97 protein-coding genes and 1 CRISPR repeat array (2 of these 98 cut by a window edge) are annotated in these 115,343 nt (G+C 48.7%); of the genes, 65 read left to right on the forward strand and 32 right to left on the reverse strand.

Going from position 1 to position 115,343, the window contains the following annotated elements; all coding sequences use genetic code 11:
• The 5 genes from V5J77_RS05455 to V5J77_RS05475 form a co-directional block, all read left to right on the forward strand.
• Positions 1 to 167: the end of a GTP-binding protein gene (locus V5J77_RS05455; RefSeq protein WP_338554776.1), read on the forward strand. 1,051 nt of this gene lie to the left of the window's left edge; only the last 167 of its 1,218 coding nucleotides appear in the window; the start codon falls outside the window, past its left edge; its stop codon occupies positions 165 to 167.
• A 65-nt stretch (positions 168 to 232) separates the two neighbouring features.
• Positions 233 to 382 carry a 50S ribosomal protein L33 gene (gene rpmG, locus V5J77_RS05460; protein ID WP_338554777.1) on the forward strand — a complete coding sequence of 50 codons (150 nt, stop codon included), beginning with the start codon at positions 233 to 235 and terminating at the stop codon, positions 380 to 382.
• 19 nt (positions 383 to 401) lie between these two features.
• Positions 402 to 791 carry a (2Fe-2S) ferredoxin domain-containing protein gene (locus V5J77_RS05465; protein ID WP_338554778.1) on the forward strand — a complete coding sequence of 130 codons (390 nt, stop codon included), beginning with the start codon at positions 402 to 404 and terminating at the stop codon, positions 789 to 791.
• Positions 792 to 1,334: 543 nt separating this feature from the next.
• The gene (locus tag V5J77_RS05470) at positions 1,335 to 3,566 is read left to right on the forward strand and encodes a hypothetical protein (protein ID WP_338554779.1); all 2,232 of its coding nucleotides are present in this window, start codon (positions 1,335 to 1,337) and stop codon (positions 3,564 to 3,566) included.
• 53 nt (positions 3,567 to 3,619) lie between these two features.
• The gene (locus tag V5J77_RS05475; protein ID WP_338554780.1) at positions 3,620 to 4,126 is read left to right on the forward strand and encodes a hypothetical protein; all 507 of its coding nucleotides are present in this window, start codon (positions 3,620 to 3,622) and stop codon (positions 4,124 to 4,126) included.
• Positions 4,127 to 4,204: 78 nt separating this feature from the next.
• Here V5J77_RS05475 and V5J77_RS05480 read toward each other — a convergent pair whose 3' ends face one another.
• Positions 4,205 to 4,954 carry an IS3 family transposase gene (locus V5J77_RS05480; protein ID WP_338554781.1) on the reverse strand — a complete coding sequence of 250 codons (750 nt, stop codon included), beginning with the start codon at positions 4,952 to 4,954 and terminating at the stop codon, positions 4,205 to 4,207.
• Positions 4,955 to 5,105: 151 nt separating this feature from the next.
• Complete coding sequence (locus V5J77_RS05485) at positions 5,106 to 5,396, reverse strand: transposase (RefSeq protein WP_338554782.1); 291 nt, start codon at positions 5,394 to 5,396, stop codon at positions 5,106 to 5,108.
• Between the two features lie 96 nt (positions 5,397 to 5,492).
• On the opposite strand from V5J77_RS05485, the gene V5J77_RS05490 reads away from it, so the two are divergent.
• The 6 genes from V5J77_RS05490 (at position 5,493) to V5J77_RS05515 (ending at position 17,286) form a co-directional block, all read left to right on the forward strand.
• Entirely contained in the window at positions 5,493 to 5,627 is a 135-nt protein-coding gene (locus V5J77_RS05490) for a hypothetical protein (protein WP_338554783.1), read from the forward strand.
• Between the two features lie 1,462 nt (positions 5,628 to 7,089).
• Entirely contained in the window at positions 7,090 to 8,376 is a 1,287-nt protein-coding gene (locus V5J77_RS05495; protein ID WP_338554784.1) for an S-layer homology domain-containing protein, read from the forward strand.
• Positions 8,377 to 8,393: 17 nt separating this feature from the next.
• Positions 8,394 to 11,789: a DUF5704 domain-containing protein gene (locus tag V5J77_RS05500; protein WP_338554785.1), complete on the forward strand. Its 3,396-nt coding sequence runs from the start codon at positions 8,394 to 8,396 to the stop codon at positions 11,787 to 11,789.
• 24 nt (positions 11,790 to 11,813) lie between these two features.
• Complete coding sequence (locus tag V5J77_RS05505; RefSeq protein WP_338554786.1) at positions 11,814 to 13,940, forward strand: hypothetical protein; 2,127 nt, start codon at positions 11,814 to 11,816, stop codon at positions 13,938 to 13,940.
• A complete protein-coding gene (locus V5J77_RS05510; RefSeq protein WP_338554787.1) occupies positions 13,927 to 14,430 on the forward strand; it encodes a hypothetical protein in 504 nt (167 codons plus the stop codon). Before V5J77_RS05505 ends, V5J77_RS05510 begins: the two co-directional genes overlap by 14 nt.
• 1,014 nt (positions 14,431 to 15,444) lie before the next feature.
• A complete protein-coding gene (locus V5J77_RS05515) occupies positions 15,445 to 17,286 on the forward strand; it encodes a methyl-accepting chemotaxis protein (protein ID WP_338554788.1) in 1,842 nt (613 codons plus the stop codon).
• Between the two features lie 143 nt (positions 17,287 to 17,429).
• On the opposite strand, the gene V5J77_RS05520 is transcribed toward V5J77_RS05515, so the two are convergent.
• Positions 17,430 to 17,834, reverse strand: a complete 405-nt coding sequence (locus tag V5J77_RS05520) for an IDEAL domain-containing protein (protein ID WP_338554789.1) — start codon at positions 17,832 to 17,834, stop codon at positions 17,430 to 17,432.
• Positions 17,835 to 17,944: 110 nt separating this feature from the next.
• Positions 17,945 to 18,322 (reverse strand): helix-turn-helix transcriptional regulator, encoded by a 378-nt coding sequence (locus tag V5J77_RS05525; RefSeq protein ID WP_338554790.1) that lies wholly within the window; start codon positions 18,320 to 18,322, stop codon positions 17,945 to 17,947.
• Positions 18,323 to 18,983: 661 nt separating this feature from the next.
• On the opposite strand from V5J77_RS05525, the gene V5J77_RS05530 reads away from it, so the two are divergent.
• Entirely contained in the window at positions 18,984 to 19,499 is a 516-nt protein-coding gene (locus V5J77_RS05530) for an SRPBCC domain-containing protein (protein WP_338554791.1), read from the forward strand.
• 159 nt (positions 19,500 to 19,658) lie between these two features.
• On the opposite strand, the gene serS is transcribed toward V5J77_RS05530, so the two are convergent.
• Positions 19,659 to 21,071, reverse strand: coding sequence for a serine--tRNA ligase (gene serS / locus V5J77_RS05535; protein ID WP_338554792.1), 1,413 nt, complete (start codon positions 21,069 to 21,071; stop codon positions 19,659 to 19,661).
• 367 nt (positions 21,072 to 21,438) lie between these two features.
• Here serS and V5J77_RS05540 point away from each other — a divergent pair, with 367 nt between their 5' ends.
• Positions 21,439 to 22,758, forward strand: coding sequence for an ISNCY family transposase (locus V5J77_RS05540; RefSeq protein ID WP_338554793.1), 1,320 nt, complete (start codon positions 21,439 to 21,441; stop codon positions 22,756 to 22,758).
• Between the two features lie 93 nt (positions 22,759 to 22,851).
• On the opposite strand, the gene V5J77_RS05545 is transcribed toward V5J77_RS05540, so the two are convergent.
• The 3 genes from V5J77_RS05545 to V5J77_RS05555 form a co-directional block, all read right to left on the reverse strand.
• Complete coding sequence (locus tag V5J77_RS05545; RefSeq protein ID WP_338556571.1) at positions 22,852 to 23,697, reverse strand: glycine betaine ABC transporter substrate-binding protein; 846 nt, start codon at positions 23,695 to 23,697, stop codon at positions 22,852 to 22,854.
• A gap of 87 nt (positions 23,698 to 23,784) precedes the next feature.
• Positions 23,785 to 24,621, reverse strand: a complete 837-nt coding sequence (locus tag V5J77_RS05550; protein ID WP_338554794.1) for a proline/glycine betaine ABC transporter permease — start codon at positions 24,619 to 24,621, stop codon at positions 23,785 to 23,787.
• Entirely contained in the window at positions 24,618 to 25,817 is a 1,200-nt protein-coding gene (locus tag V5J77_RS05555; RefSeq protein ID WP_338554795.1) for a glycine betaine/L-proline ABC transporter ATP-binding protein, read from the reverse strand. The genes V5J77_RS05550 and V5J77_RS05555 overlap by 4 nt, the downstream gene beginning before the upstream one ends.
• 297 nt (positions 25,818 to 26,114) lie before the next feature.
• Here V5J77_RS05555 and V5J77_RS05560 point away from each other — a divergent pair, with 297 nt between their 5' ends.
• The 7 genes from V5J77_RS05560 (at position 26,115) to V5J77_RS05590 (ending at position 34,510) form a co-directional block, all read left to right on the forward strand.
• On the forward strand, positions 26,115 to 26,672 hold the full coding sequence (locus V5J77_RS05560) for a GbsR/MarR family transcriptional regulator (RefSeq protein ID WP_338554796.1): 558 nt from the start codon (positions 26,115 to 26,117) through the stop codon (positions 26,670 to 26,672).
• 177 nt (positions 26,673 to 26,849) lie between these two features.
• Complete coding sequence (locus V5J77_RS05565; RefSeq protein ID WP_338554797.1) at positions 26,850 to 27,878, forward strand: histidine kinase; 1,029 nt, start codon at positions 26,850 to 26,852, stop codon at positions 27,876 to 27,878.
• Between the two features lies 1 nt (position 27,879).
• A complete protein-coding gene (locus V5J77_RS05570) occupies positions 27,880 to 29,004 on the forward strand; it encodes a response regulator (protein WP_338554798.1) in 1,125 nt (374 codons plus the stop codon).
• Positions 29,005 to 29,216: 212 nt separating this feature from the next.
• Positions 29,217 to 30,287 carry a chemotaxis response regulator protein-glutamate methylesterase gene (locus V5J77_RS05575; protein WP_338554799.1) on the forward strand — a complete coding sequence of 357 codons (1,071 nt, stop codon included), beginning with the start codon at positions 29,217 to 29,219 and terminating at the stop codon, positions 30,285 to 30,287.
• 14 nt (positions 30,288 to 30,301) lie between these two features.
• Positions 30,302 to 30,730: a chemotaxis protein CheW gene (locus tag V5J77_RS05580; protein ID WP_338554800.1), complete on the forward strand. Its 429-nt coding sequence runs from the start codon at positions 30,302 to 30,304 to the stop codon at positions 30,728 to 30,730.
• A 72-nt stretch (positions 30,731 to 30,802) separates the two neighbouring features.
• Complete coding sequence (locus V5J77_RS05585) at positions 30,803 to 32,845, forward strand: chemotaxis protein CheA (RefSeq protein ID WP_338554801.1); 2,043 nt, start codon at positions 30,803 to 30,805, stop codon at positions 32,843 to 32,845.
• 75 nt (positions 32,846 to 32,920) lie between these two features.
• On the forward strand, positions 32,921 to 34,510 hold the full coding sequence (locus V5J77_RS05590; protein WP_338554802.1) for a methyl-accepting chemotaxis protein: 1,590 nt from the start codon (positions 32,921 to 32,923) through the stop codon (positions 34,508 to 34,510).
• A 197-nt stretch (positions 34,511 to 34,707) separates the two neighbouring features.
• A CRISPR array of direct repeats spans positions 34,708 to 35,208; the repeat unit is 33 nt; unit sequence GTCGCACTCCGTATGGAGTGCGTGGATTGAAAC.
• A 193-nt stretch (positions 35,209 to 35,401) separates the two neighbouring features.
• Here V5J77_RS05590 and V5J77_RS05595 read toward each other — a convergent pair.
• On the reverse strand, positions 35,402 to 36,091 hold the full coding sequence (locus tag V5J77_RS05595; protein ID WP_338554803.1) for an AIM24 family protein: 690 nt from the start codon (positions 36,089 to 36,091) through the stop codon (positions 35,402 to 35,404).
• A gap of 3 nt (positions 36,092 to 36,094) precedes the next feature.
• The gene (locus V5J77_RS05600; RefSeq protein WP_338554804.1) at positions 36,095 to 36,568 is read right to left on the reverse strand and encodes a hypothetical protein; all 474 of its coding nucleotides are present in this window, start codon (positions 36,566 to 36,568) and stop codon (positions 36,095 to 36,097) included.
• A gap of 333 nt (positions 36,569 to 36,901) precedes the next feature.
• Here V5J77_RS05600 and V5J77_RS05605 point away from each other — a divergent pair, with 333 nt between their 5' ends.
• Complete coding sequence (locus V5J77_RS05605) at positions 36,902 to 37,594, forward strand: FCD domain-containing protein (protein WP_338554805.1); 693 nt, start codon at positions 36,902 to 36,904, stop codon at positions 37,592 to 37,594.
• The gene (locus tag V5J77_RS05610) at positions 37,591 to 38,799 is read left to right on the forward strand and encodes an MFS transporter (RefSeq protein ID WP_338554806.1); all 1,209 of its coding nucleotides are present in this window, start codon (positions 37,591 to 37,593) and stop codon (positions 38,797 to 38,799) included. The genes V5J77_RS05605 and V5J77_RS05610 overlap by 4 nt, the downstream gene beginning before the upstream one ends.
• Positions 38,800 to 38,833: 34 nt before the next feature.
• Here the strand turns inward: V5J77_RS05610 and V5J77_RS05615 are convergent, their stop codons facing one another.
• Positions 38,834 to 40,225 carry a HAMP domain-containing sensor histidine kinase gene (locus tag V5J77_RS05615; protein WP_338554807.1) on the reverse strand — a complete coding sequence of 464 codons (1,392 nt, stop codon included), beginning with the start codon at positions 40,223 to 40,225 and terminating at the stop codon, positions 38,834 to 38,836.
• Positions 40,225 to 40,938 carry a response regulator transcription factor gene (locus tag V5J77_RS05620; protein WP_338554808.1) on the reverse strand — a complete coding sequence of 238 codons (714 nt, stop codon included), beginning with the start codon at positions 40,936 to 40,938 and terminating at the stop codon, positions 40,225 to 40,227. Before V5J77_RS05620 ends, V5J77_RS05615 begins: the two co-directional genes overlap by 1 nt.
• 155 nt (positions 40,939 to 41,093) lie before the next feature.
• On the opposite strand from V5J77_RS05620, the gene V5J77_RS05625 reads away from it, so the two are divergent.
• From V5J77_RS05625 to V5J77_RS05645, 5 genes are all read left to right on the forward strand, one after another.
• Entirely contained in the window at positions 41,094 to 42,011 is a 918-nt protein-coding gene (locus V5J77_RS05625) for an ABC transporter ATP-binding protein (RefSeq protein ID WP_338554809.1), read from the forward strand.
• The gene (locus V5J77_RS05630) at positions 42,008 to 42,766 is read left to right on the forward strand and encodes an ABC transporter permease (RefSeq protein ID WP_338554810.1); all 759 of its coding nucleotides are present in this window, start codon (positions 42,008 to 42,010) and stop codon (positions 42,764 to 42,766) included. Before V5J77_RS05625 ends, V5J77_RS05630 begins: the two co-directional genes overlap by 4 nt.
• Positions 42,767 to 42,775: 9 nt before the next feature.
• Positions 42,776 to 43,510 carry an ABC transporter permease gene (locus tag V5J77_RS05635; protein WP_338556573.1) on the forward strand — a complete coding sequence of 245 codons (735 nt, stop codon included), beginning with the start codon at positions 42,776 to 42,778 and terminating at the stop codon, positions 43,508 to 43,510.
• A 168-nt stretch (positions 43,511 to 43,678) separates the two neighbouring features.
• Entirely contained in the window at positions 43,679 to 44,440 is a 762-nt protein-coding gene (locus V5J77_RS05640) for an SDR family oxidoreductase (protein WP_338556575.1), read from the forward strand.
• Positions 44,441 to 44,472: 32 nt separating this feature from the next.
• Entirely contained in the window at positions 44,473 to 44,931 is a 459-nt protein-coding gene (locus V5J77_RS05645) for a RidA family protein (RefSeq protein WP_338554811.1), read from the forward strand.
• 110 nt (positions 44,932 to 45,041) lie between these two features.
• On the opposite strand, the gene V5J77_RS05650 is transcribed toward V5J77_RS05645, so the two are convergent.
• Together V5J77_RS05650 and V5J77_RS05655 are read right to left on the reverse strand one after the other, a co-directional pair.
• A complete protein-coding gene (locus V5J77_RS05650) occupies positions 45,042 to 46,049 on the reverse strand; it encodes an aldose 1-epimerase (protein WP_338554812.1) in 1,008 nt (335 codons plus the stop codon).
• A gap of 187 nt (positions 46,050 to 46,236) precedes the next feature.
• On the reverse strand, positions 46,237 to 46,575 hold the full coding sequence (locus tag V5J77_RS05655) for a LytTR family transcriptional regulator DNA-binding domain-containing protein (protein ID WP_338554813.1): 339 nt from the start codon (positions 46,573 to 46,575) through the stop codon (positions 46,237 to 46,239).
• A 187-nt stretch (positions 46,576 to 46,762) separates the two neighbouring features.
• On the opposite strand from V5J77_RS05655, the gene V5J77_RS05660 reads away from it, so the two are divergent.
• The 4 genes from V5J77_RS05660 to V5J77_RS05675 all read left to right on the forward strand — a co-directional run bounded on the left by V5J77_RS05660 (position 46,763) and on the right by V5J77_RS05675 (position 50,524).
• Positions 46,763 to 47,845 (forward strand): lactonase family protein, encoded by a 1,083-nt coding sequence (locus V5J77_RS05660; RefSeq protein ID WP_338554814.1) that lies wholly within the window; start codon positions 46,763 to 46,765, stop codon positions 47,843 to 47,845.
• Positions 47,846 to 47,878: 33 nt separating this feature from the next.
• On the forward strand, positions 47,879 to 49,114 hold the full coding sequence (locus V5J77_RS05665; protein ID WP_338554815.1) for an MFS transporter: 1,236 nt from the start codon (positions 47,879 to 47,881) through the stop codon (positions 49,112 to 49,114).
• A gap of 152 nt (positions 49,115 to 49,266) precedes the next feature.
• Complete coding sequence (locus tag V5J77_RS05670; protein WP_338554816.1) at positions 49,267 to 50,049, forward strand: DUF2087 domain-containing protein; 783 nt, start codon at positions 49,267 to 49,269, stop codon at positions 50,047 to 50,049.
• 58 nt (positions 50,050 to 50,107) lie between these two features.
• Positions 50,108 to 50,524: a GIY-YIG nuclease family protein gene (locus V5J77_RS05675; RefSeq protein ID WP_338554817.1), complete on the forward strand. Its 417-nt coding sequence runs from the start codon at positions 50,108 to 50,110 to the stop codon at positions 50,522 to 50,524.
• Positions 50,525 to 50,590: 66 nt separating this feature from the next.
• On the opposite strand, the gene V5J77_RS05680 is transcribed toward V5J77_RS05675, so the two are convergent.
• The 3 genes from V5J77_RS05680 to V5J77_RS05690 form a co-directional block, all read right to left on the reverse strand.
• The gene (locus V5J77_RS05680) at positions 50,591 to 51,226 is read right to left on the reverse strand and encodes an FMN-dependent NADH-azoreductase (protein WP_338556577.1); all 636 of its coding nucleotides are present in this window, start codon (positions 51,224 to 51,226) and stop codon (positions 50,591 to 50,593) included.
• A 621-nt stretch (positions 51,227 to 51,847) separates the two neighbouring features.
• The gene (locus V5J77_RS05685; RefSeq protein WP_338554818.1) at positions 51,848 to 52,342 is read right to left on the reverse strand and encodes a hypothetical protein; all 495 of its coding nucleotides are present in this window, start codon (positions 52,340 to 52,342) and stop codon (positions 51,848 to 51,850) included.
• Between the two features lie 422 nt (positions 52,343 to 52,764).
• The gene (locus V5J77_RS05690; RefSeq protein ID WP_338554819.1) at positions 52,765 to 53,937 is read right to left on the reverse strand and encodes an ROK family transcriptional regulator; all 1,173 of its coding nucleotides are present in this window, start codon (positions 53,935 to 53,937) and stop codon (positions 52,765 to 52,767) included.
• A 196-nt stretch (positions 53,938 to 54,133) separates the two neighbouring features.
• Between V5J77_RS05690 and xylA the strand changes: the two genes are divergently transcribed.
• From xylA to V5J77_RS05705, 3 genes are all read left to right on the forward strand, one after another.
• On the forward strand, positions 54,134 to 55,447 hold the full coding sequence (gene xylA / locus V5J77_RS05695; protein ID WP_338554820.1) for a xylose isomerase: 1,314 nt from the start codon (positions 54,134 to 54,136) through the stop codon (positions 55,445 to 55,447).
• An 18-nt stretch (positions 55,448 to 55,465) separates the two neighbouring features.
• Entirely contained in the window at positions 55,466 to 56,965 is a 1,500-nt protein-coding gene (gene xylB, locus V5J77_RS05700) for a xylulokinase (RefSeq protein WP_338554821.1), read from the forward strand.
• 397 nt (positions 56,966 to 57,362) lie between these two features.
• Positions 57,363 to 57,788 carry a GNAT family N-acetyltransferase gene (locus V5J77_RS05705; protein WP_338554822.1) on the forward strand — a complete coding sequence of 142 codons (426 nt, stop codon included), beginning with the start codon at positions 57,363 to 57,365 and terminating at the stop codon, positions 57,786 to 57,788.
• 231 nt (positions 57,789 to 58,019) lie between these two features.
• Here V5J77_RS05705 and V5J77_RS05710 read toward each other — a convergent pair whose 3' ends face one another.
• Positions 58,020 to 58,910 (reverse strand): helix-turn-helix domain-containing protein, encoded by an 891-nt coding sequence (locus V5J77_RS05710; RefSeq protein WP_338554823.1) that lies wholly within the window; start codon positions 58,908 to 58,910, stop codon positions 58,020 to 58,022.
• A 194-nt stretch (positions 58,911 to 59,104) separates the two neighbouring features.
• Between V5J77_RS05710 and V5J77_RS05715 the strand changes: the two genes are divergently transcribed.
• Positions 59,105 to 59,395 carry a hypothetical protein gene (locus tag V5J77_RS05715; RefSeq protein WP_338554824.1) on the forward strand — a complete coding sequence of 97 codons (291 nt, stop codon included), beginning with the start codon at positions 59,105 to 59,107 and terminating at the stop codon, positions 59,393 to 59,395.
• A 31-nt stretch (positions 59,396 to 59,426) separates the two neighbouring features.
• Here the strand turns inward: V5J77_RS05715 and V5J77_RS05720 are convergent, their stop codons facing one another.
• Positions 59,427 to 60,809: an NAD(P)/FAD-dependent oxidoreductase gene (locus tag V5J77_RS05720; RefSeq protein WP_338556579.1), complete on the reverse strand. Its 1,383-nt coding sequence runs from the start codon at positions 60,807 to 60,809 to the stop codon at positions 59,427 to 59,429.
• Positions 60,810 to 60,909: 100 nt separating this feature from the next.
• Here V5J77_RS05720 and V5J77_RS05725 point away from each other — a divergent pair, with 100 nt between their 5' ends.
• The 6 genes from V5J77_RS05725 (at position 60,910) to acpS (ending at position 65,754) form a co-directional block, all read left to right on the forward strand.
• The gene (locus V5J77_RS05725; RefSeq protein ID WP_338554825.1) at positions 60,910 to 61,770 is read left to right on the forward strand and encodes a lysophospholipase; all 861 of its coding nucleotides are present in this window, start codon (positions 60,910 to 60,912) and stop codon (positions 61,768 to 61,770) included.
• A 35-nt stretch (positions 61,771 to 61,805) separates the two neighbouring features.
• On the forward strand, positions 61,806 to 63,485 hold the full coding sequence (locus tag V5J77_RS05730) for an ATP-binding protein (protein WP_338554826.1): 1,680 nt from the start codon (positions 61,806 to 61,808) through the stop codon (positions 63,483 to 63,485).
• 96 nt (positions 63,486 to 63,581) lie between these two features.
• A complete protein-coding gene (locus V5J77_RS05735; RefSeq protein WP_338554827.1) occupies positions 63,582 to 63,725 on the forward strand; it encodes a hypothetical protein in 144 nt (47 codons plus the stop codon).
• A 252-nt stretch (positions 63,726 to 63,977) separates the two neighbouring features.
• Entirely contained in the window at positions 63,978 to 64,412 is a 435-nt protein-coding gene (locus V5J77_RS05740; RefSeq protein ID WP_046228930.1) for a BrxA/BrxB family bacilliredoxin, read from the forward strand.
• Positions 64,413 to 64,425: 13 nt separating this feature from the next.
• Complete coding sequence (gene nadE / locus V5J77_RS05745) at positions 64,426 to 65,235, forward strand: ammonia-dependent NAD(+) synthetase (protein WP_338554828.1); 810 nt, start codon at positions 64,426 to 64,428, stop codon at positions 65,233 to 65,235.
• A 123-nt stretch (positions 65,236 to 65,358) separates the two neighbouring features.
• Positions 65,359 to 65,754, forward strand: coding sequence for a holo-ACP synthase (gene acpS, locus V5J77_RS05750; RefSeq protein WP_338554829.1), 396 nt, complete (start codon positions 65,359 to 65,361; stop codon positions 65,752 to 65,754).
• A 226-nt stretch (positions 65,755 to 65,980) separates the two neighbouring features.
• On the opposite strand, the gene V5J77_RS05755 is transcribed toward acpS, so the two are convergent.
• Complete coding sequence (locus V5J77_RS05755; RefSeq protein ID WP_338554830.1) at positions 65,981 to 66,337, reverse strand: cytochrome c; 357 nt, start codon at positions 66,335 to 66,337, stop codon at positions 65,981 to 65,983.
• Between the two features lie 153 nt (positions 66,338 to 66,490).
• Between V5J77_RS05755 and V5J77_RS05760 the strand changes: the two genes are divergently transcribed.
• From V5J77_RS05760 to V5J77_RS05775, 4 genes are all read left to right on the forward strand, one after another.
• Positions 66,491 to 67,390: an AraC family transcriptional regulator gene (locus V5J77_RS05760; protein WP_338554831.1), complete on the forward strand. Its 900-nt coding sequence runs from the start codon at positions 66,491 to 66,493 to the stop codon at positions 67,388 to 67,390.
• Positions 67,387 to 68,676, forward strand: a complete 1,290-nt coding sequence (mutY, locus tag V5J77_RS05765) for an A/G-specific adenine glycosylase (RefSeq protein WP_338554832.1) — start codon at positions 67,387 to 67,389, stop codon at positions 68,674 to 68,676. The genes V5J77_RS05760 and mutY overlap by 4 nt, the downstream gene beginning before the upstream one ends.
• Before the next feature lie 21 nt (positions 68,677 to 68,697).
• On the forward strand, positions 68,698 to 69,330 hold the full coding sequence (locus V5J77_RS05770) for a bifunctional 4-hydroxy-2-oxoglutarate aldolase/2-dehydro-3-deoxy-phosphogluconate aldolase (protein WP_338554833.1): 633 nt from the start codon (positions 68,698 to 68,700) through the stop codon (positions 69,328 to 69,330).
• A gap of 235 nt (positions 69,331 to 69,565) precedes the next feature.
• Entirely contained in the window at positions 69,566 to 70,708 is a 1,143-nt protein-coding gene (locus V5J77_RS05775) for a transglutaminase domain-containing protein (RefSeq protein WP_338554834.1), read from the forward strand.
• Positions 70,709 to 71,002: 294 nt separating this feature from the next.
• Here the strand turns inward: V5J77_RS05775 and V5J77_RS05780 are convergent, their stop codons facing one another.
• Positions 71,003 to 72,145, reverse strand: a complete 1,143-nt coding sequence (locus V5J77_RS05780; protein ID WP_338554835.1) for a virulence factor — start codon at positions 72,143 to 72,145, stop codon at positions 71,003 to 71,005.
• A 172-nt stretch (positions 72,146 to 72,317) separates the two neighbouring features.
• Between V5J77_RS05780 and V5J77_RS05785 the strand changes: the two genes are divergently transcribed.
• From V5J77_RS05785 to V5J77_RS05795, 3 genes are all read left to right on the forward strand, one after another.
• Positions 72,318 to 73,454 (forward strand): MBL fold metallo-hydrolase, encoded by a 1,137-nt coding sequence (locus V5J77_RS05785; RefSeq protein WP_338554836.1) that lies wholly within the window; start codon positions 72,318 to 72,320, stop codon positions 73,452 to 73,454.
• Positions 73,455 to 73,592: 138 nt separating this feature from the next.
• Positions 73,593 to 74,663 carry a Gfo/Idh/MocA family oxidoreductase gene (locus V5J77_RS05790; RefSeq protein WP_338554837.1) on the forward strand — a complete coding sequence of 357 codons (1,071 nt, stop codon included), beginning with the start codon at positions 73,593 to 73,595 and terminating at the stop codon, positions 74,661 to 74,663.
• A gap of 225 nt (positions 74,664 to 74,888) precedes the next feature.
• Complete coding sequence (locus tag V5J77_RS05795) at positions 74,889 to 76,508, forward strand: ATP-binding cassette domain-containing protein (RefSeq protein WP_338554838.1); 1,620 nt, start codon at positions 74,889 to 74,891, stop codon at positions 76,506 to 76,508.
• A 158-nt stretch (positions 76,509 to 76,666) separates the two neighbouring features.
• Here V5J77_RS05795 and V5J77_RS05800 read toward each other — a convergent pair whose 3' ends face one another.
• Together V5J77_RS05800 and V5J77_RS05805 are read right to left on the reverse strand one after the other, a co-directional pair.
• Positions 76,667 to 77,866, reverse strand: coding sequence for a ParB/RepB/Spo0J family partition protein (locus V5J77_RS05800; protein WP_338554839.1), 1,200 nt, complete (start codon positions 77,864 to 77,866; stop codon positions 76,667 to 76,669).
• A 187-nt stretch (positions 77,867 to 78,053) separates the two neighbouring features.
• Positions 78,054 to 79,781: a methyl-accepting chemotaxis protein gene (locus V5J77_RS05805; protein ID WP_338556581.1), complete on the reverse strand. Its 1,728-nt coding sequence runs from the start codon at positions 79,779 to 79,781 to the stop codon at positions 78,054 to 78,056.
• Between the two features lie 176 nt (positions 79,782 to 79,957).
• Here V5J77_RS05805 and V5J77_RS05810 point away from each other — a divergent pair, with 176 nt between their 5' ends.
• From V5J77_RS05810 to V5J77_RS05820, 3 genes are read left to right on the forward strand one after another with little or no spacing between them, the layout of a single operon-like run.
• On the forward strand, positions 79,958 to 80,728 hold the full coding sequence (locus tag V5J77_RS05810) for a DeoR/GlpR family DNA-binding transcription regulator (protein WP_338554840.1): 771 nt from the start codon (positions 79,958 to 79,960) through the stop codon (positions 80,726 to 80,728).
• Between the two features lie 22 nt (positions 80,729 to 80,750).
• Positions 80,751 to 82,271 carry a sugar ABC transporter ATP-binding protein gene (locus V5J77_RS05815; RefSeq protein ID WP_338554841.1) on the forward strand — a complete coding sequence of 507 codons (1,521 nt, stop codon included), beginning with the start codon at positions 80,751 to 80,753 and terminating at the stop codon, positions 82,269 to 82,271.
• A gap of 17 nt (positions 82,272 to 82,288) precedes the next feature.
• Positions 82,289 to 82,738, forward strand: a complete 450-nt coding sequence (locus tag V5J77_RS05820) for a GNAT family N-acetyltransferase (protein WP_338554842.1) — start codon at positions 82,289 to 82,291, stop codon at positions 82,736 to 82,738.
• Positions 82,739 to 82,857: 119 nt separating this feature from the next.
• Here V5J77_RS05820 and V5J77_RS05825 read toward each other — a convergent pair whose 3' ends face one another.
• Complete coding sequence (locus V5J77_RS05825; protein WP_338554843.1) at positions 82,858 to 84,063, reverse strand: DUF6688 family protein; 1,206 nt, start codon at positions 84,061 to 84,063, stop codon at positions 82,858 to 82,860.
• A 211-nt stretch (positions 84,064 to 84,274) separates the two neighbouring features.
• Here V5J77_RS05825 and V5J77_RS05830 point away from each other — a divergent pair, with 211 nt between their 5' ends.
• The 6 genes from V5J77_RS05830 to V5J77_RS05855 all read left to right on the forward strand — a co-directional run bounded on the left by V5J77_RS05830 (position 84,275) and on the right by V5J77_RS05855 (position 91,726).
• On the forward strand, positions 84,275 to 85,789 hold the full coding sequence (locus V5J77_RS05830; protein ID WP_338554844.1) for a sugar ABC transporter ATP-binding protein: 1,515 nt from the start codon (positions 84,275 to 84,277) through the stop codon (positions 85,787 to 85,789).
• Positions 85,790 to 85,902: 113 nt separating this feature from the next.
• The gene (locus V5J77_RS05835; RefSeq protein WP_338554845.1) at positions 85,903 to 86,940 is read left to right on the forward strand and encodes an ABC transporter permease; all 1,038 of its coding nucleotides are present in this window, start codon (positions 85,903 to 85,905) and stop codon (positions 86,938 to 86,940) included.
• A gap of 2 nt (positions 86,941 to 86,942) precedes the next feature.
• Positions 86,943 to 87,935 carry an ABC transporter permease gene (locus V5J77_RS05840; protein WP_338554846.1) on the forward strand — a complete coding sequence of 331 codons (993 nt, stop codon included), beginning with the start codon at positions 86,943 to 86,945 and terminating at the stop codon, positions 87,933 to 87,935.
• Positions 87,936 to 88,128: 193 nt separating this feature from the next.
• Entirely contained in the window at positions 88,129 to 89,178 is a 1,050-nt protein-coding gene (rhaS, locus tag V5J77_RS05845) for a rhamnose ABC transporter substrate-binding protein (RefSeq protein WP_338554847.1), read from the forward strand.
• Between the two features lie 332 nt (positions 89,179 to 89,510).
• The gene (locus V5J77_RS05850; protein ID WP_338554848.1) at positions 89,511 to 90,398 is read left to right on the forward strand and encodes a cation diffusion facilitator family transporter; all 888 of its coding nucleotides are present in this window, start codon (positions 89,511 to 89,513) and stop codon (positions 90,396 to 90,398) included.
• Between the two features lie 350 nt (positions 90,399 to 90,748).
• Complete coding sequence (locus V5J77_RS05855; protein WP_338554849.1) at positions 90,749 to 91,726, forward strand: SH3 domain-containing protein; 978 nt, start codon at positions 90,749 to 90,751, stop codon at positions 91,724 to 91,726.
• Between the two features lie 126 nt (positions 91,727 to 91,852).
• Here the strand turns inward: V5J77_RS05855 and V5J77_RS05860 are convergent, their stop codons facing one another.
• The 3 genes from V5J77_RS05860 to V5J77_RS05870 are packed head-to-tail and all read right to left on the reverse strand — an operon-like array spanning position 91,853 to position 95,646.
• A complete protein-coding gene (locus tag V5J77_RS05860; RefSeq protein WP_338554850.1) occupies positions 91,853 to 93,040 on the reverse strand; it encodes an acyltransferase in 1,188 nt (395 codons plus the stop codon).
• 25 nt (positions 93,041 to 93,065) lie between these two features.
• The gene (locus V5J77_RS05865; protein ID WP_338554851.1) at positions 93,066 to 94,481 is read right to left on the reverse strand and encodes an NAD-dependent malic enzyme; all 1,416 of its coding nucleotides are present in this window, start codon (positions 94,479 to 94,481) and stop codon (positions 93,066 to 93,068) included.
• Positions 94,482 to 94,530: 49 nt separating this feature from the next.
• A complete protein-coding gene (locus V5J77_RS05870) occupies positions 94,531 to 95,646 on the reverse strand; it encodes a glycosyltransferase (RefSeq protein ID WP_338554852.1) in 1,116 nt (371 codons plus the stop codon).
• Positions 95,647 to 95,955: 309 nt separating this feature from the next.
• Here V5J77_RS05870 and kapB point away from each other — a divergent pair, with 309 nt between their 5' ends.
• Positions 95,956 to 96,342 (forward strand): sporulation phosphorelay system protein KapB, encoded by a 387-nt coding sequence (gene kapB / locus V5J77_RS05875; RefSeq protein ID WP_338554853.1) that lies wholly within the window; start codon positions 95,956 to 95,958, stop codon positions 96,340 to 96,342.
• A gap of 142 nt (positions 96,343 to 96,484) precedes the next feature.
• Here the strand turns inward: kapB and V5J77_RS05880 are convergent, their stop codons facing one another.
• Positions 96,485 to 97,705 (reverse strand): stalk domain-containing protein, encoded by a 1,221-nt coding sequence (locus V5J77_RS05880; protein WP_338554854.1) that lies wholly within the window; start codon positions 97,703 to 97,705, stop codon positions 96,485 to 96,487.
• A gap of 545 nt (positions 97,706 to 98,250) precedes the next feature.
• On the opposite strand from V5J77_RS05880, the gene gltB reads away from it, so the two are divergent.
• The gene (gene gltB, locus V5J77_RS05885) at positions 98,251 to 102,852 is read left to right on the forward strand and encodes a glutamate synthase large subunit (RefSeq protein WP_338554855.1); all 4,602 of its coding nucleotides are present in this window, start codon (positions 98,251 to 98,253) and stop codon (positions 102,850 to 102,852) included.
• Positions 102,853 to 103,294: 442 nt separating this feature from the next.
• Here gltB and V5J77_RS05890 read toward each other — a convergent pair whose 3' ends face one another.
• Positions 103,295 to 103,663 (reverse strand): helix-turn-helix transcriptional regulator, encoded by a 369-nt coding sequence (locus tag V5J77_RS05890; protein ID WP_338554856.1) that lies wholly within the window; start codon positions 103,661 to 103,663, stop codon positions 103,295 to 103,297.
• 655 nt (positions 103,664 to 104,318) lie between these two features.
• Here V5J77_RS05890 and V5J77_RS05895 point away from each other — a divergent pair.
• The 4 genes from V5J77_RS05895 (at position 104,319) to V5J77_RS05910 (ending at position 108,083) form a co-directional block, all read left to right on the forward strand.
• Positions 104,319 to 104,750: a PilZ domain-containing protein gene (locus V5J77_RS05895; RefSeq protein ID WP_338554857.1), complete on the forward strand. Its 432-nt coding sequence runs from the start codon at positions 104,319 to 104,321 to the stop codon at positions 104,748 to 104,750.
• Between the two features lie 13 nt (positions 104,751 to 104,763).
• Positions 104,764 to 105,699, forward strand: a complete 936-nt coding sequence (locus V5J77_RS05900) for an LCP family protein (protein WP_338554858.1) — start codon at positions 104,764 to 104,766, stop codon at positions 105,697 to 105,699.
• 685 nt (positions 105,700 to 106,384) lie between these two features.
• Positions 106,385 to 107,287: an ABC transporter ATP-binding protein gene (locus tag V5J77_RS05905; protein ID WP_338556584.1), complete on the forward strand. Its 903-nt coding sequence runs from the start codon at positions 106,385 to 106,387 to the stop codon at positions 107,285 to 107,287.
• The gene (locus V5J77_RS05910; RefSeq protein ID WP_338554859.1) at positions 107,280 to 108,083 is read left to right on the forward strand and encodes an ABC transporter permease subunit; all 804 of its coding nucleotides are present in this window, start codon (positions 107,280 to 107,282) and stop codon (positions 108,081 to 108,083) included. The genes V5J77_RS05905 and V5J77_RS05910 overlap by 8 nt, the downstream gene beginning before the upstream one ends.
• Before the next feature lie 274 nt (positions 108,084 to 108,357).
• On the opposite strand, the gene V5J77_RS05915 is transcribed toward V5J77_RS05910, so the two are convergent.
• From V5J77_RS05915 to V5J77_RS05925, 3 genes are all read right to left on the reverse strand, one after another.
• The gene (locus V5J77_RS05915; protein WP_338554860.1) at positions 108,358 to 108,807 is read right to left on the reverse strand and encodes a polymer-forming cytoskeletal protein; all 450 of its coding nucleotides are present in this window, start codon (positions 108,805 to 108,807) and stop codon (positions 108,358 to 108,360) included.
• A gap of 24 nt (positions 108,808 to 108,831) precedes the next feature.
• Entirely contained in the window at positions 108,832 to 109,872 is a 1,041-nt protein-coding gene (locus V5J77_RS05920) for a M23 family metallopeptidase (RefSeq protein ID WP_338554861.1), read from the reverse strand.
• 194 nt (positions 109,873 to 110,066) lie between these two features.
• Positions 110,067 to 112,307, reverse strand: a complete 2,241-nt coding sequence (locus tag V5J77_RS05925) for an O-antigen ligase family protein (protein ID WP_338554862.1) — start codon at positions 112,305 to 112,307, stop codon at positions 110,067 to 110,069.
• A 261-nt stretch (positions 112,308 to 112,568) separates the two neighbouring features.
• Between V5J77_RS05925 and V5J77_RS05930 the strand changes: the two genes are divergently transcribed.
• Both V5J77_RS05930 and V5J77_RS05935 read left to right on the forward strand, forming a co-directional pair.
• On the forward strand, positions 112,569 to 113,933 hold the full coding sequence (locus tag V5J77_RS05930; RefSeq protein WP_338554863.1) for an ABC transporter ATP-binding protein: 1,365 nt from the start codon (positions 112,569 to 112,571) through the stop codon (positions 113,931 to 113,933).
• A gap of 17 nt (positions 113,934 to 113,950) precedes the next feature.
• On the forward strand, positions 113,951 to 115,343 hold the 5' portion of the coding sequence (locus V5J77_RS05935) for a hypothetical protein (RefSeq protein ID WP_338554864.1). 254 nt of this gene lie beyond the right edge of the window; 1,393 of the gene's 1,647 nt are visible here — the first part of the coding sequence; it begins with the start codon at positions 113,951 to 113,953; its stop codon lies off the right edge, out of view.

The raw sequence follows: 115,343 nt of genomic DNA on the forward strand, positions 1-115,343 counted from the left end.
GCGACCGAATCAATAAAGTGGTGTTCATTGGTATTGATCTGCAACGGGCCGAGATTGAAGCTTCGCTTGACCAGTGCTTGCTGACGAAGGAAGAGATGAAGCAGGATTGGAACAGCTTGTTTGATCCGTTTCCGCAATCGCAGCAGGAGGCTTGCGCTATAAATTAAGAAGACAGGTCATTTATAAGGAAGACAGGTCGTTTAAAAGTATGTTATAAAAGGAGGTGAGCCTAATGAGAGTTACTGTAACGCTGGCATGCACGGAGACGGGTGACCGCAACTACACGACCTCCAAAAATAAACGTACGACCCCGGAGCGGCTGGAGCTGCGCAAATACAGCCCTCGTCTTAAGCGGGTGACGCTGCATCGGGAAACGAGGTAGGAAAGGAGGCTTCCAGAGGATGGCAACTTGGAACCTGACGCAAACGCGCCATCATCTGCTTCTATGCAACGGGGGCAGCTGCAAGCGCAGCGGCGCGGAAGAGGTAACGCTCGCCATCCGTGAGGAGCTTGCAAGGCTCGAAGCGGATTCCTTCGTCCATACGACGAAGACGATGTGCAACGGCAGATGTGAGGATGCATGCAATGTGGTCGTCTATCCCGACGGCAACTGGTATAACGGTATGACGCCAGAGCTTGGTCGCAAGCTCGTTCGCGGACTGCTCGGCGGCAATCTCATGCCGCTGCCAGAGCGAATCTCGTATAACTACGAAGCCGATAGCTTCGCAGCAACAGGCAGTGCGGCGGAAGGCATTAGCAAGCCGGTTGTGAAGAAAGTGGAGAGAGCTTAGCAGGTGGAGAAGCATAGGCAAGTGCAGAGGGCATAACGCTGAATTGCAGCGTTATGCTTTTTTTGTATATTGTAGTAAATTGATCCTGCTGGATTTTTTGCATATCCCTATCCGATTTCTCTAAAATAACATTCTCTGTACATATTCGATTGTTTATTTGCATTATTATCCCTCGGAAGGATTTATAGATTTTAAATCTAGCCATGCATTAATTCGAAATTTTATATTATATACAAAAAAACAGGTGGAAAATTAGGTATTTTGATGTAATAATGGGTAAGGTAAATAATTGAAAATGAAGTTCTATATTTCATATATCTTTTATAAACAAGGAAAAATGAGAAATGAGATTGGTTACGAAACCTTGCTAAGACAGTATGGAGCTTCGTTAAAGTACAAGGATTTTTCTGACTTTTTACAAGTAGGAAAACCGAGAAGGGTATGGACTGCTATTGGCTTAACGAAATGTTTGCATCGAGCTTCTCGGTGGGCATTGACTTCCAAGGCATGTGGAGATAGAACGGGTAAGCGAGGAGGCGTACAATGGCTGGAAAGCAGGTTGTATTTAAACCGGATGAAGTGAGGCGCCTGCAGCAGCAGATGGTGCGAATCGGAGCGGACACGGATGAGCTGCGACGGCGGGTGAGCGGAAAGATCGCGAGCTGGGATCGCTCTTTGCCGATGCTGAGCAGCCTGGAGCAGATTCAGAGGCAGCTGACGGGCTTGACGCAGGAAGCGGAGCAGATGACGGAGGTAATCAGCAAAGCGCTGAAGGGCATCGAGCGTGTGCAGGCGGAAGCAGCGCAGGAAGCGAAGCAGCTGGCGAAGGGGCTGAGCGGGCTGGAGCGTTTTGACCTGTTGAAGCAGGTAGGGACGACAGGCGGCGGCAGCTACACACCTGTGCCCGTCACCTTCCGTCCGATGGTTACGAATTTGATCGACCGGATCTTGCCGCAGGCCAGCCGAGACCGCTGGTCAAGCGATCCGTTGGTGAAGGAGCTGCGGCGGATCGCAGGTCTCCAAGGTGCGACAGCAGCAGAAAAGCTGGATGCGGAAATGAAGCTGGAGGCGATCTTCGCGGAGCGTGATCTGATCGCGAAGGCGCAAACGGCGTATGCGGTGTACAAGCAGTTCGGCAATCATCTGCTTATGGCGGAGATGCACAAGCAGGCGGAGATTAGCCGGGAGAAGCTCAAGGAACTTGGCGTAGCAGAGAGCTATTTTGCCCCAAATGTGAATATGACGAGCTATTTCAAGCAGGTGCCGCTGCTGGCGTGTGACTATGATCCATCGTTCGCGCTGGAAGGGGACCTGACGACGCGGGTGCCGCTGCCGGACAATGCACGTTATTTGTTTATGGTGATGATGGCGCAAACGCCGGGTCCGACGGGCGAACTGGCGAGGGTGCAGCTCAAGGAAATTCATGCGTTGCAGCAAACGATTCGAACCGCAGCGGGTGGATTAGTCACGGATGTCCAGCAGGGGCAAGTAAAAAGCGGACTGCTGAACGTGCTGACGATTTTGCAGAGCATGCAGGCATTAAGTAAGTACGATCCCCCACCAAAGGAAGTTATCGTCGAGCAAAAGCCGGGCATGCTGGAGAAGTTTGGGCAGGATGCGATGCAAAGCCTTGAGATCTACGGGAGCGTGATAAAAAACCAAGCTGCAGTGGAATGGGCTGCGATTAAGCAAACCGGAAATAGCATAGCTGAAGTGGGAACGGATATATACAATGCTTACGTTGATCGAGCGAACAAGAGGAACGACTCGGTCTATGATTTTTTTAACTACGCAACGATGGGCTTGATTAGTGTGCCCGAAGCGCTATGGGAGGAGCACGTTGAACGAACGGCGAATCGAAATGAGTCGGTGTCTGCGTATTTGGATTATGTGAGCATGGGTCTAACGGGGATGGTGCAGGGAGCGTTTGCCCCTGAACATCCGAATTCTAAGGAGCATGTGCAGGATGTCCTAGGTGTCCTCGGTATATTGTTCTCGGTTAAAGTGAAGGTTCCAGAAGGAATAGAACCGACAGTTCCGAAAAGTCCAGCGGTCAAACCGGAGGGTGCAGGAAATGGCCGTGGATTAGGCTTTGGCAATCAGCTTGTAACTCCTGATGGGTTCCAATTCATGGACTCTATTCCTAACAACAAGTCGATAATTGAAGTCCCGAAAACAGACGTGCAGAAGCGGTATTTGGAAGAGATGGAGCGGCTGAAGCGAGAGGCTGAGGGGATGGGGAAACCAATAACTGTGATCCCCATTGAACCAAGAGGGAAGCAAGTTCAATTCGAACCTTTTATTAAGCAAGAGTTAATTGCACAACAGACATATGATCGGTTAAGGGCAACAGGCTTAGATATGAAAGAGATCGAAGTTTTTGCGAAAAACACCGGTCTTAGTTTAGAAGAGGCAGTTGGTCTAAAAAAACATCTTATTTTAACAGAACATGTTAATTTACCTGATTCTAATAATGGGAAATATTATTATAAAGGCTACTTCCACCCAGATTATCATATAGCTTATGGATGGGAAAAAGCTCTTCAGGCTGAATTATCACCTGTAGAAAAAGCATGGTTTAGACAACTAGCAGATCATGAATTAGCAGAAAGTAAGATGATGGAAGAAGGGATTCCATATCGTAAAATTGAATCTTGGGATCATAAGCAAGGGTTGACTGGGAAGCCGCCTTATGAGGGAGCGCATGACTTGGCACCTCCTCCACCAAAAGACTATCCAGACCCAAATTTTAAACCAGATGAAAGTCTTTTATAACCCTAGACTATACTATATAGTTGAATAGTGAAAATAAGAGGGGAGATATTTATTTGAATACGATATTTGAACAAGCTAGATCTGTAATAAAAAATATTGATTGGAAATATGAGGAAGTGAATAAGGCGTCGCATGCTGTTTTATTATACGAGTTCCTAAGAAGAGGATCTCTATTTTACGATTATATAAACAGAGATCCTAATAGAAGGCCAGCAGTTTTTAGTGCTTCGGATATGTGTGGCATAAAGGTGCCTATTGATATATATGAATATTGTGATGAATTAAACCAAATTCAAGATGAATGGCTTGTTAAATCAACGTGTAAAAATTATTTGGAATGGGCTTATTTAGCTAGTAAGAGTGAGTCTGTTGCACTGGAATTTCAAGAATTATACGTTCCAATAATCAAGCTGTTTAGTAGAGGAGGAAGGATACGATACCATAATGGAGAATTAACTTGTGGCAGTAGTGGGCGCTCTCGAATTGTCTCTACGAGCATGAGCACAATTGAACCAGAGGATATAAGTGATAGGACTTTGGATGAGCTTGATCTTATATAAGATAAATAAGTGTGAATTAGTAGTCGTATGAATAAATAAGTTTGGAGTTGTCAAGAAAAGTGCAGTCTGAAAACACACTCATGAAGAAATCCTGTTGCTAAGCTGCGTATGACAGCATTCTTTCACGGTAAATCGTTGGGGGCCAGCCCCTGGGTTCGTAGTGTAGATGCGCCGTCTATTGTAGTAGGTCATAATATATCTAAAGATGATCGATTTGATCTGCGCCATCGGGTAGTGTTCGGTTTTAATTTCATACAGCTTTTCTTTCTTTAACGTAGCAAAGAAGCTTTCCATTCTTGCGTTGTCATAGCAGCGCCCTGTGCCGCTCATACTCTGAATGGCACCGCGTTTAGCCAGACACGCTCGGAATGCCTGACTTGTGAATTGGCTGCCGCGATCGCTGTGATAAATCATGCCGCGTGCGTTTCTTGCCTTGCACGCGTTCTCAAATGCTTGGATGCAGAGTTCCTTGCGCATGTTGTCGTCCATGGCAAGGCCGACGATCTCTCCGTTGTAACAATCCAGCACCGCGGACAGATAGAGTTTGCCATCTGAGAAAGGAACTTCGGTGATATCCGATAGCCACTTTTGGTTCGGTGACGAGGCGCTGAAATCTCTTTGGATCAGATTCTCGCTCTTTTGAGCTGCGGCATCCTCACGTGTAATACCGTTCGGGTGACGCTTCGCTTTCTGCAGCAGCCCGTGCTTCTTCATGAGGCGATAGACGGTGCTGTAGCTGGTGTGGATGTCTATTTGCGACAGCGCCAGCAGCATGCGCCGGGCACCGTAATTTCGATTGTCTTCATGTTCACTGATGATGGCTTTCATGTTGACCAGAAGCCGTTACTGTCTCTCCTGCATGGGTGCAGGCTTTAGGCTACGATAATAGCCCGATTCGCTGACAGCAAGCGCTTCGCACATCTCCTTGACGGTCCATCGATCCCGTCGTTCACGGATTAAGCATAGAGCTTGCATGCTTTTACCGCTTCCGGTCTTTTGCGAAAAAACCAAGTGCGTCCTTGAGGATTTCATTCGCGCGTCGCAACTCGCCTATTTCTCTTTCTAATTCGATTTCACGCGCCGTCTTATCGGCAGATGCATAAGCGCGTCCGCTCCCAATATGCGCTCCGTCGCCGTGCAAGATTCTTTGCTTTCTCCATCCCTGCAAGGTGTGGTAGGCTACACCCAATTGCTCAGCGGCTTTCTTTGGTCCAATTTCATCACTTAATCTTACCGCTTCTTCTTTGAATGCTTTGTCGTACCGATTCATTGCTTCTCATCCCCTCGTCAACTTTCATTTTATTTCATACGAGGGTGTTTATCGACTGCATTTTTATCGTAGCGCTCCAAACTGGCAGAAAGTAAAATGATGCAAGAAGGATTACCGTATCGTGATAAGAACTATTTCAAAGATGGTACAATGAACGAAAGCACAAAAGGTGCTCATGAGTTAGCACCACCACAGCCTGGAGGCTTTCCTGGATTTAAACCTAAAATATGAGGTGGAGAATTTGGATAGTAATTTTGAACAAGCCAAAAAAAGAGTGAAAAACATTAAATGGGAAAAAGTAGGGGGGGGATAAACCTTCTTATACTGTTTTAGTAACAGAGTTTATTAGAAGAGGGAATATTTTTTTAGACTTTAATTCCAAGGATGATAATAGACGTGCTGTATTTAATGCAGCTGAAATTGTCCAGTTTGATATACCTAGTTATATAAAAGAAGATTGTGTTAAGTTAGTTAACTCAAACATTGATTGGGTTACAGAATATCTTTGTGAATTTTATCTTGAATGGGCATACGTAGTTGACAATCAATTACCAATTGCCTTGAAGTTTAATGATTTATATGATCCCATTATTAAGCTGTTTGAGAGAGGTGGGAGAATCAGTTATCACCATAATGAGTTAGTATGTGGAAAATATGCATGGCCGCGCAATTCAGGGGCTTTATCTAGAGGACTTCCTCCACAAGATATTAAGGATGAAGTTCTGGATGCACTTGATACAGAAAATAAAGATATATAAAAAATATTGAAACTGGTCTTGCTCCTTTTTAGGCAATTGTCTAAGAAAAGGTCAGGATTCTTCTTATGATGGGGCTAGCCAATGCCGAATGAATCCATCATTCAACCTATAACACAATTACCCCATGTAATACCCGTATAAAGATTTCGTCATTTTCTTTGTACGCACTACAATGCTTTAATTTTATAACCTAAATAACTCTATTCCGTTACAATGAACAGGTTGATTATGGTCAGATCTGACCATAATCAACCTGTTTTTTATTATGTTCGCTTCACCGTTACAGAGATGGAATTGATTGTTAAAATAGGAGATATTCGTCAATTCTCTAACGCTGACAAGCTAGCCTGTTTTGCCAGAATCACCCGTGTCCATTTTAGTTTAGGCGGACCAAGCCAGTGGTCAAGGAAATCCTGTACTGAGTGCATGACGAAGAACAAGACAGAGTATAGGGTGGCAACTCTAACAGAGCGACAAGTAAATTAATATAATGGTAGTAATTGAAAACCTTCAACATTAGGAAAATCGCTTCTCCATTCTCGTTTCCCTCGCTGTTGTCTTCCTTAGTCAGTTCACGTTTTAAGTGATACTTAAGTCATTACGACTTTTTTCATATCCCTATCCGATTTTCCTGAAATAACATTCTCTGTGCATACTAGATCGTTTATTTGGATTATTATCCCTTGAAAGGATATATAGATTTTAAATCTAGCCATGCATGAAAGCTAAGTGAATTTTGCATGAATAATAGTAAGTAATTGTTGATAATCCTTTCTTTTAAGCTAGGATATTGAGACTTGAAATTCAAAATCTCATATTATATACAAAAAAACAGGTGGAAAATTAGGTATTTTGATGTAATAATGGGTAAGGTAAATAATTGAAAATGAAGTTCTATATTTCATATATCTTTTATAAACAAGGAGAAATGAGAAATGAAAAGACAGGCAAAAAATATAATAGCTGGGGTCGTTTCTATCAGTATATTGCTGCAAGGCGGTATGGCTGCGGCGAAAGAAGCAACTATGCCAAACCAAGAAGCATTGAAAAATCGGCAGGTGTATGCGAGCGCAAGTGCTGCAAGCTTTAAGGATATAAAGGGACACTGGGCAGAAGCGACGATCAAGCAGGCAATAGCGGATGGATATCTTAAGGGATACTCGGATGGAACGTTTAAGCCCAATGGCCTCATTACACGTGCTGAACTTGCGAGTGTGCTTGTACGAATAACGAAAAATAAAAAGGATGGAAGCAAGCTGAGCTTTACCGATGTACCGAGCAGCTATTGGGCAGCAAGTGCTATTGAAGGCGCAGTAGGAGCTGGTTTTATTAAGGCAGGCGATGCGCCAGGAGGCAAGTTTAAACCCAATGAAGCGATGACTCGATATGATATGGCGAAGTGGTTTTCACAGGGTCTGGTGCGCAGTGAAGCTAGTTTTGAAACGGCATTGAAAGAGGTAGAAGGTACGTTATTGCCATTTACCGAGACGTATAAGACAGGTATTAGCAAAACCCAAACGCCATACATCGCGCTTGCACGTGGAACAGGATTGATGAAAGGAAATCCAGATGACAGCTTTGGACTGGAAAATACAACGACGCGAGCAGAGGTTGCGGTCATGCTTTATCGCTATTTAAGAATTGAGGGAAGCAAGGCGGAAAGCTATAGAGGATTAAATGAATTGAGAGAAGTTGGACTGTATAGTACGAATGCGGTTAGCCTTGGCAATGCGACATGGTCCAAAGATAGTAAGGATGTTGTGGCACCTGTTTATAACATCATGGGGAAAAAATTTATTATGAAGGGGAAACGGGGCAGCTTTATTTTGCATAAAATGATAGTAGTAGATATTTCGAAACCGTTGGGAACGGAGGAGAGAGGTATCTATGGAAGTATGTTTGATACAAGAATGGGCGCATCTTTTCTCATTTATACGGAGACAACTGTTACGGCTGAAAAGAAGATGAAATACCCCGATGAATATCAAGATAGTTATGATTTTTTAGGGGGATCAGTTATTTTTGGTGATTCACCTGAGCGGTTTGGATATGAAACGGTGCCAAGAAATTATGGTCCTTATACAAAATACAACGACTTTTCAGACTTTTTACAAGTGGGAAAACCGAGAACGATCTGGACCACTATTGGTTCTACATATGGTATGCAATGGATTACTTCATCTGATGGCACTGTAGGCACAATTATGCTGAACAGAAAATAAGCGGGGAAGATGCAAAGGTGAGAAATTTTTTTGTGGTAATGGGTGTTTTACTGATTCTAGTTGCTACAGGGTCAGTAAATTTTGTTGCCGCAGCTGTAGAGGATGAAACGATTCAAGCTGACGAAATTGAACTTCCTCCAGCTGGCGATATTACATTTGAGCCTCTGTCTGCTGGGTATACAGGCTCCAAACAGCATAAGCATTATAAAGTAGTAGCGGGAGACATCGTCAAGCCCAAAATCATTTGGACGCAATTGGATGATGGCAGCTTTAGGGCGGAATCTTCTGAGTCAGAGGCTGAAGGTTATCCAAGATTAGCTAATGCGGCTAATATGAATACGGGTGCAGATCGAAATACGAATCCATATCCAGTCCCAACTTCATTCGTTGGTGTAACGGATATGTCACTGTATGCACCACGAAGCTTTGTAGATGTAAATAACGAGGCACATGCTATGCAGGCGGGGGAGTATTCCCTCTCTAGTAATTCGAGTGAACATAGATTTGTGAATATGGAACGATATCCAGGTTCATTTGGAGATTGGCTGAATGCTGGTAGAACGAATAAAAACTATTTGGTCTATAAAGTAACCACAGGTGGTCCAAATCATCAGATTAGCAATCCATTAGGGATTTTTAGACCAGGAGGCGTGTGGCAGAAATATGGGGTTCATTATATTTTTGAAACATTATTAATTTGGCGTGGGGTCGATAAGCAAACGAAAGAAATACGAATTATTGGAGAGTCGCCTGCCTCCATTGGAGCGACAAGTCAGATGAAGGCTGAAATAAAGACGGATGGCTTTAAGCCTTTAGGCTGGCAGAACATGACGAATAGGGTGACGTGGAAAAGTGATCGCTCGGCCGTCATTTCCGTCGATGAACAGACTGGTTTAGCAACGGCACATAGCCGAGGCTCGGCTGTTATTACAGCGAATTGGAAAGACGATGGGGCAAATGGGTATAACATCACGGCGAGAATTACGCTGACGGTGGGAGCTACCGCGTGTACAGGAGCAAGCTGCGAACCTTCGGACATGTGCGTTCCAACGCCGGGTCTAAGTAGAAGTCAAACCTCGATAACGCCGGATGCCCGAGGCGAGATTCGGGCAGATGCGCGAAGAGCAGAGCAGTTCGATGTGAGCAAGGGGATTCCGAGCAGTGACGCGCTATATGCGAATGTATTCGGCAAAGCCTATCTCTTTGACTATACATTTGATCAAGAAATAGGTACCTGTACGTTTAAAATTCCGGTGTCGAAAACGTATACGTTAAAGTGGGAGACCGAGGAATCGGATGGGACCGATTCGGATGGCAACCCGAGAACCCGAACGGTTCGCCATCAGGAAACCGAAACAGTGACGAATATATATGACGTGGAACGACCGTTTGCCTACTGGGAAATCACGACGTTCGATGCGTGGGGACTGAAGCAAGCAACGCTGAATCAATATGCACTGCCCTATGGAGCGATTACGCTGCTGCCAAACGGCTATACCGCGCCTGATGTGCAAGGGGGCGTGACGGCTGAGCATATGGAGAAGCCGCCATATCGTGCGAAAGTACTGGCGGGCGAAACGCTTGATGGCGGCAGCGAGCGTCCGAGCGTGCCGTCGGAGGACTGGACCGAAGAAGCGGAAGGACAGGTTGGGCGCATCAAGGTATGGAATGACCGTCTGGATTTCGACGGCTCCGTCATTATGGATGACGTGCAGCAGGACGATGAAACGCCAGAGCCGATTGATATCGTAGAAGCCGAGGAGATCGGGGAGGATGTGCTCTACGAAAGCGGTTTGATCATACCCGGTACGCGGGCGAACAGCCGGGATGAGCCGAGTGATGGCATCCTGTCGTACGAGAGCCTGCTGAGCATCAATGGGGAGGGGGATGTTCAAACGTTCCCGATTGAAGGGCTCAATACGGTGACCGTCCACACCCCGGTGGTCAATGATTCCGAAGCACCAGATGAAAATCGCGGCTTTGATCAGAGCGTCATCCCGAATATGGCGCGAACGGTGCTTGTGCTGGGACGGGAGTTTTCCGTCGACTTTGATGAGACGGCGCCGCATTTGAATCAGCTCGGATACGGCAACCGGGACTATGCGAGATATACGCGAAACAAACGAATTGTATTCCCGTTTGATGTGTACCATGGGAGCACCTTCTATCCCGCGCAAACGTGGATTGATTATCCTGTCGGAGCAGCGAAGCAAACGTACCGCATTCCGGTCTGGGTACCGGAAGGGAACTACGATGCGGTGACGCAGGCGTGGGCGATTAATACACCGGATGGCTCGTCGGCGTATCAGACGGACTTGAATGGGGATCTCGCGAACTATGGAGCGAGCCGCACGCTGCTCTTTACGGTGCAAGGCCGCATTTCAGATTTCACCATTACGGACATTGGCGATCTGCGCTATGAATCGGTGTTTCGCACGGCGAAAGGCTCGAAGCAGCATTCAGGTTATGTCTATGAATCGGGTGGACGGACGAAGGATCGAGAAGAGACGAATCTAGCGAGCCAGCCTTCACGGCTATTGCCGATTCGGCCAGGCTCGCATCCAAGGGAAGCGGCTACGGTGCCGCATAATGGCTATCCCATCTCGTTCTACTTTGAAACCATCGGGAGCTATAGCGGCAAGGACGCAGGTATTCAAATCCAGCCAAGCTTCTGGTTTGTGAGCAAGCAGGGAGGAAGCGCGCAGGAGGTGGACTTGTACTACGACGTATCCGGTCCACGGAATAAGCTGATTAAGGTTGGCTCGGCGCGCGATCAGGAGCTGTACAGCCGAACGTATCAGCTGGCCGATCTGCTGCGCGGGGTGACGACGACCTCGCTGAGCCAAGCAGCGAGCTATGAGTATGACTATCTGTTATCACCAGCGAATCGGTTTGGCGCTTCGTGGGAGAAGTTCTGGAAGCACTACATTACGCGGAAAACGGTTATTAGTGCAGGATACAGCCTAGAAGAGCTGTCGTATGCGTCCCGCACGCTAGTGGGGCCAAGCGGTTCACAGGTGCCAGCTAGTGTGAATGCGGTGCAAGCGCTGCGGAGCGTGCAGCGGTGGTACGGGGAGTACAGCCTGCCAATCGCACCGTATGTGCTGCCGAAGGGCACGAATATTTTAGAGGTGGCCAGGCAAAACGGCGGGGCGCTCAATGGCAGTGAGGCCGCGTTTTTGAAAAACGGCTATCTGATGGTTCATTTTGATCTAAGCGCCTACCAGCAGGAGCGCAAGGCGAATCCGGAAATCCGGTATGACGCGCCGATGGCGAATATGTGGGAAATTGAAGGACAGCCGCTTAGCAGCGTGAGCTATAGCGGTCAGACGTACCGCTTTCAATATGGGGATATTGCAATGTTTGAATCGAGCTTCTCGGTGCGTAACGACTTCCAAGGCACGGGGAGATAGAACGGGTAAGCGAGGAGGTGTACAATGGCTGGCAAGCAGGTTGTATTTAAACCGGATGAAGTGAGGCGCCTGCAGCAGCAGATGGTGCGAATCGGAGCGGACACGGATGAGCTGCGACGGCGGGTGAGCGGAAAGATCGCGAGCTGGGACCGCTCTTTGCCGATGCTGAGCAGCCTGGAGCAGATTCAGCGGCAGTTGACGGGCTTGACGCAGGAAGCCGAGCAGATGACGGAAGTGATCAGCAAAGCACTGAAGGGCATCGAGCGGGTGCAGGCGGAAGCGGCGCAGGAAGCGAAGCAGCTGGCGAAGGGGCTGAGCGGGCTGGAGCGTGTTGACCTGTTGAAGCGGGTAGGGACGACAGGCGGCGGCAGCTATACGCCCGTGCCTGTCACCTTCCGCCCGATGGTGACGAACCTAATCGACCGGATCTTGCCGCAAGCCAGCCGGGACCGCTGGTCGAGCGATCCGTTGGTGAAGGAGCTGCGGCGGGTCGCAGGCCTGCAAGGTGCGACAGCGGCGGAGAAGCTGGATGCGGAAATGAAGCTGGAGGCGATCTTCGCGGAGCGGGATCTGATCGCGAAGGCGCAGACAGCGTATGCGGTGTACAAGCAGTTCGGCAATCATCTGCTGATGGCGGAGATGCACAAGCAGGCGGAGATTAGCCGAGAGAAGCTGAAGGAGCTTGGCGTAGCAGAGAGCTATTTTGCACCAAACGTCAATATGACGAGCTATTTCAAGCAGGTGCCGCTGCTGGCGTGTGAGTATGATCCATCGTTTGCGCTGGAAGGGGATCTGACGACGCGGGTGCCGCTGCCGGACAACGCTCGCTATTTGTTTATGGTGATGATGGCGCAAACGCCGGGTCCGACGGGCGAACTGGCGAGGGTGCAGCTCAAGGAAATTCATGCGCTGCAGCAAACGATACGAGACGCTGCGGGAGGCTTAGTAACGGATGTCCAGCAGGGGCAAGTAAAAAGCGGACTGCTGAACGTGCTGACGATTTTGCAGAGCATGCAGGCATTAAGCAAATACGATCCCCCGCCAAAGGAAGTTATCGTCGAGGAAAAGCCGGGCATGCTGGAGAAGTTCGGGCAGGATGCGATGCAAAGCCTTGAGATCTACTGGAGCGTGATAAAAAACCAAGCTGCAGTGGAATGGGCTGCGATTAAGCAAACCGGAAATAGCATAGCGGAAGTGGCAACGGATTTATACAATGCTCACGTTGATCGAGCGAACAAGAGCAACGACTCGGTGTATGATTTTTTTAACAACGCGACGATGGGCTTAATCAGTGTACCAGGTGAGTTTTGGAAGGGACATGAGAATCGAACGGCGAATCGGAATGAGTCGGTGTCTGCGTACTTGGATTATTTGAGCCTGGGTTTAACGGGGATGGTGCAGGGAGCGTTCGCGCCGAAAAATCCGAATTCCAAGGAGCATGTACAGGATGTAATCGGAGTACTCGGCTTATTGTTCTCGGTTAAAATAAAGGCACCAGGAGGGATTGAACCGACGGTACCGAAAAGTCCAGCGGTTAAACCGGAGGGTGCAGGAAGTGGCAGTGGACTAGGCTTTGGCAATCAGCTTGTGACCCCTGAGGGGATGGAGAAGATTGGTGTAGTAAGCGAGGGTTCGGGTGGTCAAAATTTACTATCAAGTATAGGGAAAGTAGATAAAGCTCCATCAACAGTTAAATACTTGGAAGACGGTATTAGAAATGAGCCGTTTGAGCATGGTCTGTTTTTCGATAAAGACGGCAATGTGATTGGTAAATTAATCTCTGATGGTGAACAAGCAAAAATTGATCTTTCTTCTTATAAAGATATAGCAAAGGATACTATATTTACTCATAATCATCCTAGTAGCAGTAGGTTTAGTATTGCGGACCTAGAAACAGTGGTATATTTCGATATGGCAGAAATAAGAGCTGTGACTCCAAACGGGGTAACGTTTAGTATTAGTAGAGGCACTGGAGGATGGGCGATACATCCACTGGATGTTGAGAAATTTTTTAAACAAACACAAAGAGAACTTGCTGGTGACCCTACGGTTCAAGCATTATTTAAAGAAGGTAACACAGAAGCAGTTTGGGATATATTATATAGTAAAATGGCAGAGAAAATGGGAGGGGAATTTAGTGTTTTTAAATAATGATGAAAGAATTAATTCGAAATTTCTTTACAGAAAACCTACAGTTATGGGGGTTTTGGACGATAGTGATAACGATCCCAATGATATGAGTTGGATGTTTGATAACTCATGGGAGTTGTTAAAAGTAAAATTTTCAGAAAGTTCATTTCAGGAGTTAGTTATAGGATTGGTGGAAATATTTAGAGGGGGACAACCGAACTATTCATCACTTGGTGAAATGTTTGGTAACGATACTAATGTGGAGGAAGATGTTGAGAAGATAGTATACAGAATAACTACTATTGAAAGAATTTTAAATGATATGATGAAAGTCGAGATGCACCTTGATCCTATGAATCGAAATATTAATGATCTGTTTTTGTATCTTCGGGAAGGTTTGAATATATCAAACCTTAGTGAGATGCTTATCCAAAAATACGAGGGTTTATCTATAGAATATAATGACAAGTTTATTATTACAGATAAAGATTATAGGATTATCATTTTATGAAAATAATTGAAGATTCGAATTAATTCATAGTACAAATCAACAACGCCACAATGCGAGTTAACTGCCGTGCTGTAGTTTCATTTTTATCCGCCGCTAATACCAAACAATATAATCATACAAGTGGCGGCTGTTCAAAAATCCCCTACCCAGTGCCGAATGAACTCATCATTCAACCATTAACACATTTAATCTATGTAATTTCATTATAAAGATTTAGTTCATTTTGTTAGTACGCACATAAATGCTTTAATTTCGCAACCTAAGTAACGCTATTCCTTTACACGATGCAGGTCGATTATGGTCAGAGACTTCCATAATTGGCCTGTTTTTTGTATTGTTCGCTTTCTTGAGGTTTTCTAATGCTGCGGCGGGTGGCAGGCCTGAAAGGTGCGACAGTACAAGCAGTTCGGCAATCATCTGCTGATGGCAGAGATGCACAAGCAGGCGGAGATTAACCGAGAGAAGCTGAAGGAGCTTGGGTTAACTCTGTCCAGATTTTGAATACAAGCTCACGGGGGGCTTTGAGCAACCGGGTCACGATAGTCTCTGTTCCATTGACCGCTGTAGTAGTGCTGCTGGCTGAATGGTTTTGTGACATTAGATAATCATTCGATATGTTTTAAATGGTATATATACTTGCTTATACAACAGAAATATTCATATAAAGGAAAATATATTTTTAAGTGCTTTTAAGGTGTAAGATGTTAGGCGGAGCTTGGGCTGCAATCGAATGAGCGGGTAGAAATTTGTCGAAAAAGTGTTAGATTAGTTAAAAAGTTGGATGCTTTTACCGATATAGTAACTACACAATATTCATTTTTAAAAAGGGGATAACTCATGGCTTTAAAAAACTCGCGTTTTATTCGCGCACTACTCACATTCTGTTCCCTCCGTCAGACAGCCGGGCGAATTGTGCTGTCTACCCTGCTAATCGTCATTGTCTGTGTTTCGGTACTTTCGTTTACGTTTTATGCTCCCACCTCAAATGAGGTCAGGGGTCAATTGGAGAAACAAATGGAATTGAATACGAGGCTGCTGGCCAAGGAAGTTGACAGCAGAATGAAAGAGAAGCAGACCATCATTAAAATGCTAGCGGAGGCAGGCGCAGATTTAGGCGATGACAAACAGAAGCATATGGACTTGATTGCCAAGTCACAGAAGCTGCATCCTGAATTCACAACGATTTTGTATTCACCTGATACGACGGGGAAGTTTGCAATTGACGCGAACGGCAAGGAATATGACTTATCTGAGCGTCCCTATATAAAAGAGATACAAGCAGGACTCCCTTACGTCTCTAATCCGATTATTTCTAAAGTAGATAATAAGCTTGGCGTTGCTATTGGTGCTCCTGTAATGAAGGATGGTCAACCCGTTGGTTTTTATACAGCAGGATATCCGATTAATGAGGTTGTCGATAACATTGCTCACTTTAAGCAAGGCGAGACGGGAAAAGCGCTTATGATGACTGCGGATGGAACATTTATTTATTATCCGGACGAGTCCTTTATTTTAAACAAAAAGCTTGCGGATTTGAACAACCCTGCACTGGATGAAGGATTTGCTGATGCGCTTCAGGGCAATTACAAGGCCATTCATTCCCATGAAGCAGGGTTCGATCAGTTATCCTATTTCACGAAAACGGATATCAATTGGATCGTTGTCACTTATGTGCATGAAAGCGAGTTTTTAAAATCGGTTAATGATTTGCTGAAGCTCATAATAATCGTAGGGCTGATCATTGTTGTGGGTGCGATGCTGCTCAGCGTATTAATAGCGCTCAGAATTGTACATCCTATCCGTCAATTGACACACGGAATTGATTTGCTGGCACAAGGCGATCTCACGTATCGCATTCCGGTCAAAGGCAAAAACGATATTAGCGTGGCTCTTCATTCTTTTAATGCAGCAGGAGATCAAATGCATCAATTAATGAAGGGCGTTGCAGACTTATCTGATCAATTGACGGAGTCTGCGAAGCAGCTTGCGGCAGGTGCCGATCAAGGTGCTCATGCAGCGCAGAGCATTTCCGAGGCTATATTGGTCGTGGCCGAAAGCTCGGAGCGGCAAACGTCCAGCGTACAAGATGGCAGCGATGCAGCGGAAAATATTGCTGTGCAAATTAACGGAGTCGCTGCGCATAGCTCAGATGTATCGGCCATTGCCTCTGAGGCGACTACCCTGGCAACGGACGGCTCAGCCGCAATGAATCAGCTTGGTGGAAAAATGGACGAGATGGAGCTCGGCATTCGCGAGTTGTCCGGCACGATTCAAGATCTTAGCGGCTTGTCCGCTAAAATTGGTGAGGTTGTAGTTAGCATAAGCAACATCGCTCGCCAGACGAATATTCTCTCCTTAAATGCGGCGATTGAAGCGTCGCGCTCAGGTGAAGCAGGGCGAGGTTTTGCCGTCGTTGCTGATGAGATTCGGAAGCTGGCTGGACAATCAATGGCATCCGCAGAGCAAATTGCCGGCTTCATTGGCAGCATTCAGCTTGAGATTAAGCGAACTCTTCATGCGTCTGAACAGACCGTTGAGCAAGCAGCCCAAGGCAAACAAGCCGGAGAAGCGGCGAATGAGCTGTTTACGCACATTCGCTCATCTGTGGAACAGGTTGCAGACAGCATCCGAAGTGTTTCGACTGCCGCTGAGGAAATCGTCTCAGGCACAGGCAGCTTGGTTGAATCCATTCGTCATATTGCCGATTCCGCCAGTGAAACCGCTGCTGAATCTGAAAATGTCTCTGCCGCCGCACAGCAGCAAATGGCATCAATGGAGGAAGTCGCTTCCTCCTCAGCGGAGCTTGCTAACATGGCAGAGAAGCTTCGCACGCAAATTGATCAATTTAAGCTATAGTAGGTTGAGCGGTAAAAGGTAATAGGAATAGGTAAACCGACAAAAACCGTTTCTTTGTTAAAGGCAAGCTTGGCCTGCCATTAACGAAAGGAACGGTTTTTGTTGAGGTTGCAAGTAGTTTTGTATAGTTTTGCCTCTATGTGTTACAAGCCGTTCGCTTCTCCATTAACCGAAATGCCCAGACGGTTGAAAATATTGGTATGGGTGCTTGGCAGGGAGCTGTCCTGCGGCAATTTGCCATTGTTCAAGGTGACGAGCATAGCCGAAAGCTCATTAAACCAAGCTTCATCGCTCGTCGCAAGCGCAAGGTCGATCAACTGCGTCAATTGCTGTACCGTATACAGTGGTGACGAACGCAGTGGATGAACCTGTGAAGCTGCCAGCGTAATCGTTCTGCCGATAGCAAGCTCGTTGTCGCATGCCGTTACATATAGTCGTACCGTGCCGTGGGAAGCATCAACGCTTTCTACAAAGCCGAGCATTAGCTCGCCGTTTCCTGTCGTTCCGTTCATCCAGTCGCCCGGTTTAATTATCATCTCATTAATCATTCCAGTCACCACCTGTCGTTTAATGGAACCTGCAATTATGCCCGCTTGTTTCAAAATCCATTACAATTTTAGTAATAATACTGTAATTATAATTTATACAGTTACAGCTGTCAATCGTTACTCTCTCTTTGCCCGCTAATGAGCTGTGAGCGGTATTGCTTGGGCGAAACACCTCTAATTTTCTTGAAAGCTTTGGAAAAGGAGAAGAGGTCGGGAAAGCCGATGGAGCTGGCGATTTCCGATAACGTATAGCTGGTTTGTGCCAGAAGCCGCGTGGCTTCTCCCATTTTTAATCGCTGGATGTATTGAACCGGTGTAGTGCCGTATGCTTTGCTGAATTGTTTAGTAAAGTGCGTGCGATTATGAAAAAGACTCAGCCATGCGAGATCGGTATTTAGCGAACCAAAGTGGCTGACGAGCTGCAAAAGCTGCTGCATAAACTCGGCAGCCTGTAAGCAGAAGGCGTGAAATGATAGATTTCCAGCCATTCATGATGATCCTCACGCATATTCGCTCTCATCATTAATACCCTCTTTTTTCCATGTTTAAACGTGCTTGTCCTACAATCTACTAATCTAGTTTTACTTATCTAGCGCTGTAAAAATAGATAGCCCTCCTCAGTATAGCAAATGATTCAATGTCACAAAATGACAAGTTTAAATCGCCGCGAAATGACCTTGCCCTTAGCGCTGCTGCAATTCCAGAGCGAATATTCGACCAATTATCTGGGGCCTCTGACCAGAGTAGTACTGATCGGGCTGCCGGAGCATTGAAGGGCTAGAAGGAGCGCGCGCCGCGAGGATGTAGCTCCTTTTTTTCTTTAACAGGAGCTGTTAACAAGCTTTATGCTTATTAGCGGCTTTTTTTGTGCAAAATTACAGTATGCAATCGCATGCGACGGAAGTCTTTTAATTATTCCTTGACTGGAATATTCCTATAATGGTATATTCAATTCGGGAAAACGAAAGCATCTTCATTGCGCTGACTTCCCATGATTTTAACAGCGCCATTCAGCATATTATCCGACCTGACATGACCCGCCTGCGGATTATGAGGCGAGCGGTTGGACAACTTGGAGCTTTACTTAAGGCAGGTTGAAGGAACGGAGACGGGAAAGCAAGTCAAACAAACATTCAGGAGGCAATCACAATGACGAATAAACTAAGCTTTAAGGTTGAAGGACAGGTACTTACGATGGAGCGGATTTTTGACGCGCCGCATGCACTCGTGTTTGAAGCACATTCGACGGCGGAGCATTTGAAGCATTGGTGGGGACCGAATGGCTGGATTTTATCAGCTTGCACAATAGATTTTAGACCGGGCGGCGTATGGCATTATTGTATGAAATGCGTCGACGAGAACCAAGGGGACTTTTTCGGCTTTGAATCGTGGGGTAAGGGCGTTTATAACGAAATTGTGACAAATGAAAAGATTGCTTATGTCGACTATTTCTCCGACGCCGAGGGCAATGAATCTGCGGATATGCCGGCGGCTGACGTCATCATGACATTTGAAGCGACAGCCGATGGCAAAACCAAGTTCGTGAGCGTGACCCGCTACCCAACCGAGGAAGCACTCAAAACGGTAGTCGAAATGGGAATGGAGCAGGGCATCAGCGAAACGTCGGATCGCCTAGTCGCCTACTTGGCAGAGCTGCTGAAATAACGATAACGCCATTAGGGGTGGAAAAATAAAGCGAGTCAGCAATCTTCCCGTTTCTATCGGACTGCTGTTTAATTATAAAAGGGACAAGCGCTGCCGTTTAAGCAGCGCTTGTCTTTTTCTATTCCGCAGTCTTGTGGCGACATTTTGCCGAGTCATGCCTTATTTCGGAAAGAGCTGCTCCTGAGCCGATTCTGCCATGTAGGTGATCGGAGCTTGCAGTGTTTCCAGTCCGCTCATGTAGGGACGCAGCGCTGCTGGAATATAAATCGACCCGTCCTCCAGCTGATGATTTTCCAGCAGCGGGATGAGAATGCGCGGCGTTGCAACCGCCGTATTGTTAAGCGTGTGGCAGTAGCGAAGCTTGCCCTCCGCATCGCGATAGCGAATATTCGACCGCCGCGCCTGAAAATCATGTACATTCGACGACGAATGCGTCTCGCCATAAGCTTGCCTGCTTGGCATCCACGTCTCAATGTCGAACTGCTTTACATTTTTTTGCGACATATCCCCGGTACATACCGCAACAACCCGATAGGGCAGCTCCAGCAATTGCAGCAGTTGCTCCGCATTCGCTGTTATTTCGTGGAGCAGCGCCTCCGAAAGGTCAGGATCGGCTTCGCAAAGCACGACCTGCTCCACCTTCGCAAACTGATGCACGCGGTAGAGGCCGCGCACATCCCGTCCAGCCGAGCCGACCTCGCTGCGGAAGCAGGCGGTTGCTGCGGTAAGCCGAATCGGCTCGGCAGCATCGACGATTTCATTATCGTAATAGGCGACTAGCGGCACTTCCGACGTCCCGATCAGCCAGCGATTTTCGCCGTCAATGCGGTAAGCCGAATCTGTGCCCGACGGGAAATAGCCCGTATTGTACATCGCTTCCTCTCTCACCATCAGAGGCACATCAAGCAGCGTAAAACCGCGCTCCAGCAAATAGTCGAGCGCAAGCTGCTGTACGGCGCGGTGCAGCAGGGCGCCTGCGCCTTTCAAATAGTAGCTGCGCGAGCCTGCTGTGCGAACACCTCGACTAATATCAATCATGCCATGCAGCTCGCCAAGCTCCACATGATCCCGCAGCGCAAAGGAGGGAGCCGGGATGCTGCCCATTCGGCGAATTTCCACATTGTCCGCATCCGACTTGCCAATGGGTGTATCGGGCGACGGCGGATTTGGCACCTCCAGCATGAGCTGGCGGAATCGCTGCTCGGCTTCAAGCAGCTGCTCCTCACAAGGCTTTAGCTGCTCATTAATTTTCGCTACCGTTTGCTTCAATTGCTCGGCCTGCTCGGTTGCTTTGTCCTTCTCGGTTGCTTTGTTCTGCTCCGTTGCTTCGCCCTGCTCACCCCCTTGCGCCGCCCGTGGCTTTTCCCGCCTCGCCTTTACGCTCTGCATCAGCTTCGCAATGCGCTGCGAATGCGTATTGCGCTCCTGCCTGAGCTGGTCCGCCTGCTGCTGCAGCTCGCGTCTGCGAGTATCTGCCTCAAGCAGCTGCTGAACGTCAAAATTCAGCCCCTTACGCTCCGCCGCCTGCTGCACCAGCTCCTTGTTTTCGCGAATCCATTTCATGTCCAGCATGTTACCGCGCTCCTTCACCGTTTAAATAAAAACGCAAAAAACGCTCCTCATCCTTTTGGGACGAGGAGCGTTAAACTCGCGGTGCCACCCAACTTGACCGGACGGCAATGCCGAACGATCCGCTTTGGTTCCGCGATAACGGGCGGGCCCGGTAAACTTAGGAGAAGTGCTATGCATCTCTCTTGACGAGAACGCCTCGGAGTTGGATTCTCGTCATCAGCAAGTCGTAGTAATGAAATTAAAATGTATTATAACGTGCGCTGCTGATGAAAGCAAGCTTGAATTGTTTTACATGTTGTTCTTCTGTGATAATGTCACCCCATAACTGTTCTGAGATAATGTCACTATGGGACAGGAGACAATTACATTGACGAGAAAAGAACTGAAGAAGATCCATGTGGTGCAGAAAATAGGGGATGGACATCTGACAAACAGCGAGGGGGCTTTGACGCTAGGAATTTCCGTTAGACAAATCATTCGACTGAAGAACAAATATAAAGCAGAAGGAGAATCAGGCATTGCCCATAAAAATCGGGGAAGGAAGCCGATACACGCATTAAAGGAAGACATAAAAGAACGAGCAGCCGAGTTATACACAGCAAAATATCAGGGCAGCAACAGTTGCCACTTTGCCGAGTTGCTCCAAGAGCATGAGAACATGGAACTGAGCCGTTCCAGTGTGAGACGTATTCTGCTCGCTAAAGGACTCAAACAAGCCAAGCAAAGACGCCAGACGAAGACTCACCAGCCTCGTCAGCGTAGAGCCCAAGCGGGCATGCTCTGGCAGATCGACGCGACCTCTTATGCATGGTTGGAGGAGCACACTCCCGCCTTTTCCTTGCATGCGGCTATTGATGATGCTACGGGCACTGTCGTTGGCGCTGTATTTCGCCCCAACGAATGTCGGGAGGGTTACTCGATTGTGATGCAACAGGGTATCCAGAAATATGGCATCCCGCTTAGCCTTTACAGCGACAGACACACGATCTTCCGCTCGCCCCATGAGAAGCTTACCGTCGAACAGGAACTTGCTGGCGAAACAAAGCCTCTCTCTCACTTTGGAAAGGCGATGGCTGAGCTACATATTGAACATATAAAAGCAACCACGCCACAAGCGAAAGGCCGTGTTGAACGCCTCTGGCTGACCTTACAGGATCGTCTGGTCATTGAGCTACGGCTGCTTGGCATCACCTCAATGGAAGAAGCAAACGTAGCGCTCCCACGGCTCATCGCGAAGCATAACAAGCAATTTGCCGTTGCTCCGCGTTCCAGCGAATCCGCCTACATGAAGCTCCGCGATAACGTTCAACTTGATCATATCTTTACGATCCGCGAGCTTCGAACGTTGGGGTCAGGCCATACCCTTTCTTATGCGGGTACGGTCTACACTTTCGCGGAACCCTCACCTCAGCGTTTTGACGCGAAATCAGTCGTTGAAGTGCGCCAGACGCTTTCAGGAGACGTGTTCATTTGGCATCGTGGACAAGCTTTGCAGCTCAAGAAAACAGAACGGCCTAAGCCCGAGCAAAAGAAAAAGGCGAGTTCTGCGCAGCCACGCAAACCCGCCAACGATCATCCGTGGAAAACCACGCATGACAACAACATCACTAAGCGTAACACAAAACCAAGTACGTTCCAAGACAAGATAAATTCGCAGCACAACGATTATTTAGAGGCCTCCTGGTAAGGGCGGCCTCCACGCTTACAAGTGACATTTTCATAGCACAGTTAAGGTGACATTTTCACAGACGATTGACAGCTTGAATTGTTTTACAAGGAATTATTTCAGCCAAGCATCAACCAACTCGGCGTTGTCTTCAACCCAAGCCTTCGCCGCTGCTTCTGGCGTTTCTCCGCCTTGAATGGCAACCATGACCTTCGCCATATCATCCGGCGTCCAGTTGAACTTGTCGAGGAACGCGTAAGCCTCCGCTTTGTCCTCCTTCAGCCCCTTGCGTACAAGCGTATGAATTTGTTCGGCGCCGCCGTAGACATTTTTCGGATCATCCAAATATTTCAGGTCCATCTTGGCGAACATCCAGTGTGGTGTCCAGCCTGTTACCACGATTGGCTCTTTATTGTCATAAGCCTTCTGAAGCTCCTGCGACATCGCAGCAGACGAGCTTTCAAGCAGCGTCCATTTGTCGCGCAGGCCGTATTCATCAAGTGCCTTTTCCGACGCCATCATAAGTCCGGCACCTGGCTCAATGCCGATAATTTTATAATCCAGCGCGGGGCCCGTCGTATCATTCAAGTCCTCAATGCTGTTAATATCCATATAAGCGGGAACGACAAGTCCGGTTTTGGTGCCTTCGAGGTTAGCGCCTAAATCCTCATATTGCCCCTGATATTTATCCGCATAAGAGGCGTGCGTGCTTGGAAGCCAAGCAGCAACGATGCCGTCGGCGCTTCCATCGGAGATGCCCGCCCACATTGGCCCGGCATCGACTTGGAGCATTTCAACCTTGTAGCCAAGCTTTTGCTCCAATACTTCTTTCACGACATAGGTACTGGCAATTTCGGAATCCCAAGCGACATAAGCAAGGGTAATGTCCTTGCTTCCGCCGGCGGAGGAACAGCCGGCGACCAATACAGCGAGCATAACGGCAGCAACTAGCATTTTCATCTTTTTCAATAGTAACACTCCTTCTAAAAATAGTTCGATTGCTATATCAGCTACTCCGTCGTGATGGCGGAGAGCACCTATAGTGATTTACGCCTTTTTCGTGCGGCGAATCGCATTTTGCGTCAAGCGGTCGAGAATAATCGCGAGTATAACGATGGCGATCCCCGCCTCAAAGCCAACGCCTGTGTTGCCCTGCGTCACCGCACGGTATACGTACGAGCCAACGCCCTGAGCGCCAATCATGGATGCGATAACGACCATTGAAAGCGACAGCATGATCGTCTGGTTGATGCCCGCCATAATGCTTGGCAGCGCAATCGGCAATTGCAGCTTGATCAGCTTCTGCGACGGTGTAGAGCCGAAGGCATCCGCCGCTTCCGTCAGCTCCTCTGGCACTTGGCGAATGCCAAGATTGGTCATCCGAATCGTCGGCGGAATCGCAAAAATAATCGAAGCGATGACGCCGGGTACGACGCCAAGCGAGAAGAAGGAGACGGCAGGCAGCAAGTATACGAAGGCCGGCATCGTCTGCATGAAGTCGAGAATCGGAGTAACGATATTTTGGATGCTATTTTTACGTGCACACAAAATGCCAACTGGAACACCGACTACTACGGAAATGAGGGCGGAGGTCAGCACGAGCGACAGCGTCTGCATCGTCTGGCTCCAATAGCCGAGATTATCAATAATGAGCAGGCCGACAAACGTAAACAGCGCCATGCGCCATTTGCCGAGAAACCAAGCTGCTGCGGTAAAGAGAATAATGAGTACGATCGCAGGGAGAAAGTCGAGTGCGGTATTTAATCCGCCAACCGTTTCGCCAATAACCACTTTAATAAGCTTGAAAAGCGGGCTGAGATGAGTTTCAAGCCATGCCTCCAGTGCCCCGATCCAATCCGCTAAAGGAATTTTCGGTATATTCATGCTTTAACACCTGCCTCTATTTCGGTATTGCCTGCGAGTGCGGCAAGCACTGCGCCTTTAATCACGATGCCCTTCAAGCGACCATTTTCACCGATGACGGCAACGGGCAAGCGCACACTGCCCATTAACTCAAACAGCTCATTGAGCAGCGTATCGGGCGTTACGGTTGGAACATCACGCTGGGTTAGCGATTCGAGCGTCAGCCCTTCCTTCAGCGCTTTCGCCGCATCATCCGCCGTGATGACACCAAGCAGTCGCATCTCCTTGTCGACCATATACAAGCTGGAGATGCTTCTCGCACGCATGAGCTGGAGCGCAACGCGCGGTCCCTTCTCATTCGTAATCGTCTCAGCCTTCGCCATGACATGGGAGGCGGTGAGCACCTTGGACAAATCGACGTCCTCGACGAAGCGCTCCACATATTTATTGGCAGGCTGCATTAAAATTTCTTCCGGCGACCCTATTTGCACAATGCTGCCATCCTTCATTAAGGCGATCTGGTCTCCGATGCGCAGCGCCTCATTCAAATCATGGGTGATGAAAATAATCGTTTTTTTCATCTTGGACTGGAGCTCCAGCAGCTCATCCTGCATATCCTTGCGGATCAGCGGATCAAGCGCACTGAACGCTTCATCCATCAGCAATACCTCGGGATCACTGGCAAGCCCTCTTGCAAGACCTACGCGCTGCTGCATCCCGCCGCTAAGCTGTTCGGGATAACTGTCGCCGTAGCCCTTCAAGCCGACAAGCTCTAACGATTGAAGCGCCATCTCCCGGCGCTTTGACTTCGCGATGCCCTGAACCTCAAGGCCGTATTCAATATTTTGCAATACGGTCCGATGCGGGAACAGCGCAAACTTCTGAAACACCATCCCGACATGCTTGCGACGAAACTGGCGAAGCTGCTCCGCCGTCATCTTGAGCACATCCTTGCCATTAAAAAGCACTTGTCCGCCCGTCGGCTCAATTAAACGATTCAATAAGCGAACGAGCGTCGATTTACCGCTTCCCGATAGGCCCATGATGACAAAAATTTGTCCGGCCTCTATCGAAAATTCGGCTTGATTCACACCGACAGTCAGCTTTGCTTCTTTTAAAATTTTTTCCTTTGACCAGCCCTTATCCAGCAGCGGTATTGCTTTTTTTGGGTCCGCACCGAATATTTTGGTCAGCTTCCTAGCCTCTATAATAGCCATGATGTACCCCCTCCACGATCCTTGGCACAGGAAGCGAGGTGGACGTTTTGCCTAACGCTTATTCACCAAGCTTCGAGTGTTCGTCTGCTAACAAGTGTAGTTGGATAACAATGTAAAGGTCAAAAGGCGTGAGCCTCTGTATACTTTGTGCAGTTATAACTTTACAAACTTTTCGTACAGAATACTCCTGATAGCTCCCTTTTTCATATCAACATGATTCTTTACATATCCCTAGCCGTTTGATTACAATACATGTTGTAGGATGAATGGGGTACGCCACTCCTCAGGAGGAACGACATGGATGAACTTGCAGCATTATCAGAAGAGCAGCGGGAGCAGCTGCTGAAGACGCGGCGGCGCGTCATTGAATCAATCGGCAAAAACATGGATCTATACGGCATTACGCTGTCCATCGGGCATTTATATGGCAATATGTATTTCAACCGCGAGCCTGTAACGCTGGACGAAATGAGTGCTACGATGGGAATGAGCAAAACGTCAATGAGCACCGGAATGCGGACATTATACGATCTGAAAATGATCAATAAAGTATGGGGCAAAGGCTCACGCAAGGATTTGTATGAGGTGGTGCCGGATTGGCACGAGAACTTCACGGATTTTTTCTCTATTAAATGGAGGAAGGCTGCTGAGCAAAATGTGCTTGCCTTATCCCGTTCTCTTAAGGAAATTGAACAGCTGGAGGAAAATCCAGAGCAATCCGAAGCCTTTCTTGATGTGCTCGCAAGCGACAGACAGAAGCTTAAGGAAGCGCTCGCTTATTATAGGTGGCTGGGACGGCTCATTGATGCTTTTGAATCAGGAGAAATTTATAAGTTGATTCCGAAGGAAGAGTAGACAGCAGAATATTGCACAGCACAATTAAGGGAAAAACATGCGTTTCGTGCAAGGCCGGTTGAATGCAACCGGTCTTTTCTGCGTCTCCATGCAGGGCATAGTGTAAAGACAAGCACCTAAAACCGATATAGTTACTAGACGTTCTTATCTACTATAATTTGGAATGGGGGATTTGCAGTGCTTCATGCGCTTCTCGTTCATGACCGCGTAATCGAAAGAGCGATTATTACAACTAGTTTTACGGAACAACATATACAAATTTCGACCCAAGGCAGGCTGGAGGATGCCTTGCTCTGGTTCAAGCAAGGCGGCGAGGCGGATATATGTCTGATTGACGCTTCATTGACAGAGGATGCTGAAGCTGCGTGCCGCACGATTCATGAGGCAAGCGGCAGCAAGGAGCTATACATCATTATGCTGCTGGATATAAAAGACAGACAACAACTGGAGCGGCTCTACACAGCTGGGATGAATGATTATTTATTGCGGCCCTTCGCCGCTGTAGAGCTTACGCGAAAGCTCTGCATGCTCCTGCAACTGAGAAAATCAGAGGCAGGGCTTGTGGAGACGGAGCTGGCGATGCTGCGTGCGAAGATTAAGCCGCATTTTTTATTTAATGCAATCGGAACTATTATTTTCATCAGCAAGCGGAATGCGGAGGAAGCGAGGGGACTGCTTCGCAGCTTAAGTGAATTTTTGCGGAGCAGCTTTGATTTTGAGAATAAGGCGGAGGCTGTGTCCTTTAAGGTTGAGCTTGCCCTCGTTAAAGCCTATCTGGACTTGGAGAAGGCGAGATTTGGCAGTCGCCTGCAAGTGAATTACGAGCTCAGAGCGACGCAGTTTCAGCTGCCGCCCTTTATCATTCAGACGCTGGTGGAAAATGCGATTCGCCATGGTATTACAGCCAAGCTCATTGGCGGCAGAGTTGACATTATTACGCTCAACGTTCATGGAGGCATTCGCGTCATTATTAAGGACGATGGAGTCGGTATTCCCGAGGAGCAGCTAGAAAGCTTTATGCGCAAAAGAAAGCAGCCGCCAGGCAGGCGTTTGCCGAGCGATCAGCAGCTGCGTCAGGGAATAGGGCTTGCGAATACTAATGAGCGTCTGCTCCGTCATTTTGGATCGGGACTGCACATTAGACGCCGCGAAAGCGGAGGCACGACCGTTACCTTTTTGATACCAGCACAACAGGGAGGGCAGTAAAATGTTGAACGTTGCGGTGGTGGATGATGAACATTGGGCGCTTGAGGAAATGAAGGAATATTTATCGAACTGTGAAGGAATCGGCTCCATTCAGCTTTATGATGACCCGCTGGAGGGACTTGCGGCTATTAAGCGAGAGCCGCCGGACGTCGTGTTCGTAGACGTCTATATGCCGCAAATTTCGGGTCTTACATTCGCGGAGGAGATGCTTGCTAATTGCCCAGGGACGGCTACCGTATTTGTCACGGCATTCGATAATCATGCGTTGCAGGCTTATGAGCTTAACGTGGAGGATTATATTTTGAAGCCAGTAGCTCCTCAGCGGCTTCAGCGAACGGTGGAGCGCGTGCTTCAACGTAGAAACGGGAGGAATAAAATGGCCGCCGAGGCGGTACAAAACAATGGCAGAGTCGACGTGCAATGCTTCGGCAAGCTGAACCTTTACGGGACAGCAGGGCCCGTCAAATGGAAGGTGCTGAAAACGAAGGAGCTGTTCGCGTATTTATGGATGAACCGGGAATGCCGCGTCGAAAAAATTATAGATGATGTTTTCTCAGGCATGGAGGATGCGAAGGCAAGGGCATACATTCATACTTGCGTTTATCAGCTTCGCCAGCTGTTGAAGCGCAATGGGCTCGACGGGCGGATTCGAATTAAATCGCTGCGGGAGAAGTATATTTTGACGGCCGAGCATATGTCCACCGATATGCTTGAATTTTCACTGCTGGCAAAACGGGCGGTCGATAGAGGCAATATATTTTTACTTCGACAGGCGGTTAATTTATACAAGGAGGAGGTGTTGACGGATATTCATAGCGTCTGGGTTTATCGGCTGCGTGAGCACTATAGATTAATCGGAGGCCTCGTTTTGGAGCGGTTGATTGAGGAGCTGCTGAATCAGGGAGATGTTCATGCAGCAACGGAGTATGCACTCGAATACTTAAACAAGGAGCCTTACGATGAGGGGGCCTTGTGGCTCGTAATCCGCTGTTATATGAGAGCTGGCAATCGGGTGAAGGCCAACACCGTTTTTAAGCAGTTTTGCAATCGCACTGCCGGGGAGCTTGGAGCATGTCCGCATGCCGAGCTAGTGGGTCGCTATGAGGCGCTCATGCAAGCAACCTGATAACCGTACATAAGAAGCTGCCTTTTGCTTAAGACAAAGGTGGCTTTTTTACGTTTTCGAAAATATGGAGAAAGGATACGATGTTTCCATCCATTTTAATTAAATTCGTTAAAATTCACTAAAAATCGACAAAAGATTCAGTTATGATTCAGAGCCGTTTGTTATTGTATAGGAAATAAGACGCAGCAAACAGCAAATCGGGAGGACGGAAGATGCATCGAATACTCGTGGTAGATGACTCTTCTTTTATGCGGCATTTAATCAAGCGATACATTGAAGAAGATCCGAAGCTTATAGTCGTAGGAGAAGCGAAAAATGGGGAGGAAGCTATTGCTGAAGCTCTTCGCTTGCGTCCAGACGTTATTACAATGGATGTGGAAATGCCCGGCATGGATGGCCTTACTGCCCTTTCGGAAATTATGCGACGCGTGCCGACCCCCGTTATTATACTCAGCTCCATCCAAAAATTTGGCGGGGAAGAGACCATTTTGGCGCTTCAGCGCGGAGCGGTGGATTTTGTCGCCAAGCCTTCAGGAGAATTGTCAGCCGATATTTATAAAGTAAAGTCAGAATTGTGTGAAAAAATAAAAAATGCAGCAGGAGCGCCGATTCAGCGGCTTCTGAAGCTCGCGGGCGTGCCGCAGGCGCAGCCTGCGACTCAGCCTCAGCTGAGAAAAACAAGCTTGGCCGCATCTATCGTTCGTGAGCTTATAGCTGTAGGCTCCTCTACCGGAGGGCCGCAAGCGCTAACCGTGCTGCTCAAAAGCTTGCCCGCTTCTTTTGAGCATCCCATCGTCATTGTGCAGCATATGCCAGCGACCTTTACCGCATCGCTCGCTCAAAGACTGGACGGAGTTAGCGCTGTGAAGGTCGTTGAGGCGAAGGATAAGCAGCCGCTAGTGAATGGAACGGTGTTCATCGCTCCCGGAGACAGCCATATGAATGTGGAGGAGAAGGATGGAGGTTACTTCATTAAGCTTCATCAAAAACCGCTTGCGGGTCTTCATTGTCCCTCAGTGGACGAGTTGTTCCGTTCGGTGGCGGAGCTTAGGGAGCTTAAGCGGCATTTTGTACTGCTGACAGGCATGGGCAGCGATGGCGCAGAGCAAATGCTTCAAGCAAGGAAGGCGAAGCAAGCAGCAACGACGATAGCGGAAGCGAAGGAAACCTGCATCGTTTACGGTATGCCAAAGGCGGCCGTTGATCGGGGAGCAGTCGATTATGTGCTTCCCATTGAGCAGATTGGCAGAAAGCTGCTGGACGTTACCAGAGGCAGAACATGAAAGGGGGTGAAATTATGCAGGGGGTAGAGCAAATGCAATATGTACAGTTTGGCGTAGGTGAAGAGAGCTATGGGATACGTATAGCTGAAGTACATGAAATAATACGAATGCAGGAAATTACCGAAATACCGAATTGCCAGTTTTATGTGAAGGGCGTCATTAATTTACGCGGCAAAATCATTCCGGTTATTAGCCTGCGCGCGTTATTTTCGTTGGATGAGGATGTGTATTCAAAAGCGACGCGAATCGTCGTTGTTCATCATCAGGAGGAGTCGATCGGCATTATTGTGGATCGGGTGCACAAGGTAACGACGTTTCACGATATTCAGCCACCACCGGAGCGGGTAGGCGGCATCAATGGCGCCTATTTTACAGGAATCGGTCTTACAGAGTCAGAATTGGTCGGCATATTAAAGATTGATGAGGTGCTGCTGCGCGATTAATGCGCCTTGCTTCACACGGCTTATTTCAAGCAGTAAGTCAGCTCTCAAGTCAACGCTTATGAGGTGGTGCATATGTTCGATAACTCGGAATTTAGGCAGGTGTTTCTCGAAGAGCTTGAGGAACAGATTATGACGATGGAAGAAGAAATTTTATCTTTGGAAAAGCAAGGCTCTCATTCCGAGGGCATTCAGCGGCTTTTCCGGGCGGCACATACGATTAAAGGCTCCTCTGCTGCAATGGGCTATATGGAGCTCAAGCAGTTGACCCATGAATGGGAGCATTTGCTTGATATGCTGCGTAATGAAGAGCTTGCGATGTCGCTTGAATTGACAAATTTATTTTTTCAATGTCTCGACTTTATTAAAGATTTGCAAAACAGCATTATCCATGAGGAGCTGCTGCCGAACCCATCAGCGGTCATTAAGGAACTGGAACGGTTCTCGAAAGCGAATACGGAATCGGCTGCTGCTGCAAAGGAAGCAGCGGGCGATGCTTTGCCGGAAGAGGCGGAGCAGGTGCTGCAACAATATATACATAACGGTCAAACCGTATTTACAATAACGGTCAAGCTTGCCGAGGACTGCATGATGAGGCTTGCTCGCATTAGCATTATTGATGTATCCTTGCGTGCGTTTGGCGAGGTGCTCTGGAATGAGCCCAATATGAAGCTGGTAAAGGATGATCAGGATATTCATGCCGTGCGGTGGCTGCTTGCTGCTCAAGAGGTGGAGCCGCTTGTTCTTGAGCAGGCGGTAGCTGGGCTGATGGATGTGCAGAGCGTAAGGGTGGAGGCCGTACAGCCGTTTCAAGCGGAAGCAGAGACAGCCGCAGCTTTAGAGCAGGCTGTGGACATGCTGCCTGATTTTGCTGGAGGCGGAGCTGAGGAAGCCGCAGACAAGCCGCAGCAATCCAAAGCTTCAATGAAGCAGCAGACGATTCGCGTCAACGTGGAACGACTGGAAAATGTACTCGATTTGCTCGGAGAGCTGGTCATCGACCAAACTCGTTTGAAGCAGGCCATTCAAACCTTGCATCAGGCTCATGGATATTCGGAGACGATGGATGACCTTGGCGAAATTAGCGATCATCTATCGCGGCTGATCGGCAGCTTGCAGGAAAATGTGCTGAAGGTGCGGATGCTGCCAATCGAGCAACTGTTCAGCCGCTTCCCGCGGATGGTGCGTGATTTGGCACAAACACTGGGCAAAAACGTTGATCTGCAAATGATTGGCGGCGATACGGAGCTTGACCGCACGCTTATTGAAGAGGTCGGCGATCCGATGATTCACTTAATCCGCAATGCGGTGGACCACGGCATTGAAATGCCGGAGGAGCGGCTAATGAGCGGCAAGCCCGAGCGGGGAGTCGTTCGCATCAGCGCAGCGCATGAGGATAATCAGGTTGTCGTCGTCGTCGAGGATGATGGCGGGGGCATTGATACGAATAAGCTGCGCAAATCCGCCGTCGCTAAAGGGGTTATCTCGGAGGAGGATGCGGCACTGCTCGATGAGCATAAGGCGCTGCGTCTGATTTTTCACCCGGGCTTCTCGACCGCTTCCCAGCTTAGCGATGTATCCGGCAGAGGTGTAGGCATGGACATCGTGCGGACGGATATCGAGCGGCTTGGCGGCATTATTGATATTGATACGACCGTCGGCGTGGGAACGAAGTTCACGATAAGGCTGCCGCTGACGCTCGCCATTACAACCGGCTTGCTCGTTAAGGCGAGCGACCAGACGTTTATTTTGCCCATGAGCGCCGTCGTGGAAATTATTCGAGTCGATACAAGCACGCTCAAAATGATTAAGGGCTCGCCGGTTATTAAAATTCGCAATCAGATTGTCCCGTTCGTATGGCTGCATGAAATGTTCGGCTATTCACGTTCGGAGGGCGGCTCTGAGAAAATCCCGGTCGTGATGATCGGCAGAGCGGAGCAGCGGCTTGCTATTGCGGTCGATCAGCTGCTTGGCAATCAAGAGGTCGTTATAAAAACGCTGGGCTCCTACGTGGGCAAGGTGGATGGTATTTCAGGAGCAACGATTTTGGGCAACGGGCGCATTGCGTTGATTTTGGAAATTGGCGGCATTATGAAAAAGGCGAGCGGCATCAGCTAGAGCAGCGTTAGCTGGGTCGGTAAGAAAACAAAGCAGCAACAGCAAATAATAGATAGAACAGGGAGGGTATTTGATATGAATTGGTTCTACAACTTGAAAATCAGCGTCAAATTAATATCCGCATTTCTGATTGTTGCGATTATTTTAGGTGTCGTGGGGCTATTCGGTATTTACAATTTGGGTAAAATGAATGCGTCCCAGGATGATATGTATTTCAATAATTTAATTCCAGTTAAGGAAGCTTATGAAGCACAGGTCAACTATACTCGTTTGCGGGTTCAAATTCGAAACCTGTATATGCATGATACGGAGCAACAGAAGCAGGCAGAGCTTGCTACAATTAGGGAAACGATAGCACAAGTCGAATCGGCTGTTGATAGATATAGAGCAACAAATATGAGCGATGATGCTAAAAGGATCATTGAAAGTTATGATGCGGATTGGAAAGCTTATATGGTAATTTATAACCGGGGTATCGAGCTTGATGCTGCTGACCAGAATGACGCTTTTAAAAAGTTAATCAGCGGTGATTTAAAAACGCAGGGTGATGTTATTTTCAAAACGCTTAAGGATAGCATTGAGCTTTCGATTCGTGAAGCGGACGCAGCCAACCAACAGGGCGAGCGCTCCTATAACAGTGCTTTATTCATTACGATTGTTATTGTGGTCGTGGCGTTTCTCTTGAGCATTATTTTCGGAGTTGTATTATCCCGAATGATTTCAAAGCCGCTTAATCGTATCGTTGTGCTTGCAAGTAAAGTAGCAGACGGCGACTTGCGCGAGAAGGCGGACATTCATACGAAGGACGAGGTCGGCAATTTGGCTGCATCCTTTAACCATATGATTGACCGTTTGAACGGAACGGTTAGCGGCATTGTGGAATCCTCCCATAGCGTTGCTGCGGCAGCAGAGCAAATCTCGGCAGCGACACAGGAAATCGCAGGTAGCAGTACGGCGCAGGCGTCGGCGGCACAGACGATTCACGAGCTGTTCAGCGAGCTGACGATGGCGATTCAGTCGGTTGCTCAAAGCACGGAGCAGGCTTCGGAGCTATCCGATTCCGCAATGAAAATTGCTAGAGAAGGCCGTACGATTATCGACAACTCGGTGAAAAGCATGAATGGCGTGCGCGAGCAAATGTCCCAACTGGAGCAGGATTCCCATCAGGTTGGCGATATTATTGAGGTCATTGAGGATATTGCTGATCAAACGAATTTGCTGGCGCTCAATGCTGCTATTGAAGCGGCACGTGCAGGCGAGCAAGGCCGCGGCTTTGCAGTCGTTGCCGATGAGGTGCGCAAGCTGGCGGAGCGGAGCGGCGAGGCGACGAAGAAAATCACCGTTATTATTCAAGGCATGCAGCAAAATACGAAGCGCAGCGTGAACGCAGTCGAGGAAAGCGCAGCGTTGTCGGAGCAAACGGGTGAAGCGTTCGAGCGCATTACGAAGATGGTCAACGATACAGGTCACCGTGTATCTGAAATTGCGGCAGCAAGTGAAGAGCAGGCAGCTCAAGCGGCCAACGTATTGACTACGGTTGAAAATGTTTCCGCCGCAGCCGAAGAGTCAGCAGCGAGCAGCGAAGAATCCGCTGCGACGGCACAGTCGCTGGCCCAGCTTGCGGATGATCTCCAGCATACGGTGGCGATCTTTAAAACGGCATAACGTATGAAGGGTACAGGTGCGAATGTGAAGCTCACATGAAAACCCTAGGGGATTCGCACCTCAGAAATTGTAGAACGGTGTCGAATTTGAGCTGTTATAGAAAAAGTCAAGGTTTGACTTAGATTTTTATAGTATTAGATGTATTGAAAAATCAGGTGATTGATGCCATGATGGAATCAATCACTTGTTTTTTCGCTGTCGCACTCCGTATGGAGTGCGTGGATTGAAACTATTTTGCTGAACTCGTTTTGTCTGTCCGCTTATCGTCGCACTCCGTATGGAGTGCGTGGATTGAAACTATATATGCGCACTGGCGCTGACAACCTGAATAGTCGCACTCCGTATGGAGTGCGTGGATTGAAACTGTGTAACTGATACAGCAGTTTGTTAAACATAGGTCGCACTCCGTATGGAGTGCGTGGATTGAAACGTTGATATCAACATCTACGCCCAACGCTTTGCTAAGTCGCACTCCGTATGGAGTGCGTGGATTGAAACTGGAAGCCCTGCGCTGCGAATAACTCATGAGGCGTCGCACTCCGTATGGAGTGCGTGGATTGAAACTCCGTTAGCGTGACTTTAAGACCTTGCCACCGGAGTCGCACTCCGTATGGAGTGCGTGGATTGAAACTTGTACTTTGCTTCGCCAGATGCAACTAATATAGTCGCACTCCGTATGAAGTATGTGAGATATTCAAAATGTAGCTTTCCGAAAAAAGTTAGTGAATTGAAAGCGCAAAATTCATGACTATATTAGTTTGCAGATACTTCTAATTTATCAATTGAAGCTTAGCAATTTCACCTTCGTTGAAAAGCATAGCGCCTTAAAACAAAAAAACACCCGAAATTCGCCAAATCAGCGATTTTGGGTGTTTTTGCATTGCGCTATTGCTACTTAATATACACACTGCCGAACGGCAGCACCTCACGTAGTAAACGCTTGAAAAATCCGTCGTTTTGCAGCGGATGCTCCAAGTCTTTCCCATGCGAGCCGGTCTGAATGAGGACGGGGCCGCTGCCGGTTATTTTCCACTGAACGTTCATGTTCTGGCTTGCCAGCTGATTGCCGTAGACGGCAAGCTGAATGGTCGCATTCGCGGGATAAGCGACAAGCGAGCTGGTATTTACGAAAAGCGGGCGCTCCTTATCGAGCTGGAGCACCGCAATGTCGCCGCTTGTAATGACGCCAAGCTCGCCGGGGCCGGAGAAGCGCATCCGCACCAGCTCGCGGGTGATCCATACATTTTTCATTTTCTGAATGACGCTTTTGAGCTGCATGCCGTCTGTGAAATAGAGCACGTGGCGGTAGTCGAACAGCAAATCACTTTCCGGTCCAATTGTGATCGTCTCCAGCGAGCAGCCCGGCGGCAAGCCGATTATAAATTCGGAGGGGCCGCTTAGCACAGCGCGCACCCATTTCTTTTTGCGATAAACGCCTGCCAAATTCATAAAACGATCCTCGCGCTGCTGCGGTGCGCCTTGGTAAGCAATAATCGCTCCCGGATGGAGTACATGGAGCTTGTCCGCATCCTGAAGCGTTACCTTCACATGTCCAATCGGCGCGGGGGAGGTTGCTTTCATCGACTACACTCCTCTGCCAGCATGCTTCTGCTTGCGCCAAACGAGATAACGCCATACGCGCAGGGAAAGAATATAGGCAAAAATCAAACTCATAATGATGAGTGCTGTATTGATAAGCCTTTGCGTAAAGCTGGCTTGCTTCTGCTTGATTTGCTCCATTTCCTGAATAAGCGCGTTGTTCTGTTCCATTAGCTGCTCATTGGCTTTGCGGAACTGCTCGTTCTGCTGCATAAGCTCCTCTTGCCTGGCTGCGTATTGCTCTGCGTTTTGCAGCGACTCGGTGAGCTGCTCCTTCTGTGCATCAAGCTGCTGCTTGGCATCAATATATTGCTGCTCCAGCGCGTCGATTTTTTCGGGGGCGGAGAAAATACCCTTTATGTTGCTCCACATGCCTGCTTCGGCAACCGAATGCGGAAATAGCAGAAATAGCAAGGACATGAATAATAGAGTAGAAACAAGGAATGGCGCTTTTGGCAACGTTGATCCCTCCTCTGATAATGCGATAGCCTTAGTGTAGCTTCTTTTTTGCCCATTTGCTAGATTGGCTGGACATGTTTATCGAAAGAATGCTTTTTTTCGACAGCATCTATGCGGGCAGCAAAGCAATCTAAAGAGTTATACGACATTAAATGAGGATTGGTAACGGTAGAAAATAATAGAATTACAATTTTGCCAGGATGTTTATGCAAACTCCAATATATCGAAGCTTGGTTTTTTAGGGAAGAAGTTGTCTCCACGATATAAGTATGTTAAAATACCAAATAACCAAACATCCTACGTTTGATAAATATTAGAAATGAGGACTGACGTATGCTTCAGAAAACAAATCGATTGACGCTGGTCGAGCAAGTCGCATTGCAAATGGAAGGACAGATCGAATCTGGCAAGTGGGAGGTCGGGATGCGTATTCCGGCTGAGCCGGAGCTGATGGTCGAGTTGAATGTTAGCCGCAATACATTGAGGGAAGCCGTTCGGGCGTTGATTCACGCGGGACTTTTGAAGACGAAACAAGGGGACGGAACGTACGTCAGCTCTTCGAGTGTGCTGGGAGTGGTACTGCAAAAACGAATTATGCGATCCGATACACTTCAAACATTGGAAGTCCGGCATGCACTCGAACGAGAGGGAGCCCATCTGGCTGCACAACGCAGAACGGACGAAGAGGCACGTGAGCTTCTTCTCCAACTGGAACGCTGGGAGGGTGCGGCAGCACGTGGTGACATGGATGGCGTTGTTACGGAGGATATCCGTCTTCACCAAGGCATCATCGTGGCGTCTCATAATGAAATCTTGATTGATTTATACAACCATATCGCGGACGCGTCACAAGATTCGATTACAAGCTTGACCCGTTACGAAGTCAATGCCGAATTTGTGGAAATGCACCGGCAGTTGGTCGAAGCGATTGTCGATCAAGACGCCGATCGTGCCGTGGCAGCGGTTCACCGTTATATTGCGGAATCGAAAGCTATTCTTGCGGTCAAAGGAGGCGAGCGGACATGAGCGTAACAAGCGATACGAAGTCAATGATGGCGAAGAAATCTTTGTCGCTGGGTTGGCCGATCATCCTCGGCATCATCCTGATCGCACTGTCCATGCGGTCGCCGCTAACGTCGGTAGGCCCATTGGTCGGCTCGATTCGCGAATCCCTCGGACTATCGAATGCTGCGGCAGGTCTGCTTACTACACTGCCATTGCTTGCTTTCGCGCTGCTCTCACCGTTCGCACCCATTCTTGCACGCCGCTTCGGGGTGGAGCGGACCCTGCTTTTCGCACTGGTTTTACTCATGGCGGGTATCGCGATCCGTTCGTTGACCGCAACCGCTTCTTTGTTTGCAGGCACTGCTTTGATTGGGCTGGCAATTGCGGTGTGCAACGTGCTCATTCCAAGTCTGGTCAAACGGAATTTTGCTCAGCAAGTCGGCCTCATGACCGGCGTGTACTCCGTGTCAATGAATTTATGCGGGGCGATTGCGTCAGGTGTCAGTGTTCCAGTCGCCCGTGACCTCGGCTTCGGCTGGAATGGCGCGCTCGGCATATGGGGCATACTCGTTCTGTTGGCCGCGCTTTTCTGGTTGCCTCAAGCACGGGCGAGTCTGGCGTCTGCTGGGATAGCGAAGAGCGGTATGTCGAAGCGCCGAAGTCTATGGCGTTCGCCACTGGCATGGATGGTTACGATTTTTATGGGGATGCAATCTCTCTTGTTCTATGTGTTGATCGCCTGGATGCCTGAAATCATGTCAAGCCGAGGCTTGAATGAAGACAGCGGCGGCTTGCTGCTGTCGCTGTTTCAAATTTCCGCGCTGCCCGTAGCGTTCATTGTGCCGATTGTGGCGGGACGCATGAAGAATCAACATTTGCTGGTCATCATCATGACACTTCTGTTGTTTGTCTCATTGGGAGGTCTTTATTTCGGAGGAAATGCGTTCATTTCGTTGTGGACGGTTTTACTCGGAATTGGCGGAGGATGTGCGTTTAGCTTAGCCATGATCTTTTTGAGCTTGCGAGCAAAGGATGCCTTCGATTCCGCTGCTCTTTCCGGCATGTCGCAATCGGTTGGATATTTGCTGGCGGCAACCGGACCGATCTTGTTCGGTATGCTTCATGATATTACGGCAAGCTGGAAGCCCCCGCTGTTGCTGCTGCTTGTCGTTAGCACGCTGATGCTCCTATCCGGCCTTGGCGCCTCCAGAAATCGCACGGTATAAACCCGCCTTACGGTCAAAGCCAATGTACACCCGATTATCGCGCTTCCAAGCAAGGCAGCTCAAGCTCGGCAGCGAGACCGGCCTCAGGCCGGTTAGTTAACGTCAGCCGTCCATGATGGGCTTTGGCTATACGGAAAGCCATTGGCAGCCCGAGACCATGCCCGGAAGGTCTGGCATATTTTCGATTTGCGGAAAAAGGCAGCTCCAGCACATCGGCAAGCTCTTCCGGCGGGATGCCTCGTCCATTGTCTAATACGATGAAGCGGCACGTGCGGTTATTGCCTGCAAGCTCGACTCCCAGCCTGATGTCGCAGCCTTGTGGATGATTATGGCGGATGGCATTGTGGACGAGATTGGTCATGGCACGCAGCAGCAGGCGCTCGTCCCCGTATATTTGAGCGGTTTCGTTTAAGTCGTCCATTTCGAGCGTAAAGCTGGGCTCAAGCCCTGCATTAATAAGATCGGAGGCCACTTGGCGCGTCAGCGCTGCCAGCCGCAAAGGCTTCGGGGTGAGCGGCTGCATTTCATATTCCAGCATGGACACGAGATTCAAGTCACTGACTAAAGTACGCAGCTTCTCTGCTTGATAGCGGATAATACCTGCGTGCTTTCGCTGCAACGGAGGAATGCTTTGATGCTCCTCCAGCTCGCTGGCATAGCCGAGCACCATGGAAAGCGGGGTGCGAATATCGTGGGAAATGCCAGCGATCCAGTTGGAGCGCGCCTCGTCCCTGCTTTTGAGCGAAGCATTTTTCTGATGCAGCAGCGATGAGGCGTGGTTGACAGATTGGGCAAGGTCAGCGAGCATTCCCTTGGGCACAAGCTGCACCTCCTGATCCGCGGCAAGCGCCTGTATGCCCTGCGTCAGCGGACGGATGGAAAGCAGGAGCCGGGAACCGATCAGCAGGGCGACAATCAGCACAAGCACAAGGTTACCGATAAGAAGGAGCAGGGCGCGCAGCGGCAAATTTTTGACCCAGTCGGTCGGCAGTATATGCTGGTATTTGACAAGGCTGTCCTTCGGATAACCGATTACAATAAGACCATCTCCATACTCCCACACAAATACGGGATAATCCATCAAATAGCTCATGGAAAGCTTGGCTACGTCCGTCAAGCTATAGTGGGCAGGGAGCTCTTCGGGCAAGCTATGTCCCCACAACACCTGCCCCGCCGAGCTAATTAGCATCGCCCACACCTGCTGTTCTTCCAGCAGTGCCGCCGTTTCAGCCTCAAGAGCATATCCGTCATTCGCAGCCTTCAGCCCTTCAGCCGTATGCCGTACAACCGCGGCTGGCGAGCTTTTCTCGACCGTTCCCGTACTAACCCAGATGAGCAGCAGCAAAAAGTTAAGTAAAAGCAAAGAGAGCGAGATGAGCATCGTCGCCCCAATAAAACGTTTTAAAATGCGCAGAGTGCCTCCCATTATTCATCCCCCTTGACCAGCAGCTTGTACCCTAAGCCGCGAACGGTCAGCAGATGCTCGGGACTAGAGGGCAGCTCCTCGATTTTTTCACGAATGCGGCGAATATGAACCATTAATGTATTTTCATAGCCGTAATAATCATCGCTCCACGCTGCTTGGCAGAGGGCATCATTGGTTACAATTCGGTTGCGGTTTTCGTAAAACTTGGTTAGCAGGACGAGCTCCTTAGCGGTTAAAGAAACGTTCTCGCTGGACGTCCGCACAATGCCGCTTTCCAAATCTATAACACGGTGACCCAGTTGAAAAATAGGGCGCTGCTCCTGGCGAAATGGCGCATATACTCGCCGTAAAATCGCGCTCAAGCGCAGCAGCAGCTCGCGCGGCAAAAAAGGCTTCACCATATAATCGTCGGCGCCTAGCCCAAGACCAAGCAAGCGATCCTCATCCTCTCCTCTGGCGGATAGAAAAAGCACAGGAACGTTGGAAAACTGCCGCAGTGACTGGAGCAGAGAGAAGCCGTCCCCGTCAGGCAGCATTATATCCATAAGGACAAGGTCCGGCTTAGCCGCCCTTATGCTGCGCAGTGCCTCAGCGCAGGTAGCCGCCTGAAAAATGCGGGTATAGCCCTCTTTGCGTAAAAACCCCTCGACCATTTCCCTTAAATCGCTCTCATCATCAACGATGAGCAGTTTTTTATGCTTTAAGTCTTCCATCGTTTTAATCACCCGTTTTCAGTATACCTTGCTTTTGCTCGTTTTGGAGCGTGGCGAGCCGTCATCTGTCTGATTTAAGGCTGACGTAAGGTTAGCTTCAGTTTACAGCAAGGCGGCATCGTTATGCTTGATTAACAATATGAAGCTGGGAGTGAATGAAGATGCAGGCGATTGTATCTACCCGTGGCCTATCCAAACGATATGGCAGCAGCTATTCCGTCGAAAAGCTCGATTTATTGGTCGAGGAGGGAGAGATTTATGGCTTTCTTGGACCGAATGGAGCAGGGAAATCGACGACCTTAAAAATGATTTTAGGGCTCGCCCAGCCGACGGAGGGCAGCGTATCCGTATTCGGCAAGGAGCTGACCAAGCACCGCCGTCTTATTTTAAGCCAGACGGGCTCTCTGATCGAATCGCCTTCCTACTACGGCCATCTGACCGGCTTGGAAAACATGCGCGTCGTGCAGCGATTGCGGAATGTGCCCGCAAGCCAAGTGAGGGAAGCACTGAAAATTGTCCGGCTGGAGCAGCAGCAAAATAAAAAAGTATCGCAGTATTCCTTGGGCATGAAGCAGCGTTTAGGGATCGCGATGGCGCTGTTGGCTTCGCCTAAGCTGCTCGTACTGGACGAGCCGACGAATGGCCTTGATCCGGCAGGTATCGGTGAAATTCGCGAGCTGATTAAATCTTTGCCGCAGCGCCTTGGGATGACGGTGCTCCTATCCAGCCATCTCTTGTCGGAAATCGAACAGCTTGCCACCTCAGTAGGCATTATCCATCAAGGCAAAATGCTGTTCCAAGGCAAGCTGGATCAGCTGCGAAATGAAGGTCGGCCGACCATTGCCTTTAAGACGAGCCAAAATCCGATGGCGCATTCGCTGCTCGCCGCCCAAGGGTTTGCGCCGATTTTACAGGATGGCTTCCTGCGATTAAGTCATCTGACAGATGGTCAGGTAGCGCGAATCAATCGGGGACTGCTTGCAGCAGATATCGACGTGCTGCGCATAGAAGAGCATAAAAAAAGCTTGGAGAGCCTGTTTCTCGAATTGACAGGGAAGGAGCGCAGTCTATGATCCGCGCGATTTGGCTGGAAGGCTACAAGCTGCGCCGAACATACGTCGGGATGACGGTACTGCTGATGATAGGGGTGGAAATGGGGTGGGCGTTTATGGCAACAAGCATGTCCATCGCACGTAATCCGGATCAGGCGAGCTGGGTGCCGCTTATTGCAATGACGGCATCGTTGAACGGTCTGTTTGCCCCTATTCTCGCAGCGATCTGCGTATCGCGTATTTGCGATATGGAGCATAAGGGCAATACGTGGAAGCTGCTGCTTTCCATGTCAGTCAAGCGGGAGAGCTTATATGCTGCCAAATATGGCTGCGTGGCCTTTATTTTGCTGCTTGCCTGCTTTGTGCAAATAGCAGCTCTGATTGGCTTCGGTAAAATGAACGGTTTTGAGGAAGCGGTGCCGCTTATGCTGCTCGGACGCTTGCTTGCTGGAACGATGGCTGCTCATCTGGCCGTCATTGCCTTGCAGCAGTGGTTATCCATGGCGCTTAAAAATCAGGCATTCGCGCTATGTCTCGGCATGCTTGGCGGGTTCATTGGCATGACTGCTGATTTGTTTCCAAGTGCAATAAGGGCATTGTTCATCTGGTCGTATTACTCGGGTCTTAGTCCGGTCGCCCAGAGCTATACGGATAATCGGCTTGAATTTATAGCGCGGGATTTAGGAGCGGGACTTCCAATGCTGGGACTGTTGTTATTTCTAGGGTTGTTGATCTATGGGGCAGGACGATGGCATATATCCAGACAGGAGGTGTAGAGGTTGCTTATGCTGAAAAGGGTAGTTCCCGCTGAATGGCTGAAGCTGCGCCATTCGCATCTATGGATCGTATTGCTTGCGCTGCCGATTGTCAGCATCCTGATGGGGTGCGGTAATTTATATATGAATCAGGGGGTATTGCAAAATGGCTGGTATAGCTTATGGTCGCAGGTCGGGCTGTTTTATGGCGAGTTTTTCTTCCCGACGCTGATTGCGATTTGCTGTGCCTATCTTTGCAGATTGGAGCATTCAGGCAAAAACTGGAATATGATGATGACCGCTCCGATTCCGGTTGCCAGCATTTTTTGGGCGAAGCTCTATACAGCCAGTATGCTGACGGGCTTTGTGCAAGTAGTATTTGCCGTGCTTTATATGATAGGGGGGGCAATGGTTGGATTAAGCCTCTCCGAATTGCCGGGAGAACTATTCGGCTGGCTCGTGCGGGGCTGGCTGGCAGCCATTACGATTAGCAGCTTGCAATTGCTGCTGTCCTTACGGATACGCAGCTTTGCCGTCCCTGTAGGCATCGGGCTAGGGGCAACCTTTCTGGGGCTGGGCATGTATGCAGCGAAGGCAGGGCTGTTTTTTCCACATTCTTTGTTGACGATAGGCATGGGCGTGCTGAGCCCGGAGCGTCTGCCTGTTCAGCAGCAGTTGACGGTTGTTGTAGTAAATGTGCTCTATACGGCTGCATTCAGCGCCGCTGCCATTTACCGGCTGCGAACAGCCGACGTTTCGGCGTAAGCGCGCATTGCTATGGATACAGAAGCAGCATTAGGCATCATTCGTCAAATCAAGCACAATATTGAAATTTTAAATATACGCATGGTACGAGGTTATGGTAGCCTAGGAGGGAAGTGTTGCCAAGGATGGACGACGATTATGAATAAACGAAGGAGCTGAACGTTAATGCTGCAACTTGACTTGACTGGTAGGATCGCGCTTGTAACCGGAGCGACTGGAGACTTAGGACGCGTGATGGTTAGAACGCTCGCAGACTGCGGGGCGGATGTCGTCATTCATTATCGTAGCAATGAGGACAAGGCGTTGGAGCTAAAGCAGGAGGTAGAGGCTTTGGGCAGACGCGCGATTACGGTTCAGGCAGATATTACGAAGCAAGGCGATGTGGAGCGGCTGCAAGCGGAAGCGGCGGTAGGCCTTGGGCATGTGGATATTGTCGTGGCGAATGCCGTCATTCAGTACCAGTGGGAAAGCGTGCTGAAGCAGCCGGTGGAGGATTATGAAAGTCAGTTCGAATCCTGCGTCATGCAAAGCGTCTATTTGGCAAAAGCTTTCGTTCCCGCAATGGTGGAGCGCGGCGGCGGTCGTTTTATCGGCATCAATACGGAATGTGCGATGCAAAATGCGCCCGGCCAATCGGCCTACGTAGCAGGCAAAAGAGGGATGGACGGCGTGTACCGCGTGCTTGCCAAGGAGGTTGGCGAGAGCGGCATTACGGTCAACCAAGTGGCGCCGGGCTGGACGATCAGCGAACGGGACCGTGCTGCAGGCAGTGAGCGAAATGAAGGCTATGAGAAAAATGTACCGCTGAAGCGGCGGGGAAGCGATCAGGAAATTGCTAACACAGTCGCATTTCTGGCGTCCGAGCTGTCCAGCTTCATTACAGGTGCGTATGTGCCGGTTAACGGCGGTAATGTTATGCCAGCGATTTAATTTAGCTGCACCAATTGATAGGAGGTGTTCGCATGTCCGAATCTACGATTAGTAAGCGACTTATTGAACTTGGTATTGTGCTGCCAAGGGCGAGTGAGCCTGCGGCAAAATACGCAAATTGTGTTAATGTGAATGGACTGCTGTTTGTTTCAGGCAAGGGGCCAGTTGGAGGGCCGCAGGGCAAGCTGGGCAAAGACTTCACGACGGAGGAAGGCTATGAATTTGCCCGGCAGGCGGGACTTGAGGTACTGGCCGTGCTGCAAGATGCACTGGGCTCCCTTGATAAAGTAAAACGGGCCGTGAAAATTCAAGGCTTCGTCAATGCGACAGCTGAATTCGAAGAGCATCATAAGGTGCTGAATGGCTGCTCAGACTTATTGATGGATGTGTTCGGAGAAAAAGGAAGCCATGCCCGCTCCGTTCTTGGTGCTGTATCGGTAAGAAACAATCTCCCAATCATTGTGGATTCGATTTTTGAAGTAGAGGAGTAGAGGGGCGGCATGGAAATCCCTTACTTCTCTAAATCAAAGAAAGCCGGAGCGCCCGCTCGTATGCGGGGCTTCGGCTTTCGGCCGTTTATGGCCGGGTGTGCTGCCTGTTATTACTTGGCAGCCGGCTTTACATACAGGCGGCTCGTTTCTTCCCAGATGCCGTTTGGCTCTAGGCTGACCAGTCCGATTTCGTCTGCTGGCAGATCGACATTCGGTGCATTAACGAGGTTAAGCTGCGGCTCAGGGCAGAAAAACTGGCCGGAGGCGTTGCTGTTCCACACCATCCACTGCTTATAGGCCGTTCCTGCATCGTAAACCAAGGTTACTTGCTCACGCGCATCCGTCAGCTCCATTTGATTGCGGCCGTTACGCGCCTCTACTGTATAATGATTGTCCAGCGGCTCGAAATAAGGAGAAGCGCCAGTCGTTTTCAGCTTCTCTTCGTTGCTGCTCAGCGGCTGAAATTGACCTGTCGGCAGCATGCGCTCATCTAATTCCCAGCGTTTGCCCGCTGTCAGCGTGAAGCTGTAGTCGCTCGCAGCGCTTTGCGGGGCAAAAGGCGCATTAATCGCCGTGTGGAAGCCAATCAGGCAAGGCATGGCGTCATTCCCGCGGTTATGTACGGAAATATGCTGGAATAGTCCTTGGTCATTCAACGAGTAGCGCAGCGTAATTGCAAAACGATGCGGCAAATAAGCATAAATCGGATGCTGCTCATCCACTGCGATTTGAAGCAGCACGTAGCTTTCGGTTTTCAGTGTGCCATAGTCCAGCACTTCCCACGCAGCCGTATGTACGAAGCCATGCAAATGATTGCCTGTTGATGGCTCATTGATAGGAAACGAATAAGTTTTGCCATTCATTGTAAAGGTGCCATCCTGATAACGGTTTGGAGGGAACAGCACGGGAATGCCGTGAGTACCAGGACGTGCTTTAAATTCGGCCATTTCGCTCTCAGCCGGCTCATGCAAAAAATGATAGCCCTTCTCTATATCGCGGAACGCAATCAGGTTAGCGCCTACTTCGGGCAAAACCGCTGCCTCGTAGGCGCCCCATTTTAGCCAAACGGCTGGTTCTCCATGAAATGCTTGCTCAAGCGCTTGTCCTTGCTTGCTCATAATAGCCTCCTTAAATTTGGCGAATATTTGGCGTTTCATACTCCAGATTAGAATAACAGGATCAATGTAAACACACAACCGCCGTATTCCGTTAATGACGGTATACGGCGGTTGTGTGTGAATGGGTGACTGAGGTGTGCGGATAGGGATGCGGTGAAGTGTTATGCGGTATGTGCCTGCTAACCGATTATTGCGCCTGGCTTACGAGCTGCTTGATAACGGTTTGCTTACGTCTAGGAATAGGGATATTCTTGGAGTCGGATGCGTCGGTGCCAAAATAAACCATGCCGTCCGTGATCGCCTTCACCTTGCGAATGTTAATGTAGCAATTGGAGCTGACTTGATAAAAATGGCTGTCATCAATCAGCTTGCGAATTTGTTCCCCGGTCATTCTTTTCTTTATATTGTAGTTTCTGCCGTGGAAGCTGACGAGCTCGGGCATGCCGACCTTGAAAAAAAGGACGTCCGACTCGACCTCAAAATCCTCGTAAATATTACGTGCACCGTTCAATGAAGTATTCATCATTCCATAAGCCCCCTTCAAGAAATGAGAATGAAAACGGAAATAATGTTAGCGCTTACATTATAGCATGGGTAGAAGACATTGGAAAGTGTTTTTTCGAAAACGGTTGTCATGCTTATTTTCCTTGTGCTATGTTCACTATAATATAAAATACCGTTTACATAATGAGAGTATGAGAGGATGAATACGAATGAAAGCAAGCAAGCTTGCAGGAATTGTCTATATCGGCTGCTACGGCAGCGTTGTGGAGCCGTGTATTTATGTAGCGAAGCAGGATAGCGAAAATGGTTCGCTAACGGTCATTCAGCAGGTAACGGGTATAGAAAACGCGTCATTTCTGAGCGTGAATGAAGCAAGGGACAGGCTGTATGCGGTCAGTGAAACGGCGCAAGCAAGTGGTGTGCGGGGCGGCGAGGTTGCTGCTTATGCGATTGACTCAGCAACCGGCAAGCTGAGTGAGCTAAACCGCCAGTCTACCCATGGCGAGCATCCATGCTATGTCAGCTCGGATGGCAGATCCGTATTCGCAGCCAATTATACAGGTGGGAATGCAGCGATGCTGCCGCTTGCAGAGGATGGCTCCTTGAAGCCGGCGATAGCAGTTGTCGGCAGCAAGGGAGAGCTTGGGCCAAATGCGAGCCGTCAGGATGCGCCGCATGCCCATGCGATTTTGCCGCTCGGCGGGCCATCGCCCTATGTTTACATAACGGATCTCGGCACGGATTCCATTCTCATATACCGCCAAAATCCAGACGCAGGGGAGCCGCTTCAGCATGTAGCCTCCTACCAGCTGCACGCAGGAGCGGGGCCGCGGCATTTGGCGCTGCACGAGCAGCTTCCTATCGTATACGTAATGAATGAGCTGGATTCCACGGTGTCGGTGCTGCGAATGAATGAAGAGGATGCGGGTACGCTTGCCCATGTGCAGACGATAAGCGCGCTGCCGGAAGGGTTTAACGCGTACAACGATGCGGCGCATATTGCGCTGGCACCGTCGGGCAAGTTTTTGTATACCTCCAATCGCGGCCATAACAGCCTTGCGGTATTTGCAGTAAATGGGGTAGACGGCAGCTTAACGCTTGTGCAGCATATTTCCTGCGGCGGGGAAGGTCCGCGTAATTTTACACTTGCTCCGGATGGCAGCAGGCTGCTCGTGGCGAACCAGAAGACGAATCATCTGCTCAGCTATCAGGTGGATGCAGACAGCGGTCTGCTGACGCTTGAAGGCGAGCAACTGCAAATTTCAAGCCCTGTGTTCGTCTGGGTCGGTTAAGCATAGCAGAAACAGTGAGAGAAGGCGCGAGGAATGACCAAGGTACAATCATTGAGTAAAGCTACCAAAACAGTTGATTCGAAAAATAAAGCGTTATTTGGCATATTATTCGCTATAAGCGGCGTCCATCTGCTGAATGATTCCATGCAGTCGGTCGTCGCTGCCCTTTTTCCAATTTTTGAACAATCGCTCGGTTTAACGTTCGGCCAGATCGGCTGGATTACGTTTACTTTGTATATGACCTCCTCCGTATTGCAGCCGGTTATTGGCATTTTATCGGATAAAAAGCCTGCGCCATGGATGCTTATTGCCGGCATGTGCTGCAGTATGGCAGGGATGGCGGGACTTGGCTTTGCGCCAAACTTCTGGACGCTGCTGCTCGCAGTTGTGTTCGTCGGCTTTGGGTCAGCGGTATTCCATCCCGAAGGCTCACGGGTTGTTTATTTTGCTGCGGGCGGCAGGCGCGGACTGGCGCAGTCGATCTATCAGGTCGGCGGCAATTTTGGGCAAGCGCTAGCGCCGCTCATGACGATTTTTATATTCGTCCCGCTTGGGCAGCGTGGTGCCGTATGGGGGACGCTGCTTGCGCTGGCAGGAATTATGCTGCTGCTGCGCATCGTGCCTTGGTACGCAGCGGAGCTTGCGGCGAAAGGGCTTGCCGATCGCAAGGCGAAGCAGAGCGGTGCCGCCGCCGCAAATGCGGATGCACTTAGCACGAAAGCGGTGGCGATTGCGCTGGGGCTGCTGCTCGTCATGGTGTTTGCTCGCTCCTGGTACGCAGCGGGGATTACAAGCTTTTATCAATTTTATTTGCAGCGGGATTATGGGCTGTCGATTGGCGCGGCGCAGGTGCCGCTCTTTCTGTTCATGGCGGCTGGTGTCGCCGGAACCTTCTTTGGCGGCATGCTGTCCGACCGCTTCGGGCGCAAGCGGATGCTGCTGTTCTCCATCGCAGGGGCAGCGCCGCTAACCGTCATTTTGCCGCATTTGCCGATTTTCTGGGTATACCCCGTCATTACGCTGCTCGGCCTCATTCTCCAGTCGAGCTTCTCGGTCAGCGTCGTCTATGCGCAGGAGCTCATGCCAGGAAAAGTCGGCATGGCATCCGGGCTTATTACCGGCCTCGCCTTTGGCATGGGCGGCTTAGGAGCCATTGTGCTCGGCACAGCAGCCGACCACTACAGCATCGCGCAGGTGATGTACGCCTCCAGCGTGCTGCCGCTGCTCGGCTTGTTCGGTATTTTACTGCCGAGGGATCGGCGGGCTTAAGCTGGTACATTTTTTGCAATCCTAAAACATCGCAGGGCAGGGAGAGCTTTCCCTGCCTTTTCTTATTTGATTTTTTAAGGGATATTGTAAATAACTAAACAAAATGTTAGTATGTCTATTAAATAAACCGTTTCAAATAGGTGGTGTTTGTTTTGTCGCAAAATGATTTATTCTGGTCAGCAGAGCTTGTCGACTTGAAGAAAGGCTTTGTGTTCGTTCAAGAAGAGGGGCGCTACAGCTGTCTTATATGTGGAGCAGCCTTCGAGGATGGAGAGATATTTCGTGTTCCTGATCGTGATAATCGTGATAAATGGTATGATGCCCGCAAATATGCGGCCTATCATGTTCAGCATAGCCATGGCTCGATGCTCGATTATTTGCTCGGTCTGGATAAGAAGGCGAGCGGGCTTACCGATTTGCAAAAGCAGCTTATTCGTCAGTTCGCCTCAGGCATGTCCGATGCGGAAATCGTCAAAAGCTCAGGAGGAGGCAGCGCCTCGACCATTCGCAACCATCGGTTTGTATTGAAGGAGAAGGCGAAGCAGGCGAAGCTGCTGCTGGCCGCCATCGAGCTGATGGAGAGTGGAGTGTCGGCAGATGCACCGCGTTTTATGCCGATTCACCGCACAGCGACGCAGATTGATGAACGGTATGCGATAACGGAGGATGAATACGAGTCGATTATGCAGCAATATTTTCCACAGGGGCCGAATGGTCCGCTTGCTTCGTTTCCACGCAAGGAAAAGCGCAAGGTGGCGATTTTGCGCCATATTTCAGCATACTTTGAAGCATCGCGCAAGTACACGGAGAAGGAAGTAAATGATCTGCTCAAACGTTACTGGGAAGCGGACTATGTGACGCTGCGCCGTTATTTGATTGAATATGGCTTTCTTGACCGTACGGATGATGGCAGCGAATATTGGGTTAAAGGCTGACTTGGCAAGGGCGGCTTGCTGGCTGAGAGTGAATGGACGAATTTGAGGAGGAAAAACGATGAATAAAGAAGAGCGCAAGCAACTGACGGCACAGTATATGGAGCAGGAACGAGTGATGGGCGTCTATCAAATTACGAATACGGCAAGCGGACGCAGGTTTATTGGCTCAACCTCCAATATGGATGGGGCGCTGAACCGCGTGCGGTTTGAGCTGGACTTTGGCACGCACAAAAATGATGAGCTGCAAATGGATTGGAATGAGCAGGGAGCAGCGCAGTTCGAATTTGATATTTTGGAAAAAATGAAGCTTGAAGATAAGGTGCTGTTCGATTACAAGGATGTGCTCCCGGCTACGCCGGGCGGCACGTCGGCCGAGCAAATGCGCAAATATAAAAAAGCGGCGGAGGAGCTTGAGCAGAAGTGGCTGGAGAAGCTGCTGGCTGAAGGTGTCGATTGTTATAACGAGCGGGAATAGAAATAAAAAAACTGCCAGGATAAAAATCCTCGGCAGTTTTTCGTTATTGCAGCTTATCGTTAGAAATTAGAAGCTTGCAGCAATTTCTTTCGCTTTAACGATTGCTTGTGCTTTAATAGCTGCGCCTTGATCTTGCGATACAGCCATACCTTCAACAAACAGCGGCTCGAAGGAAGGAATGCCGTAGAACAACGAGATTTTTTTCAGGTAGCTAAAGCCGCTTTCCATTGCAGCTGCAGGGCCTTCGGAATAAACGCCGCCGCTAGCTTGGATGTGCAAGCCTTTTTTATCAGTAAGCAAGCCTACAGGACCTTCAGCCGTATATTTGAACGTTTTGCCAGCAACGGAAACCGCGTCAATGTATGCTTTCAGAACCGGAGGGAACGAGAAGTTCCACATTGGAGAAACGAAAACATATTTATCAGCTGCAACGAACTGATCTACGAGCTCGCCAAGGCGTGCAACTTTTGCTTGCTCAGCAGCAGAAAGCTGATCGAAAGCAGTGCCGGATTGCAGCTTGCCCCAACCGCTGAATACGTCAGCATCAATTGCAGGAATATCAAGATTGAACAGATCAAGATGAACGATTTCATCAGAAGGATTAGCTTCACGATAAGCGTTAATGAACTCTTCACCTACAGCAAGGCTGAAAGATGTGGAGTGATCGTGCGGGTGTGCAGTAATGTACAATACAGTAGACATCATTATAACTTCCCTTCGTGTTTAAATAGTACTTCTCCATTATAACTTTTTTTTAGTTAATTTCAATAAGTAATTCGTTAATTTTAATTTTAGAGTATTTTTTGTTTAAGTAAAGGGAGCTGGAAGGGTGGTTGCACCTGTTTCATATGGTGGAGTCTATTTGTTGACTTAAATAAGTCTGCCCTAGCAGGGGGCTTTTTATTTTGGAATAATTAGGGACATAGCAAGCTTGTGGCGGGGAAAAAGAACACCATAGCCTTTTGCGGCTATAGTTAAAGGTTATTCCATCTTTTCGCGGTTAAAGAGGTGGCTTAATTTATTCATCAAAGTTGAGTTTACACTTTCCAACCAACTTCTTTTGCAACGCGTTTAATTAGATTAATGAACTTGTCATCTTTCCGTTCCGAATTAGTAATGGATTTATCACTGGTCGCTTCCCATCGGAATATCTGTTCTATGCTACCATATCCTCTGTTAAACGCCTTAGCTAAGGTTATACAATTCTCTTTTGTTGGTGCAAACGAGAATACAACTCGCAATTCTTCATCTGACCAACCTTTTCCTTTGTTACTTTCGTCCCATTGTCCTTCTTCTTCATATTCAACTCATCACAATTTCCGCTTATTCAGCCTCGTTATCAACACTTAATATACTTAGTATGCGATCAGCCGTTGAATATTTAACAGTCAATTTCGCTCCTAATTGGAATACATCAGGAAATCTCTTATATAAGTGAACTCCATTAATACGCCCTCTTACTGATGGAGGGATCGACCCTTCAATGGATATGTCCTGATAAACAACCTTAACCTTTCCATTATGAGGAAGAACTTTAGCGATTTGAGACTTAATTTTGAATCGCAAGTTATTATAGGCTAGGTCTGCTTCCGTTAGAATGGCTTCTCCAAAAATTTCATCAACTTGTAAAGAATCTTCATGGCTTTCAAAAAGTGATTCGTGAACAGGTGAACTGTGAAGTCTGGGCGAGACATCTTCTTTTTCTAAAAGAGATAGTATAATCTTTCGCTCAATTTCTAGATCTCTCAATCGAGTTCTTAGTTTCTCAGGGTCTGTTTTAAAGAGTTGATCTAAGATATCTTGGTAATTATTATCCATCCTCTTCCCTCCTTCTGCTTACATTCACATTAATCAAAAACTCAAGTATTGTCAAGATTTAAAATAATAAACTTCAAGACTTATCAAGACTCTTGTTGCGGAAAATTGTCAGTAACAAAACCTCTTGACCCTCAGCCGCAATACCCGCCATGAAATATGTTCTTTCACAGAAAAACAACCTCCATCCACATCTGACAGAGGTTGTTTTTGATAGGAGAATGTTTCTTTAAAACATGTGCGGCATATGCCCGAGAATGAATGCCTTTAGCCATGTCTGCTATAAACTCCACAGCATACTACGCCCGCTTGGTCTGCGTCGTTCATTTTTCGCATCTAATGATCTAATGCGAGGAACAGTTCCGTATTTTCGATATGGGCTGCTTCGTTATTTTCATAGGTTGCAATATAAATGGTATTTAACCTCAAATCGGCTGGCCGCTCTTAACCTTCGCGAAGAACGTACTAATCGCATAATAAGCGGCGCCGCGGACGGCGGACTGATCCTGCAATTCGGCGAACAAAATTTGCAGTTTTTCCCGGTGATAGCTAAGTGTGCGGCGGGCGATAGAGGCGTGAATGGCCTCCTCCAGCCAAGCTTGTGCACGGCTCATACGGTTGCCGATGATGACGACGTTTGGATTAAACACATTTACAATGTTAGAAATGCCGACGCCCAAATAGTCACCGATGGCATAAAATAACGCCTGCACCTCGCGGTTTCCTCCCTCTGCGGCAGCAAGCAGCTCCTCCAGCGTCTCAAAGCCAAGCGGCTCTGCCTGCTCCAGCAGCGCATTTTCTGAAGCGTACAGCTCCCAGCAGCCCTGATTGCCGCAGCGGCACGGTTTGCCGCCATATTCAATCGACAAATGCCCCAGCTCGCCGGAAAAGCCGGAAGCCCCTTTGTACAGCTCCTTATTTAAAATAATGCCCGTCCCGATGCCGATGCCGACACTGACGTATATTTGGTTGGCGATGCCGCGACCCGCGCCGTATTTCTGCTCGCCCTGTGCGCCGGCATTCGCTTCATTGTCGATCGTCACAGGCAGCCCGAAGCGTTCCTCCAGCATTTGCTGAAGCTCCACCTGCTGCCATTCAAGGTTCGGCGCAAACAGAATCGCGCCTTTGTCATCGACGATGCCCGGCGCTCCAACGCCGATGCCGATTAGGCCATAATGGCTGCTCGGGGCTTGCGCTGCAAGCTCCTCAATAAAGGCAATGAGCTGGTTCAGGGCTAAATCCTGCTCGCGCTTTTTGAAGGTAAGCTGCCGCTCGCTAAGGACAGTCCCTTGCAGGTCGGTTAACACGCCGCGCATATAGTTGACGCCAAGGTCAATGCCGATGGCATGTCCGGCTTGTCCATTAAACAGCAGCATGACGGGCTTGCGTCCGCCGCTCGATTCGCCGGGGCCATTTTCAAAAACGAGATGATTGTCGATCAGATCCTGCACAAGGCTGGAAACGGTCGCTTTATTAAGTCCGGTTCGTTCAGATATTTGGGCGCGAGAGAGCGGGGCATGCTTAATAACGGCCTCCAGCACAATCGCGGTATTCATTTTTTTGATTAGCGCCAAGTCGCCGGTCGTCTTTAGTTTCAACTCAATTGCCTCCGTCCATCTAAAAATCCATGTAATGTATTGTATCACAGATGAATAGGACTATTTTAACACAAAAAAACTTAGTTTAGTCAATAGACAAACTAAGTTTGATCATGTTATGCTGTTGGGGAGCGTTTACATCATGAGATATGCAACAAAGCATTTATCCCATACCCTATCAGGAGGTTTTATAAAAATGAGCTATTTTTCTAACATTGGCAAAATTCAATTTGAGGGCAAAGGTTCAGACAATCCGTTTGCATTCAAACACTATAACCCGGAGCAAGTCATTCTTGGCAAAACGATGGAAGAGCACCTGCGCTTCGCTGTTGCCTACTGGCACACTTTTAACGCAAACGGCACAGATCCTTTCGGTTCAGCAACGATGTTCCGCGAGTGGGATAAGCTGGACGGTCTTGACCGCGCTAAAGCTCGCGTAGAAGCTAACTTTGAATTTATGGATAAGCTGAACATTCCGTTCTACTGCTTCCACGATGTCGATATTGCTCCAGAAGGCGCTACACTGCAAGAAACGAACAAAAACCTCGATGTTATCGTAGCCTTGCTGAAAGAAAACATGAAAACTTCCGGCAAAAAATTGCTTTGGAACACGGTTAACATGTTCTCGCACCCGCGCTTCGTTCATGGCGCAGGCACAACCTGCAACGCTGACGTTTATGCCTATGCTGGCGCACAGCTGAAAAAAGGTCTGGAAGTCGGCAAAGAGCTTGGCGCTGAAAACTATGTTTTCTGGGGCGGCCGCGAAGGCTATGAAACGTTGCTGAACACGGACATGGGCTTTGAGCTGGATAACCTGGCACGCCTGTACGAAATGGCGCTTGCTTATGCGAAAGAAATCGGCTTCGACGCACAATTCCTGATTGAGCCTAAACCGAAAGAGCCAACGAAGCACCAATATGACTTTGATGCAGCGACAACGATTTCGTTCCTGCGCAAATACAATTTGCAAAACGACTTCAAGCTGAACCTTGAAGCGAACCATGCAACGCTTGCTGGTCACACGTTCGAGCACGAGATCCGCACAGCGGCTATCAACGGCATGCTCGGTTCCCTTGATGCAAACCAAGGCGATCTGCTGCTGGGCTGGGATACGGATGAGTTCCCGACTGATCTTTACTCCACTACACTCACAATGTACGAAGTGCTTAAAGCGGGCGGTATTGGCCGTGGCGGTGTTAACTTTGATGCGAAGGTTCGTCGTGCATCATTCGAAGCAGACGATCTGTTCCTCGGTCACATTGCCGGTATGGACAGCTTTGCATGGGGTCTGAAAGCAGCTGCGAAGCTGACGGAAGAGAAAATTCTCGACGGCATCGTAGACAACCGCTACCGTACGTTCAAAGAAGGCATCGGCGCTGACATCGTTTCCGGCAAAGCAACGCTTGCTTCACTTGAGCAATACGCGCTGCAAAACAACCCGATCCGCCTAGAGTCTGGTCGTCAAGAGCGTATTAGACTACAGCTGAGCGAAGTTATTTTCAGCGTTTAAGTCGGGAGGACTTTGGCTATGAGCTATGTCATTGGAATAGATTTAGGAACGAGCGCCGTCAAGGCGCTCCTCATTAATAAAGAAGGCACGGTTGCGGGCGAAGCTTCCCGCAGCTACCCGCTTTATCATGAGCATACGGGCTGGAGCGAGCAGAAGCCTGATGATTGGGTAGATGCAACGCTAGAGGCGCTTGGCGAGCTGTCCGCTGCCATTGGGCCAGAAGCAAGCGCGCAAATCGAGGGCATTAGCTTCTCCGGCCAAATGCACGGTCTTGTGCTGCTGAATGGTGAAGGCAATCCGGTTCGCAATGCGATTCTCTGGAATGACACTCGCACAACGGCGCAATGCCGCGAAATCGAGCGTACGCTTGGCGACAAGCTGCTCGGTATTACGCGCAATCCCGCGCTGGAAGGCTTTACGCTGCCGAAAATCCTATGGGTGCGCGAGCATGAGCCCGCTGCTTTTCAGCAGGCAGAGCTGTTCCTGCTGCCTAAGGATTATGTGCGCTATCGCCTGACAGGCGAGCGGCATATGGATTATTCCGATGCGGCAGGTACGCTGCTGCTGGATGTAGCAGCGAAGCGCTGGAGCGAAGAGGTGCTCACAGCATTCGGGCTGTCGGCAAGCTTCTGTCCGCCGCTCGTCGAGTCACATGGACAGACGGGTACGCTGCTTGCTGAGCTGGCACAGCGCACGGGACTGCCAGCTTCAGTGAAGGTGTTCGCAGGCGGAGCCGACAATGCTTGCGGCGCAATTGGCGCTGGCATTTTGAGCGAAGGCTTGACGCTTTGCAGCATCGGTACGTCCGGCGTTATTTTGTCCTATGAAAATGACAAAAATAAGGATTTTGCCGGCAAAGTGCATTTCTTCAATCACGGCAAGGAGGATTCCTTCTACGCAATGGGCGTGACGTTGGCGGCAGGCTACAGCCTGAGCTGGTTTAAGAAGACGTTCGCGCCCAGCGAATCCTTTGATGAGCTGCTTGCAGGCATCGGGGAAGTGAAGCCGGGAGCAGGCGGTCTGTTGTTTACGCCTTATCTCGTAGGCGAGCGTACGCCGCATCCGGATTCCCTCATTCGCGCCAGCTTTATTGGCGTTGATGGCTCGCATGAGCGGGTTCATTTTGCCCGTGCCGTGATGGAGGGCATCACGTTCTCACTGCATGAATCAGTCGATATGTTCCGCGAGGCTGGCAAAACGGTCAATACGATTGTATCTATTGGCGGGGGCGCGCAAAATCCGATTTGGCTGCAAATGCAGGCTGACATTTTTGACGCTAAGGTAGTAGCGCTCGAAAACGAGCAGGGCCCTGGCCTTGGCGCAGCGATGCTTGCTGCATACGGCAGTGGCTGGTTTGAAAGCCTGGAGGCTTGTGCAGCGAAGTTCGTGAAGCATGCCGAGCAATATTTGCCGCAGCCTGAAGCTGTTGAAGCGTATAAAGGGCTGTTCCGCATCTATCAGCATGTTTACACGCAAACGCGCAGTTTGAACGAAGCGTTAGCCGCATATCGCGGTTAGCGAGGTTACCCGCAAGAACACAATTGGCTGCCGCTTCTTCTGTTTTTTAGGAGAAGCGGCTTTTTTTATGGAATACAGAGAAGAAGTGAGAAGTGTCAGAAGAAAATAAAGTTCTAGACAGAGAAATTAAGGTATTAGACTGATGAAGCTTTATTAAGCTAACAGGCAGTTTATGTAAAAGCGCTAGCTGGCATATTTTATGAGTTATGGTCTAGCAGCAATAAACCACACCTGCATTGGAATAGTCACACCGTGGTTCTAGTAAATTTGCTAATATAATGCCATGATTATGGTGAAGGGTTACAGTTGCCGATAGTTATTTATTCATATCCAAACCAAATTATGATTTATGTCGAGCGACACCCTATAAAGTGTGAGATGAGTGGAGATGAAATTTATGATTAGAGTTGCAAAATTGGAGGATTGGAAAGATATAGCCAAACTATTGGCACAATTAGGCTACCCGGATACCGAATTTTTTATTAAAGAGAACATGGAAAGACTTCTAACTGACCCCAACGAAGAATTAATGGTTTATGAAGATGAAGGACACGTTATTGCCTGTATTTCCCTTCATTATATCCCGCAATTAGGTGTTAGAGGAGATGTTGCATTAATTAGTTATCTTGTTGTAGACTCCTCAATTAGAAGTAAAGGAATTGGAAAGGAATTAGAGGAATTTGCCTCTGTCTCTGCCAGAAAAAGGGGATGTGACAGTATCCAAGTTCATTGTCATTCTAGAAGAATAGACGCTCATAAATTTTATGAGAGACAAGGTTTCAAGGAGGCTCCTAAGTACTTTTCAAAAATGTTAGACAAATGAAGGACTAAATTCTCACTAGCCTTTATTGAATCGACAGCAAAGTTTTATATAGGGAGGTAATGATTTATTCAGCAAATTAATATTTAAATAACGGGTAACGTTTGTTTAATGGCAACAGCGGCAGTCTAAGACTTTATTTCTCAAGTCTAGGTCGCCGCTGCTTATTTTAATAGGCCAGTCTAATCCTTTATACTCACTGAACAATAAGCTTACATCTGCTCACCTGCCGACTCACTGCTTAAAGCTGCTCCAAATCGCTTCCGGCTTTACCCCAAGCTCGCTGGCGATCAGCTCGGCTGTGAGTCGCTGGGGCTTTTTTATTTTGCCATTGCGAATTTTGGAAATGGTCGTCAAGGAAATGAGCGTGGAGCGGGAGAGCGATGTAGCGGAAATATTTTTGCTCAGCATTAGCATTCTCAGCTTGTAGGAAGGGTCCTCCTCCTGGGCTTGCCGGTTCAGCTCTGTGAGCATAATTAAATAGCTATGAAACGCCTTGTTGCCCGAATAAAAAGGCTTAATCAACGCTTTTGCGGTATCCTTGCCATCCCCGAGCTGCATATGCAGCTCCAAATGCTCAATTTTGCCAATGCTCTTGACCCTTTCCATGATGCGGCGCAGCGGTGCGCGGTGCTCCTCGGCAACCAAATCAAAAATGCTGCGATTCAAAAAGCTGGCTGAGCCTTGGGCAAGCGGGGCAAAATAACGCTTCAGCGAAAAAATGCGGAATTGTTCCGAGATGCCAATGGCCATCATGATTTTATGATCGACAGCGAATTCATCGCCCCAACGCTCGGCAGACACGTCCTTGCAGACGAGCATATAATACGTTTGCTCCTCCATTTGAAATTTACGGCAGCTCAGCCGAACGATCGCCGTCATCGTAGAGCGTGTCGTCAGCTCACAGTCGAATGTCAGCTGATCATCCTCAATAAGCTTCGCCATCAGCTGCCCGAAAGGCTGCGAATCCTTCACGAAATCCTCCGGGTTGACCTCCAGAAGCTCATGCTTTCGATAGCCGGACAGACCGGTAAAGGCTTTGTTAATATCGCGAATATACCAGCGGTTAAAATCATATTCCACAATCATCATCGGGTCGGCTAGCTGGTAAAAGATCGTATGCATGCTAATAATGCCTCCTTCAATCGGCGATCTATTTAAAGTTAAGTTAGATTACATTAAGGGTTATCAAATGTGACATATCTCGTATTTTAAATTATGCAGAAAAAAACTCGAAATGACAACACCCTTTAGTCATACTTCGTTAACAAATTGGGGCAGACTAGAGATAGAGTCAATGCCCGAAAGGAGAAAAACCGATGAACTCTGCATTATTGTTTGATTTCGCAAATATTACGAGTGCAGGGATGGCCTTCGATACGCTGGAGCAGCTTGGTTATGATCCAGTTCTGCATGAAGGAGGACGGCTGCATATTCATATGGAGGGGAATGATCTCATTTCTGCGCTTGAGATTATGCAGATGCATGGCGGCCGGCTTATTCAGGAAGCTGCCATTGATGCGAACGCTTACACGGAAACCGCTTATTCACTTGACGGTATCACGATTCCCGCACATATCGTTAATGAGGATTGGAACGAGGAGCTGTAGCTGGCTTTTTGGACAAAAGAAAAGCGCGGCTTTAGCTGTCTGAGACAGCCAGTGCCGCGCTTTTTCCTGCATTGTAGCCTGTTGAAAAGGCCGCAGTAATGTTGTAGCCACCTGTATAGCCATGAATATCGAGCACCTCGCCGCAAAAATAAAGGCCGGCGCTTTGCTTGGAGCCCATCGTCTTCGGATCAATTTCCTTCAAATGAACCCCGCCGCCAGTGACGAAAGCTTCCTCAATAGATAGCGTCCCGTTCACCTTAACGGGGAAGGCTTTGATTTGCTTGGCAAGCGCAAGAAACGGCCCCTTGGGAAGATTGTCATACGTTGTATCGCCGCTGATGCCATTTCGCTGAAGCAGAAAATCCAGCAGCCGTTCCTGCAAATAGCCGCGAAGCACATTTTTGATTGCTTTTTTGGACTCCAGCTTTGCCATTTGCATCATTTCCTGATAAACCTCGGCTTCAGAGCGCCCCGGCAGCAGGTCGATTGTGAGAAGTACGGTTGCAGCCTCCCTTGCTTCGCTTCCTAAGTACTCTGCCGCATCTAAAGCGTCTGTGCCGCCGATATTTCCATTTGCTGCGTCGATGCCTTGAACGGCGCCAGAAGCGCGCTGCTCCTTGCTTGCCGCCTGTTTGAGCGCTTTGACGACGAATTGGCTGCATCTAAGGGCGGTTGGGCCGGATAAGCCGAAGTGGGTGAAGATCATGTCGCCTTCATGGGTAATCATTTTTTTGCCCTTCGCATTCCACACCGTTAGCTCTACCTCGCGCAGTGAAATGCCCTGCAAAGCTTTGCTGCGTATCCAAGGCTCGGAGGAGGTTAGGGGCACTTCTGTCGGATACAGCTCGGTAATCGTATGCCCGCCGCTGACAGCCCAAGGATAGCCGTCGCCAGTGGAGCCGGTATGGGGGACGGATTTGCCGCCCGTAGCGATAATGACGGCCTTCGCCGCGAGCTTTTCGCCGTTTTGCAGCAGTAGTCCTTGTACAGCACCATCCGCGTAAAGAACCTCGCGAACAGGTGTATTTGTTCGAATGTCCACCCCTTGCTCTCGAACTTTGCGGATGAGCGCATCGACGACCGTTTTGGCTTTGTCGGAAACAGGAAACATTCGGCCGCGGTCTTCCTCCTTCAAAGCAATGCCCATCCCTTCGAAAAAAGCGATAATATCCCGATTGCCAAACGCATTCAGCGCACTGAATAAAAATTTTCCGTTTCCGGGTATATGTTGGATGAGTTGATCCATCTCTTTTGCGTTCGTCACATTACAGCGTCCGCCTCCGGAAATGCCGAGCTTGCGCCCAAGCTTGTCTCCTTTATCAACGAGTAGAACAGAGGCGCCGTGCGCGCTTGCAGCTACCGCTGCCATCAGACCGGAGGGGCCTCCGCCAACAATTATAATATCGTACATGATTCACTCAGCCTTTCTTTCTGCAATCTTGTTTATTGTACCATTCTTCGGACGAAATATTGAGTTATAATAGAACATAATTCATCAGTTGGAGGTGCCTTGGATGATTCGTATGGAATGGACGTTTCAGGGTTATGCGGATACTGAACTATACGTAAGAGAATGGAAGCCGGAAAAGGAACGTCCAAAGGGCGTTTTATGTCTCATACATGGGATGGGCGAGCATGGTGAACGTTATCGTTCATATGCGGCGAGGCTCGTAGCCGCTCAATATGCTGTCATAGCTATTGATCAGCAGGGCCATGGCCGTTCATCCGGGTCAAGGGGGCATTTGCCTTCTGTAGATGATGCGGCGGCCAATGCCGCCATGCTGGTGGAGCAGGCCGCGGAGCGCCATCCAGGGCTGCCGCTCTTTCTATACGGGCACAGTATGGGCGGCAACATTGCGATGAATTGCGCACTGCGGCTTCGGCCTGCAGTGAAGGCACTCGTGCTGTCTAGTCCATGGCTAAAGCTGGCCTTTAAACCGCCGCGTGCCAAGCTGTGGTTGGGGAAGCGGCTTGCGGCCATTTGGCCAGGGCTGCCGCAATCGACGGGCTTGAAAAGCGGGGATCTGTACCGTCGTGGTTATAAGGAGGCCGTGCATATAGAGGGAGATCCACTGTGCCATTCGCGCATTACGGTTAAAACCTTTATGAATCTCCATGATTCAGGCGAATGGGCAATAGCCAATTGCACTCAGCTTCAAGTGCCATTGCTGCTTATACACGGCGCAGCTGACAAGATCACCTCTCATGAAGCGAGCGAGCAGGTAGCGCAGCGGCTAGGCGAGTCATGTACGTTTGTTTCTTGGGCTGACGGCTATCATGAGCTTCATAATGATTTGGAAGCACAGCATTTTATTGAAGTGGTGACAAACTGGCTGGATATGCACACAGATGGCAAAAAGGATCACGCAATTTAATCTAGTAAGCGATTAGGGGGGGAGACCTGTCGTTCGTGTTGAAAGAATTGCTATTACAATTCGTAATCTCACTTATTCCCGTATTTTCCTTTCAGCTCTGGCATTATAAGCAGCGCAAGGAAAAGCATATTCGAGTGTTTATAACGGCTTCAAGCGCAATCGCGATGGTTGCGTGTATGTCGGTTTCGACGGATTTTTATGGATATGACCTAAACTTCCGCTTCGTTCCGTTTATTTTGGGCTCTTTATACGGAGGGGTATATGGTGCCCTTAGTCTTGATCTGCTCTATATTATCCTTAGAGTACCAGCGCTTGACACTGATGCAGATCATATGATTTTTGTCTTTTTCATGCTTGTTCACGCTCCTATTGTATTGCTCTTTGCCAAGCGATTTGGACAGAAGCCCTTGCAACGAAAGCGGCTCATAGGTGTTAAATCGATAGCGCCAATTTCCATCTACATATCCTTAATATTTATCATGTTTATGATGAGTAAGGGCGTTTACTGGTCAACTGAGCTTGTTGCGGTATTCGGTTTATTATTTTTTGGCTCGCTCTTTGCTATTTGGTTGTCTATTTTTATTGTGGAGAAATTTGTTGAAAATTCTCGGCTGCAGCTGGAGCTCAAAAATGTTTCGTCCAGCTATCGGCTGGAGGTGGAAAAACAGCAGCAGTTCATTGATGAAATGCTGCTGGCGATTTTATTCACAGATGAGCGCGGTGTTATCACGCATTTGAATGCTAAGGGCAAGGAGCTGTTCCAACGGCAGCTCGCGGCAAGCGGGGATTTGTTTTCAGAAAATGTACGTATGGAAACCTTTTTTGCTGCAAAAGAGGACAATTCCTATATTAAGCTGCTTGAGGAGGCGCTCGCTGGAGCCAAGAGCAGTAAAGGACCATGCACGGAAGAGGGCAAAACGCTGCTTAAGACAGCATTTGCTATTCGAAGGCAGGAGGATCATTCCATTGCGGGAGCAGCGCTTATTGTCCAAGATGTAACGGAGCTTACGCTGCTGCGCGATGAGCTGGGGCGAATGGAGAGCCTAAGTCTGATTGGACAAATGGCAGCAAGCATTACGCATGAGATCCGCAATCCGATGGCGGTAATCCGGGGCTTTATGCAACTGATGCGGGAGCGCAGCCGACTGAATGAGCAGCAGTATTACCAGATCGTTATGGAGGAGCTGGATCGGGCGAATACCATTATTAGCGACTTTTTATCATTGGCGCAAAATCGTTCCGTCCCCATGCAGAAGCACTCCTTGCAGACGATCATTATGGAAATATTGCCGCTGCTTGAGGCGGACGCCAATCTTAGAGGGCAGGTTGTACAAACGGAGCTTGCCGATGATTTGCCCGCCTTTCTTATGTCGGACAAGGAAATGAAGCAGCTAATTATAAATCTTGTGCGCAACGGCATGGAGGCGATGGAGGCAATAGAGGAAAAGGGCGTTCTGCACATATTTACTCGCTACCTTCCTTTGGAAAATAAAGTGCTGCTTCGGATTCGTGATAATGGCGTAGGTATTCCAGCAGATCAGATGAGCCAGCTGTTTAAGCCTTTTTATACGACAAAGTCCAAAGGAACGGGACTAGGGCTGCCGCTTTGCCTCAGCATTGCTGAAAGGCATAATGGCAAGCTGGAGGTGGAGTCTGAGGAAGGGGAAGGAACGACGTTCATATTAACCTTTATGCTGGAAGAAACGGAGCTATAGTTAGCGTTCTATTGCTCTAATCACATAATGGAAACTAAGCCTGCACATACTACCTTTGCCTGTCAGTCATACAAGACGGATGAAGGAGGAGAATGCATGGAGCGCAATCAAGCAAAGTCTGAACAATCTCTGCAGCAGGAGCAGCAAGAAGCTGAAAATGCTAAAAAGCGCAATGGGACTTCTCAGACCGAAGCCGGTTTCGACAAGAAGCTGGACGGTCCGAATCGCCCGTCTGTCTAATGAGACGAGCGGCGAAGGCTGCCCGCCAGCAGCTGGGAGCAGAAGGCGTGAGGAATATTAAAGCAGCAGCTGCGACATGGACGGCTGTTGCTTTATTTTCCTAACCAGCGTTATAATAGTAACTAAATTTAGGTTACAAGGTGAAACGGCCGAAAGCTGTCCTTTGACGGCGCGTTTCAGTCCGAGAAATAGAAGCCTAATTATAAGTGTCCGCTTATAAATTCTTATATTTTCAAAAAGGAGTGTATTTCAGTGTCCATGTCATTTGAGAGATACATGCTCGATATGGTTCAACCAATGCGTGATGATTTGACGCGTCTTGGCATTCAAGAGCTTCGCACACCCGAGGATGTGGAGCAAAATCTTCCTGAATCCAAAGGTACAGCGCTCGTAGTCGTAAACTCCGTTTGCGGCTGTGCAGCAGGACAATGCCGCCCAGGCGTAGCGGAAGCGCTGCAGCATGATATTACACCAGACCATTTGTTTACGGTATTTGCTGGACAGGATAAAGAAGCAACAGCTAAAGCCCGTGAATACTTTGCGCCGTACCCGCCTTCTTCTCCATCCATTGCTCTAATGAAGGACGGAGAGCTTGTTCATTTCATTGAACGTCACCAAATCGAGAACCGTTCCGCGTCGGATATTGCAGCCGATCTGGCTGATGCGTTCGATCGGTTCTGCCGCTAAGGCAGGAGGAGCTATGAGCTTACAAGCAGATATTATAGCAAGACTTGGCGTTAAGCCTGTCATTGATGTAGATCAGGAAATCCGCACCCGCGTTGATTTTCTCAAAAAATACGTATTGGATTCCCATACGACAGGTCTGTTGATCGCCATTAGCGGCGGCATCGACAGTGCAGTAGCAGCGGGCCTTTGCAAAAAAGCGACCGATGAGCTTACGGCTGAAACGGGGTGCGACTATATGACGCTTGGCGTTTACCAGCCTTACAGCGAGCAGTCGGACATTTCCGACAGCTACGCGGTTTCTGAGGCATTCGGTATTACAAAAACCGTAGAAACGAACATTGGCGAAGCGGTAGACGAAATCGCCATAGAGACGGAGCACGGTTTGAAGGGTATCGGTATCCATCGTCATATTAGCCGCGGCGGTAAAGGCAATGTGAAGGCAAGAACGCGTATGGTTGTCCAATATGCGCTTGCCTTTGACCTCAATTTGCTCGTTGTTGGTACGGATCATGCATCCGAAGCTATAACAGGCTTTTACACAAAATGGGGTGACGGGGCCGTTGATATTACGCCGCTCAGCTCTCTGAACAAACGTCAAGTACGCCAGCTTGCCTCGCATCTTGGCGTGCCGAAGAGCATTCTCGACAAAGCGCCATCCGCTGGTTTATGGGAAGGGCAGACTGATGAGGATGAGCTCGGCATTAGCTACGATGACAACAGCGATTATTTGGAGGGCAAGGAAATTGGTGCTGAGGCGAAGGAAAAGCTGGAGAAGCAATACCTCAAAACCGAGCACAAGCGCGCGCCTATTCCTGGTATTTAATTAAAAACGTATCTTTTAGAAGCTTGTCCGCTGCAAAAGCGGGCAAGCTTCTGTTATTATGGAGCAAATACGCGGTAGGGAAGCGTACATATACGAAAGTAATTATTGAAGGCAGGCGAGGCAATGATAGTAGGAATTGGTCATGATATAACGGATATGAGCAGAATGCAGACGATACTTGCCGGCAGCACGGCGGGGAAGTTTTTGCAGCGAATTTTGACAGAGCAGGAGCTTAAGCTGGCTGAGAGCTATGAAGGAAAACGGAAAGTTCAATTCGCATCGGGTCGTTTTGCCGCGAAGGAAGCGGTAGTTAAAGCGTTTGGCTGTGGCATCGGCAGCATAATTGGCTTTGGCGATATTCATATTTTACGGTCGGAATCTGGAAAGCCGGAATGTATATTGTCAGATGCTGCATGGCAGAGGCTTGGATTAACTGCTGCGGGCGTGCGCGTTCATATTACGATTACGCATGACCGAGAGCTGGCCTCTGCCGTTGCCATTGTCGAGCAGCTTGCTTAATTACTTTGCATATTGTAGCAAAATAGCTAGTTATACAAGATTATGCTACGAATTGTAATGTTGATGTCAACTTTGTCATTATCAGGGGGCTGCATGCCGATAAAGATAAGGAGATTGATTGTTGGGCATTGAAGCCGCCGCTATCATTCGGTGCGTTCTATATAAAGCATGTGTTGGCAGCAGGCTTGCTCGCCGCCTATGGATGGCGGCGGATAAGCCTGCTCGTCTATTTCTTGCCGGCGAGCCAAGCGGCGAGCCCTGCGATTTCTTTGCTTGTGAGACGATCCTTGAACGACGGCATGGAGCCTGCGCCATTTTCCAGCTGTGTCACTATGTCTGCCTCGCTCATCCGGGCTCCAACCTTTTGCAAATTGGTCTGAGCCCCCATGCGGCCTTGCAGGTCTGTGCCGTGGCAGCTGATGCAGTTGGATTTATAAACAGAGGCTGTGCCTTCTGGCGCATCCATATGCGGCGTTGCTTTCGTTCCCGGCTGTGACGTGCCTCCGCAGGCAGCAAGCAGGGCTGTAGTCAGGACTGCAAGCAGCAGCATTTTGACCCAGACTGATAGATTATTACGTAACATTTGGGTTCCTCCAATTTATCCATATTAAGAAATCATAGAGATAGTATAGCGGATTGCTTGCTGCAACTTCCATAGGATTTTGCCAAGGGGGGCGCTATAATAGAAAAGGCTAACAAGAAAATACGTCAAGAGATCGGTAGGCATGGAAGGAATATGGAAATAACGGGCGAACATATGCTCAACCAACAGTTTAAGCAGTTAAAGGTTGATGTAATGGTGGCATCCTATACGAAAAGTCCAGCAGGCTGGATAATGAGGCGTGTGGAGCCTGACTATTTCTGCTTATGCTACATTGATAAAGGTGAAGGCTGGCTGGAATTGAACGAGTCCAAATATAAGGTCAGCGCTGGCCGGTTATATTTGCTGCGTCCAGGCTGGGCAAGAAGATATGGCTCGCTTGGTGCTAATCATTTTATTCATTATTGGTGCCATTTCCGCGCGGAGATGGCTGCCCAATCCTATATCCATTTGGCTCATTTGCCGCTGGAGGTTGAAGTGAAGGACGCGCTGGTCGTCAAGCAGCTGTTTACGAAAATGCTGGCGGCGCAGGAAGATAGCGATCTTACGGGCGAATTGCGGACGAAGGCTGTGCTTTACGAGCTGCTTGCGCTGTTCATGGAGAACAGCCGGACGCAACAAAACACGACATTACTACAGCTGTCGGAGCATGAGCACTGGAATGAAGTGCTCGTCTATGATGAAGTGCTTCATTTTATTGAGGAAAATTTGCAATATCAAATTCCAATTGGCGTGCTAGCCAGGCTGGCCAACCTATCACATGTGGATTTTCATACTGCGTTTAAAAATAAAGTCGGCTGCTCGCTCGTTCAATACATCACGCAGCGGCGAATTGCGACAGCTAAGAAGCTGCTGCGCACGACGAGCCTGCCGATTGCCGCTATTGCTGCGGAGGTTGGCATGCTCAATCATTATTTGTCACGGTTGTTCAAGCAGCAGACGGGCATTACCCCTTCGGAATACCGCCGTATTATTTGCAGCAGCGCATGGCAGGAAGCCGGGCAAACAGATCGAGAGGAGTACGGAAATACATGACAGCGGAAGCGAAACAACATTTTAGCAGAGAGCTGCTGCATTGGTACCAGAGAGGGAATCGCGATTTGCCATGGCGTAAAAGCCGCGACCCTTACCGGATATGGGTATCGGAAATTATGCTTCAGCAAACGAGAGTCGATACGGTTATCCCCTATTATGAACGGTTTATGGCAAAATTCCCAACGGTTCAGGCGCTTGCTGAAGCGCCCGAGCCCGAGGTGCTTAAGTGCTGGGAAGGGCTAGGCTATTACTCGCGGGCGCGGAATTTGCAAGCGGGAGCACGCCAAGTAATGGAGCTGCATCAAGGACAGGTGCCGGATGATAAAACAGCCGTCGCAGCCTTGAAAGGCGTGGGACCCTATACGAGCGGCGCTATTATGAGCATCGCCTTTAATCGGCCTGAGCCAGCTGTAGATGGCAATGTCATGCGCGTGCTGTCCCGCTATTTTGCGCTGGAGGATGATATTGCAAAGCCGGCTACGCGCGTGAAAATCGAAAAGCTCGCCGCCGAGCTGATTCCTGAAGGCGCAGCAGGCGACTTCAATCAGGCTTTAATGGAGCTGGGTGCGCTCGTCTGTACGCCAAAGTCTCCAAGCTGCCTGCCATGCCCGGTAATGGAGCATTGTGAAGCAAGAATCGGAGGGCGCGAGACGGAGCTGCCTATTAAATCGAAGGCAAAGCCGCCGCGGCCGGAAGCACGAATTGGCGTCATTGTGGAAGGGTTAGGCGCACATGCAGGCAAGGTGCTTGTAAGGCAGCGCCCGGCTACCGGGCTGCTTGCGCAAATGTGGGAGCTGCCGCATTTGCTTGTGCCGAAGGAGCTGGAGCCGCTGCTTCATTTCAGCGAGGAGCAGCTGACGGAGCAAGCACCGCTTGGCGGGCTGCTGACCGAAGCGGTCGCGGGCGAGACGGGCTTGCTTATTCGTCCTCATCGTCAGTTGATGGACGCCGATCATATTTTCAGCCATATCCATTGGAAAATGAGAGTTTATAAGGCTGATCTAGGTGCGATGAACATCGGTGAAGCAGTGCCAATGGCGCAAATGGCTGCTGAAGCTGCGGCTGTCTATACAACTGCTGGAATGCAGCTGGAGGAGCAGGTGAAAACTCAGCAGGTGGACACGGAGCAGGGGAAGCAGCTAGAGCAGCAGCTAGAGCAGCAGCTAGAGCAGCAGGGCGAGCTTCACGCGCCGTATCGCTGGATTGGGCCGGAGCATATGGAGGAGCTGGCATTTCCGAATTTATTTTTGAAAATTTTACGCGATTATTGGAATCAGGATTTGTAAAGCCGAGGGGAGAGCATTGGAATGAGTGAAAGATTAAAGCAGCTGTTAGAGCACAAAATCGTAGCAATTGTTAGAGGAATCGAGGATCGCCATGCTGATGCTGCTGGACAGGCATTAATAGACGGCGGTATCCGTCTGATGGAAATTACGCTGAATACGCAGGGCGCTACAACGATGATTCATCGCTGGCGCACCAAATTTGACGATCAAGCGATTGTCGGCGCAGGTACGGTGCTGGATCTTAAAATGGCGCAGGAGGCAGTGGCTGCGGGGGCGCAGTTTATCATTTCTCCGAATCTCGATGAGGAGGTTATTGCATACGGCGCTGAGCATGGCGTATCGGTATGGCCTGGCGTTATGACGCCTACCGAAATCGTCAAAGCTTGGAAAGCTGGGGCGGAAGCGGTCAAGCTGTTTCCGATGGGGACGCTGGGCACTAAATATTTGGCAGAGATTCGCGGCCCGCTGGACCATATTCCGATTATGGCAACAGGTGGAGCGGATTTGCATAATCTTGGTGAATATTTTGGCGCTGGGGCGAATGCCGTCGGTCTGGGCGGCAAGCTCGTTAACCTTGAGTGGGTGCGCGAAGGCAAGCTTGAGCTAGTTACGGAGCGGGCGCGGCAGTTCGTTGATGCGGTTAGCAAGCTTTAATAAGGGGTAGCGGGCAGTCAGCCCAAGGAGTCTATTTGCTATTATAGTTTTCTATCATCTATTGGGGGTAATAAATAAAAGGGCCTGCGGCAACAACGGCCGCAGGCTGCAAGAGAGAATATATAATAAAGGGGGGTCATAAAGCTAGTATAATTGGATAAGATGAATATAACCTGAGCGATATATTACAGTTAGATTACAAGAAGTAAATCGCTTACAAAAAAGGTGGGTGAGCATGATGCGTTTTTCTATATGGAAACCGGCGGTCATCACGGCGGCGGTAATAGGCACGCTTTATTTTACAATGAAGCCGGAGTGGCTGCCTGTATTCGCGGCATCAGAGCAGCAGGGTCAAGGCAGCGGAACGATTAGTCAATTGGAGCAGGAAATGGCCGCGCATTTTAAAAATAGAGAAGAGCATTTTACGCTTCAATATAATGGGGATAGCAGCAAGCTGTCGGCAGAGCTTAAAGCAATCATTGAACGCGCGATGGCGAAGGATGATTATACGGCGTATATTTTGGAATCGTATGTGTATACGACACGCAGTCTCGGCACTCGTTCAACGATCAAGATGGAGGCGAGCTACCGGGAATCGAAGGCGCAGACGGCTGAGGTGGACCGCGTCGTTGCACAGCAGCTTAAGAAGCTGGTCACTCCCGGCATGAATGATCATTTGAAGGTGAAGGCGATCCATGATTGGATCGCAGGAAAGCTGCGCTATGATCAATCGCTGACTCAATATACCGCTTATGAAGCGCTCACGACGGGAAGGGCCGTATGTCAGGGCTACGCGCTGCTTGCCTACAAAATGCTGAGTGAAGCAGGCATAACGACGAGGATTGCCGAGGGTACAGTTGATACAGGTGATCATGCGTGGAATATGGTTAAGCTCGACGGGAACTGGTACCATCTCGATGTAACATGGGATGATCCGGTCTCGAACGACCCTGCGGCGCCAGCTGATACGATCCAGTACAGCTACTATTTGAAGACCGACAAGGAAATGCGTCATGACCATCAATGGAAAAAAAGCTATCCGGCCGCGAATACTTCGTACGCCGCAGAGCTAGACAAGCTTGAGAAGAAGGGCGGCTCTGCCGCAGCTTCTTACAAAAAGCTCGGGCAGCAGCTTGGCTTCCAGTGGCTGAAGCCGGAAAACATCGTCGCTGATCGTGCAGCGCTGACCGAAAAAATTCGTGCTGGCGTCAAGCGCGGAGCGACCAGCCTTGAATTTCGCTATATGTTGGGCGCTACCTTTTCCGCCGATCTCAAAAGCGCCATAGCTGCGCTGAATGTACCGATTGGCTACTCTGCACGCTATGAGCCTTATTTGCATGATGGCTCGCAGCTAGTGAAATTGCAGCTGTCCTATTGAGCCTTCACAAGCCGCACAAGCAATAAGGCAACAAACGAGTCGCCAAGCAAGAAAAACGAGCTAAGCAGCCAAAAACCTCTTGTCTCCCTTCCATTTATTGGAGGTGAGCCAAGAGGTTTTTTTTGAGTTATTAGAATGGAGAAGCTTCAGCCTTATAATCAGCTTATATTTAACCGCGAAACGGAGCGGCAGTATTGGGGCCAGAGGACAACCTTAGCCGTTTGCGCTTGTTTATCGCTGTAAAATGAAAGGTAATCTTAAAGTAAGGGCGCTAAAGTGTATATAGTCCGATCTTTATTTGCCCTGCTGGCGGGCGGCCGTCATTTGCTGCCAGACGGAGCCAGCTGCTTCCTCGCCGCGCTCGATGCGCTCCAAAGCGATTTGGGCTTGCAGCTGAATTTCAAATTCGCTGTCCTGTGCTGCGATGCGCAGGGCAGGAATGGCCGATTCGTCGCCAACCTCATAAAGAAAACGGGCAGCCCGCCAGCGCACAAGCTTGTTCGTGTCGCTAAGCGATTCAATCATTGGCGCAGTAGCGGCAGGATCGCCCCAATCGGAGAGCGTGTCTCCAGCCGTTCTGCGCACCGATACCGATTTGTCGCGGAGCGCCTGAAATAAATAAGGCATCGCTTCAGCTGTGCGAAGGTCGCCCAAATAAACAACGGCTAGCCTTCTGATCGACACGGTGTCGTCGCTCAGTGCTTTAGCGAGAAGGGGCAGCAGCTCGGGCTCTGGCGTCAAGCGGTCAAGCGCGGCATAACGAATGCGCCAGTCAGGCGATTCCAGCAGCTCGGCGATTTCGTCCGCCGTTCGCTGCGCTGGCTTTGCCGGAGCTGCTGCGGCATCGTCGCCTGCTGCCCCTTGCGCCTTCGCGGCGGCGACCAGCTCATTCAGCCTCTCCGTCGTATAGGCGGCTTCCAGCTCGAGGACGACATCGGCGGCAATTTCCTCAAGCTCGCCATAGCGGACGCCGAACTCCTCAAGCTTGCGCTCGCGAATCATGGAGGAGCCGGCCGCTTCGCTGACAGCGTTTGTGAATGGCTCAGGCAGCGCGGAGCGAGCTTCGCGCTCGCCGTTTTTTACGCGTACCTGCATCGGAATGCCCCGATACATCTGTACGAGTACATGCGCCTCGCCATAGCTGTTCTCGGTCAAGGCTGCTTGACCAGCCTCGCTGCCGTCTCCATGCAGCAGCGTCCTTGCTTCACCGAGTATGAGCGCCCAATCCGCACTAGATACGCGGTCGAGGGCAATAAAATCAGCGGTGCGAAAAATGCTGCGCACCCCATCTATAGCAAGGAGGCTTTTCAATGGCTCCGGTGCGTGTTCAGCTTCTTTTTTCGAAAAAGTCTGTCTTACGCCGCGCGGCAGCGATTCATCCATATTCAGTTTCATGGAGTTCGGGCTGGGCGTCGGTTCAATGGATAAAAGCTTCACATTTATCATCCTCCGTTCATACAATTCAAAGGTTATGGGTTTAGTTTACATGAATTTGCAGGAGGATGCGAATCCAAGGTGCATAAGAAGCGGCTGGAAAGTTGCTTCGCTCGCTCGTAGTTGGTATCTTAATGCTATACTCTATTTATATAAAGCGTAGGAGGAAGCCAGAATGAAACCCAGAAGATTTGAAAATCAACAGCAGGTTCAGCAGCATAACTCCTTTAAACAGTTTCAAAGATGGCGCTCGGAAAGATCAAATAAGATTAAAAGCAAGGATTATTCATATACCGTGCCGAATGTAGCGCCGGATCTGCATTATTTGCATCATAACCGCAAGCACCCTTCCGTCACCTGGGTCGGGCATTCGACTTTTCTAATCCAGATGGCGGGGCTTAATATTGTGACGGACCCCGTCTGGTCAGGCAATATGGCCTTTGAAAAAAGGCTTGCGCCGCCGGGCATTCCCATCAGCGATATGCCCCCGGTTGACGTTGTGCTCATTTCCCATTCGCATTATGACCATTTGAACATTAACTCGCTCCGCAAGCTAGGAGGCGGCAAGCAAATTCTTGTTCCTGCGGGGCTTGCAAGCAAGCTTAAGCTCAAAGGCTTCCGCCGTATCAAGGAGCTGCATTGGTGGGAATCGGTTCATATTCATGGCGTTAAGTTCACCTTTGTGCCCTCTCAGCATTGGACGAGGCGCAATCCGTGGGATATGAACAGCTCGCATTGGGGCGGTTGGGTGATGGAGCCCTATGCTGCGATGCCAAGCAGAAGCGGCGACCACTCGCACGAGCAAGCTCAACTGCACGGCTTGGGCGGCAGCGCCAGTGTGGCGGAGCGCAAGCAGCAGACAGTGGGAGCGCCAAATGCAGCATCAACAGCAGCAAAGGCAGCAGAAGAAGTTGATCGCCTGGGACATACCGATGGAGCGGGGCATGCTGCCCGTCCTATAGCGGGTATTGCGCCTACCGTCTATTTTGCAGGAGACAGCGGGTATTTTCCGGGCTTCAAGGATATCGGACGCAAGTTCCAAATTGATGTTGCCCTCATGCCGATAGGCGCCTATGAGCCAGAATGGTTCATGGGGCCGCAGCATGTGACGCCAGAGCAGTCGCTGCAGGCATTCGAGGATGTGGAGGCGAGGTTTTTTGTGCCGATGCATTACGGTGCCTTTAAGCTCGCCGACGATACGCCGCGCGAAGCGCTGGATCGTTTAGAAGCTTGTCGGGATAGCCGCTGCATTGAGAAGGAGCGTATTGTTGTGCTGCCTCACGGGGAATGTTGGCGACTTGCAGGACTATAAATGCCAAACGCGGACAAGAGAAAGCCAAAACTGTGAAATGACTTCCCGGCCGCTTCATGCGTATACTTAGTAAGTAGGCAAGCAGAATGAACGGCATTAATAAATGACAGCGCATCGTTACTATAGGAGGAACATGTAATGAGTCAACCGATTCGTATAGGAATAATTGGGGCCGGAGCTATCGGCAAAGTGCATATGGAAACGTTCCAAAAGGTAGGAGCAGAAGCTGCAATTGTAACGGCGGTAACGGATGCATACTTGCCGCTTGCCGAGCAGCGCGCAGCGGAATTTGGCATAACGACCATTCATAAAAGTCCGCAGGCGCTGCTTGAGGACCAGGAGCTGGATGCGGTCATCATCGGCGTACCAAACCAATTTCACGCGCCTTTAGCGATTGAGGCATTGAAGCAGGGCAAGCATGTGCTGCTGGAGAAGCCGATGGCCATTGATGCCGAAGCGGCCCGCACCATCTATGAGGCTTCGCAGGCTGCGGGCAAGGTGCTGATGATGGCGCATCAAATGCGCTGGCTCGGCATTAACCGTGCGATTAAAGCGCGTGTGGAAAATGGCGATCTCGGCTCGATTTACAATGTGAAAACCGGATGGTTTCGCAAAAAAGGCATTCCCGGCTGGGGCTCATGGTTTACCCGCAAGGATCAGGCAGGCGGCGGCCCGCTAATTGACATTGGCGTGCATATGCTTGATCTGTCGCTGTATTTAATGGGTAACCCGCGTCCGGTATCGGTATATGGCTCGACATACGCCGAGTTTGGTCCGAAGCGACGCGGCATAGGCACTTGGGGTACACCAAATTGGGACGGCTATTATGATGTAGAGGACTTGGCGACGGCGCTTATCAAGTTTGAAAATGGCGCGACGTTGTCGCTGGACGTCAGCTGGGCCGCGCATTCGGCTTCGCTTAGCGAGGAGCCGTTCATCCATTTGATGGGCACGGAGGGCGGCGCGGCGCTTGTTGGCACCAATGGCTGCTACGTTACCCATGAGGATGATAAAGTCGTGGAATCAGAAATTACGCCATTTGATGGGGAAGAGGATCGCGTGCTGCTGAGCAGGCATTTCATCGACTGCATTAAGGAAGGCAAGCAGCCGATTGCCTCGGCGCTGAGCGGTTATACGAACAGCAGAATTTTGGATGCGATATATGAGTCGTCCCGTACAGGAAATGAAGTGAAGCTGCACTGGGACTAAGTCTGGATCAGGAATAGCCGTGCACATGCCCTGATGCGGACTTGCCGGTACAAGCACAGATGAAGCAAGGTCCCGAAAGGCCGCTTATTGAAAATGGCGGCTTCACCGGGGCCTGTTCGCGCGGAAAAATGCAGCGAATTGACAATTCGAGGTTCGTTTGCGGGCATACTGTGCTATAATAATGCAAGATAATGAGAATGAATGTGAAGGACGGGATTGCGAACCATGATTAGTACTACTGGCATAACGCTTCGATTTGGGAAGCGGGCGCTTTTTGAAGATGTTAGCATTAAGTTTACGCCGGGCAACTGCTACGGCCTTATTGGCGCGAACGGCGCAGGAAAATCGACGTTTTTGAAAATATTATCTGGCGAAGTAGAGCAATCGAGCGGTGAAGTGCATATTACACCGGGTGAGCGTCTTGCGGTACTGAAACAGAACCATTTTGAATATGACGAGTTTGCTGTTATTGAAACGGTTATGATGGGCCATAAGAAGCTTTATGATGTAATGAAAGAGAAGGATGCGCTTTATTCGAAGGCTGATTTTACCGATGAAGACGGTATGCGTGCAGGCGAGCTGGAAGCTGAATTTGCTGATATGAACGGCTGGGAGGCTGAGTCGCAGGCAGCAGAAATGCTCAATGGCCTCGGCATCACACCTGATCTGCATGACAAGTCGATGTCTGAGCTGAGTGGTAACGAGAAGGTACGTGTATTGCTCGCGCAAGCGTTGTTTGGCGAACCGAACATTTTGCTGCTCGATGAGCCTACCAACCATTTGGACATTGAGTCGATTCGCTGGTTAGAAGATTTCCTTGCTAAATATGAAGGAACGGTCGTCGTGGTCAGCCATGACCGTCACTTCCTGAATACGGTATGTACGCATATCGCCGATATTGATTTCGGTAAAATCCAGATGTATGTCGGCAACTACGACTTCTGGTACGAGTCCAGCCAGCTGGCGCTTTCCTTGATGCGCGGCGAGAACAAGAAGAAGGAAGACAAAATTAAAGAGCTGCAGGCGTTCATTCAGCGCTTCAGCGCGAATAAATCGAAATCCAAGCAGGCGACTTCCCGTAAGAAGCTGCTTGATAAAATTTCCCTCGATGACATTCGTCCGTCGAATCGGAAATATCCGTTTATTAACTTCAAGGGTGAACGCGAAGCAGGCAAATCGCTGCTGCTCGTAGAAGGCTTGACGAAGTCGGTGGATGGCGTGAAGCTGCTGGATAACCTGACGATTGCCGTTAATAAAGGCGATAAAATCGCATTTGTTGGCCCGAACGAACAGCCGAAGACGCTGCTGTTCCAAGTGCTGATGGGCGAGGTTGAAGCGGACGCGGGTACGTATCAGTGGGGCGTTACAACAACGCAAGGCTACTTCCCTAAAGATAACTCGTCTTACTTCGATGGTGTTGATCTGAACTTGGTTGAGTGGCTTCGCCAGTATTCCAAAGATCCGGATGAGACGTTCATCCGCGGCTTCCTCGGACGGATGCTGTTCTCCGGTGACGATGCGATTAAGAAAGCAAGCGTATTGTCCGGAGGAGAGAAGGTCCGCTGCATGCTTTCCAAAATCATGCTCAGCGGCTCGAACGTATTCCTGATGGATGAGCCGACGAATCACTTGGATCTCGAATCCATTACAGCGCTCAATAACGGCCTGATTGATACGGATTGCACGGTTCTGTTCACTTCTCATGACCATCAGTTCGTTCAAACGATTGCGAACCGTATTATGGAAATTACGCCTAACGGACTGATTGATCGCATGATGACGTATGATGAGTACCTTGAAAGCGATGAGGTTAAAGCGCTTCGGGAAAAAATGTACGCTGAATAATAGAGCTGAATAGCGCTTGAAATAGAGAAAGGCATCCTGCTCGTCTAGGAGACGAGCAGGATGCCTTTTTTGCGTTTAATGTTGTAGTCATTCCAATAGCTCCACAGGCTCCAATAGTTGGAGCGCTTATGATTGGGCTGAAGCGGGCCGGGATCAGGCTATTCTTTATGCTGGTTCCATTCCATCAGCTGATGCTGCAAATGGACAATTAGCTTGTCTACATCTTGTAGAAAAGTGTCTCTGGCTTCCGTTTCCATGCTTTCAAGTGCTTTCGCCAGCGGCGGTGCGCCCGCAGCCTCCAGCGTCGTCATTAACTGCTGAAGCTGAGCGAGAACAGATGGCATCCCATCAAGTCTCGCTTCTCCTTCGGAGGCTGCGAGTGTCGCTGCGGCGGAGGCAGACGGAGCCGCTACAGGCACATTAGCAGCTGCCGATTGGGCGGCCGATACAGCAGTACTATCAACAGAAGCCGTATTAGCAGCAAGCGCAGCGCTATAATTAGGCAGGTTGTCCATTGCGCCGACCAGCGGCTGTTCTTGCTGCACCACAGACGGCTGCTCCATAGGCTGCTGCACAGATTGCGGCTCGGCTTGTAACGAAGCAGCTTTCTTTTTAGGCTCTGCCGGCTGGGCGGGCTTGGCTCGCTCGGCTTTGTTATTCTGGCGAACGGACCATGTTTCGAGCAGTCCAGGGCCATTTTTAAACAGCAGCTTCTCTTTCGTGCTTGCAGAAATCTCTGGGTCCTTGAATAGCTTGGCGATTTTCTTGACATCGCTGACGGGCATCTCGTCACGCGCGAAAATAAGCGCGAGCGGGTCGCGCAGCTCCATTGGCAAGTCTTTAATCGGAAGCAGCTGATCCTCCGTCAGCACATCCTTGCGGATTGCTGTGCCGCTGACGATCCGCTTCTTAACCGCGCTGCTGAATTTGAGCAGCTCGCATTTATTTTTAATATACGATTCCGGCTTGCTGAGCTTGCTCGCAAGAAATTTAACGGAGCTGCTAAACTTTTCGTTGTTCAGCAGCTTGTGAAACGCCTCCGCCTCTTCAATCGGCGAGAAGCCCTCGCGCGTCAAATTTTCGGCAATTTGCTCCAAATAAATATCCAATTCATTGGTCATCGTTGAGACGATGCAAGGAATGGTCCGCTTCCCAAGCGCGATGCAAGCTTTGTATCGGCGGTTGCCATATATAATTTTGTAGCGTCCGTTATCTGTTTTTCTGACTTTGATCGGCGACAGCAGGCCAAGCTCCTCAATGCTAGTGATGAGCTCTTGCAGCGACTGCTCGTCGAATTGGTAACGGGGCTGATCCGTATCTTCATCAATCAGATTAATATCCATTTGTATAATGTCCATATCTACTCTCCTATCTGTCAACCAGGCTTCCATACCGGCGTGGCAGGGCTTATAGGCCAACCTTAATTATATAACAAAGAAGGCCTTCGAGGGAATGAAGGCCTTTGAAATAACTGGATTTTATGCTTCTATTTCACTATAAAACAGTCGCTGCCTGCAAAAGAAGGCTTCGTTTATTCACCATTATTCACAGTGGCTCGGTTTTGAAGCGGCCAATGAGTGCATTCAGCTCTTTAGAGAGCTGGCGCAGCGATTCCGCTGAGAGGCTGATTTCATTCATCGAGGCAAGCTGCCGCCCGGAAGCGTCAGCGACCTGTTCAAAGCGCGAGGCCGACCCGCGGGAAATGCTCTCCATATCCTCGATGGAGGCAGCGACCTCCTGCGATCCAGCGGACAGCTGCTCGGAGGCGGCAGATACTTCATGCAGGCGCTCATTAATGGTGCCAATGCCGGAATGAATGGAGGCGAACGATGCCCCTGCCTCCTGTACAGCGCTGAGTCCTGCGAGCACTTCCGCGCTGCTCGCTTCCATCTGCCTAGACAAATCAGAAGTATGGCGGACAATTTCTGCAATGAGCGTCGCCACATGCTCGGAGGATTCCTGTGATTGGGTTGCCAGCTTTCTCACCTCGGAGGCGACGACGGCGAAGCCGCGTCCTTCCTCGCCCGCACGGGCAGCCTCGATTCCGGCGTTGAGGGCAAGCAAATTGGTCTGTGCGGCAATCCCCTTCATAATCGAAATAATTTCGACGATTTTACCGGAATGCTGCTCCAGCTGTGCAGACGTATCGCTCATTTTGGAAGTGGCGGCATGAATGGTGTCCATCCGCTGAATGACAGCGGCAATCGCTCCCTCGCCACTTTTAGCGCTGCTGGTCGTTGCTTCCGATACGGACGAGACGATGGCAGCGGAATGGGCAATATGCTGCATGCTTGAGGTTATCGCCTCCATCGCATGCGTAACTTCCCCGACGCGCACGACCTGTGCAGCAGCTCCCTCAGACGTTTGCTGAATGCTGTCCGTAATCGTAACGCCTGCTTCCTTCGTCGCAAGGGAATGAGAAGAAACCGCTTCGGCGGCGGTTAGCAGCCGATCAGAGCTGCTGCGTATGCCGCTAATGACTGTGCGCGTATCTTCAACTAATGCCTTGAAGGCGGCTGCAAGCTGCCCGACCTCATCCTTGCGGTCTAAATCAATAGCGACCGTCAAGTCGCCGCTGCCGACGCGAGCAATCAGCTTTTTGAGCTGAACGAGCGGCCCTGTCAAATAACGGGCGAGCAAATAGACGAGCAACAGACTGAGCATGAAAATTGCTAGCGCCATCCAAATCATCGTATTGCGATTTTGCTCCATCAGCTCGTAAACCTTCGTAGCATCGAGATCAGCGCCTACGATTCCAAGCAGCTTGCCATCAGCAGACATAATCGGTACATAAGCGGATAAAGTTTCCCCATATTCATCCTGAGTCAGCTCGCCAATGCTGGGCTTCATCTCTTGAAAGGCTGTAATCATGCCAGTATAGGGATTCTCTTCAACCGAGCCGAAGGAGGAAAAATCATCCTCTGCTGCGTCCTGGGGGGCGCCATCCACAACATAAAAGTAGACAGGCTGTCCCCCCTCTTCACGCATGCCAAGCGTATACAAATATTTTAAACCGTTCGCTTCACGCATATCATTAAGCTGCGTACGCAGCTCATTGTAATAATCGGTCTGCTCCATGCCTGCGCTGAGCTTATCATATTGCTGTGTATCAACAAGGCTGGCTGCCCGCTCAGCAACGGATTGTGCTTGCATCCCCATTGAATTTTCGACTAAATGAGCGGAGGAACGATACAAGGTAATTCCAAGCACTGAGCCAATAATAAGCAAAATAATCGAGAAAAACATAAAAATACGCATAAACAAGCTATTCATCAATGAAAGCAGCCTCCCTGGCATCTTTTGCAGCAATAGTCCGTAAGTCTCACTACCTATATGTATCGGCAAAAATAGTAAGCGTTATTAGGGAGGGGAGAGGGTCGATCACAAACAAACAGAAATATGCTATAATCGCACCATAAGAATCATTTATAGAAAGTGGAGCATACCTTATGTTTGCGATAGAGAGAATCAAAAAAATCAAACAAATTCTAATAAAAGACAAGCGCGTTGACGTTGTGGAGCTGAGCGAGCGTTTCTCGGTGACCGAGGTAACGATTAGGCGAGATCTCGACAAGCTGGAGCAGCAAGGTTTTTTGGTGAAAATATATGGCGGTGCCGTGCTGAATGAAGAAGATCAGCCCGGTATGCCGACACTGGTCGAGGAAGATAAGCTGCAGGGCGAGAAGCGGCTTATTGGGCAAATTGCCTCGCGGCTTATTGAGAACGGCGAAGCGATTTTTATCGGGACGGGTACGACTTGTCTGGAAATAGCCCGGCACTTGAAGGATAAGAAGGCGACGGTTGTTACGAATGATCTGCTAGTTGCGCTAGCGCTCAAGGATACGCCAGGAGTGAAGGTTATGCTGACGGGCGGCGATTTAATTGCGGGCACCTCGACGCTCATAGGCGGCTTTGCGCTGCAGACGCTAAGCGGCATTTATGTGACGAAGGCGTTTATAGGCGTTAAGGGAGCTCATTTTCAGGCAGGCTACACAGTAGACAGCTATGAGGAAGCGATGATGATTCAAGGCGTGCAGCGCATGGCGGGCGAAATCGTAATCGCAGCGGATTATACGAAATTTGATGCGCCGGGCTTTGCGAAGCTTGGAGAGCTGACGATGGCAAGCAAAGTCATCACAAATAAACAGCTGCCAGCCGAATACAAAAAATATTATTTTGATCATGCAATCAAGCTGTATACGACGTTTGAGCTGGAGTAGTCGTGCGGGGGAGAGAACGAACTTGAGCGAATTATTGACGCTGCGAAATATTAGAAAGCGCTTTAATGAAACGACGGTGCTGGATGGCATCCATTTGACGATTGAAAGCGGTCAGGTTCACGCGATTATTGGGGAAAATGGGGCGGGTAAATCGACGCTGATGAAAATATTAGCCGGACTTTTTCCGCCAGACGCTGGCGAAATTTCACTTTGCGGAGAGCTTGTCAGCATCGGCAGCCCGAATGAGGCGCAGCAGCTTGGCATTGCGGCCATTCATCAGGAGCTGCGGCTGTTTCAGGATTTGAGCATTGCGGAAAATATTTTTATGCGCCGCGAGCCCTTGAAGCCGTTGTTATGGCCGAAGTTAATCGACTGGGAGCTGCTGCATGAGCAGACTGCAAGCTACTTGCAGCAATTTGGTATGGCGGTCGATGCCCGGGCGCGCGTAAATACACTGTCCATCGGCGATCAACGCTTCGTTGAGCTGATCAGAGCGCTATCTCAGCAGGCGCGCATTATTATTATGGATGAGCCGACGGCTGCGCTGAACAATCAGGAGTGTGAGCGGCTGTTCAAGGCTATTCGTCATTTGAAGCAGCTCGGGGTAGCCATTCTGTACATTTCTCATCGTATGGAGGATCTCCAGCATATTGCGGATCAGGCCACGCTGCTTCGTGATGGCGCAGTGCTTCGGACCTGGCGCATGGACGATACCGCAAGTATGCCAGAAATTATCGAGGCGATGGCAGGCAAGGAGCTGTATAATCGCTATCCGAAGCTGAAGGTGCAGCTAGGCGCTGAGCTGCTTCGTACGGAAGGACTCAGCTTGGCGGGAAGGCTGAACAATGTCAATTTGAGCTTGCGCAGAGGAGAAATTTTGGCGATTGCCGGGCTCGGTGGCGCGGGGAGGCGAACGCTCGCCAAGGTGCTTTTTGGCATAGAGGGGCCGTATGAAGGTGCCATTCATTTGAATGGGCGCTCCTTTAGAGAGATGACGCCGCATAAGGCGAAAGCAAACGGCATTTGTTATGTGACGGGTCTGCATTCGGAGGAAGGGCTGATCTTGAATGCGCCGATAGCGGAAAATATTACGCTGACTAATCTTCCGCGTGTGTCGCGGGCCGGGTTTATTCGCAGCGGCCAGGAGGCTGCTTATGCCAAGGATTTAATGGATCGCCTGGAAATTACAGGCGAAGAGACGGAGCAGCCGATGCACCTTAGCGGCGGCAAGCAGAAGAAGGTTATTTTAGCCAAGTGGCTGTTCAGCAATGCCCGGATTTTTATCATTGAGGAGCCGACGGCGGGCATCGACGTCGTTTCCAAAATCGACATTTACAACATTATGAACGAGCTGGTGCTGTCTGGGAAATCAATCATTATGCTGTCCTCCGATATTCCAGAAATGCTCGGCATGTCGGACCGAATTGCCGTTATGCATGGCGGCTCGATCCGCCATACGATGCTAAGAGAGGAAGCGACGCTTGAGCGGATATTGCATTATGCTTCAGGCGGCGAGGCAAGTCATAATAAAAGTAACTCTTAAACAAGGATGGTACAAAGATGTCATATCCAATAGTCAGATTCATTCGAAATAATGAATTACCTGAGATTCTCCAGTTGTATAAACATTTAAATAAAGACGATCCTGATTTAGACTTAGAAGAGATCGGAGAAATTTGGAATGCGATTTTAAATGATGAAATGATGAAGATCATTGTTGTTGAATATGGTGGCATAATTGTTGCGACCTGTGTATTAACATTGATCAAGAACTTAACGAGAAGCGGAAGACCATACGGATTGATAGAAAATGTAGTTACACATTCGGATCATAGAAAAAAAGGGTACGGACGATTGGTTTTAAATAAAGCTATTGAAATTGCAAGGGAGAGGAATTGCTACAAACTTATGTTAATGACAGGGTCTAAGAGAGAGGAAATTCATAAATTTTATGAAAGCTGCGGTTTCCAGCAGGGGGTTAAGACTGGATTCATTATTAAGATGATGTAGCTTATGATTCAACAGCACAGAAATTATTAACTACAGTATGGCTGCGATGAGACGAAAAAGAGAGATCAGTCTGCTTCTTCAAGCAGAGCTAATCTCTCTTTTTTTCAGTGCCGATAAAGCTATTTCCGCAGCTCGCTATACTGCCGATGAATCCGGTTCTCGGGGTTCCGATCCACCGTATATAGCACGGCGAGAAAAAACCATTCCAGCGGCTTCATCAGCAGGTAAACGACATCGGCAGACCATGGCTGATTGATGTGCTTGCTGAGCGGATAGCCGTATTTATCGTAGCAGCGGCGGATGATTTTATGCGTTCGCGGCGCGTATTCCTCGATAATATTTTCAAAAGCATTCGCAACCAGCAGTTGGCGGTTGACGACGATTCTGGAGCCGTGCCGCAGCCCGGCGCGCAGCGGCTTGACGATTTTGCGATGCCCTCTCACCGAAACGGTGCATAAATAATGGCCGTCTCCTGGCACGATAACGGGCGGAGGTGCTGGCAATTGCGAATAATGAAAGCTGCTCGTCTCGAGAAATACGCGGATGAAGCTATCGGGGCGCTGCCCGAACAGCATCAGCAGCAGCTGGACGATTAGCATGACTGGGAAAAAAGCAATCGACCAGAGCAGCGGCAGCCGGGAATATTTTTGGCGAAAATAGTCCAAGCACCGCAGCCATTTGCTGCTGTACACGATCTCTTCTTGCTGGGAGCTGTGCATAAACGCATTGGCGGAATGCTTAAGCTCAGCGACATATAGTCCGATTAAGCAAGCGAAGCCTAAATGCAGCAAAATAATAGGAGTGGCTCCAGCGGAATCATCACCGTAACGGCCGAAGCCGATATGCGCGAAATACAAGATAGCGAAGATGACATTGGCAATGAGGAGAACAGAGGCTGCTGCAAAAAGAATTGGCGACAAAGCCCCCCTAGTTAATTTTAATGCCCAATAGGCGAAGCAGCTCAAAATAAAGCTGCAAATAACGGTCACGACATAATCATTGGACAAAGTAGCGTAGCCATTCAGAAAGTTCCCCGTTAGATCACTCTGTTGCAGCGGCAAGCCTCCTGCTATACCATAGCTGTTGAATAAAAAGCCTAAACCTATAAACCCCGCCATGGCGATGAAGCACAGAATCTCCATTATTGTCACATAAACCTTTTTAACGGCTGTGCGTTCATTTACAATCCAGCTGCGAATCATTAATACGATGGAACTGACCGGGAAAAGAAAGATAGCAATAAATAATAGCAAATAAAAAAGCAAACTCTTCTCTCCTTCATTGAGGCGGACAACGATGCTGTTAATCCCCTTTGTATGTATCATCTATCCTCTCATATTTACCCAATTCCGGTCTAGCCGACGCGAATTTTTTTTTCGAAACAGCCATTTTTAAAAAAGGAGTTGCGCGAATCATGTAGAAATGATAAATTAACGAACATGAACAATCACAAAAGAAAGTAAATGAACATCTAAAGTGACTGGAAAAAGCTATTTCATGTTTGCTTTAAATAAGCTGACGAATAGGAGCAAGCCGATGGAGCCATATGTTTTAGAATTGAAAGCGATTACAAAAATATTTCCCGGAGTGAAGGCGCTGAGCGATGTCATGTTCCAGCTGGCACCCGGCGAAATCCATGCGTTAATGGGTGAAAATGGGGCAGGCAAATCCACCTTCATTAAAATCATTACCGGCGTGCATGCGCCAACTGAAGGCGAGATGTATGTGAATGGACAGAAGGTACAGTTTCAAAGCCCGAATGACGCGAAGCGGCTCGGCATTGCCGCGATTTATCAGCATGTGACCTGCTATCCGGATCTCAGTGTGACGGAAAATATTTTTATGGGTCATGAAAAGGTTCAAAAAGGGACGCGCCGCATCCGCTGGGGCGAGATGCACAAGGAAGCGCAAAGGCTGCTGGATGACCTTGGCGCAAAATTCAGCCCGCGTACGCTGATGGGCTCGCTAAGCGTAGCGGAGCAGCAAATCGTCGAAATTGCGAAAGCGCTGTCAACCGATGCGAAAATCATCATTATGGATGAGCCGACAGCGGCGCTTACTAAGCGGGAGAGCGAGGAGCTATATCGGATCACAGAGCGGCTGCGGGATCGCGGTGCTTCGATTATTTTTATTTCCCATCGCTTCGAGGATATGTATCGCCTAGCTAGCAAGGTGACCGTGTTCCGCGATGGCAAATATATCGGCAGCTGGAAGGTCGATGAAATTGACAATAAGGATTTAATCGTCGCCATGGTGGGCCGTGAAATTACGCAGCTGTTCCCGAAGACGGAGGCGACGCTTGGGGATGAGGTGCTGAGGACGGAGGGGCTGGGCAGAACGGGCTATTTCGCAGATATTTCCTTTTCGCTGCGGCGCGGAGAAATATTAGGCTTTACCGGACTTGTAGGCGCAGGCCGCACAGAGGTATTCCAAAGCCTGTTCGGCATTGATGCGTATGACAGAGGACAGGTGTTTGTGAAGGGTGAGCCGGCTCGAATTGAAAATCCGCAGCAGGCGATGAAGCTTGGCATTGGCTATTTGCCTGAGGATCGGCAGAAGCAGGGGCTGGTGCTGGATTGGGAAATTTCGCGCAATATTACGCTGACCTCGCTTGAACGCTTCGTCAGCAAGGGCTCGCTGGATACGGCGAAGGAGGAGGAGGAAGCGGTTAGGCTGGCGCAAAAAATGAACGTCAAGGCGCCGAGCATTTACCAGCTGGTCAGCTCGCTGTCGGGCGGCAACCAGCAGAAGGTGGTATTCGCCAAGCTGCTGACCGCCGACCTCGACATTCTCATTCTCGATGAGCCGACGAAGGGTGTAGATGTTGGCGCAAAATCAGCCATCTATGAAATTATTAGCACTCTGGCAGGGCAAGGCTACGGCGTCGTTATGATTTCCTCGGAAATGCCGGAAATTATCGGGATGTGCGATCGGGTCGCGGTGATGCGCGAAGGCCGGATTACGGCGATGCTCGGTCAGGGCGAGGTGACGCAGGAAAATATTTTGCAGGCGGCGATGGAAAGCCGCAGCCCGAATGAGGCGCTGGCTTAGCGAAGTCGAGCTTAAGCAAGAGCAGTTCGCTTCCGCTGCTGATGCGGGGCCATACGCAAGCGTTATTTTTGAACAGAGAATAGTCCATTATGAACGAAAAGGGTGGGACGGCAATGGCCGAAACAAAAATGGCTGCCAAGGGGTTAGTGAACAAGCCAGCAGAGAAGCAGTCGCTGAGCGCTATGGTCGCGAAGTTTCGTGAGCTGGGATTGTTAGCATTTATTATTGTGCTGTCACTCCTCGTGCAGCTGCGCAATCCAAGCTTTCTAACGCTGGAAAATATGAACGATATGATTACGAACACGGCAATCTTAAGCATTTTGGCGGTAGGCATGATGCTCGTCATCATTACGAGAGGCATCGACCTGTCGATTGGGGCGACGCTGGCGCTATCAGGCATGGTTGCTGCGCTGACGGTTAACGCGTTCCCAGAGGTCAATCCGCTGATTGCGATTTTGCTGGGAACAGCTGTCGGGCTAGTGTGCGGCGTCGTACTCGGGTTTCTCATTGCAAAAATGGGCATTCTCCCGATTATCGCCACACTCGGCATGATGAATGTGTTTCGCGGGCTGACCTTTATGGCGAGCGGCGGCAAATGGGTAAGTGCCCATCAAATGCCAACAAGCTTTAAAGCGATTGCCACAGGCTCGATTTTTGGAATTAATACGCTGATTGTTATTGCAGTCGTCATTTATATTGTGTTTTATTATTTCATCAATCACACCCGTACCGGCAGACAAATATATGCGGTGGGCAGCAATCCAGAGTCGGCGAAAATAAGCGGCATTCGCAATGACCGGATTTTATGGCTCGTCTATTCGATTATGGGCGGCTTATCTGGTCTTGCAGGCGTGCTATGGGTATCGAAGTTCGCTTCAGCGCAAGGGGATACAGCTATGGGCTACGAGCTAAGCGTTATCGCAGCTTGTGTACTTGGCGGGGTTAGCATTGCAGGCGGCTCGGGAAAAGTGTCCGGTGTTATATTAGGCTCGATATTGCTCGGCATCCTTAATAATGCACTGCCGCTTATTAATGTATCGCCTTTTTGGCAGATGGGCATTCAAGGCTCGATTATATTGATCGCTGTTATTACGAATGCGCTCGTTAAACGGGGCGTTGACCGCAATAACCTCATGAGGAGGAACATTTAACGATGGAAACACGTGTCATTTCGGGCAGCCGGGCCTTTTCATGGAAGCGCTTTTTTATGCAATGGGAATGGATGCTGGTGCTGATTTTTATTGCCGTAAACATTATGAACATGAATTTGTCGGAGTATTATTGGAGCTTTGACAGCCTCAGGGATGCGACGATGACCTTTCTCGATAAAGCCTTTATCGTGCTGCCGATGGTGCTGATCATTATACTCGGGGACATTGATATTTCTGTAGCGTCGATTGTTGCATTATCCTCTGTCATTATGGCCGATCTCTATAACTCGGGCGTTCCCATGCCGATCGCAATGCTCATTTGCCTCGGTGTTGGACTTGTATGCGGCTTCATTAATGGCCTATTAGTCGTCAAGTTCAAGGAGCTCTCCTCGGTCATTGTGACGCTGGCAACGATGATCATTTATCGCGGCATCGCTTATATTTTGCTTGAGGATCAAGCGGCAGGCAAGTTTCCCGACTGGTTTAGCTTTCTTGGCTGGGGCTATGTTGGCCCGGTTCCATTTATCCTTATTGTGTTCGCAGCATTTGCGGCGGTGTTCATCGTGCTGCTGCACCGCACAACCTTCGGACGACGCATCTATGCGATGGGCAATAATTTGACAGCCAGCCGCTTCTCGGGTATTCGCGTCGACCGGATGAAAATTATCGTCTTCACCTTGGCGGGCCTAATGGCGGCAGTTACAGCGCTATTCCTCACCTCGCGTATGGGCAGCACAAGGCCGAATGTGGCAACAGGCTATGAGCTGGATGTTATTGCAATGGTTGTGCTCGGCGGTATCAGTACAGCGGGTGGAAAAGGACGAATGATTGGCGCGATTTTGGCCGTGTTCTTAATCGGCTTCCTGCGCTACGGCCTCGGTCTGGTCAATGTGCCCGCACAAGTGCTGCTCATTATTCTTGGTTTGCTGCTTATCGTAGCGGTTATGCTGCCGAAGCTGAAGCTGTTTTCTCTTACAAGAAAGGAGAGCAGCTAAGGACAAAGGCGCGGTTGTAATACCGTGTAGAGGTAAGGGGATGCAGAGTAATTGCAGAGCGGTAAACGGCAGCATTTTTAACAGGAGCGGGAGTGGCAGCAGAGAGCAGAGCGTTTCGTTTGCGGCAGCCTGCCCGACTCATCCGGAAGAAATGCAGCTTTTTATATATATACATTAAAGGGAGGCAATACAGATGAAGAAGGTTGTAGCGACATTTTTGACAGTGATTATGGTGTTAACGCTTTTAGCCGCATGCAGCACATCGACGAATAAAGCAGGAGAAACGAGCAGCGATGCCGGGGCGAGCGGCGGCAAGAAGAAATTTGCAATCATCTTTAAAAATACAGGCAACCCTTACGGCGAAAAGGAGATGGAGGGGTTTCAGCAGGCGATTGAGGAGCTTGGTCACGAAGCGATTTTGAAGGCACCGGATCAGCCAACTGCCGAAGCGCAAATCCAAATGATTGAAGAGCTGATTTCGCAAAAGGTTTCAGCTATCGCCATTGTAGGTAATGATCCTGATGCCCTCCAGCCAGCATTGAAAAAAGCGATGGACCAAGGCATTAAGGTGCTCTCGCTTGATTCCGCCGTTAACGGTGAAAGCCGTATGGTGCATATTAACCAAGCTGACCCAGAGCGGATCGGGCGTGTGCAAATACAGGCTATTTCCGATATGATCGGCGGTAAAGGGCAAATTGCGGTACTCAGCGCAACCTCTCAGGCGACGAACCAGAATACATGGATTGAATGGATGAGAACGGAGCTGGAAGACCCGAAATATAAAGAAATCGAGCTAGTGAAGGTTGCTTACGGCGACGATCTGCGGGATAAAAGCGTATCGGAAACAGAAGCACTGCTTAAATCATATCCTGATCTTAAGGGCATTATTGCGCCAACGACGGTAGGAATTGCAGCAGCAGGCAAAGTGCTGACCGACAAAGGACTGAAGGGCAAAGTGCATTTGACAGGTCTTGGCCTGCCGAGCGAAATGGCGGAATACATTGAAAGCGGCGTAAGTGAATGGATGTACTTGTGGAATCCGCTCGATGTAGGCTACTTGTCCGGCTATGCGGCTGATGCGCTCGTCAACGGTACGATTACAGGCGAGGTAGGCGACAAATTTACGGCAGGACGTCTCGGCGATAAGGAAGTCATTGTCGACATTGGCGGCACGCAGATTATGCTAGGCGATCCGTTTAAATTTGATGCAGCCAACATTGCCGAGTGGAAGGAAGTTTACTAAAGCTAAACGAGGCTAAGAACGAGGCGTGCTCTCCTATATGGCAGAGAGTAAAGTATGCAGCCGTTGGAATGCGATTACGTCAAAAATGGTGCAAGGCTCCTTTGATTTTCAGCAACAAGAGCCAATTAAGCGGCCGCGCAAAATTTTTTTTCTGAAATAGCGTTTCGAAGCGATCCACCTCAGTCCCTGTCGTTATGCGGTTTCCAAGGTAAAGTGTTGCCCTGCTGCATAAAAGTACGCATAAGGTCAACACTGTTTCTCTAGACCCACTCTGGTTTAGTCGGGTATGATACCTTTACTTGGAGATCATTAGGAAATGAGGTAAGGACGCTTTGGATCAGTATGAAAAAATCAAGCAGGGCGAGAAGGGTGCTTGGCTCAGCATTGCGACGTATTTGACGCTGACTGCATTAAAGCTAGGAGGCGGCTACTATTTTGCTTCAGGTGCGCTCGTTGCGGACGGTTTTAACAATTTAACGGATATTGTGGCTTCGCTTGCGGTGCTTATCGGGCTGCGAATTTCACAGAAGCCGCCGGATAAAGATCATCCTTATGGACATTTTCGGGCAGAGACGATTGCCGCGCTGATTGCGTCCTTTATTATGGCAACGGTCGGCATTCAAGTATTGATTACAGCTGTCGGCTCGTTGTGGTCGGGAAAAGAAGCGGCGCCATCGCTTAACTCGGCTTGGATCGCTATTTTTTCTGCTGTCGTCATGCTGAGCGTTTATGTTTACAATCGGCGGCTGGCGAAGCGGATTAACAATCAGGCGCTGATGGCGGCGGCAAAGGATAATTTATCCGATGCGCTCGTCAGTACGGGAGCTGCGATTGGTATTATCGGCGCTCAGTTTGGCCTTCCATGGCTCGATCCAGTAGCGGCAATTGCGGTTGGTATTATTATTTGCAAGACGGCTTGGGAAATTTTCTACAGCTCGACCCATGCGCTGACGGATGGCTTTGACGAGAATGAGCTGACGACGCTCAGGGCGACGATTGAACGTACGAAAGGGGTTAAATCCATTAAGGATATTAAAGCCCGCGTTCATGGCAGCAACGTGCTGGTTGACGTCATTGTACAGGTTGATCCCGAGCTCACACTGATCGAAAGCCATGTCATTTGTGATGACATTGAGCATCGCATGGAGCGCAAGCACAATATTATGAGTGTTCATGTCCATGTAGAGCCCCATGAGCTTGATGGTGTCAAATTCGAGTGAACGGTCGAAAAAGTTGTCGAATAATAGGGATGTAATTGTTCCCAAGGGAAAATAATCCATTTGATATGATGCTTTAGTCTTAAATGAATTTTGTGACTATAGACTTACTTTCCAGAGCTAGTAAATCAAGCATTAAAGTCAGTAACAGCAGTAGTTACAGAGCTTTGGACGAAGAGGTCGATCGCAAATGCGAAGGCCTCTTCGTTTTTTTATGTAAAAACTTAATGCTTCCTATTTACCAATTTTCCAAATTGGTAAATAGGAAAAAAGTTTGATGCTGGCAGCAAGTGAGCGCCTCTACAATGGTTGAAGCACCATTTATTTTTTATACAACCAAGGAGGCGTACAGCTTGAAACACACCATGAAAAAAAGGATGATCACTGCTGCTTTTACTGCATCCCTAATGCTCGGTTCTGTCTCGGCTTCAATTCCCACCGTAATGGCTGCTCAGAGCGCAACCGTAGATGCAGGCGTGAACTTCCGCAGCGCACCATCGGCCTCGGCTCCCGTAATTCGTATGCTTAAAAAAGGAGAACAAGTCACAATACTGGATGCGTCTAACGCATATTGGTACAAGCTTCAGGATTCCTCAGGCCGGACGGGCTATGCTTCGCCTTCCTATTTCTCGGTGCCCTCCGTAACGAATCCGAACGCGGCAACAGGTACTATTCAAAAATCGGTATCCTTTCGGACCGGCGCTTCGCTTTCGGCTAGCCGTATCCGTTATTTGCAGGCTGGCGAACAGGTAGTTATTGTATCGCAGCCAAACGGCAGCTGGTATGAGATTAAAGATTCTTCTGGACAAGCTGGCTACGTCAGCTCTCAATCCCAATATATTAGCGTCTCAGGCAGCTCAGGCGGATCGCCCGGCACTACAGCACCGTCTACCGGGTCTGTGGAGAGCGTCATCGCGGCGGGGCTTAAATATTTAGGCACCCCCTATGAATACGGCTCAAGCCGCAGCAACACGGCAACCTTTGATTGTTCTGATTTTGTAAGGCAAGCTTTTCTGGATGGAGTAGGCATAAAGCTGCCTGCTGATTCGAGGGGGCAAGGAGATTATGTAGCGCAGCGAGGGAATGCAGTGACGGACTGGCGCCAGCTTAAGCGTGGCGATATTATGTTTTTCATGTCTTATAAGGGAAGTAAGGCTTCTGCCTATGCCGGCACAAATAAATCGTCAGCCACGATTACACATGATGGTATTTATTTGGGAGACGGCAAAATTTTGCATACATATTCCAATGAGGCGGGCGGCGTAACGATTAGCAGCATAGCAGGCACGCATTGGGAATATCGTTTCCTGTATGGAGGCAGCGCGCTTTAGGCGGAGTAAGAGTAAGAGTGTAGAGCACTTAAGCGGCATCTGTTATAAAAAAATAAGGCCTCTGGCCTCCATCGCAAAGCAGCGATGGAGGCCAGAGGCCGTTCATAGGGCACATATAACTCAAATCTAAGCAGTGAAGTCTTTTTGCGGCGCGCTTGGTGTCTTGGTCCGTTTCTTCGGCTTTGGCAAATTGCCAAACAACACCCAGGAGAAAGGCAAAAACCTCGCGGCTAATGAAACGATAATCCAAGAGCCGATAAGCGCAGCAGCATAGCCGCCCGCATACCAGCTGTGCAGCAGCAAGGAGTTGCCGGTCACAGGCGGATATTCGCGGTAGTAGAACAGGATGAACGGATGAACCAAATAAATGCCGAACGACAAAGCACCAAGCTTTGAGAGCAAGGAGACTAGCCAAGGCGCGGCCTTGCGGTAAAGCAGAAACCCGAGCTGAAGCAGCACAAGCGCCGAGAAGAAAGTATGCATATTCCACAAAAACTCATACAGCAGGGAATGATAGCTTTCGATTTTAAGTCTCGTATCATACCAGATGCTTACATGCCACAGGCCCGCGCCAAGCCATAGACACCAAAGGGCAATCCAGGCGATAACATGCGACCGGGTTGCATGCTGCTTATTTATAATAATCCAATGCTTGATTTTTGGAAAATAGATACCGATTGCTGCCCCCATCAAATAGTACGAGAAGTAGGATAGCGAATAGCTGCCCTTATTCGGAATCGGCGTTGTCAGTGCGTATTTATTAATGAGAACGAAAGCCCATTGAATGGCAAAGCCAGCCGGTATCGCCCATTTGACCAATGCCGGAAACTTTTTCAGCAGCCACAGAAACAAAGGGAGAAGTAAATAAAACTGTATGCTGATAAATACAAAATACAAATGCGTATAAGCATTGCCCGTCAGTACCTTATCCCAGAAGCTGCTTAATGTTTCATCTAGCGGCCTGTTCGGATAGTAGTTGTAATGCAGCAGGATGAAATAGATAATGGAAAACACCAAATAAGGAATAATGATATAAAGCGCTCTGCGTTTATAAAAAGAGCCGATTAGCTTAGCATCCAGCGGCCTCGTATAATAATTGTAAAATAACACAAAGCTGCTTAGAAAAATAAAGGTCGGCGTGCCGAACTTCATAAATATATTAAAAAAGTTATACAAGAAATAGTAGCCGGAATTGACCATTTTCAGCGTAGCGTAGGAGGTCGAGTGGACCGATAATACGCCTAGGATGGCCATTGCACGAACAATCTGCAGCTCGGGAATCGCTTCCCGCCGCTGCAAGGATGCTGTAGACATGTAGCATTTCTTCCTTTCTGTGTGGCTATTCGCGCGGATGTCTGCGAGCTACACCGCTCTCGATAGCAGCATGGATGACGCGTTTGCGTACCTCTTCTACGACTTTGGCATTGAAAACGCTGGGGATAATATACATCGGGCTGCGCTCGTCATCACTAATGACAGCAGCAATCGCTTCAGCGGCAGCCAGCTTCATTTCTTCATTAACGGTTGTTGCTCGGCTATCGAGTGCCCCGCGGAAAATCCCAGGGAAGCACAGCACGTTGTTAATTTGATTCGGATAGTCGGATCGACCTGTTGCAAACACAGCAACGATATCCTCGACCAGCTCCGGACGAATTTCAGGCTCGGGATTCGCCATTGCAAATACAATCGGATCTGCATTCATCGACTCGACATGCGCTCTGGACAAAATTCCGCCTGCTGATACGCCAATAAAAACATCTGCACCAGCTAGCGCTTCGGCCAAATGACCCGTCTTCTTCTCAGTATTGGTATGCTCGGCGTACCACTGCCACATGCTATTATCATAATGTCGGTCAGCGTTTAAAATCCCTTCACGGTCGACTCCTATAATATGTTTTGCGCCGCCGGCAAGCAGCATCTTCGTGCAAGCTGTACCTGCTGCTCCAATACCACATATAACGAAGCGGGTGTCCGAAATGTTTCGTCCCGTCAGCTTGAGCGCGTTCAGCATTGCGGCGAACAGGACGACGGCTGTACCATGCTGATCATCGTGAAACACAGGAATATCAAGCTCCTCACGCAACCGGCGTTCGATCTCAAAGCAGCGTGGAGCGGAAATATCTTCTAGATTAATGCCGCCAAAGCCTGGAGCTAATTGCTTGACGGCTTGTATAATCTGTTCCGTATCCTGGGTATCGAGGCAAATGGGAAACGCATCAACGTCAGCGAATTGCTTAAACAGCATCGCTTTGCCCTCCATAACGGGCATTGCGGCGTATGGCCCGATATTTCCAAGACCAAGCACGGCACTGCCGTCAGAGACAACAGCGACGGTATTGCGTTTAATCGTAAGTGTGAACGCCTTGGACGGGTCCTGTTCAATCGCTTGGCATACTCTTGCGACGTCTGGTGTATAAACGCGCGAGAGATCGTCGCGGTTCTGAATCGGCGTTTTTGGCTGAACCGTAATTTTGCCACCGAGATGGAGCAGAAAGGTGCGATCGGAAATGTGCTGAAGGCGAATGCCGGGCAGCGTGCTAAGAGCCGAGGAAATGCGATCGGCTGTACCGGCCTCGGTCATTTTTACGGTCAAATCCCGCACGGTCGTTGTTTTATCGGTATGAATGACATCAATCGCTATAATATCGCCGCCAGCGGTCTCAATAGCCGTCGCGGCTTTGCCGAACTGGGCTTGCTGAATATCTATTTCCACCCGTAAAATAATCGTTTTACCATCCATGCTGCGTTCCTTCATTCGCTTTCCACTCCTTATCGACTGGCCGAGGAATCTGACAAAAACGCCGTCACTGCATTAAACGCAGGACGGCATTCGGACAGCTCTTCGGGTCGTATTGTTGGTTGCGCTTCGTTAGCAAGCTTTCTCGGAATTGGCCTGAAGTATACGGTTCCTGAATCATGGCAAACCACTTATCTACCATTGCAGCAGAATCAAGCATTTCACCAAAGCCATTGCGGATAAAATATTCGCAGTTTTCTTCTTCCTGTCCCGGTATCGGTTCATAGAAGAGCATCGGCATTCCCTTGCTCATGCCTTCGGTACAGGTCATCCCCCCCGGCTTCGTCACGAGTAGATCGGCAATGTCCATCAGCTTGCTGATCTCGTTGGTGAACCCGAGCACCTGAATGTTCGGATGCTGGAACATAGGGCTCAAAAGCATTTTCTCCCTTACCTTCTCATTGCTGCCGACGCAGAAAATCAATTGTATGCTTTCGCGCCACTTGGTCATATATTCAAGGAGGTTGTCTTCATACATCAATCCCCAGCCTCCACCCATTATAAGCACAGTAGGCATAGGCTTTAAGTTGAATTTTTGCAGCAGCTCCTGCTTGTCGTAGGTTGTCCAGAAGTTCGGGTGTACCGGAATGCCTGTCACTTCAATATTCATGGGGATTACGCCGCGCTCCATCAGCTTGTTTCTCACAAGCGGGGTAGACACCAGGTATTTGCTGACCTCCGGATTGACCCATGCGCCATGGGCATCGTAATCGGTAATAAGCGTGTACAGCGGTATATGTAGTCCAAGACGCTTTAGTCTTCCTACGACTGCATTGGGAACGGGATGCGTGCATACGATAAGATCCGGCTTCAATTGGGAAATAACCTGAGACGTTTGTGTATAGAACATGCGATGAAGAGCAAGCTGCGTAAAGCGGTTTAGCGATTTCTTGTAATTGCTGCGATACATCAGGCCGACCATTTTTGGCTGTTTGCTTACGGTTTTGCGATAAGCAGACATAATCCATGGCCCGACTACCGGATTAAGAAATTTGCCCAGCTCAATTACGCGGGTTTGAATCTCGGGGTTAATTTGGCGCAATCCCGCCGCTAGAGCATATGCGGCTTGCGTATGTCCCGAGCCGAAGCCCTCGGAGAGCAGCAGCACTCTTTTCTTACGCATAAGGTCACCTACTTTTCTAATTCCATAATACGTCGCCAAGAGTGGGAACACAAGTCATTCCAGGTTATTAAAATGTAAGCGGCCGTGCCTTTTGCGTTCACAAGGTGGACGGCTGCACATGCCAGTGCATCAGCCTGCCACAAGCAGCCTTGCTCTGAGCTTGCCTGCCTGTGGCATCGTCCTTTATGATTAGAATGGTATTAACCAGAAGCAGATTATACATTCTGATCGTTTCATTTAAAATAAAGCTGGTGTTGCGGCTACTTGAATAAGCAGAAGTATGCGACACTTAAGTAGGAGGCATAATTAATGGAAGAAGCAAGGAGTACATTTGAAGTTGGAGCCATTGTGAAAGCGGAAGTAAGATCGGGCCTTTATGTTGGTGAAGTGATGGAATTGCATGGACCTCGTGCATTGTTCAAGGTGCTGGCTGTTCTTAAGCATCCACAGCAAGGTGATTTGCATCATCCGTACGAGCCGGATGTACCGCTGTTTCATGAGCGGCCAGCGCTGGCCTATACAGAGAAGACGATGATACCGCTGCGCCAGTTGCAGAGCTTTAGCGGCCACGTACCGGATTACCGCGAATCGCTGCGTGCTGCCTTGGAGGCCGAGGTGGCTGCGCTTGATCGGTTGAAGCGCTGGTCAGAGCAGGGTCTTGCTTTGCTTGAGCAGCTTGGAAAGCAATATAAGTAGTCGTTTATCCAGCTCAATCATTGTGCTGCCCAATCGGGTAAAACAAACGGCAGTCGTTCACACTTAGGACGGCTGCCGTTTGTTTTATTTAAAATATAAGCCCATTTATAAATTTCACACTTATAAATGGCCTAGCTTTAAGCTAGTTGATAAAGACCGCTTGAAGCGTGCTGCGATAGGTAACCTGCAAGCCAAGCTCCTCGGAGAGAACCGCTAGCGGCAAATAGGTTTTCTGCTCTTTGCCGCTCTTTTGCAAATAAGCGGCAGGGCTGTTTAGCTTTTTCTTCACGCCATCAACAAGGATAGTAGGTGATCCAATTGTAAATGCTACCGTATGATTATTGTAGGAAATGGTTGCGGTCTGATTTGTTTTGTTCCATACAAGCGTTGCTCCAATGGCATCTGTAATGTCGCGCATCGGTACGAAGGTGCGATTGCTTTTCATGGTGGCAGGAGATGCTGCTGCGAGCTCCTTGCCCCGTACGACTATAGAGACGGGCACATTCGCCGGGCGAGTGCGAACGCTCAAATATTCATTCCATATTGTGGTAGAATAAGTCTCACCCATAGCCGCGTACCCAAGGCGAGTCGGATGGACATCCTTGTTAGCAATCGACGTATACCCAAGCTCCTTGCCGACAAAAGACTTGCTGACTTCAGCAATAGAAATATCGAAGCCTGCTGTTTTAGTAGCGGCTACTATCGTTTTAAGTTTTTCATTAATCTGGCTCACCGCTTTTAATTGAAATTCACGCAGGAGCGCTGCATCTTTAGGCAAAGGCAAGCTTAACCCGCCGATTGTAACCGAAGCCGGAATTGGCATGTACTGATCGGCGATTACAAATTTTGCTGTTGGCGCGAGTGAGGTTGCCGCCTGCAGCCCATCAGTCAGCTCTGTTTCGAATTGTGCCAGTACAGCCTGCAGCAGCTGTGCTTTCTCCTCATCCGTTGTTGTGGATGTGAGTTGTGAATCGAGCCCAAGCAGATCGTTGCCGCCAATCGTCATTATGATCAAATCAGCGCCGCGAATGCTGCCTTCTATTTGTACTGTTTCGCTAAGGATAGCGGCAGCACGCGGGTCCTTTAGTCCAGGCTGTACTTCGCTCACTTTGACGCTTTTGCCTTCCTTTACCGCATTAAGCAAGTTACTAAAGCCGGTTGACGTTAGACCAAGCAGGCCATAGTTTGCATACTCCGCTCGAAGTCCATGAAACAAGGCTTGCTCATAGACATGCTCCGCATACCCGTAAGGCACAGATTTCGCATCAAAGCCATACTCATAGCCGGCAGTTAGTGAATCTCCAAGTGCGACGATCTGATAGGATTCGGCTTCTTTTTCTGCAGCTTCGGCTATTTGCAACACGGGTGAAGCCACCAATAAACCGACAATTATAAATAGAAACGACACTTTCCTCCACTTTCCAGACAACTTAGACACTTCCTTTTGATAAAATAGTAGCAGCGGGTTTCATTCATTTGCATAATTGTGTATAAAGTTTGCAGAAAGAACACGAACAATGCCGATATGCTCACAATTATGAAAATATTAAATTGATTCCGTTTTGGCCTGATGTTAAAATACTGTAATAATCGCAAGTGGCGGAATATAGCCCGGAATATAGTCAACCTTAAACGATCCCCGCAGTGCTGCTTATTTTTATTCAACATAACACGAACGTTTTCCTGTAGGTGCAGCTGAAAAGTTTGTGTACATCTATGCAGCACGCTGTTGGATACAACTGTTTGAGTAATTATGCAAAGTGATAGGCTGGCAGATAGGTTTTACTATCCGCTTGGCCATCAAGCTAGAAGCCTGTTTGATGAAGCATAACTGCTTGTTCTCACAGCTACCCGGCTTGGTTCCGTTATGCATGCCCCAAAAATCTTCTGATAGAAAGGTTGCACACAATGAAAGAGAAAATTTTTGGATTACCGCCGAAACAAGGTCTGTATGATCCTCAATATGAGAAAGATGCATGCGGCATGGGATTCGTGGCGAACATCAAAGGAAGAAAGTCGCACAAGATTATTCGCCAGGCGCTGACGTTGCTGGAGAATATGGAGCATCGCGGCGGTCAAGGCAGCGAACCAAACACTGGAGATGGAGCGGGAATTATGCTTCAAATCCCTCATGCGTTTTTTGCCAATGAGCTGAAGCGAATGGAAGTGGAGCTGCCAAGCGAGGGAGAATATGCCGTAGGTATGGTGTTTCTGCCGCAGGATGAGAACGTTCGCCGCTTGCTGGAGAGCGATCTTGAAGCTATTATTCGTGAGGAAGGCCAGACGCTCATTGCATGGCGTACGGTGCCGACGAATGATGCTAAGCTCGGTAAGTCTGCCAAGTCGGTTAAGCCTTTTGTCCGCCAAGTGTTTATTGGTAAGAACGAAAGCTTGAAGGACGTCTTGGCATTTGAGCGCAAGCTGTATGTCATTCGCAAACGGGCGGAAATCGCTATTCGCTTTTCGGGCAAGGAAGGCGGAGAAATGTTCTATTTCCCGAGCTTGTCTACGAAGAAAATTGTCTACAAAGGCATGCTTACAACTGAACAGGTCGGCTCCTTCTATGTGGAGCTTAACGATGAGTCCGTCGTTACAGCGATGGCGCTTGTCCACTCTCGTTTCAGTACGAACACGTTCCCAAGCTGGGAACGCGCTCATCCGTTCCATTATTTGATTCATAACGGAGAGATTAATACGCTCCGCGGTAATGTAAACTGGATGCATGCGCGTCAAACGTTGTTCGAGACGGAATTGTTCGGCAGTGACATGGATAAAATTAAACCTGTCATTAATCCAGATGGTTCGGATACAGCGATGTTTGACAATACGCTAGAATTTCTGTATTTGTCTGGCCGCTCCCTGCCGCATGCGGCAATGATGATGGTGCCAGAGCCATGGTCCAACCACGAAGGTATGGATGATGACAAGAAAGCTTTCTATGAATACCACAGCACGTTAATGGAGCCTTGGGATGGACCGGCTGCGATGGCCTTTACAGATGGTGTGCAGATCGGTGCTTTCTTGGACCGCAATGGCTTGCGTCCAGCTCGTTATTACGTGACGAAGGATGATCATATTATTCTTGGCTCTGAGGCGGGTACAGTTGTTATTCCGCCAGAGGATATTTTGTATAAAGATCGCCTGCGCCCAGGTATGATGCTGCTGATCGATACGAAGGAAGGCCGAATCATCTCCGATGAGGAAGTGAAGAAGCAAATCGCGACGGAGCAGCCGTACCGCGAATGGCTGAATGAGCATCTTATCGACCTGGAGGATTTGCCGGACGCGCCGGAATTGCCGGAGCTTGATCATGAGACGGTACAGCAGCGCCAGCAATCCTTCGGTTATACGTTTGAGGATTTGCGCAAGGTGCTTGAGCCTATGGCAAGCAGCGGCATGGAGCCGATCGCTTCGATGGGCTACGACGCTCCGCTTGCTGTATTGTCGGATCGTCCTCAGCGCTTGTACAACTACTTCAAGCAGCTGTTTGCGCAAGTAACGAACCCGCCAATCGACGCGATTCGGGAAGAAATTATAACGGCTGTTGGCACAACAATCGGACCGGAGCGCAATTTGCTGAAGCCGGAGCCGGAGAGTGCGCGCCATATAAAGCTGGAAACGCCAATTTTGTCCAATGAGCAGTTTGCTAAGCTGCGCCATGTGCGTCGTCCAGGCTTCAAGTCGATTACGCTGCCTATTTTCTTCACAGCAAGCGAGGGTGAAGAGGGACTGCGTGCTGCACTGAAGCAAATGTGCGAGGCAGCGGACCGTGTTATTGACAAAGGTCATAATATTTTGATTTTATCCGACCGCGGTATTGATAAAGAAAATGCGGCTATTCCGGCATTGCTTGCCGTATCCGCCTTGCATCACCATTTGATTCGCGTAGGTACTCGGACGAAAGTAGCGATTTTGCTTGAATCCGGCGATCCGCGCGAGGTGCATCACTTTGCGCTGCTGCTCGGCTACGGCGTGAGTGCGGTTAACCCGTATCTAGCATTCGAGACGCTTGATGATATGATCCGCCAAGGCTTGCTGAGAAATATTTCGCATGAGAAAGCGGTCAAAAACTTCATTAAAGCTGCGACTAAAGGTGTAACGAAGGTATTGTCCAAAATGGGTATATCCACGATTCAATCGTACCGTGGCGCTCAAATTTTCGAGGCGCTTGGTTTGAAAGAGGAGCTCATTAACGAATATTTCACTTGGACACCTTCACGTATCGGCGGTATTGGACTTGATGTCATTGCCGAGGAAACACTGAAATATCACAACTTGGCTTACGCAGAGCAGGAAGGCCGTGTAACGGAGCTTGAATCTGGCGGCGAATACCAATGGCGTAAAGACGGCGAGGACCACCTGTTTAGTCCGCAGACGATCCACACCCTGCAGATGGCGGCTCGCTCCAATGATTATAAGCTTTACAAAAAATTCTCCAATCTTGTTCAAGGCGAGGATAAGAAGCATATGATGCTTCGTTCATTGCTGAGATTTAAGGATGGCAGAACAGCGATTCCAATCGAAGAGGTTGAACCGCTGGAATCCATTCTTAAACGGTTCAAGACAGGCGCTATGTCCTTCGGCTCGATTAGTAAGGAAGCGCATGAAAGCCTTGCGATTGCGATGAATCGCCTTGGCGGACGTTCAAATACAGGAGAAGGCGGCGAGGACCCAGCGCGCTTTATTCCAGATGCGAACGGCGATTCCCGCCGCAGTGCAATCAAGCAGGTGGCCTCGGGACGCTTCGGCGTAACGAGCAACTACTTGGTCAATGCGGATGAAATTCAAATCAAGATGGCGCAAGGCGCGAAGCCAGGAGAAGGCGGACAGCTGCCAGGACGCAAAGTATACCCTTGGGTTGCCGAGGTTCGTGGCTCCACGCCAGGTGTAGGCTTAATCTCGCCTCCGCCGCATCATGATATTTATTCCATCGAGGATTTGGCTGAGCTGGTTCATGATTTGAAAAATGCGAACCCGCGTGCGCGCATTAACGTTAAACTCGTATCCGAGGTTGGCGTTGGTACGATTGCAGCAGGTGTTGCTAAAGGCCGTGCCGACATTATTATGGTCAGCGGTTATGATGGAGGAACGGGCGCATCTCCGATGAACTCGATTCGTCATGCGGGCTTACCGTGGGAGCTTGGTCTAGCTGAGACCCACCAGACGCTGATGATCAACAATTTGCGTGATCGTGTTACGCTTGAAACAGACGGCAAAATGATGAACGGACGCGATGTTGCGATCGCTGTTTTGCTCGGAGCTGAAGAGTATGGCTTCTCGACAGCACCGCTAGTTGTACTCGGTTGTGTGATGATGCGCGTTTGTCAGCTGGACACATGTCCGGTCGGTGTAGCCACGCAAAATCCAGAGCTGCGCGCGAAATTTATGGGTGATCCAAGCCATGTGGTCAACTACCTGCGTTTCGTTGGTGAAGAGCTGCGGGAAATTATGGCTGAGCTTGGTTTCCGTACGATTCAGGAGATGGTTGGCCGCGTAGATATTCTTGAAGCGAAGCATCTGGCTGATCATTACAAAGCGAAGGGTCTTGACCTGTCGCCGCTATTGTATCAACCGGAAGTATCTCAGGATGCTATTCGATACTGTGCGCAAGAGCAAAACCATGGTTTGGATTTGTCCCTTGACGTTCAGGAGCTGGTACCAGCAGCGAAAGCCGCTCTGGAAAATGGGGAGCAAGTACGTGGTACATTCCCAATTTTGAATACGAACCGTGTTGTGGGAACAGTGCTTGGCAGCGAAGTGACGCGTCGTTATGGCGCGAAGGGCTTGCCAGAGGATACAATTTCCTTCCACTTCGTTGGTTCGGCAGGCCAAAGCTTTGGCGCTTTCGTTCCTCAAGGCATTACGCTATCGCTGGAAGGCGATTCGAATGACTATGTAGGTAAAGGACTTTCCGGTGGAAAGGTCATTGTGGCTCCTTCCTCGAAGGCAACCTTTGCCGCTGAGGAAAATGTCATTATTGGCAACACGGCACTCTATGGGGCAACAAGCGGCGAAGCTTATATTCGCGGTATTGCCGGCGAGCGCTTCGCAGTTCGCAACAGCGGCGTGAACGTTGTTGTTGAGGGCGTGGGCGATCATGGCTGTGAATATATGACGGGCGGAAGAGTTGTCATTCTTGGCCAGACTGGCCGTAACTTTGCAGCGGGGATGTCAGGCGGTGTTGCATACATCTATGACGAGCAAGGAGACTTCTACAAGCATTGCAATATCGAAATGGTATTGCTGGAGCGCCTTGAAGACGAAGCCGACATTGCAGAGCTGCGCGGCATGATTGAACGCCATGTTGCTTATACGGATAGCGCTATTGGCGGTCGTGTGCTAAATGAATGGGATCAATCACTTGCTAATTTCGTAAAAGTCATTCCGAAAGATTATAAGAAAATGCTGGAGTATATCCGCAAAGCTGAAGACTCCGGGTTGACGGAAGACGCAGCGCTGCTGTCAGCATTTGAAGCCAGCATGAAAGAGCTTGCCCGCACAGGCGGCTAATCCATGAGGCCTATAGATAAATGAAAAACGGCTCTCCTTTTCGGAGGGCCGTTTTTCATTGCTTTTTTTTATAAAGCAAAGGTTATGATTGTTTATGTATGCAGATTTTACGGTTTTCTTTTCGTACAAGCAGTGTGCACTTGTTTAGGAAAAATGAAAAGTATTTCAATAATCGCATAAAATTTACCTTTAATCTACGTAATTCGACAAAAAAACAACAAAAAAAGAACAATTGTGCTCCCACCTTACGACAAATTCCCAGTAAGGTATTGGGTATAATAACAGTATTGTTTAAACTATACATAGGGCAGGAGTCGGATACGAAGATGGCAGAGAAAAATTCAGGCCGTATTGAATTAGATATTAAGGATATACTTATTCAAATGGGAATTCCTCCAGAGAAATGGCCGCCGCTAGCGAATCCATCATCCAAATAAATACTCTAATTCATCATTCTCTCCGCTCGTACAAAAGCGATAAACCGTTTCGTTTCTTCCACTGTCAACTTACGCCCATCAATACTCAAATTAAACTTCTCCAATATTTCATCATCGGCTAGCTCCAAATGCTCGGTAAAATTGCGAACGTCGTCGCTAAGCACCGTTTGCGGATGAAGGGTGCGCCCAACAAGAAAATCTACGGACACTTGGTATAGATCGGCAAATTTTTTCAATGTCTCGGAATCTGGTTCCCGGCGATTTTTCTCGTAATGAGATAAAGCAGCACGTGAAATGCCAAGCTTTGCTGCGGTTTGCTCTTGTGTCCAATGTCTGTCATCTCTCAATTGAGCAATTCTGCTGCCTATATTCATATGACCCCTCCTAAAGGTTTGTGGAACAAACCAACTTCGTAAGCATAAACTTAGGTTTGTGGAACAAACCAACTTCGTAAGCATAAACTTAGGTTTGTGGAACAAACCAACTTCGTAAGCATAAACTTAGGTTTGTGGAACAAACCAACTTCGTAAGCATAAACTTAGGTTTGTGGAACAAACCAACTTCGTAAGCGTAAACTTAGGTTTGTGGAACAAACCAACTTCGTAAGCGTAAACTTAGGTTTGTGGAACAAACCAACTTCGTAAGCGTAAACTTAGGTTTGTGGAACAAACCAACTTCGTAAGCGTAAACTTAGGTTTGTGGAACAAACCAACTTCGTAAGCGTAAACTTAGGTTTGTGGAACAAACCAACTTCGTAAGCATAAACGTGCTTACAACATATTAACGGTAGGTTTTGCTATGCAAAACCTAGTTTGTATACATACATATTGGATTATTACTGCTACACCTATATTAATACGGAAACGTTAGATTTGCATTTGTTGCAACGAAATGTCGCAAAAAATATTGTATTACATTTTTTTTGCTTGACATGATACAAATTGTATCTTAAAGTGAAAGAAAAGATTGATACATAATGTATCTAATTATCCCCAGCCTATAATACTTTATACCTATAAGGAGAAATAAATGGATGCTAAAGAAGAATATTCGCGTAGCAACGTCCGTTTAAAGCTTAAGCCAGGCATTAAAGCAGGGCTAAGGCTGCTCAATCGGCATGGCGTATTAATAAGTCCATCTACTGGAACGGTGCTGGTGCTGAATTTAAGTCAGGAGGGGTTATGCTTCTGGTCTTCTTTAAGACTCCCCGTACATCGGCTTTATATGGTAGAAATTCGCATGAAGCTGTCCGGCAAAAACATCCGGCTTCAGGGAAATGTCGTTTGGCGTAAACGAACGGATAATGTTTTCGAATACGGTATGCATTTCGAGCCCCCACTGCTTATCAAATCCATTATTACCCGCCTATTAAATGAACAATTACTCGCCCAACATCCGCAGCAGCAGAAAATCCATCAGCTATACCGCAGTTTGAACGCAAGAAGCACTTTTGTCAATTGAGGAGGATTTTCGGGTGAAACGATGGGTGAAACGCTCGCTTATCATCGTAAGTACCGTATGCTTGGTCGCTGGCTTGGGAACGGCTTTATACAGCAGGTATCTTTATGGAAAGTTTGAAAAAACGGCTGATGATATGTTTGAGCCCATCATTTCTACTCCGTACGTAAGCTCCGATTCGGAGTTGCAGGTATCCGGTATAGAAGAAGCCATAATCGGTCAGAAGCCCTTCACCGTATTAGTGATGGGAGTAGACGAGAGGACAAATGATCGCGGACGAACAGATACGCTGATCGTCATGGGAGTGAACCCGCACAAGCATTCGATCTTTATGTTCAACATTCCGCGTGATACGAGAACGGCGATTATTGGGCATGGCACGACTGACAAAATAAATCATGCCTACGCTTTTGGGGGGGTGGAAATGTCAAAGCAGACGGTGGAGCATTTTCTTGATTATCCGATTGATTATTATATTCGGGTCAATATGGAGGGTTTCTCGAAAATCATTGACAAGCTTGGCGGAGTAACCGTCAACAATCCATATGCTTTTGATTTCAGCGGTTATACGTTTGAGCAAGGGCCCATTCAGTTAAATGGTGAACAGGCGCTGCTTTATTCTCGCATGAGATATGAGGACCCGAAAGGGGACAGGGGGAGAAATGACCGTCAGCGCGCTGTCCTGAAGCAGCTTATATCCAATGTGTTTACCTTATATGGGGCTGCACAATTAAGCGATCTGCTTGCGGAGATGGGCGACAATGTAAGAACGAATATAACCTTTGATGAGATGAAAACCTTTTTTAAAGAATATGGGACAGGGATCGAAAAGCTGGATAGCGCTGAAATAGGCGGCACCGGTAAGATGATAGATAAGGTTTGGTATTATATCGTCGGTGATCAGGAGCGCAATCGAATTCACGAGCTTCTAAAAAAACAAATGAGCATATAAATGGATGAGGTTTATAGCCTTCTGCTCTTATAAAAAAGGATAAGGGCCCTGACAAAATGTTGTCAGGGTCCGATGCTTCTGTAAGACGACAAAATTTGAGTTTTTTGTTGACATTATTCGCTAAATACCATAAAATATAAATAAACAGATACATTACGTAACATTTTACATAAAAAGTGATACAATAAGTATACAAGGAGTGATCAGGTGATTCAGCTTCAGGAGCAGTTCTATTGCGTCGGATGCCAAAACATGATACCTACAGGGCAAGCGAATGTGTTATTCCGAACCGGATTTTTCCGTGTAGTAAATCGGCTAGGGTGTTGTAGAGCTTGTGCTCAGGCACAAGCCAGCCATACTAATAAGTTGGAGGCACAATTGCGAAGCGTAACAGGTGAAGTCATCCCGTTAACTGCGAAATCTGATTATGATCCCTATCAAACGAGCTTCTATCCAGCAAGCCAAAACCTCCTGTCTACAGAAGTTGTGTAGCAGGAGGTTTTTTCTATTTCATTGCTGCTGCACGCGTGCATGTTCCATTTGTTTCCTTATTCGATTATACTGGGTAGGGCTAGATGCAGGTAGATTAATGTTAGATCAGAATGAGATCGCGATAAGAAATGGGTTAGGACATGCGGTCCGCTGGAGAAGGAGGAAATAGAAGTTGGAGCAGCCAATCGTACAAATGCTAAATGTAACGAAGCGCATCGGCAAACGGACGATCATTGATCATCTTAGCCTTGACTTGCCGGCTGGTGAAGTGTTCGGCTTCCTTGGTCCGAATGGAGCAGGAAAGACAACGATGATCCGAATGATGGTCGGCCTCATCTCAATAACGGAGGGCGAAATCAAAATCGATGGCCACAGCATCTCAAAGCAATTTGAGAAAGCAATTCGCCATGTCGGTGCCATTGTCGAAAATCCCGAGATGTACAAATATATGACCGGATATCAAAATCTGGTTCATTTTGCCCGGATGGTTCCTGGCGTTGAGCAGTCGCGAATTCAAGAGGTAACGGAGCTTGTCGGGCTTAGCTCGCGCATTCATGATAAAGTCAATACCTATTCGCTTGGAATGCGGCAGCGGCTGGGCGTAGCGCAGGCGATTTTGCATCGTCCAAAGCTGCTTATTTTGGATGAGCCGACGAACGGGCTTGATCCCATGGGCATTCGCGAGCTGCGGGATTATTTGCAAAGGCTGGCCAAGCAAGAAGGACTCGCGATATTCGTCTCCAGCCATTTGTTAGCCGAGATGGAGCTAATGTGCGACCGGGTGGCCATCATCCAGCAAGGCAAGCTTGTCGAGGTCGTCAAGGTTGAGAAAAACAGGGAGTCAGAACAAACGGCCATGCAGCGGGTTGTATTTGAAGTAGACGACTTAGAGGCGGCGCTTGCTGTTGCGGCAGCTGAGGGGATAGCCGGGGAAAGGGCTGGCCAAGCCATCGCTGTTGGGGCGGATAAAGAAGCAGTCGCAATCTTTAATGCGAAGCTCGTAGCGTCAGGCATTAAAGTATACGCCATTCAGGCACAGTATCAATCTTTAGAGGATCGGTTCCTCGAGAAGACGGGGGGCGCTCAACGTGTATAACTTCAGCAAGCTGCTATTGAATGAAAATATGAAAATCTATCTCCGCACAAGAACATGGATTATGACGGGGCTACTGCTGGCGTTGGTTATATTTATGACCGTACCTGTTTATTTTATATCCAAAGATAGTGCGCCATCCATGTGGACACTTGTAAAATATGAATCAGCTGTAGGTTATTTGCTTATTGCAATGTTCACAGCCGTTGTTGCGGCGGGGAGTGTTGCTGAGGAGTTTACGAGCGGAACGATTAAGCTGCTGCTCATTCGCCCATGGATGAGATGGAAGATTTTATTGTCCAAATATCTTTCGGTCGTATTGTTCGCGTTGTTTCAGGTCTTGCTGTTATATGCATTTACTATTGCATTCAATTTTTTATTTTTTGACTCTACGAATGTAACGGCAGGAGAGATTCACGGCTTCTTCATGGACGATGGAAAATATGAAGGGTCGGCAGCCGTATATAATATGAAATATTATGCAATGCGCTTTATTGCACTGCTTGTGACATCAATGATCGCGTTTATGCTGTCAACAGTATTTCGTAGCGGCGGACTTGCCATTGGACTATCCATTTTTCTCGTATTTTCCTCCATCTCTGTTGGACCTTTTATCGGGCTAATCAACTATGAGTGGGTGGACTACTTGTTTTTCGTCCAATTGGATTTGGTGCCTTATTTGGCCGGAGAAGTAGGCGGTCGGACGCTCGGCTTTGCGATTAGCGTGCTTGCCGTCTATTATGCGCTATTTGCAGCGCTGACCTGGTTCGTGTTCGAGAAGCGTGACGTTGGCGCTTAGAGAGCACGTACAAGCAGGAGGCAAGCCTTGCGGCCGGGGGTTAAGTCCCTTGGGAAAAAAGACATGCCAGCCTGGCTTCAGAATAAGGGAGCGAGCGGGTGTGAAATCTTACAGGGCAGGCGAATGATCGCCTGCCCTGCTTTCGTATGTTCAAATGAAATGAAGCTCTCTGCACAGTATGTTCTCTAATGATGCTTGCAGGCTGCTTCTCCTAAGCCAATTCGGATGGCTTGTTCTATGTGTTTTTTTGGCAGTGTGTGCTTTAAGCTGCTTGCTAGACGGCCTGACGGGCTTTATCCCGATTGCTGCCGTCTTTAGCAGTCGCTTCTTTGCCTGCACCGTCCGTTTCGGAGAGCGGGCGTGTAAGTGGGGCCTGCCCCCGTTCCATATGGCTGGTGCCATTGAAGCTTCCACCATCTTGAATGATTAAGGAATGGGCGTTAATGTTCCCTGCGATTTGCCCGGTTGCGGTAATGGTGAGCCGTCCCTTCGTCGTAATATCGCCGAAAAGCTTGCCCGCCACAGTCACATCCTTTGCGGTTATGTTAGAACGTGCTATGCCAGATTCGCCAATAATAACATCTCCTGCACATTCAATGTCTCCACGGTATTCGCCTTCAATACGGAGGCCTGCTTCCGAGATCAGCTTGCCTTCCGCATGGGTCCCCTGCCCAATTAATGTATCCGTGGGAGATATTCGTTTGTTTTCCTTAAACATAGACATAGACAAACCTCCTTGTTTCACAGCTTAGGATGGTTGAAGCAAGTAGGGCAAAGGATTGACGGCCTCATCGCCCTGCATAATTTGAAAATGAAGATGAGGTCCAGTGCTTCTGCCGGTAGAGCCTAGCAAGCCGATTTTTTCACCCCGTACGACCTGTTCTCCCTCCTTGGCTTCCATGCTTTGCAAATGCATATAGACGCTGTGCAGTCCGTTATGATGGTCGACAATAATATAGTTGCCCTCTGAGCCTCCAGTGCCAACCTCCTTAATCGTTCCATCCGCCGCGCTGAAAACAGGGTCGCCAGCTTTGCCGCCAATATCAATACCGGCATGAAAGACAGCTTTCCCTGTAAAAGGGTCTTTGCGGTAGCCGAAGCTGGAGGTCAGCTTCTTCGAATAGGTAGGCCAGCCCGATGGATAGGAATCGACCTGCAGTCTTCTTGTTTGAGCTTGCCGAAGCGTCTGCGCCATCGTTTCCTCCAAAGCATCGACCATTTCGCTCAACGATTGAACGTCAATTGAGGTAGAAGCAGCCAAAGCTCGAAAGGACATTCCGCTCGTTTGCGGGGAAGCGCTGGTCTCATAGCCGGCTTGCTGTGCCAAAGCCTGCTCGCGCTTATACAGCTGTTCAGATTGCTGGCGAGGCATGTGGCTGCTTGTGTCTATCCCAGAATCAGAGCTGCCATATTTCTCGATGAACGCTTTGAGCTTGTTTTCAAGTGCAAGAAGCTCATCTACACGCGTCTGCATGTCCTCGGTTTGCTGAGCAAGACTTGCTAGCTGCTGCTGTAGGGCGAGGATCGTCTCATCCTTATTGGCGACGGTATGCTGATACTGCTGCGTCTGTTCATCCTGCTGCGTTGCCTGCTCCACAAGCTGCGCCTCGAGCTCATGCAGCTCAAAGACGGATTTGAGCTGCAGCGCGGCAAAGCAGCCCGACACGGCCAGTGCGGCGGCGGCGGGAGCCGCAATGACGGATCGCTTTGAGACATGAAACTGCTTGACTGTTTTGTCGGCGCCGCGCATGACTACAAATGACCACTTTGAATGGGGCGATCGATTCAATAGAGGTTTCTCCTTCCGGCCGGTATGAGAATTTAGAACGTTCTATTGCAATTTATTCTGCTACGGTGGGAAACATGTCAGAAAAATAGGAAAAGCGCCTACTAGGAAGCGTCTTTAAACGGGAGCATGTGTTAAAACATGCAGCATTTAACCGTTTGTAGACGCGACCCGGGAGGCGCTTGTCCGTAGGCAAATTATTTACTTTCTATCGTTGCCAGTGCCTGCTGCATGGCAGAGGTGAAGTTGAATTCACGACCCTGTGATTGCTCAGGAGGCAGCGCTGCAAGCTGGGCTATGCGCCGCTCGACCTCGGCTTTAATTTCCAACGCCCGCGAACGGTAAGCATCCGCATTTCCAGCGTCGCTGCTCATAGCAGCAACATATTCTACAATGGCATGATCGTACAAAACGATATCCCATCGGAATTTGCTAATGCCCTCTTCCAGCACTTTAAGCATTTCTGTTGTGTTGCCGTCCTTTTTGAAATTTTCGTATTGAGCCAAAATAAAGGTGCGATTATAAGGATCATTCGCTTTGCCCGCTGCAAGCGTCTGCAGCGCCTGTTCTTTCATTGTAGCATTTTGCGTTTGCTCATAGGCCTGCATGAGCCATTCATATTTCGTCAGGCTGAAAACGGAATGATCAGGCGATATCTTAATGGCCTTGTCAAGTGAAGGCAGCAATTGGTTAAGCTGAGCCTGTCCGGCAGCAGCCGTGTTGTACGTTTCCTGGAATGTGTGGTTTGCGCTGTTCTCGCGTGCGGAGCCGATTAGCAGGACAACCGCCAGCACACCGATTGCAGATGGATAGATCCATTTCATGGTGCTGCCTTGCACATGCTCTGTTTCTTGTTTAAACGCTAACGATTTGCCATACGGTGCAAGCATCGCACCTAAGCTGATGAACAGCAAGGTGCTCAAATAGACGTAGCTCATATCAAAATCAATGGCGCTATGCAGCAGCAGCGTCGTGGCCAAAATAAAAAAGATCAAGTGGCTGCCTCGGCGTTCCGGGTGACGAATATAAGAGCGGATGTATAAGAAATAGACGTATACAAGCAGCCCAATCAGCGCAGCAAACCCGATCCAGCCTACCTCAACCAGCGTTTGAATAAAGAAGCTGTGCGCTTGTCTGCTCCAATAGGGATTGTTCTGGTATTGCTCATAAAGAGCCTGCCAGCCGCCTCCGCCTGCTCCGAGCAGCGGATAATCCTTGGCAACCTTAAGACCATCCTCATAGAAGGTCCAGCGCTCGAGAACGCTGTGCTGCTGCAAGTTGATGTTTTCAAAGCGGGAAGCGATTTTTTCGGGCAGCAGATCACGTATGCCATCGCTTGTAATAAGCAATACGGCTGCTAGCAGTCCGACAATGATAATCGCAACGGGAAAAGCAACAAATGACCATTTGCGCTGTGCAAGGCGCTCACTCTTTTTTTCAATCCAAGGAAATAGCTTGTTGTGTATAAGTAGGATTAGCGCTGTATTCACAAGGGCAGCGCCAGCAAGCAGTGCCCAGCTTTGCAGCGGCAGCTTGTCGAACATTGAAATCGTCGTTGCTGCTTTCGTTCCGGTAGGCTGGACAATTGCGGAAATCGCTTCGGTATTAGCCGTAATTTTGCCCAAAATAACGAGAGTCAGCAAAGCGGATAAACCAGCATAAACGACATAAGCAAACTGTCTAGCCAGCTTTAGGAAAGGCAGAATCACAATGAGCATTACAGGTATGATAACGATGGCGCCCCGCGAATAAGCGAGAAAAAAGGAAATTAAAATCGGTACGAGCATAATGGAATTAGCAAGACGCATGTACCAGCGCTCACAGGTTGCCGCATAATAAGCGGCAACCAGAAAGATGGCAATCAGGAAGCCGGCGTAAGTATTGGAATATTGAAAAACGGAGCTGAGCCGGTAGCCGTCATGGGCAAGCCACATAGCGTCTTTGTAATATTGCTGGCCGAACAAGTTCAGCAGGCCGAAAAAAACGATTAAATAGGCGGACAGCATAACTCCATATTCCAGCCATTTGCGCATCTGTACTTTTCCAGCGGCATATAGACTGGTCAGAAACAGGGCGGCGAGCAGGAAAAAGACAAACGTCATAAACTTGGCATAATAGCTGGAGACAGCCTGCATGGAAGAGAGCCAGTAAATGGCCGGCAGCAGCAAAATCGCAAGCGACAGCACGCTGCGGTGGTTGTTCAGCCTCCAGCCCGTGAGATAAGCGTACAAGGCGGTTGCGGCGAGTAAAACGTAGCCATAGATGGCTGCGTTGTAAATGGGAGATTCGAAGGCATACTCATAGCCGTTGAATAATCCGCGATCGTATGGGAAAATTAGGACGAACAAGGCTAACCCGAGCGTCAGTAACCCTTGCAGCAGCGGCTGCTCTTTTGCTAATCCCGCTGTGTTTTGTGTTGCATTTTTCCTAGCACTCATTAATATGTACTCCTTGTTTGCGTAGTAGTTTTCTTCATAGAGCTATTTTAACAAATGATGGGGGGGATTACTATATGGGGGAGGGGGATGAATGCCATTGGATGGCGATTTATGGTGACGCTCTGTGTTGAATTTCGTAATAATTTAGTGAAAAATGTTTCCAAGTTGCCATCAAGTTATCATATTGGCTATTAAAATGAGGTATAATGAAACCAAATGTTCGGAAAACTTTTAAGATAAATGCGGAGGTTCTACAACCAAATGACAGAACCAATTATTTCAGTTGCCCACGTTAGTAAACATTTTGAGATATATAGTAGTTCACAGGATCGGCTTAAACAGATGATTTTCCGGGGAAATAAACAATATTATCGAGAGTTCTGGGCGTTAAGAGATATTAATTTGGATATTTATAAAGGCGAAACAGTAGGTATTGTAGGAAGAAATGGCTCTGGGAAGAGCACACTCTTACAAATTATTGCAGGAACTCTCTTGCCAACCTCAGGTAAAGTGACTGTCAATGGGAAAGTTGCCGCACTTCTTGAGTTAGGCAGCGGATTTAATATGCAGTACACAGGAAAAGAAAATGTATATCTTAATGGCGCTATTTGGGGCTTAAATGAATCACAAATAGATAAGCTATATGATGAGATTGTAGACTTTTCAGAAATAGGCGATTTTATGAATCAGCCAATATCTACCTACTCTTCTGGGATGATAGTTAGGCTTGCTTTTGCCGTTCAAGCAGTTATTCCAAAGGATGTTCTCATTGTAGATGAGGCATTAGCAGTTGGAGATGAATTGTTTCAACGCAAATGCTATGCGAAAATTGAACAATTTAAAAAGAGCGGCGGAACGATTTTATACGTTTCTCATTCGGGTGCGTCTGTTATAGAATTATGTGATAGAGCAATGCTTCTTGATTCTGGAGAGCAGATTATAATTGGAAAGAGCAAAAGCGTAGTTAGTCTATATCATAAGCTTCTTTATGCTTCTCCTGAGAGAAAACAGCAGGTGCGTGATGATATTATTCGTCAAGTATCTGAACTTGATAATGAGTTGGAAGAAGAAGTGATCGATACAGTCCTTATTCAAGAGGATCAGGTGTCAGCTAGCGAAGATAACATTTGTTCAGAACTGGAAGATTATTTTGATGCAGGGCTGCTGGATAATATTAGACCTGTTGAGTACGATGAGGATGGAGCAAAAATATTTGAAGCAGGCATTTATAATGAAGAAGGTGCACAGGTAAATGTTTTGGCATCTGGCCAACCTTATCTATTTAAATATAAAGTAAAATTTGAGAAGAAGCATCATAATGTGCGATTTGGCTTTTTAATTAAAACGATGAATGGATTTGGTTTGGGAGGCGCAGCCTCTGCCAAGTATGGCAAGCAAATAAACCAAGTAAACAGCGGCTCCGAAATTAAAGTGGAATTTCGTTTTGTGCCAAGGCTTAATACGGGAATTTATTTTCTGAACGGAGGAGTGCTGGCTGATTCGAATAAGGGAGAGACCTTTATTCATCGTGTTATTGATATAAGCGCTTTTAGAATTAGGGTGAATGAGGAAGCCCTATTTACCGAATATGTAGATTTTGAAGTTGAGAGTAAAGTGTTTGAGTGATAAGGAGCGAAAAAACAGTGGGATCCCTTCAATCAAAGGCAATTTGTATATTAGGCATGCATAGAAGCGGAACATCCGTACTTACTCGTGGTATTAATATTATGGGGGCATATTTAGGCAAAGAGGAGGATCTGATAAAGCCGAATTTTGATAATCCGGATGGGTTTTGGGAGCATGCTAAAATTGTTCGCTTGCACGATCAAATCCTAGGTTTTTTGTCAGGATCATGGGACATGCTTGCAACCTTGAATGACCAGTGGTGGAACGCTGAAGAAATGAATTACTACAAAGAACTTATGAAAGAATTGGTACGCGAACAATTTTCAGACGCTCCTTTATGGGCATGGAAAGATCCGAGAAGCTGTTTGTTGCTTCCCTTATGGAAAAATGTTCTTAGAGAGTTGAATATTGAATTGAGCGTAGTTTTTATGACTAGGCACCCTTATGAGGTTTCATCGTCTTTAAATAATCGCAATGGGTTTCAGGAAAATATTTCACTTGCAATGTGGACGCTAAATACTCTCAGTGCGCTAAAATATTGCGAAGATGAAAATGTTCGATTTATACATTTTGATCGCTTCTTAAAGGAACCAGCTCAAACCATTGAAAAGCTGTCCGAATCTTTACATTGGCTAGCGATGTCTTCAGAAGAATTGGAGAATGTTCAAAATCGGATTGAACAACATATAAAGCCAGCATTACGACATTCACATATTGATGATAGTGAACTTGAAATGGCGCCGAAAATAGTTAAAGAGACTTATCAATTGCTTTTGCTTTTTGAGAAGAAGCCTGAATTATTTAATGATAAAAATGCTGCTATAAGGCAGCTTTATTCGTCTTATCAAGAGTATTCACAACTTTTCTGTAAAATGAATTTTGTCCCGTTTACGACGAAAGTTTATTTACCTACTGAAGAGGGATATTCGGAAATGCTTGTCTCAAGTGCATCATCTAAGGCGGATGGTTCCAGACAAGAAGTGAGTATAAAAGTTAAGGGGAAGCTGCATCAAGGAGAGTTTAGAATTGATCCTGTGGACATTCCTGCCTATGTAGAAATTGAATCTCTACAATTGCTTCAAGGAGATGGAAAATCTCTTCTTCATATTTGGGATTATAAAAATGGATTTAATGAATTAAATGAATTATATGATATTCAACTATTAACTAGAGGTAATCAGTACTGTTTCGTATCGAAGACATATGATCCACAATTGACTATAATTTCTCCTGTTACAATAGAAAATCCAGTAATTAAGTTAATTTTAAAGGTTGTACATCTTCCTTCCGAACTTGGTGCTTTTATTAGCCAGCATTTAATTTCGGATAGGCTGCAAAAGGAGATAGATGACAACAGAAGAATTTTATCAGCATTAGAACGCAAGACAGAAAATTTGAAAGAAAATTTGA

The organism is Paenibacillus sp. KS-LC4, assembly GCF_036894955.1.
In the GTDB taxonomy this organism is placed as follows: Bacteria; Bacillota; Bacilli; order Paenibacillales; family Paenibacillaceae; genus Pristimantibacillus.

Bases quoted from the DNA above. Each gene is read 5' to 3' on its own strand.
- V5J77_RS05545 (WP_338556571.1), bottom strand. From the start codon at position 23,697: ATGAAAATGCTAGTTGCTGCCGTTATGCTCGCTGTATTGGTCGCCGGC.
- V5J77_RS05515 (WP_338554788.1), top strand. From the start codon at position 15,445: ATGGAATTGAATACGAGGCTGCTGGCCAAGGAAGTTGACAGCAGAATG.
- V5J77_RS05835 (WP_338554845.1), top strand. From the start codon at position 85,903: ATGGCCGAAACAAAAATGGCTGCCAAGGGGTTAGTGAACAAGCCAGCA.
- V5J77_RS05770 (WP_338554833.1), top strand. From the start codon at position 68,698: ATGAGTGAAAGATTAAAGCAGCTGTTAGAGCACAAAATCGTAGCAATT.
- V5J77_RS05520 (WP_338554789.1), bottom strand. From the start codon at position 17,834: ATGATTAATGAGATGATAATTAAACCGGGCGACTGGATGAACGGAACG.
- V5J77_RS05925 (WP_338554862.1), bottom strand. From the start codon at position 112,307: ATGAGTGCTAGGAAAAATGCAACACAAAACACAGCGGGATTAGCAAAA.
- V5J77_RS05915 (WP_338554860.1), bottom strand. From the start codon at position 108,807: ATGTCTATGTTTAAGGAAAACAAACGAATATCTCCCACGGATACATTA.
- V5J77_RS05795 (WP_338554838.1), top strand. From the start codon at position 74,889: ATGATTAGTACTACTGGCATAACGCTTCGATTTGGGAAGCGGGCGCTT.
- V5J77_RS05895 (WP_338554857.1), top strand. From the start codon at position 104,319: ATGGATGCTAAAGAAGAATATTCGCGTAGCAACGTCCGTTTAAAGCTT.
- V5J77_RS05860 (WP_338554850.1), bottom strand. From the start codon at position 93,040: ATGTCTACAGCATCCTTGCAGCGGCGGGAAGCGATTCCCGAGCTGCAG.
- V5J77_RS05495 (WP_338554784.1), top strand. From the start codon at position 7,090: ATGAAAAGACAGGCAAAAAATATAATAGCTGGGGTCGTTTCTATCAGT.
- V5J77_RS05760 (WP_338554831.1), top strand. From the start codon at position 66,491: ATGGAAATAACGGGCGAACATATGCTCAACCAACAGTTTAAGCAGTTA.
- V5J77_RS05605 (WP_338554805.1), top strand. From the start codon at position 36,902: ATGCTTCAGAAAACAAATCGATTGACGCTGGTCGAGCAAGTCGCATTG.
- V5J77_RS05930 (WP_338554863.1), top strand. From the start codon at position 112,569: ATGACAGAACCAATTATTTCAGTTGCCCACGTTAGTAAACATTTTGAG.
- V5J77_RS05830 (WP_338554844.1), top strand. From the start codon at position 84,275: ATGGAGCCATATGTTTTAGAATTGAAAGCGATTACAAAAATATTTCCC.
- V5J77_RS05890 (WP_338554856.1), bottom strand. From the start codon at position 103,663: ATGAATATAGGCAGCAGAATTGCTCAATTGAGAGATGACAGACATTGG.
- V5J77_RS05555 (WP_338554795.1), bottom strand. From the start codon at position 25,817: ATGGCTATTATAGAGGCTAGGAAGCTGACCAAAATATTCGGTGCGGAC.
- V5J77_RS05825 (WP_338554843.1), bottom strand. From the start codon at position 84,063: ATGATACATACAAAGGGGATTAACAGCATCGTTGTCCGCCTCAATGAA.
- V5J77_RS05465 (WP_338554778.1), top strand. From the start codon at position 402: ATGGCAACTTGGAACCTGACGCAAACGCGCCATCATCTGCTTCTATGC.
- V5J77_RS05820 (WP_338554842.1), top strand. From the start codon at position 82,289: ATGTCATATCCAATAGTCAGATTCATTCGAAATAATGAATTACCTGAG.
- V5J77_RS05630 (WP_338554810.1), top strand. From the start codon at position 42,008: ATGATCCGCGCGATTTGGCTGGAAGGCTACAAGCTGCGCCGAACATAC.
- V5J77_RS05705 (WP_338554822.1), top strand. From the start codon at position 57,363: ATGATTAGAGTTGCAAAATTGGAGGATTGGAAAGATATAGCCAAACTA.
- xylB (WP_338554821.1), top strand. From the start codon at position 55,466: ATGAGCTATGTCATTGGAATAGATTTAGGAACGAGCGCCGTCAAGGCG.
- V5J77_RS05660 (WP_338554814.1), top strand. From the start codon at position 46,763: ATGAAAGCAAGCAAGCTTGCAGGAATTGTCTATATCGGCTGCTACGGC.
- V5J77_RS05645 (WP_338554811.1), top strand. From the start codon at position 44,473: ATGTCCGAATCTACGATTAGTAAGCGACTTATTGAACTTGGTATTGTG.
- V5J77_RS05610 (WP_338554806.1), top strand. From the start codon at position 37,591: ATGAGCGTAACAAGCGATACGAAGTCAATGATGGCGAAGAAATCTTTG.
- V5J77_RS05715 (WP_338554824.1), top strand. From the start codon at position 59,105: ATGAACTCTGCATTATTGTTTGATTTCGCAAATATTACGAGTGCAGGG.
- V5J77_RS05595 (WP_338554803.1), bottom strand. From the start codon at position 36,091: ATGAAAGCAACCTCCCCCGCGCCGATTGGACATGTGAAGGTAACGCTT.
- V5J77_RS05840 (WP_338554846.1), top strand. From the start codon at position 86,943: ATGGAAACACGTGTCATTTCGGGCAGCCGGGCCTTTTCATGGAAGCGC.
- V5J77_RS05615 (WP_338554807.1), bottom strand. From the start codon at position 40,225: ATGGGAGGCACTCTGCGCATTTTAAAACGTTTTATTGGGGCGACGATG.
- V5J77_RS05870 (WP_338554852.1), bottom strand. From the start codon at position 95,646: ATGCGTAAGAAAAGAGTGCTGCTGCTCTCCGAGGGCTTCGGCTCGGGA.
- V5J77_RS05585 (WP_338554801.1), top strand. From the start codon at position 30,803: ATGTTCGATAACTCGGAATTTAGGCAGGTGTTTCTCGAAGAGCTTGAG.
- V5J77_RS05625 (WP_338554809.1), top strand. From the start codon at position 41,094: ATGAAGATGCAGGCGATTGTATCTACCCGTGGCCTATCCAAACGATAT.
- kapB (WP_338554853.1), top strand. From the start codon at position 95,956: ATGGAAGAAGCAAGGAGTACATTTGAAGTTGGAGCCATTGTGAAAGCG.
- V5J77_RS05505 (WP_338554786.1), top strand. From the start codon at position 11,814: ATGGCTGGCAAGCAGGTTGTATTTAAACCGGATGAAGTGAGGCGCCTG.
- V5J77_RS05810 (WP_338554840.1), top strand. From the start codon at position 79,958: ATGTTTGCGATAGAGAGAATCAAAAAAATCAAACAAATTCTAATAAAA.
- V5J77_RS05485 (WP_338554782.1), bottom strand. From the start codon at position 5,396: ATGAATCGGTACGACAAAGCATTCAAAGAAGAAGCGGTAAGATTAAGT.
- V5J77_RS05620 (WP_338554808.1), bottom strand. From the start codon at position 40,938: ATGGAAGACTTAAAGCATAAAAAACTGCTCATCGTTGATGATGAGAGC.
- V5J77_RS05905 (WP_338556584.1), top strand. From the start codon at position 106,385: ATGCTAAATGTAACGAAGCGCATCGGCAAACGGACGATCATTGATCAT.
- V5J77_RS05865 (WP_338554851.1), bottom strand. From the start codon at position 94,481: ATGAAGGAACGCAGCATGGATGGTAAAACGATTATTTTACGGGTGGAA.
- V5J77_RS05785 (WP_338554836.1), top strand. From the start codon at position 72,318: ATGAAACCCAGAAGATTTGAAAATCAACAGCAGGTTCAGCAGCATAAC.
- serS (WP_338554792.1), bottom strand. From the start codon at position 21,071: ATGCTGGACATGAAATGGATTCGCGAAAACAAGGAGCTGGTGCAGCAG.
- V5J77_RS05590 (WP_338554802.1), top strand. From the start codon at position 32,921: ATGAATTGGTTCTACAACTTGAAAATCAGCGTCAAATTAATATCCGCA.
- V5J77_RS05575 (WP_338554799.1), top strand. From the start codon at position 29,217: ATGCATCGAATACTCGTGGTAGATGACTCTTCTTTTATGCGGCATTTA.
- V5J77_RS05490 (WP_338554783.1), top strand. From the start codon at position 5,493: ATGATGCAAGAAGGATTACCGTATCGTGATAAGAACTATTTCAAAGAT.
- V5J77_RS05735 (WP_338554827.1), top strand. From the start codon at position 63,582: ATGGAGCGCAATCAAGCAAAGTCTGAACAATCTCTGCAGCAGGAGCAG.
- rhaS (WP_338554847.1), top strand. From the start codon at position 88,129: ATGAAGAAGGTTGTAGCGACATTTTTGACAGTGATTATGGTGTTAACG.
- V5J77_RS05675 (WP_338554817.1), top strand. From the start codon at position 50,108: ATGAATAAAGAAGAGCGCAAGCAACTGACGGCACAGTATATGGAGCAG.
- V5J77_RS05580 (WP_338554800.1), top strand. From the start codon at position 30,302: ATGCAGGGGGTAGAGCAAATGCAATATGTACAGTTTGGCGTAGGTGAA.
- V5J77_RS05650 (WP_338554812.1), bottom strand. From the start codon at position 46,049: ATGAGCAAGCAAGGACAAGCGCTTGAGCAAGCATTTCATGGAGAACCA.
- V5J77_RS05480 (WP_338554781.1), bottom strand. From the start codon at position 4,954: ATGAAAGCCATCATCAGTGAACATGAAGACAATCGAAATTACGGTGCC.
- V5J77_RS05775 (WP_338554834.1), top strand. From the start codon at position 69,566: ATGATGCGTTTTTCTATATGGAAACCGGCGGTCATCACGGCGGCGGTA.
- V5J77_RS05685 (WP_338554818.1), bottom strand. From the start codon at position 52,342: ATGGATAATAATTACCAAGATATCTTAGATCAACTCTTTAAAACAGAC.
- acpS (WP_338554829.1), top strand. From the start codon at position 65,359: ATGATAGTAGGAATTGGTCATGATATAACGGATATGAGCAGAATGCAG.
- V5J77_RS05570 (WP_338554798.1), top strand. From the start codon at position 27,880: ATGTTGAACGTTGCGGTGGTGGATGATGAACATTGGGCGCTTGAGGAA.
- xylA (WP_338554820.1), top strand. From the start codon at position 54,134: ATGAGCTATTTTTCTAACATTGGCAAAATTCAATTTGAGGGCAAAGGT.
- mutY (WP_338554832.1), top strand. From the start codon at position 67,387: ATGACAGCGGAAGCGAAACAACATTTTAGCAGAGAGCTGCTGCATTGG.
- V5J77_RS05655 (WP_338554813.1), bottom strand. From the start codon at position 46,575: ATGATGAATACTTCATTGAACGGTGCACGTAATATTTACGAGGATTTT.
- V5J77_RS05800 (WP_338554839.1), bottom strand. From the start codon at position 77,866: ATGGACATTATACAAATGGATATTAATCTGATTGATGAAGATACGGAT.
- gltB (WP_338554855.1), top strand. From the start codon at position 98,251: ATGAAAGAGAAAATTTTTGGATTACCGCCGAAACAAGGTCTGTATGAT.
- rpmG (WP_338554777.1), top strand. From the start codon at position 233: ATGAGAGTTACTGTAACGCTGGCATGCACGGAGACGGGTGACCGCAAC.
- V5J77_RS05530 (WP_338554791.1), top strand. From the start codon at position 18,984: ATGACGAATAAACTAAGCTTTAAGGTTGAAGGACAGGTACTTACGATG.
- V5J77_RS05725 (WP_338554825.1), top strand. From the start codon at position 60,910: ATGATTCGTATGGAATGGACGTTTCAGGGTTATGCGGATACTGAACTA.
- V5J77_RS05550 (WP_338554794.1), bottom strand. From the start codon at position 24,621: ATGAATATACCGAAAATTCCTTTAGCGGATTGGATCGGGGCACTGGAG.
- V5J77_RS05755 (WP_338554830.1), bottom strand. From the start codon at position 66,337: ATGTTACGTAATAATCTATCAGTCTGGGTCAAAATGCTGCTGCTTGCA.
- V5J77_RS05665 (WP_338554815.1), top strand. From the start codon at position 47,879: ATGACCAAGGTACAATCATTGAGTAAAGCTACCAAAACAGTTGATTCG.
- V5J77_RS05790 (WP_338554837.1), top strand. From the start codon at position 73,593: ATGAGTCAACCGATTCGTATAGGAATAATTGGGGCCGGAGCTATCGGC.
- nadE (WP_338554828.1), top strand. From the start codon at position 64,426: ATGAGCTTACAAGCAGATATTATAGCAAGACTTGGCGTTAAGCCTGTC.
- V5J77_RS05805 (WP_338556581.1), bottom strand. From the start codon at position 79,781: ATGAATAGCTTGTTTATGCGTATTTTTATGTTTTTCTCGATTATTTTG.
- V5J77_RS05525 (WP_338554790.1), bottom strand. From the start codon at position 18,322: ATGGCTGGAAATCTATCATTTCACGCCTTCTGCTTACAGGCTGCCGAG.
- V5J77_RS05635 (WP_338556573.1), top strand. From the start codon at position 42,776: ATGCTGAAAAGGGTAGTTCCCGCTGAATGGCTGAAGCTGCGCCATTCG.
- V5J77_RS05560 (WP_338554796.1), top strand. From the start codon at position 26,115: ATGGATGAACTTGCAGCATTATCAGAAGAGCAGCGGGAGCAGCTGCTG.
- V5J77_RS05680 (WP_338556577.1), bottom strand. From the start codon at position 51,226: ATGTCTACTGTATTGTACATTACTGCACACCCGCACGATCACTCCACA.
- V5J77_RS05710 (WP_338554823.1), bottom strand. From the start codon at position 58,910: ATGCATACGATCTTTTACCAGCTAGCCGACCCGATGATGATTGTGGAA.
- V5J77_RS05470 (WP_338554779.1), top strand. From the start codon at position 1,335: ATGGCTGGAAAGCAGGTTGTATTTAAACCGGATGAAGTGAGGCGCCTG.